125 protein-coding genes (2 of these 125 cut by a window edge) are annotated in these 110936 nt (G+C 62.1%); 51 read left to right on the top strand and 74 right to left on the bottom strand.

Features of this window, described 5'->3' with window-relative positions; all coding sequences use genetic code 11:
• Window positions 1-151 carry the final stretch of a recombinase RecA gene (gene recA, locus LB519_RS09500; protein WP_013532151.1) on the top strand. The gene continues 947 nt to the left of window position 1, outside the view, so only the last 151 of its 1098 coding nucleotides appear in the window; its start codon lies beyond the left edge, outside the window; the stop codon is at window positions 149-151.
• A 292-nt stretch (window positions 152-443) separates the two neighbouring features.
• Complete coding sequence (alaS, locus tag LB519_RS09495; protein ID WP_224619625.1) at window positions 444-3110, top strand: alanine--tRNA ligase; 2667 nt, start codon at window positions 444-446, stop codon at window positions 3108-3110.
• A 52-nt stretch (window positions 3111-3162) separates the two neighbouring features.
• On the opposite strand, the gene LB519_RS09490 is transcribed toward alaS, so the two are convergent.
• The 3 genes from LB519_RS09490 to LB519_RS09480 all read right to left on the bottom strand — a co-directional run bounded on the left by LB519_RS09490 (window position 3163) and on the right by LB519_RS09480 (window position 5357).
• On the bottom strand, window positions 3163-3816 hold the full coding sequence (locus LB519_RS09490) for a glutathione S-transferase family protein (protein ID WP_224619686.1): 654 nt from the start codon (window positions 3814-3816) through the stop codon (window positions 3163-3165).
• A 12-nt stretch (window positions 3817-3828) separates the two neighbouring features.
• Window positions 3829-4008, bottom strand: a complete 180-nt coding sequence (locus LB519_RS09485) for a hypothetical protein (RefSeq protein WP_027162373.1) — start codon at window positions 4006-4008, stop codon at window positions 3829-3831.
• Window positions 4009-4145: 137 nt separating this feature from the next.
• On the bottom strand, window positions 4146-5357 hold the full coding sequence (locus LB519_RS09480) for an NADP-dependent isocitrate dehydrogenase (RefSeq protein WP_224619623.1): 1212 nt from the start codon (window positions 5355-5357) through the stop codon (window positions 4146-4148).
• A gap of 216 nt (window positions 5358-5573) precedes the next feature.
• Here LB519_RS09480 and LB519_RS09475 point away from each other — a divergent pair, with 216 nt between their 5' ends.
• The 3 genes from LB519_RS09475 to LB519_RS09465 all read left to right on the top strand — a co-directional run bounded on the left by LB519_RS09475 (window position 5574) and on the right by LB519_RS09465 (window position 7534).
• Window positions 5574-6488: an RNA methyltransferase gene (locus tag LB519_RS09475; protein ID WP_024504565.1), complete on the top strand. Its 915-nt coding sequence runs from the start codon at window positions 5574-5576 to the stop codon at window positions 6486-6488.
• Window positions 6481-7281: a glutamate racemase gene (gene murI / locus LB519_RS09470; RefSeq protein WP_013532145.1), complete on the top strand. Its 801-nt coding sequence runs from the start codon at window positions 6481-6483 to the stop codon at window positions 7279-7281. Before LB519_RS09475 ends, murI begins: the two co-directional genes overlap by 8 nt.
• A 64-nt stretch (window positions 7282-7345) precedes the next feature.
• A complete protein-coding gene (locus LB519_RS09465; protein WP_013532144.1) occupies window positions 7346-7534 on the top strand; it encodes a DUF3008 family protein in 189 nt (62 codons plus the stop codon).
• A 112-nt stretch (window positions 7535-7646) separates the two neighbouring features.
• On the opposite strand, the gene LB519_RS09460 is transcribed toward LB519_RS09465, so the two are convergent.
• The gene (locus tag LB519_RS09460; protein ID WP_224619621.1) at window positions 7647-7850 is read right to left on the bottom strand and encodes a hypothetical protein; all 204 of its coding nucleotides are present in this window, start codon (window positions 7848-7850) and stop codon (window positions 7647-7649) included.
• A gap of 375 nt (window positions 7851-8225) precedes the next feature.
• Here LB519_RS09460 and rpsD point away from each other — a divergent pair, with 375 nt between their 5' ends.
• From rpsD to LB519_RS09440, 4 genes are all read left to right on the top strand, one after another.
• Window positions 8226-8843: a 30S ribosomal protein S4 gene (gene rpsD, locus LB519_RS09455; RefSeq protein WP_013532142.1), complete on the top strand. Its 618-nt coding sequence runs from the start codon at window positions 8226-8228 to the stop codon at window positions 8841-8843.
• Window positions 8844-8950: 107 nt separating this feature from the next.
• Entirely contained in the window at window positions 8951-9835 is an 885-nt protein-coding gene (gene ttcA / locus LB519_RS09450; RefSeq protein ID WP_224619619.1) for a tRNA 2-thiocytidine(32) synthetase TtcA, read from the top strand.
• Window positions 9825-10652, top strand: coding sequence for an inositol monophosphatase family protein (locus LB519_RS09445; RefSeq protein WP_224619610.1), 828 nt, complete (start codon window positions 9825-9827; stop codon window positions 10650-10652). The genes ttcA and LB519_RS09445 overlap by 11 nt, the downstream gene beginning before the upstream one ends.
• A gap of 59 nt (window positions 10653-10711) precedes the next feature.
• On the top strand, window positions 10712-11119 hold the full coding sequence (locus LB519_RS09440; RefSeq protein WP_064995401.1) for a hypothetical protein: 408 nt from the start codon (window positions 10712-10714) through the stop codon (window positions 11117-11119).
• Here LB519_RS09440 and LB519_RS09435 read toward each other — a convergent pair.
• From LB519_RS09435 to LB519_RS09410, 6 genes are all read right to left on the bottom strand, one after another.
• Window positions 11116-12384 carry a multidrug effflux MFS transporter gene (locus LB519_RS09435; protein ID WP_411909239.1) on the bottom strand — a complete coding sequence of 423 codons (1269 nt, stop codon included), beginning with the start codon at window positions 12382-12384 and terminating at the stop codon, window positions 11116-11118. The genes LB519_RS09440 and LB519_RS09435 overlap by 4 nt on opposite strands.
• Window positions 12385-12547: 163 nt before the next feature.
• Window positions 12548-12883: a Grx4 family monothiol glutaredoxin gene (gene grxD / locus LB519_RS09430; protein WP_013532137.1), complete on the bottom strand. Its 336-nt coding sequence runs from the start codon at window positions 12881-12883 to the stop codon at window positions 12548-12550.
• Window positions 12884-13024: 141 nt separating this feature from the next.
• Window positions 13025-13258 (bottom strand): BolA/IbaG family iron-sulfur metabolism protein, encoded by a 234-nt coding sequence (locus tag LB519_RS09425; protein ID WP_010909092.1) that lies wholly within the window; start codon window positions 13256-13258, stop codon window positions 13025-13027.
• Between the two features lie 125 nt (window positions 13259-13383).
• A complete protein-coding gene (locus LB519_RS09420) occupies window positions 13384-13896 on the bottom strand; it encodes a hypothetical protein (protein WP_224619609.1) in 513 nt (170 codons plus the stop codon).
• Window positions 13893-16124 carry a phosphoribosylformylglycinamidine synthase subunit PurL gene (gene purL / locus LB519_RS09415; RefSeq protein ID WP_013532135.1) on the bottom strand — a complete coding sequence of 744 codons (2232 nt, stop codon included), beginning with the start codon at window positions 16122-16124 and terminating at the stop codon, window positions 13893-13895. Before purL ends, LB519_RS09420 begins: the two co-directional genes overlap by 4 nt.
• 119 nt (window positions 16125-16243) lie before the next feature.
• Window positions 16244-17653 (bottom strand): PLP-dependent aminotransferase family protein, encoded by a 1410-nt coding sequence (locus LB519_RS09410; RefSeq protein WP_013532134.1) that lies wholly within the window; start codon window positions 17651-17653, stop codon window positions 16244-16246.
• Between the two features lie 92 nt (window positions 17654-17745).
• On the opposite strand from LB519_RS09410, the gene LB519_RS09405 reads away from it, so the two are divergent.
• Entirely contained in the window at window positions 17746-17997 is a 252-nt protein-coding gene (locus LB519_RS09405; RefSeq protein WP_013532133.1) for a DUF1127 domain-containing protein, read from the top strand.
• A 76-nt stretch (window positions 17998-18073) separates the two neighbouring features.
• Here the strand turns inward: LB519_RS09405 and LB519_RS09400 are convergent, their stop codons facing one another.
• The 6 genes from LB519_RS09400 to purC form a co-directional block, all read right to left on the bottom strand.
• Window positions 18074-18715 carry a Pr6Pr family membrane protein gene (locus LB519_RS09400; protein WP_013532132.1) on the bottom strand — a complete coding sequence of 214 codons (642 nt, stop codon included), beginning with the start codon at window positions 18713-18715 and terminating at the stop codon, window positions 18074-18076.
• Between the two features lie 3 nt (window positions 18716-18718).
• Window positions 18719-19126, bottom strand: a complete 408-nt coding sequence (locus LB519_RS09395; protein WP_224619607.1) for a hypothetical protein — start codon at window positions 19124-19126, stop codon at window positions 18719-18721.
• On the bottom strand, window positions 19123-19788 hold the full coding sequence (locus tag LB519_RS09390; protein WP_064995397.1) for a glutathione S-transferase family protein: 666 nt from the start codon (window positions 19786-19788) through the stop codon (window positions 19123-19125). The genes LB519_RS09395 and LB519_RS09390 overlap by 4 nt, the downstream gene beginning before the upstream one ends.
• Window positions 19789-19872: 84 nt before the next feature.
• Window positions 19873-20541: a phosphoribosylformylglycinamidine synthase subunit PurQ gene (gene purQ, locus LB519_RS09385; protein WP_013532129.1), complete on the bottom strand. Its 669-nt coding sequence runs from the start codon at window positions 20539-20541 to the stop codon at window positions 19873-19875.
• 271 nt (window positions 20542-20812) lie between these two features.
• Complete coding sequence (purS, locus tag LB519_RS09380; RefSeq protein ID WP_013532128.1) at window positions 20813-21055, bottom strand: phosphoribosylformylglycinamidine synthase subunit PurS; 243 nt, start codon at window positions 21053-21055, stop codon at window positions 20813-20815.
• Between the two features lie 43 nt (window positions 21056-21098).
• Window positions 21099-21893 carry a phosphoribosylaminoimidazolesuccinocarboxamide synthase gene (gene purC, locus LB519_RS09375; protein ID WP_013532127.1) on the bottom strand — a complete coding sequence of 265 codons (795 nt, stop codon included), beginning with the start codon at window positions 21891-21893 and terminating at the stop codon, window positions 21099-21101.
• Between the two features lie 274 nt (window positions 21894-22167).
• Here purC and LB519_RS09370 point away from each other — a divergent pair, with 274 nt between their 5' ends.
• Together LB519_RS09370 and LB519_RS09365 are read left to right on the top strand one after the other, a co-directional pair.
• A complete protein-coding gene (locus LB519_RS09370; RefSeq protein ID WP_013532126.1) occupies window positions 22168-22488 on the top strand; it encodes a DUF1476 domain-containing protein in 321 nt (106 codons plus the stop codon).
• A 128-nt stretch (window positions 22489-22616) separates the two neighbouring features.
• On the top strand, window positions 22617-23390 hold the full coding sequence (locus LB519_RS09365; RefSeq protein ID WP_013532125.1) for an HpcH/HpaI aldolase family protein: 774 nt from the start codon (window positions 22617-22619) through the stop codon (window positions 23388-23390).
• Window positions 23391-23428: 38 nt separating this feature from the next.
• On the opposite strand, the gene LB519_RS09360 is transcribed toward LB519_RS09365, so the two are convergent.
• Window positions 23429-24598 (bottom strand): acyltransferase family protein, encoded by a 1170-nt coding sequence (locus LB519_RS09360; protein WP_013532124.1) that lies wholly within the window; start codon window positions 24596-24598, stop codon window positions 23429-23431.
• Between the two features lie 167 nt (window positions 24599-24765).
• On the bottom strand, window positions 24766-25314 hold the full coding sequence (locus LB519_RS09355; protein ID WP_064995489.1) for an RBBP9/YdeN family alpha/beta hydrolase: 549 nt from the start codon (window positions 25312-25314) through the stop codon (window positions 24766-24768).
• A 249-nt stretch (window positions 25315-25563) separates the two neighbouring features.
• On the opposite strand from LB519_RS09355, the gene LB519_RS09350 reads away from it, so the two are divergent.
• A complete protein-coding gene (locus LB519_RS09350; RefSeq protein WP_013532122.1) occupies window positions 25564-26376 on the top strand; it encodes a VOC family protein in 813 nt (270 codons plus the stop codon).
• 243 nt (window positions 26377-26619) lie between these two features.
• Here the strand turns inward: LB519_RS09350 and purB are convergent, their stop codons facing one another.
• From purB to LB519_RS09335, 3 genes are all read right to left on the bottom strand, one after another.
• Entirely contained in the window at window positions 26620-27927 is a 1308-nt protein-coding gene (gene purB, locus LB519_RS09345; protein ID WP_224619605.1) for an adenylosuccinate lyase, read from the bottom strand.
• A 59-nt stretch (window positions 27928-27986) separates the two neighbouring features.
• Entirely contained in the window at window positions 27987-28400 is a 414-nt protein-coding gene (locus LB519_RS09340) for a hypothetical protein (protein ID WP_224619604.1), read from the bottom strand.
• Between the two features lie 107 nt (window positions 28401-28507).
• Entirely contained in the window at window positions 28508-29233 is a 726-nt protein-coding gene (locus tag LB519_RS09335; protein WP_013532119.1) for a DUF2259 domain-containing protein, read from the bottom strand.
• A gap of 128 nt (window positions 29234-29361) precedes the next feature.
• Between LB519_RS09335 and LB519_RS09330 the strand changes: the two genes are divergently transcribed.
• A complete protein-coding gene (locus LB519_RS09330; protein WP_013532118.1) occupies window positions 29362-29616 on the top strand; it encodes a DUF2171 domain-containing protein in 255 nt (84 codons plus the stop codon).
• Window positions 29617-29625: 9 nt separating this feature from the next.
• Here LB519_RS09330 and LB519_RS09325 read toward each other — a convergent pair whose 3' ends face one another.
• Both LB519_RS09325 and LB519_RS09320 read right to left on the bottom strand, forming a co-directional pair.
• Complete coding sequence (locus tag LB519_RS09325; protein WP_224619603.1) at window positions 29626-30651, bottom strand: P1 family peptidase; 1026 nt, start codon at window positions 30649-30651, stop codon at window positions 29626-29628.
• Window positions 30651-31724 (bottom strand): branched-chain amino acid ABC transporter substrate-binding protein, encoded by a 1074-nt coding sequence (locus LB519_RS09320; protein WP_013532116.1) that lies wholly within the window; start codon window positions 31722-31724, stop codon window positions 30651-30653. Before LB519_RS09320 ends, LB519_RS09325 begins: the two co-directional genes overlap by 1 nt.
• Before the next feature lie 179 nt (window positions 31725-31903).
• Between LB519_RS09320 and LB519_RS09315 the strand changes: the two genes are divergently transcribed.
• The 7 genes from LB519_RS09315 (at window position 31904) to LB519_RS09285 (ending at window position 38304) form a co-directional block, all read left to right on the top strand.
• A complete protein-coding gene (locus LB519_RS09315) occupies window positions 31904-32431 on the top strand; it encodes a flavin reductase (RefSeq protein ID WP_013532115.1) in 528 nt (175 codons plus the stop codon).
• Complete coding sequence (locus tag LB519_RS09310; protein ID WP_013532114.1) at window positions 32428-33357, top strand: AAA family ATPase; 930 nt, start codon at window positions 32428-32430, stop codon at window positions 33355-33357. Before LB519_RS09315 ends, LB519_RS09310 begins: the two co-directional genes overlap by 4 nt.
• 3 nt (window positions 33358-33360) lie before the next feature.
• Complete coding sequence (locus LB519_RS09305; protein ID WP_224619601.1) at window positions 33361-34605, top strand: vWA domain-containing protein; 1245 nt, start codon at window positions 33361-33363, stop codon at window positions 34603-34605.
• A 60-nt stretch (window positions 34606-34665) separates the two neighbouring features.
• Entirely contained in the window at window positions 34666-35004 is a 339-nt protein-coding gene (locus LB519_RS09300; protein ID WP_063167827.1) for an XdhC family protein, read from the top strand.
• A 65-nt stretch (window positions 35005-35069) separates the two neighbouring features.
• Window positions 35070-35774 (top strand): XdhC family protein, encoded by a 705-nt coding sequence (locus tag LB519_RS09295; protein WP_013532111.1) that lies wholly within the window; start codon window positions 35070-35072, stop codon window positions 35772-35774.
• On the top strand, window positions 35771-37381 hold the full coding sequence (locus LB519_RS09290; protein ID WP_224619599.1) for an NTP transferase domain-containing protein: 1611 nt from the start codon (window positions 35771-35773) through the stop codon (window positions 37379-37381). The genes LB519_RS09295 and LB519_RS09290 overlap by 4 nt, the downstream gene beginning before the upstream one ends.
• A 32-nt stretch (window positions 37382-37413) precedes the next feature.
• Window positions 37414-38304 carry an alpha/beta hydrolase family protein gene (locus LB519_RS09285; protein WP_224619597.1) on the top strand — a complete coding sequence of 297 codons (891 nt, stop codon included), beginning with the start codon at window positions 37414-37416 and terminating at the stop codon, window positions 38302-38304.
• A 29-nt stretch (window positions 38305-38333) separates the two neighbouring features.
• Here the strand turns inward: LB519_RS09285 and LB519_RS09280 are convergent, their stop codons facing one another.
• Window positions 38334-39386 carry a DUF1176 domain-containing protein gene (locus LB519_RS09280; protein WP_027162645.1) on the bottom strand — a complete coding sequence of 351 codons (1053 nt, stop codon included), beginning with the start codon at window positions 39384-39386 and terminating at the stop codon, window positions 38334-38336.
• A 138-nt stretch (window positions 39387-39524) separates the two neighbouring features.
• Here LB519_RS09280 and LB519_RS09275 point away from each other — a divergent pair, with 138 nt between their 5' ends.
• On the top strand, window positions 39525-40031 hold the full coding sequence (locus LB519_RS09275) for a DUF1993 family protein (RefSeq protein WP_027162644.1): 507 nt from the start codon (window positions 39525-39527) through the stop codon (window positions 40029-40031).
• A gap of 61 nt (window positions 40032-40092) precedes the next feature.
• On the opposite strand, the gene LB519_RS09270 is transcribed toward LB519_RS09275, so the two are convergent.
• A complete protein-coding gene (locus LB519_RS09270) occupies window positions 40093-40257 on the bottom strand; it encodes a hypothetical protein (RefSeq protein ID WP_023706483.1) in 165 nt (54 codons plus the stop codon).
• A gap of 309 nt (window positions 40258-40566) precedes the next feature.
• On the opposite strand from LB519_RS09270, the gene LB519_RS09265 reads away from it, so the two are divergent.
• The 3 genes from LB519_RS09265 to LB519_RS09255 all read left to right on the top strand — a co-directional run bounded on the left by LB519_RS09265 (window position 40567) and on the right by LB519_RS09255 (window position 43521).
• Window positions 40567-41022: a hypothetical protein gene (locus tag LB519_RS09265; RefSeq protein ID WP_013532105.1), complete on the top strand. Its 456-nt coding sequence runs from the start codon at window positions 40567-40569 to the stop codon at window positions 41020-41022.
• A gap of 114 nt (window positions 41023-41136) precedes the next feature.
• Window positions 41137-42204 carry an aldo/keto reductase gene (locus tag LB519_RS09260; protein WP_127370093.1) on the top strand — a complete coding sequence of 356 codons (1068 nt, stop codon included), beginning with the start codon at window positions 41137-41139 and terminating at the stop codon, window positions 42202-42204.
• A 51-nt stretch (window positions 42205-42255) separates the two neighbouring features.
• Window positions 42256-43521, top strand: coding sequence for a cysteine desulfurase-like protein (locus LB519_RS09255; RefSeq protein WP_224619594.1), 1266 nt, complete (start codon window positions 42256-42258; stop codon window positions 43519-43521).
• A 15-nt stretch (window positions 43522-43536) separates the two neighbouring features.
• On the opposite strand, the gene LB519_RS09250 is transcribed toward LB519_RS09255, so the two are convergent.
• From LB519_RS09250 to LB519_RS09210, 9 genes are all read right to left on the bottom strand, one after another.
• Complete coding sequence (locus LB519_RS09250; protein WP_224619592.1) at window positions 43537-44565, bottom strand: histone deacetylase family protein; 1029 nt, start codon at window positions 44563-44565, stop codon at window positions 43537-43539.
• Window positions 44562-45074: a GNAT family N-acetyltransferase gene (locus tag LB519_RS09245; protein WP_013532101.1), complete on the bottom strand. Its 513-nt coding sequence runs from the start codon at window positions 45072-45074 to the stop codon at window positions 44562-44564. Before LB519_RS09245 ends, LB519_RS09250 begins: the two co-directional genes overlap by 4 nt.
• Window positions 45075-45099: 25 nt before the next feature.
• The gene (locus tag LB519_RS09240) at window positions 45100-46029 is read right to left on the bottom strand and encodes a 3-keto-5-aminohexanoate cleavage protein (protein ID WP_224619590.1); all 930 of its coding nucleotides are present in this window, start codon (window positions 46027-46029) and stop codon (window positions 45100-45102) included.
• Window positions 46030-46033: 4 nt separating this feature from the next.
• Window positions 46034-47413: an aspartate aminotransferase family protein gene (locus tag LB519_RS09235; RefSeq protein ID WP_224619588.1), complete on the bottom strand. Its 1380-nt coding sequence runs from the start codon at window positions 47411-47413 to the stop codon at window positions 46034-46036.
• Window position 47414: 1 nt separating this feature from the next.
• Window positions 47415-49058, bottom strand: coding sequence for a N,N-dimethylformamidase beta subunit family domain-containing protein (locus tag LB519_RS09230; protein WP_224619586.1), 1644 nt, complete (start codon window positions 49056-49058; stop codon window positions 47415-47417).
• Between the two features lie 8 nt (window positions 49059-49066).
• Window positions 49067-49831, bottom strand: coding sequence for an amino acid ABC transporter ATP-binding protein (locus tag LB519_RS09225; RefSeq protein ID WP_063167835.1), 765 nt, complete (start codon window positions 49829-49831; stop codon window positions 49067-49069).
• Window positions 49828-50487: an amino acid ABC transporter permease gene (locus tag LB519_RS09220; protein ID WP_224619585.1), complete on the bottom strand. Its 660-nt coding sequence runs from the start codon at window positions 50485-50487 to the stop codon at window positions 49828-49830. Before LB519_RS09220 ends, LB519_RS09225 begins: the two co-directional genes overlap by 4 nt.
• Before the next feature lie 12 nt (window positions 50488-50499).
• Window positions 50500-51147 (bottom strand): amino acid ABC transporter permease, encoded by a 648-nt coding sequence (locus LB519_RS09215; RefSeq protein ID WP_013532095.1) that lies wholly within the window; start codon window positions 51145-51147, stop codon window positions 50500-50502.
• 64 nt (window positions 51148-51211) lie between these two features.
• Window positions 51212-51994, bottom strand: coding sequence for an ABC transporter substrate-binding protein (locus LB519_RS09210; RefSeq protein ID WP_224619583.1), 783 nt, complete (start codon window positions 51992-51994; stop codon window positions 51212-51214).
• Window positions 51995-52129: 135 nt separating this feature from the next.
• Here LB519_RS09210 and LB519_RS09205 point away from each other — a divergent pair, with 135 nt between their 5' ends.
• The gene (locus LB519_RS09205) at window positions 52130-53089 is read left to right on the top strand and encodes a LysR family transcriptional regulator (protein ID WP_224619582.1); all 960 of its coding nucleotides are present in this window, start codon (window positions 52130-52132) and stop codon (window positions 53087-53089) included.
• A 15-nt stretch (window positions 53090-53104) separates the two neighbouring features.
• Here LB519_RS09205 and LB519_RS09200 read toward each other — a convergent pair whose 3' ends face one another.
• A complete protein-coding gene (locus LB519_RS09200; RefSeq protein WP_224619580.1) occupies window positions 53105-53521 on the bottom strand; it encodes an acyl-CoA thioesterase in 417 nt (138 codons plus the stop codon).
• Window positions 53522-53718: 197 nt separating this feature from the next.
• Here LB519_RS09200 and LB519_RS09195 point away from each other — a divergent pair, with 197 nt between their 5' ends.
• The 10 genes from LB519_RS09195 to LB519_RS09145 all read left to right on the top strand — a co-directional run bounded on the left by LB519_RS09195 (window position 53719) and on the right by LB519_RS09145 (window position 61705).
• Entirely contained in the window at window positions 53719-53967 is a 249-nt protein-coding gene (locus tag LB519_RS09195) for a ParB N-terminal domain-containing protein (protein WP_013532091.1), read from the top strand.
• A gap of 199 nt (window positions 53968-54166) precedes the next feature.
• Window positions 54167-54652 carry an SRPBCC family protein gene (locus LB519_RS09190; RefSeq protein WP_224619578.1) on the top strand — a complete coding sequence of 162 codons (486 nt, stop codon included), beginning with the start codon at window positions 54167-54169 and terminating at the stop codon, window positions 54650-54652.
• Between the two features lie 40 nt (window positions 54653-54692).
• Entirely contained in the window at window positions 54693-55649 is a 957-nt protein-coding gene (locus LB519_RS09185) for an alpha/beta fold hydrolase (protein ID WP_224619577.1), read from the top strand.
• 187 nt (window positions 55650-55836) lie between these two features.
• Window positions 55837-56235 (top strand): GFA family protein, encoded by a 399-nt coding sequence (locus tag LB519_RS09180; protein ID WP_013532088.1) that lies wholly within the window; start codon window positions 55837-55839, stop codon window positions 56233-56235.
• A 185-nt stretch (window positions 56236-56420) separates the two neighbouring features.
• A complete protein-coding gene (locus LB519_RS09175; RefSeq protein ID WP_027162632.1) occupies window positions 56421-56618 on the top strand; it encodes a hypothetical protein in 198 nt (65 codons plus the stop codon).
• Between the two features lie 189 nt (window positions 56619-56807).
• Window positions 56808-57680, top strand: a complete 873-nt coding sequence (locus LB519_RS09170) for an undecaprenyl-diphosphate phosphatase (RefSeq protein WP_013532086.1) — start codon at window positions 56808-56810, stop codon at window positions 57678-57680.
• A 71-nt stretch (window positions 57681-57751) separates the two neighbouring features.
• Window positions 57752-58540 carry a phosphodiester glycosidase family protein gene (locus LB519_RS09165; protein ID WP_013532085.1) on the top strand — a complete coding sequence of 263 codons (789 nt, stop codon included), beginning with the start codon at window positions 57752-57754 and terminating at the stop codon, window positions 58538-58540.
• A 148-nt stretch (window positions 58541-58688) separates the two neighbouring features.
• Complete coding sequence (locus LB519_RS09155) at window positions 58689-59786, top strand: GH25 family lysozyme (protein ID WP_063167840.1); 1098 nt, start codon at window positions 58689-58691, stop codon at window positions 59784-59786.
• A 226-nt stretch (window positions 59787-60012) separates the two neighbouring features.
• Window positions 60013-60621 carry a class I SAM-dependent DNA methyltransferase gene (locus LB519_RS09150; protein ID WP_063170216.1) on the top strand — a complete coding sequence of 203 codons (609 nt, stop codon included), beginning with the start codon at window positions 60013-60015 and terminating at the stop codon, window positions 60619-60621.
• Window positions 60622-60739: 118 nt separating this feature from the next.
• A complete protein-coding gene (locus LB519_RS09145) occupies window positions 60740-61705 on the top strand; it encodes a DUF3592 domain-containing protein (RefSeq protein ID WP_224619575.1) in 966 nt (321 codons plus the stop codon).
• A 14-nt stretch (window positions 61706-61719) separates the two neighbouring features.
• Here LB519_RS09145 and LB519_RS09140 read toward each other — a convergent pair whose 3' ends face one another.
• Window positions 61720-62079 (bottom strand): hypothetical protein, encoded by a 360-nt coding sequence (locus LB519_RS09140; RefSeq protein WP_013532081.1) that lies wholly within the window; start codon window positions 62077-62079, stop codon window positions 61720-61722.
• A 164-nt stretch (window positions 62080-62243) separates the two neighbouring features.
• Here LB519_RS09140 and LB519_RS09135 point away from each other — a divergent pair, with 164 nt between their 5' ends.
• Both LB519_RS09135 and LB519_RS09130 read left to right on the top strand, forming a co-directional pair.
• Window positions 62244-62765, top strand: a complete 522-nt coding sequence (locus LB519_RS09135) for a hypothetical protein (RefSeq protein WP_013532080.1) — start codon at window positions 62244-62246, stop codon at window positions 62763-62765.
• The gene (locus LB519_RS09130) at window positions 62758-63375 is read left to right on the top strand and encodes a hypothetical protein (protein WP_063167841.1); all 618 of its coding nucleotides are present in this window, start codon (window positions 62758-62760) and stop codon (window positions 63373-63375) included. Before LB519_RS09135 ends, LB519_RS09130 begins: the two co-directional genes overlap by 8 nt.
• A gap of 19 nt (window positions 63376-63394) precedes the next feature.
• Here LB519_RS09130 and pqqE read toward each other — a convergent pair whose 3' ends face one another.
• The 8 genes from pqqE to LB519_RS09090 all read right to left on the bottom strand — a co-directional run bounded on the left by pqqE (window position 63395) and on the right by LB519_RS09090 (window position 70815).
• On the bottom strand, window positions 63395-64516 hold the full coding sequence (gene pqqE / locus LB519_RS09125; protein ID WP_063167842.1) for a pyrroloquinoline quinone biosynthesis protein PqqE: 1122 nt from the start codon (window positions 64514-64516) through the stop codon (window positions 63395-63397).
• Window positions 64513-64809 carry a pyrroloquinoline quinone biosynthesis peptide chaperone PqqD gene (pqqD, locus tag LB519_RS09120; RefSeq protein ID WP_024504366.1) on the bottom strand — a complete coding sequence of 99 codons (297 nt, stop codon included), beginning with the start codon at window positions 64807-64809 and terminating at the stop codon, window positions 64513-64515. The genes pqqE and pqqD overlap by 4 nt, the downstream gene beginning before the upstream one ends.
• Window positions 64806-65564, bottom strand: a complete 759-nt coding sequence (gene pqqC, locus LB519_RS09115; protein WP_063167843.1) for a pyrroloquinoline-quinone synthase PqqC — start codon at window positions 65562-65564, stop codon at window positions 64806-64808. Before pqqC ends, pqqD begins: the two co-directional genes overlap by 4 nt.
• On the bottom strand, window positions 65561-66499 hold the full coding sequence (gene pqqB / locus LB519_RS09110; protein WP_063167844.1) for a pyrroloquinoline quinone biosynthesis protein PqqB: 939 nt from the start codon (window positions 66497-66499) through the stop codon (window positions 65561-65563). Before pqqB ends, pqqC begins: the two co-directional genes overlap by 4 nt.
• A 415-nt stretch (window positions 66500-66914) precedes the next feature.
• Entirely contained in the window at window positions 66915-67475 is a 561-nt protein-coding gene (locus tag LB519_RS09105; protein ID WP_027162625.1) for a PQQ-dependent catabolism-associated CXXCW motif protein, read from the bottom strand.
• Complete coding sequence (locus LB519_RS09100; RefSeq protein WP_013532072.1) at window positions 67472-68365, bottom strand: quinoprotein dehydrogenase-associated putative ABC transporter substrate-binding protein; 894 nt, start codon at window positions 68363-68365, stop codon at window positions 67472-67474. Before LB519_RS09100 ends, LB519_RS09105 begins: the two co-directional genes overlap by 4 nt.
• A complete protein-coding gene (locus LB519_RS09095; RefSeq protein ID WP_013532071.1) occupies window positions 68337-68861 on the bottom strand; it encodes a c-type cytochrome, methanol metabolism-related in 525 nt (174 codons plus the stop codon). The genes LB519_RS09100 and LB519_RS09095 overlap by 29 nt, the downstream gene beginning before the upstream one ends.
• Before the next feature lie 178 nt (window positions 68862-69039).
• Window positions 69040-70815 (bottom strand): methanol/ethanol family PQQ-dependent dehydrogenase, encoded by a 1776-nt coding sequence (locus tag LB519_RS09090; protein WP_128278335.1) that lies wholly within the window; start codon window positions 70813-70815, stop codon window positions 69040-69042.
• Between the two features lie 812 nt (window positions 70816-71627).
• Between LB519_RS09090 and LB519_RS09085 the strand changes: the two genes are divergently transcribed.
• A complete protein-coding gene (locus tag LB519_RS09085) occupies window positions 71628-71981 on the top strand; it encodes a hypothetical protein (protein ID WP_013532069.1) in 354 nt (117 codons plus the stop codon).
• Between the two features lie 124 nt (window positions 71982-72105).
• Here LB519_RS09085 and LB519_RS09080 read toward each other — a convergent pair whose 3' ends face one another.
• The 6 genes from LB519_RS09080 to LB519_RS09055 all read right to left on the bottom strand — a co-directional run bounded on the left by LB519_RS09080 (window position 72106) and on the right by LB519_RS09055 (window position 76844).
• A complete protein-coding gene (locus tag LB519_RS09080; RefSeq protein ID WP_063171999.1) occupies window positions 72106-72969 on the bottom strand; it encodes a quinoprotein dehydrogenase-associated SoxYZ-like carrier in 864 nt (287 codons plus the stop codon).
• A 118-nt stretch (window positions 72970-73087) separates the two neighbouring features.
• The gene (locus LB519_RS09075) at window positions 73088-74050 is read right to left on the bottom strand and encodes a quinoprotein relay system zinc metallohydrolase 2 (RefSeq protein WP_224619572.1); all 963 of its coding nucleotides are present in this window, start codon (window positions 74048-74050) and stop codon (window positions 73088-73090) included.
• Window positions 74051-74084: 34 nt separating this feature from the next.
• Window positions 74085-74825 carry an ABC transporter ATP-binding protein gene (locus LB519_RS09070; RefSeq protein WP_013532066.1) on the bottom strand — a complete coding sequence of 247 codons (741 nt, stop codon included), beginning with the start codon at window positions 74823-74825 and terminating at the stop codon, window positions 74085-74087.
• Window positions 74794-75618 (bottom strand): ABC transporter permease, encoded by an 825-nt coding sequence (locus LB519_RS09065; protein WP_224619570.1) that lies wholly within the window; start codon window positions 75616-75618, stop codon window positions 74794-74796. Before LB519_RS09065 ends, LB519_RS09070 begins: the two co-directional genes overlap by 32 nt.
• Window positions 75615-76601 carry an ABC transporter substrate-binding protein gene (locus LB519_RS09060; RefSeq protein ID WP_224619569.1) on the bottom strand — a complete coding sequence of 329 codons (987 nt, stop codon included), beginning with the start codon at window positions 76599-76601 and terminating at the stop codon, window positions 75615-75617. Before LB519_RS09060 ends, LB519_RS09065 begins: the two co-directional genes overlap by 4 nt.
• 33 nt (window positions 76602-76634) lie before the next feature.
• Window positions 76635-76844 (bottom strand): hypothetical protein, encoded by a 210-nt coding sequence (locus LB519_RS09055; protein WP_224619567.1) that lies wholly within the window; start codon window positions 76842-76844, stop codon window positions 76635-76637.
• A 363-nt stretch (window positions 76845-77207) separates the two neighbouring features.
• Here LB519_RS09055 and LB519_RS09050 point away from each other — a divergent pair, with 363 nt between their 5' ends.
• Window positions 77208-77588 (top strand): c-type cytochrome, encoded by a 381-nt coding sequence (locus LB519_RS09050; RefSeq protein ID WP_024504374.1) that lies wholly within the window; start codon window positions 77208-77210, stop codon window positions 77586-77588.
• Between the two features lie 47 nt (window positions 77589-77635).
• On the opposite strand, the gene gph is transcribed toward LB519_RS09050, so the two are convergent.
• From gph to LB519_RS09000, 10 genes are read right to left on the bottom strand one after another with little or no spacing between them, the layout of a single operon-like run.
• Window positions 77636-78337 (bottom strand): phosphoglycolate phosphatase, encoded by a 702-nt coding sequence (gph, locus tag LB519_RS09045; protein WP_013532061.1) that lies wholly within the window; start codon window positions 78335-78337, stop codon window positions 77636-77638.
• Window positions 78334-78891 (bottom strand): thioredoxin family protein, encoded by a 558-nt coding sequence (locus tag LB519_RS09040; RefSeq protein WP_013532060.1) that lies wholly within the window; start codon window positions 78889-78891, stop codon window positions 78334-78336. The genes gph and LB519_RS09040 overlap by 4 nt, the downstream gene beginning before the upstream one ends.
• Before the next feature lie 21 nt (window positions 78892-78912).
• Entirely contained in the window at window positions 78913-79599 is a 687-nt protein-coding gene (gene rpe / locus LB519_RS09035) for a ribulose-phosphate 3-epimerase (RefSeq protein WP_013532059.1), read from the bottom strand.
• A gap of 58 nt (window positions 79600-79657) precedes the next feature.
• The gene (gene cbbX / locus LB519_RS09030) at window positions 79658-80596 is read right to left on the bottom strand and encodes a CbbX protein (protein WP_013532058.1); all 939 of its coding nucleotides are present in this window, start codon (window positions 80594-80596) and stop codon (window positions 79658-79660) included.
• Window positions 80597-80603: 7 nt separating this feature from the next.
• Window positions 80604-81038: a ribulose bisphosphate carboxylase small subunit gene (locus tag LB519_RS09025; protein ID WP_013532057.1), complete on the bottom strand. Its 435-nt coding sequence runs from the start codon at window positions 81036-81038 to the stop codon at window positions 80604-80606.
• An 18-nt stretch (window positions 81039-81056) separates the two neighbouring features.
• The gene (locus LB519_RS09020) at window positions 81057-82550 is read right to left on the bottom strand and encodes a ribulose-bisphosphate carboxylase large subunit (protein ID WP_013532056.1); all 1494 of its coding nucleotides are present in this window, start codon (window positions 82548-82550) and stop codon (window positions 81057-81059) included.
• A gap of 21 nt (window positions 82551-82571) precedes the next feature.
• Window positions 82572-83651: a class II fructose-bisphosphate aldolase gene (gene fba, locus LB519_RS09015; protein ID WP_063167848.1), complete on the bottom strand. Its 1080-nt coding sequence runs from the start codon at window positions 83649-83651 to the stop codon at window positions 82572-82574.
• A gap of 11 nt (window positions 83652-83662) precedes the next feature.
• The gene (gene tkt / locus LB519_RS09010) at window positions 83663-85675 is read right to left on the bottom strand and encodes a transketolase (protein WP_224619565.1); all 2013 of its coding nucleotides are present in this window, start codon (window positions 85673-85675) and stop codon (window positions 83663-83665) included.
• Between the two features lie 10 nt (window positions 85676-85685).
• On the bottom strand, window positions 85686-86558 hold the full coding sequence (locus LB519_RS09005) for a phosphoribulokinase (protein ID WP_013532053.1): 873 nt from the start codon (window positions 86556-86558) through the stop codon (window positions 85686-85688).
• Window positions 86559-86566: 8 nt separating this feature from the next.
• The gene (locus tag LB519_RS09000) at window positions 86567-87613 is read right to left on the bottom strand and encodes a class 1 fructose-bisphosphatase (protein WP_013532052.1); all 1047 of its coding nucleotides are present in this window, start codon (window positions 87611-87613) and stop codon (window positions 86567-86569) included.
• Window positions 87614-87736: 123 nt separating this feature from the next.
• Here LB519_RS09000 and LB519_RS08995 point away from each other — a divergent pair, with 123 nt between their 5' ends.
• Both LB519_RS08995 and LB519_RS08990 read left to right on the top strand, forming a co-directional pair.
• Window positions 87737-88675: a LysR family transcriptional regulator gene (locus LB519_RS08995; RefSeq protein WP_063172003.1), complete on the top strand. Its 939-nt coding sequence runs from the start codon at window positions 87737-87739 to the stop codon at window positions 88673-88675.
• 201 nt (window positions 88676-88876) lie between these two features.
• Window positions 88877-89077, top strand: coding sequence for a hypothetical protein (locus LB519_RS08990; protein ID WP_013532050.1), 201 nt, complete (start codon window positions 88877-88879; stop codon window positions 89075-89077).
• Window positions 89078-89093: 16 nt separating this feature from the next.
• On the opposite strand, the gene LB519_RS08985 is transcribed toward LB519_RS08990, so the two are convergent.
• From LB519_RS08985 to LB519_RS08960, 6 genes are read right to left on the bottom strand one after another with little or no spacing between them, the layout of a single operon-like run.
• Entirely contained in the window at window positions 89094-89669 is a 576-nt protein-coding gene (locus tag LB519_RS08985) for a hypothetical protein (protein WP_224619563.1), read from the bottom strand.
• A gap of 53 nt (window positions 89670-89722) precedes the next feature.
• Window positions 89723-90559: an ABC transporter permease gene (locus LB519_RS08980; RefSeq protein ID WP_050580490.1), complete on the bottom strand. Its 837-nt coding sequence runs from the start codon at window positions 90557-90559 to the stop codon at window positions 89723-89725.
• 35 nt (window positions 90560-90594) lie between these two features.
• A complete protein-coding gene (locus LB519_RS08975; RefSeq protein ID WP_127366314.1) occupies window positions 90595-91383 on the bottom strand; it encodes an ATP-binding cassette domain-containing protein in 789 nt (262 codons plus the stop codon).
• 57 nt (window positions 91384-91440) lie between these two features.
• Window positions 91441-91884 (bottom strand): hypothetical protein, encoded by a 444-nt coding sequence (locus LB519_RS08970; protein WP_013532046.1) that lies wholly within the window; start codon window positions 91882-91884, stop codon window positions 91441-91443.
• Between the two features lie 29 nt (window positions 91885-91913).
• Window positions 91914-92885: a YVTN family beta-propeller repeat protein gene (locus LB519_RS08965; protein WP_013532045.1), complete on the bottom strand. Its 972-nt coding sequence runs from the start codon at window positions 92883-92885 to the stop codon at window positions 91914-91916.
• A gap of 21 nt (window positions 92886-92906) precedes the next feature.
• A complete protein-coding gene (locus LB519_RS08960; protein WP_224619562.1) occupies window positions 92907-94136 on the bottom strand; it encodes an ABC transporter substrate-binding protein in 1230 nt (409 codons plus the stop codon).
• 250 nt (window positions 94137-94386) lie between these two features.
• On the opposite strand from LB519_RS08960, the gene LB519_RS08955 reads away from it, so the two are divergent.
• Genes LB519_RS08955 through LB519_RS08940 form a run of 4 tightly spaced genes read left to right on the top strand, consistent with a single transcriptional unit; the run spans window position 94387 to window position 98753 of the window.
• Window positions 94387-96216 carry a (5-formylfuran-3-yl)methyl phosphate synthase gene (locus LB519_RS08955; RefSeq protein ID WP_224619560.1) on the top strand — a complete coding sequence of 610 codons (1830 nt, stop codon included), beginning with the start codon at window positions 94387-94389 and terminating at the stop codon, window positions 96214-96216.
• A 3-nt stretch (window positions 96217-96219) separates the two neighbouring features.
• Complete coding sequence (locus LB519_RS08950) at window positions 96220-96771, top strand: flavoprotein (RefSeq protein ID WP_224619553.1); 552 nt, start codon at window positions 96220-96222, stop codon at window positions 96769-96771.
• Complete coding sequence (locus LB519_RS08945; RefSeq protein WP_224619550.1) at window positions 96764-98158, top strand: DUF6513 domain-containing protein; 1395 nt, start codon at window positions 96764-96766, stop codon at window positions 98156-98158. Before LB519_RS08950 ends, LB519_RS08945 begins: the two co-directional genes overlap by 8 nt.
• 4 nt (window positions 98159-98162) lie before the next feature.
• The gene (locus LB519_RS08940; protein WP_063167853.1) at window positions 98163-98753 is read left to right on the top strand and encodes a DUF447 domain-containing protein; all 591 of its coding nucleotides are present in this window, start codon (window positions 98163-98165) and stop codon (window positions 98751-98753) included.
• A 20-nt stretch (window positions 98754-98773) separates the two neighbouring features.
• On the opposite strand, the gene LB519_RS08935 is transcribed toward LB519_RS08940, so the two are convergent.
• Window positions 98774-99811, bottom strand: coding sequence for a hydantoinase/oxoprolinase family protein (locus LB519_RS08935; RefSeq protein ID WP_024504387.1), 1038 nt, complete (start codon window positions 99809-99811; stop codon window positions 98774-98776).
• Window positions 99812-99855: 44 nt separating this feature from the next.
• Here LB519_RS08935 and LB519_RS08930 point away from each other — a divergent pair, with 44 nt between their 5' ends.
• Complete coding sequence (locus LB519_RS08930; protein ID WP_063167854.1) at window positions 99856-100554, top strand: HisA/HisF-related TIM barrel protein; 699 nt, start codon at window positions 99856-99858, stop codon at window positions 100552-100554.
• Window positions 100555-100691: 137 nt separating this feature from the next.
• On the opposite strand, the gene fae is transcribed toward LB519_RS08930, so the two are convergent.
• From fae to LB519_RS08895, 7 genes are all read right to left on the bottom strand, one after another.
• Complete coding sequence (fae, locus tag LB519_RS08925; RefSeq protein WP_013532036.1) at window positions 100692-101198, bottom strand: formaldehyde-activating enzyme; 507 nt, start codon at window positions 101196-101198, stop codon at window positions 100692-100694.
• Window positions 101199-101347: 149 nt separating this feature from the next.
• The gene (locus LB519_RS08920) at window positions 101348-102205 is read right to left on the bottom strand and encodes a triphosphoribosyl-dephospho-CoA synthase (protein ID WP_318011922.1); all 858 of its coding nucleotides are present in this window, start codon (window positions 102203-102205) and stop codon (window positions 101348-101350) included.
• Window positions 102206-102219: 14 nt separating this feature from the next.
• Window positions 102220-103167, bottom strand: a complete 948-nt coding sequence (locus LB519_RS08915; protein ID WP_063167855.1) for a RimK family alpha-L-glutamate ligase — start codon at window positions 103165-103167, stop codon at window positions 102220-102222.
• Between the two features lie 134 nt (window positions 103168-103301).
• The gene (gene mch / locus LB519_RS08910; RefSeq protein ID WP_024504391.1) at window positions 103302-104258 is read right to left on the bottom strand and encodes a methenyltetrahydromethanopterin cyclohydrolase; all 957 of its coding nucleotides are present in this window, start codon (window positions 104256-104258) and stop codon (window positions 103302-103304) included.
• The gene (locus tag LB519_RS08905) at window positions 104255-105349 is read right to left on the bottom strand and encodes an ATP-grasp domain-containing protein (RefSeq protein ID WP_063167856.1); all 1095 of its coding nucleotides are present in this window, start codon (window positions 105347-105349) and stop codon (window positions 104255-104257) included. The genes mch and LB519_RS08905 overlap by 4 nt, the downstream gene beginning before the upstream one ends.
• A gap of 13 nt (window positions 105350-105362) precedes the next feature.
• Window positions 105363-106256 carry an NAD(P)-dependent methylenetetrahydromethanopterin dehydrogenase gene (locus LB519_RS08900; protein ID WP_013532031.1) on the bottom strand — a complete coding sequence of 298 codons (894 nt, stop codon included), beginning with the start codon at window positions 106254-106256 and terminating at the stop codon, window positions 105363-105365.
• A gap of 29 nt (window positions 106257-106285) precedes the next feature.
• The gene (locus LB519_RS08895; protein WP_024504393.1) at window positions 106286-107257 is read right to left on the bottom strand and encodes a beta-ribofuranosylaminobenzene 5'-phosphate synthase family protein; all 972 of its coding nucleotides are present in this window, start codon (window positions 107255-107257) and stop codon (window positions 106286-106288) included.
• Window positions 107258-107410: 153 nt separating this feature from the next.
• On the opposite strand from LB519_RS08895, the gene LB519_RS08890 reads away from it, so the two are divergent.
• The 4 genes from LB519_RS08890 to fhcD all read left to right on the top strand — a co-directional run.
• Complete coding sequence (locus LB519_RS08890; protein WP_013532029.1) at window positions 107411-107791, top strand: 4a-hydroxytetrahydrobiopterin dehydratase; 381 nt, start codon at window positions 107411-107413, stop codon at window positions 107789-107791.
• A 117-nt stretch (window positions 107792-107908) separates the two neighbouring features.
• Entirely contained in the window at window positions 107909-108997 is a 1089-nt protein-coding gene (locus tag LB519_RS08885) for a tungsten formylmethanofuran dehydrogenase (RefSeq protein WP_224619538.1), read from the top strand.
• Window positions 108991-110622 (top strand): formylmethanofuran dehydrogenase subunit A, encoded by a 1632-nt coding sequence (locus tag LB519_RS08880; RefSeq protein WP_224619536.1) that lies wholly within the window; start codon window positions 108991-108993, stop codon window positions 110620-110622. The genes LB519_RS08885 and LB519_RS08880 overlap by 7 nt, the downstream gene beginning before the upstream one ends.
• Window positions 110610-110936, top strand: the 5' portion of a protein-coding gene (fhcD, locus tag LB519_RS08875; protein ID WP_224619534.1) for a formylmethanofuran--tetrahydromethanopterin N-formyltransferase. It continues 582 nt past the right edge of the window; the window shows 327 of its 909 coding nt (coding positions 1-327); the start codon lies at window positions 110610-110612; its stop codon lies off the right edge, out of view. The genes LB519_RS08880 and fhcD overlap by 13 nt, the downstream gene beginning before the upstream one ends.

Below are 110936 nucleotides of genomic sequence, written 5' to 3'. Positions count from 1 at the left end.
CAAACTGTTCCTGCGCGACAATCCCGACACCGCACGCGAGATCGAGCTGGCGCTCCGACAGAATGCCGGGCTGATCGCCGAAAAGTTCCTTGAGAATGGCGGCTCCGAAGGTGGCGACGACGGGTTCGAGGAGGAATCCGGCGCGATGTGACAACTCGCGAGGTCGGCCGGAGTTCGGCCATAATCGCATTCTATTATCTCGGGCTTAAGTAATCGAGTTCCGCGTTAATGCGTTTTGAAACCGCCGGCCCAGTGCCGGCGGTTTTGCGTTTCGGCGGCGAAAACAGGCCGGTTCGAACGGCCGGCAAAGGCCGTGGATTGGACCAATTCCGTGTTTCTGGACAGGGTGAAGCGCGGCGGCTAAAAGGCCAAGTCCTAATCTTCTAAAACGCAGAGCCCATTTCCGCCGGTTTGCCGGCGGCCCTTCCGAAAAGGCAGCATTCATGAGTGGCGTGAACGAAATCCGGTCGACATTTCTCGACTACTTCCGCAAGGAGGGTCACGAGATCGTCGCGTCGAGTCCGCTGGTGCCGCGCAACGACCCGACGCTGATGTTCACCAACGCCGGCATGGTACAGTTCAAGAACGTCTTCACCGGCCTGGAGAAGCGGCCCTATTCGCGCGCCTCGACCGCCCAGAAGAGCGTTCGCGCCGGCGGCAAGCACAACGATCTCGACAATGTCGGCTACACCGCGCGTCATCTGACCTTCTTCGAGATGCTCGGCAACTTCTCCTTCGGCGACTATTTCAAGGAGCGCGCCATCGAGCTTGCCTGGAACCTGATCACCAGGGAATTCGGGCTGAGCAAGGACAAGCTGCTGGTCACCGTCTATCACACGGATGACGAGGCGGCCGGCTTCTGGAAGAAGATCGCCGGTTTTTCCGACGACCGCATCATTCGCATCGCGACCTCGGACAATTTCTGGGCGATGGGCGACACCGGACCCTGCGGGCCGTGCTCGGAGATCTTCATCGACCGCGGCGAGCACATCTGGGGCGGCCCTCCCGGCAGCCCGGAGGAAGATGGCGACCGTTTCCTGGAATTCTGGAACCTGGTGTTCATGCAGTATGAACAGGTGACGAAGGAGGAGCGCATCGACCTGCCGCGCCCCTCGATCGACACCGGCATGGGCCTGGAGCGCATGGCGTCCATCCTGCAAGGCGTGGAAAGCGTCTTCGAGACCGATCTGTTCCGTCACCTGATCGACGCGGCCTCGTCCGCGATCGGGCATGGTCCCGACAAGGAGACGGTCGCCTCCTACCGGGTCATTGCCGATCATCTGCGCTCGTCCTCCTTCCTGGTCGCCGATGGCGTGCTGCCCTCGAACGAAGGCAGGGGCTACGTCCTGCGCCGCATCATGCGCCGCGCCATGCGCCATGCACAGCTGCTCGGTGCCAACGAACCGCTGATGTGGAAGCTGGTGCCGGCGCTGGTGCGCGAAATGGGCCAGGCCTATCCGGAACTGCTGCGCGGCGAACAATTGATCACCGAGACGCTGAAGCTCGAGGAGACCAGGTTTCGCAAGACGCTGGTGCGCGGCCTCGGCCTGCTTTCCGAGGCGACCGAAACGCTGCATGCCGGCGACATGCTGGATGGCGAGACGGCCTTCAAGCTCTACGACACCTATGGCTTCCCGCTCGACCTGACGCAGGACGCACTGCGCCAGCGCAGCATCTCGGTCGATCTTGCCGGCTTCACCAACGCGATGGAGCAGCAGAAGGCCGAGGCGCGCAAGCATTGGGCCGGGTCCGGCGACGCCGCCACCGAGACCATCTGGTTCTCGGTGCGCGAGAAGGCCGGCGCCACCGAGTTCCTCGGCTATGAGACTGAAGCTGCGGAAGGCATCATCCAGGCGCTTGTCCGGGACGGCAAGGCTGTCGACGGCGCCGGCAAGGGCGACGCGGTGGCGATCGTCGTCAACCAGACGCCGTTCTATGCCGAGTCCGGCGGCCAGATGGGCGACACCGGCGTCATCTCCGGCGAGGGGTTCTCGATCGAGGTTTCGGATACGCAGAAGAAGGCCGACGGGCTGTTCGTTCATATCGGCAAGGTGGCCAGTGGCACCGTCAAGACGGGCGCGGCTGTCGAGCTGAAGGTCGATCATGCAAGGCGCTCGAGGCTGCGCGCCAACCATTCCGCGACGCATCTGATCCATGAGGCGCTGCGCGAAGTGCTGGGCAGCCATGTCGCACAGAAGGGCTCGCTGGTCGCGCCCGAGCGCCTGCGCTTTGACATCTCGCACAACAAGCCGATTTCGGCCGAAGACCTCGAAGAGGTCGAGCGCATGGCCAACGAGATCGTCGTCCAGAACGGCCCGGTGACCACGCGCCTGATGTCGGTCGACGATGCCATCGCCGAGGGCGCCATGGCGCTGTTTGGCGAAAAGTACGGCGACGAAGTGCGCGTCGTGTCGATGGGCACCGGCCTGCACGGCGCCAAGGCGAACCGGCCCTATTCGGTCGAGCTCTGCGGTGGCACCCATGTCCGGGCGACCGGCGATATCGGCCTCGTGCGTGTCGTATCGGACAGCGCGGTCGCCGCCGGCGTGCGCCGCATCGAGGCGCTGACCGGCGAAGCCGCGCGCAAACATCTCGACGAGCAGGACAGGCGTTTGAAGGCGACGGCAGCCGTGTTGAAGATTTCGCCGGCCGATGTGCCGGCGCGCGTCGAGACGCTGCTCGAAGAGCGCAAGAAGCTCGAAAAGGAACTGACCGAAGCGCGCAAGAAGCTGGCATTGGGCGGCGGATCGTCTGCCGATGCTCCAGCCGCCAATGAGACGGTCGCCGGTGTCGGCTTCCTCGGCAAGACGGTCTCAGGTGTCTCACCGAAGGACCTGAAGCCGCTGGCCGATGCCGGCAAGACGTCGCTCGGCTCCGGCGTCGTCGTCTTCGTCGGCTCCGGTGAGGACAACAAGGCAAGCGTCGTCGTCGCCGTCACCGACGACCTCGTCGGCCGCTTCAGCGCCGTCGACCTTGTCCGTGTGGCCTCCGCAGCACTCGGCGGGCAGGGCGGCGGCGGACGGCCCGACATGGCCCAGGCCGGCGGCCCCGACGCTTCCAAGGCCGATGATGCGATTGCTGCGGTAAGGGCGGCACTCGAAGCGGCGTAGGCGAGTGGACTGAATTTAAAGCAACGGTTGGAGGGACAGCGGACGTCACTTATCAGCCGATTTTTTCAGTCCGCACGAAGCTCGGCCGAGCCGCAATGCGCGCATACCAGTCCCGGATATCAGGGAACTCGGCCAGCAGATTTCGCCCCTCGGCGACCTTGACGAAATAACCGATGATCGGTGCGGCATGCAGGTCGGCCAGCGTCAGCTGGTCGCCCAGCAGCCACGGTCCCGGCGCTTTCAGCGCGGACAGCGTCCGAAGCGCTTTGCTCGCCTGAGCAAGGCCGCCGGCGATCAACGCCTCGTCGGGCGCCTCCTTCTCCAGCCGCTCGACGGCAACATCCCAGACCATCGATCTGTAGGCATAGGCATCGAGCATGCCGATGATCTGGTTCATGGTTGCGCGGCCACGAGGCTCCGTCGCTTGCAGCGCTGGCCCGTCGAACGCCTCGTCAACATATCTGGCAATCGCGCTCGTCTCGAACAGCCGGAATCCGTCATGCTCGAAGGCCGGGATGCGGCCGAACGGATGATGTTCGAAATACCAGGCGGGAATCCCCTCGGCGGCAAAGACATCGACTGGCACAAGCTCGTAGTCGATGCCTTTTTCCTCAAGCACGAGGCGGACGATGCGCACATAGACGCTATAGTCCGCCCCGTAGACGATGGGCTTGCTCGACGATGTGGTGTTGACGCTATGATCGATGCGGGCGACGCTCTATTCTTTTATCTTCACAACGGGCTTGCCATCTTCGATGACGAGCGTGATCTTGCCTCCAAGCTCCGCCGGAGCGGGAGCGACATTGGCAGCTTGCACCTCAAACTTCGGCATGGAGTCCAAGAGCTCTTTGCCCTTGGTACTCTTTAGCCGTTCTTGCTGATCGAACCACATAGCCATTTACATCTACCTATTTTCGCAAATCCAGCTCATCCACGGAAGACAGATTTGCACTTCGACACGCCTCAAGTCTTTGTCGTTAACTTAGTGCTGTCGCGCACGAGATCAATATCGAGCGAAGCCTTTGGACGACATGCCTACGCCATCGCTTTCTGCAAATTCTCGTCGATCTTGTCGAGGAAACCGGTGGTCGACAGCCAAGGCTGGTCGGGGCCGATCAGCAGCGACAGGTCCTTGGTCATGAAGCCGGACTCGACCGTCTGAATGCAGACTTTTTCCAGCGTCTCGGCAAAGCGCTTCAACTCGGCATTGTCGTCGAGCTTGGCGCGATGGGTGAGGCCACGCGTCCAGGCGAAGATCGAGGCGATCGAATTGGTCGAGGTTTCCTCGCCCTTCTGATGCTGGCGGTAGTGGCGGGTGACGGTGCCGTGCGCGGCTTCCGCTTCCACGGTCTTGCCGTCCGGCGTCATCAGCACCGAGGTCATCAGGCCGAGCGATCCAAAACCCTGCGCCACGGTGTCGGACTGCACGTCGCCGTCGTAGTTCTTGCAGGCCCAGACATAGCCGCCCGACCATTTCAGGGCGGAGGCTACCATGTCGTCAATCAGGCGGTGCTCGTACCACAGCTTCTTCGACTTGAACTCGGCCTCGAATTCAGCCTCGTAGACCTCCTGGAAGATATCCTTGAAGCGGCCGTCATAGGCCTTGAGGATGGTGTTCTTGGTCGACAGATAGACCGGATAGTTGCGCAGCAAGCCGTAGTTCAGCGAGGCGCGGGCGAACTCGCGGATCGACTCATCGAGATTGTACATGGCCATGGCGACACCGGCGCCGGGCGCGTCGTATACATCGTGCTCGATCACCTGGCCGTCCTCGCCGACGAACTTGATGGTCAGCTTGCCCTTGCCGGGGAAGCGGAAATCGGTGGCGCGATACTGGTCGCCGAAAGCATGACGGCCGACGATGATTGGCTTGGTCCAGCCGGGCACCAGGCGCGGCACGTTCTTCATGATGATCGGCTCGCGGAAGATGGTGCCGCCGAGGATGTTGCGGATGGTGCCGTTCGGCGACTTCCACATCTTCTTCAGCTTGAACTCCTCGACGCGCTGCTCGTCGGGGGTGATCGTCGCGCATTTCACGCCGACTCCCCATTTCTTGATGGCGTTGGCCGAATCGATCGTCACCTGGTCGTTGGTGGCGTCGCGGTGTTCCACGCCGAGGTCGTAATATTCCAGCTTGAGGTCGAGATAAGGGTGGATCAGCTTGTCCTTGATGAACTGCCAGATGATGCGGGTCATCTCGTCGCCGTCGAGTTCGACGACCGGGTTCGCCACCTTGATCTTCGCCATGGAAAGAATGCCTCGTTGCTGGGATGTGGGACGGCCTTGCCCGCGTGGCGTTGGGCCGGGAGATGTCGCCCGTATATCAAAGCGCTTTTGGCCACGCAAACGGCGATCGGTCACGAATTGGAGGCCAGAGCCGTCGTCATTTGCGAATGCTTCATTTTCCCGGCCGTATATGGCAGGGGACGCTGAAATGCCGCAAACAGCAGTTCATTGACAATCATGCCCGTCACCAAAGATCCTGATAGCATTGCAGTCGCCGGCCCGGCGATCATCCTCGTCGAGCCTCAGCTTGGCGAGAACATCGGCATGGTCGCGCGCGCCATGGCCAATTTCGGTCTGTCGGAGCTGCGCCTCGTCAATCCGCGTGACGGTTGGCCGAGCGAGAAGGCACGCGCGGCGGCCAGCCGCGCCGATCATGTCATCGACGCCGTCACCGTCTTTGACGATCTAGCCTCGGCGCTCGCCGACCTGAACTTCGTCTTCGCCACCACGGCCAGGCAGCGCGACGGCTTCAAATCCGTGCGCGGGCCGGTGGAGGCGGGCAGGATGCTTCGGACCCGTCACGCAATGGGCCAGCGCACCGGCATCCTGTTCGGCCGCGAGCGCTTCGGCCTCTACAATGACGAGGTCGGCCTTGCCGACGAGATCGTCACGTTCCCGGTCGATCCCGATTTCTCGTCGCTCAACATCGCCCAGGCCGCGCTTCTGATGTCCTACGAATGGATGAAGTCCGGCCTGGAAGACGAGACCAAGACCAATTTTTCCGGCCCGGACATGAAGCCGGCAAGCAAGGAGGAATTGCACGGCCTGTTCGCCTATCTCGAAGGCGCACTGGAAGCACGCGGCTATTTCCGGCCGGCACCGAAGAAGCCGAAAATGATCGACAATCTGCGTGCGGTGCTGACGCGCGCCGGTTTTGCCGAACCGGAGCTGAAGGTGCTGCGCGGCATCATCTCGTCGCTCGACAGGTTTTCGCCGGCGATGCCGCGCGGCGACGGGTCCCCTGGCGATGATCCACGGCGCTTGCCCGCGGCCGCCGCGCGGGCCCGCAAGGCGGAAGCGGCGCGCCTTGCCGGCGCCGGCAAGGACGATGACATACCGCCGCTTGGCGGAAAAGGAACCGACAATGACTGAGCGGCCGATCCTGATGTTCGATTCGGGCATCGGCGGGCTCACCGTACTGCGCGAGGCGCGCGTGCTGATGCCCGACCGCCGCTTCATCTATGTCGCCGACGACGCTGCGTTTCCCTATGGCGCCTGGGAAGAGCCGGCGCTGAGGGTGCATATCCTTGAATTGTTCGGCAAACTGCTTGAGCGGTTTGCGCCGGCCATTTCGGTCATCGCCTGCAACACCGCCTCGACGTTGGTGATCGACGCGCTGCGCGACAGATTTCCCGAGCATCCTTTTGTCGGCATGGTGCCTGCGATCAAGCCGGCGGCGGAACGCACGCGCTCAGGGCTGGTTTCGGTGCTGGCGACGCCTGGCACCGTCAAGCGCCAGTACACGCGCGACCTGATCAGCAAATGGGCGCAGAAATGCCATGTCCGCCTGGTCGGCAGCGACAGGCTGGCGGGACTGGCCGAGATCTACATGCGTGAGGGCTTCGTCGATGAGGAGGCCGTGCGCGCCGAGATCACGCCATGCTTCGTCGAACGTGATGCGCTGCGTACGGATATCGTCGTGCTCGCCTGCACACACTACCCCTTTCTGGCCAATCGTATGCGCAAGACGGCGCCTTGGCCGGTCGACTGGCTCGACCCCGCCGAAGCGATCGCGCGCCGGGCGCTGTCGCTTCTCGCCGACATCGATCCGAGCGGTCGTGGCGAGATGCTGCCTGAAGGGCCCGACCTTGCCGTCTTCACATCGAAAAGAGCCGATTTCCCCACCCGCCGCCTGATGCAGGGGTTCGGGTTGGCGATGTCGTGATTGCGAAGCGGAACATCACGGCAGTCGTTGCGTTTTTCTCCTGATGCCAACGGGAGAAAGAGCCATGCCAGCCACCTCGAAAGCCCAGCAGAAAGCCGCCGGCGCGGCTCTGTCGGCCAAGCGCGGCGAGACCAAGAAGAGCGAACTCCAGGGCGCTTCCAAGGGAATGTACGAATCGATGAGCGAAAAGCAGCTCGAGGAATTCGCCGAGACGAAGCGCAAGGGCCTGCCGGAGAAGAAGTCGAAAGGCTAGAGTGCGGTCCGCCGTTCAAGGGAAACGCCGAAGAACACGAGCCGGAATCGAAAGCCCGCGGCCAAACCGCGGGCTTTGAAGTGATGTCGGCCGCCTGAGACCGGATTGGAGCCTACCAGCGCCCTCTGCACTGCTTGATCTTGTAGCGGATGACCTTCTTGTGGCCGTGCCGCCAGATAATTTTCTTCTTGATCACGATGCGGCAAGCCTGGTGGTGCCCTTGCCAATGCCTGGCCTCAGCCGGCTCCGGTGTCATGACCGCCATGGATCCCGCCAACACAGCGGCTCCTGTCAGGGTAAGGAAGAATTTCTTCATGCGAATGTAGCTCCTCTGCTCCGGTCCCTTCCTGATGCCGCTGGCGCAACCTCCCGCCACATCCGGCACTGTACTCAACCCAGAGACGCTATATCGTCGCCATGGCCTACGCCAGCCACAAGCTTGACACCGGTTAAATCTCCGTTTAATCAGCGCGCCAACACCGGGCCGCAATGCCCGGTGGTTTTCTTTATGTGCGCAAGATGCGTGGAAATCCAATTCTACTATCTTGTTTGAACTGACGTGTCCCGTGGGTTTTCCGCCGCGTTGCGTGGGAAAACCCTGTCAGGTCTCGAAAACGGAGGCCAGAGGAGGGCGCGTTTCCTTCACCCGGACCATGAGGTTCCGGGTGTGTTGTTTTGAAAAGGGAATGCGATGAGCAAGCGCGAATCCGCGAAGTACAAGATCGACCGCCGTCTCGGCGAAAACATCTGGGGCCGCCCGAAGTCCCCGGTCAACAAGCGTGAATACGGCCCCGGCCAGCATGGCCAGCGCCGCAAGGGCAAGCTTTCCGATTTCGGCCTGCAGCTGCGCGCCAAGCAGAAGCTGAAGGGGCACTATGGCGACGTTTCGGAAAAGCAGTTCCGCAAGGTTTATGAAGAGGCTGACCGCCGCAAGGGCGACACCTCGGAGAACCTGATCGGCCTGCTCGAGTCGCGTCTCGACGCGGTCGTCTACCGCGCCAAGTTCGTGCCGACCATTTTCGCCGCCCGTCAGTTCGTCAACCACGGTCACGTCAACGTCAACGGCAAGCGCGTCAACATCGGCTCGTACCGCTGCAAGCCGGGCGATGTCGTCGAAATCCGCGAAAAGTCCAAGCAGCTGGTCATCGTTCTGGAAGCGGTCGGTCTCGCCGAGCGCGACGTGCCGGACTACATCGAAGCCGATCACAACAAGATGGTCGCGACCTTCTCGCGCATCCCCGGCCTGGCGGACGTTCCGTTCGCCGTGCAGATGGAACCGAACCTGGTCGTCGAATTCTATTCGCGCTAAACGAGCGCGTTCTGCGACATCCTGCGAAGGCCGCCCGTCGAGGCGGCCTTTTCTTTGTCGGTCATGTCCGCTAATCCGGCGCTCTGGGCCATTGAAAGCGACATGCCATGAACATGCTTCCAGACATTGAAACGCTCGAACCGGTCGCCGACAGCGAAGGCGGTTTCCATCCGCTGTTCGCCGACGTGCCGTCCTCGGTCGAGTTCAACAAACTGCGCAAGCGGCTGCTGCGGCTGACCCGGCAGGCGATCGAGGATTTCTCGATGGTCAAGCCCGGCCAGCGCTGGCTCGTAGCCCTGTCGGGCGGCAAGGATTCCTACGGCCTGCTCGCGGTGCTGCTCGACCTCAAATGGCGCGGGCTCTTGCCGGTCGATCTTCTGGCCTGCAATCTCGACCAGGGCCAACCGAATTTCCCCAAACATATCCTGCCGGACTATCTCGACAGCAACGGCATTGCGCACCGGATCGAATATCAGGACACCTATTCCGTCGTCACCGACAAGCTGCCGGCGGGCAGCACCTATTGCTCGCTCTGCTCGCGTCTCAGGCGCGGCCATCTCTACCGCATTGCACGCGAGGAGGGGTGCTCGGCGCTGGTGCTCGGCCACCATCGCGAGGACATTCTCGAGACCTTCTTCATGAACCTCTTCCATGGCGGGCGTCTCGCCGCCATGCCGCCAAAACTGCTCAATGACGAAGGCGACGTCATGGTGCTGCGGCCATTGAGCTATTGCGCCGAGGTTGATCTGGAAAAATTCGCTGCCGCCATGCGATTCCCGATCATTCCCTGCGATCTCTGCGGCAGCCAGGAAGGTCTTCAGCGCAACGCCATGAAGGCGATGCTCGAGGACCTGGAAAAGCGCATGCCGGGCCGCAAGGATACGATGCTGCGCGCGCTGTCGAACAGCAGGCCATCGCATCTGCTCGACAGAAAGCTGTTCGATTTCGCTGCCCTCAAGACCCTCACCACAAGGCAAGCCGATGACATTTGACGACACCGCGATCGACTGGCTGGCCGGCATTCTGGCCGAGGCGGCACTGGCCGAGATCATGCCGCGCTTTCGCCGGTTGGGCGATGGCGATGTCAGGCAGAAGACGTCGGCCGCCGACCTGGTGACCGAAGCCGACGTCAATGCCGAGCGGCTGATCACCGCGCGGCTGCGCGAGCGGTATCCCTCAGCGATGGTCGTCGGCGAGGAGGCCTGTTCCGACAATCCAGCGCTTTTAAACGGGTTGGGCGATGCCGATCTGGCCTTCGTCATCGACCCGGTCGACGGTACTTTCAATTTCGTCTCCGGCGTGCCGCTGTTCGGCGTCATGCTGGCGGTCGTGGTCAAGGGCGAGACTGTCGCCGGCATCATCCACGATCCCGTCGGCAAGGACTGGCTGATTGGCGCCAGGGGTGCCGGCAGCCATATCCGGCATGCGCACGGCAGCATCGAGAAGGTGCATGTAGCGGTACCCGCGCCGATCTCGGAGATGACCGGCTCTGTCTCCTGGCAATATATGGCCGAGCCGGAACGGACACGGCTGGCGCGCAACCAGACCAAGATCCTGTCGCAGTTCGCCTATCGCTGCGCCGCGCACGAATATCGCCTGCTGGCGAGCGGCCATGCCCACTTCGTCGTCTACAACAAGCTGATGCCGTGGGACCACCTGGCCGGCGTGCTGATCCATGCCGAGGCCGGCGGCCATGCGGCGCGCTTCGACGGCAGCGCCTATCTGCCCTCGCATCTCGGCGGCGGCCTGCTTGTCGCGCCAGACAAGGAAAGCTGGCACGAATTGCGCCGCGAGCTCTGGGCGCAGTAGGATCGATTGCTGCGTTAGCCGAAAGCAGTACAATCTCGCGCAAATCCGGAGGCTCTCGAATGAAACCTCGGTTTGCATTTGTCGCGGTGGCTCTTGCCGCCGGTCTGTTCGCCAGTTCCCTGGAAGCAAGGTCGCAAGAGCGCAGCTGTCGCAGTACCGATCTCGTCGACACGATAAAGGAGATGTCGGACGCGATCTATGCCTGCTGGAAGCCGCCACCCGGAACCGCGGGCATGTCCCTCACGCTGCGGTTCTCGCTTCGCCGCAACGGCACGCTGATCGGCAAACCTCGCGCCACATATTCCGATCTGGGAACCGATGCCCAGCGCAGCCGGGCCTTCGTGGCATCCATCCTCAGGGCACTCGATGACGCTCTGCCATTGCACTTTTCGGACAGCATGGGCGAAGCAATTGCGGGGCGCATGCTTGCCCCTCGGTTCACGGCAGCCCTTGAAGGTGCGTCCTAATGCAAGTCGGTGATGTGCCCTGAAACGGGCGGGTTCTGTGGCTGGAACATCTTGCCGCGCTCGGCGATGAAGATCATCAGCAGCGCGGCGACCGAGACGCTGCAGAAGCCGGCGGCCAGCGGCGTCACCGTGCCGTTGAAGGCCTGGCCGATCAGCGTGCCGAGAATGCCGCCGAGAAACGTCTGCATGAAGCCGAGGATCGACGAAGCCGTGCCGGCCAGTTGGCCGAGCGGCTCCATGGCCAGCGCGTTGAAGTTCGCGCCGAGCGCACCGAATGGAAGCATGGCGCAGGCAAAGAAGGTGATGAACAGCCAGAGCGGCATCTTCATCTCCAGCGAAATCACCAGCCAGGCAAGGCTGATGACCAGGAACAGCAGCAACGCACTCTGCGACAGGCGGCGCATGCCGATGCGGCCGACAAGGCGCGAGTTCAGAAAGTTGGAGAAGGCGAGCACGCCCGCAACCCCGGCAAAGATGACCGGGAACATCTCGCCGACTTTGAAAATGTCGACATAGATCTGCTGCGCCGAAGCGATGAAGCCGAACATGGCGCCGAAAATGAAGGTGCTGGCGAAGGCATAGCAGATCGCAATGCGGTTGGTGAGAACGATACGAAACCCGCCGACAATGGAGTTGAGCGTCAGCGGCCGGCGATGTTCGGGATGCAGCGTTTCAGGAAGGCGCAGCAGCGACCAGGCCGAGACGAGCAGCGCACCGACGGCCATAGTGACGAAGATCCAATGCCAGGTCGCAAACAGCATGATGAATTGGCCGATGCCGGGAGCAATGACCGGTATCGCCATGAACACCATGAAGATCAGCGACATCACCTCGGCCATGCGCCGGCCGTCGAACGTATCGCGCACGATCGAGACCGCGATGACGCGGGTGGCGGCTGCACCGATGCCTTGCACGGCCCGGCACAGCAGAAGTGTTTCAAAGCTTGGTGCAATGGCGGCGGCCGCAGCCGCGGCGACATAAATCACCAGCCCTGCGACCAGTGGTGCGCGACGTCCGAAGCGATCCGAGATCGGTCCGAAGAACAGCTGCCCGCCACCGAAGCCCAGAATGTAGGCCGTTATGACGTACTGCCGGTGGTTTTCATTTTCGACGCCGAGCGAGGCGCCGATCTGCTGCAGAGCCGGCAGCATGATATCGATGGCCAGCGAGTTCAGCGCCATCAGTGCCGCGCACAGAGCGATGAACTCCCAGCGCGGAATGGGCAGTTTGCTTGCCGATTGCGGCGCTGGTCTTGGCTGGTCCACGGCAAGTCCGATCTTTCAAACGAAAATGCGCCGGCGGGCCGGCGCATTGGCTCGTCCTGGTCCTGGGGTCAGGACATGAAAATTGCCGAGGTGAGGTTGCCCCGGTGCCTGGTGCTCGATGCCCGAAAATCAACGTCGATTTCGGGCATGCACAAAACAGAAATCAGGCGGCGCCTTTGACGCTGACGCCCTTCTCGACGAGGAACGTCTGTAGCTCGCCCGCCTGGAACATCTCGCGCACGATGTCGCAACCGCCGACGAATTCTCCCTTGACGTAGAGCTGAGGGATCGTCGGCCAGTTGGAGTATTCCTTGATGCCCTGGCGCAGTTCAGCCGAGTCCAGGACGTTCACGCCTTTGTAGTCGGCGCCGATATAGTCGAGGATCTGGACGACCTGGCCGGAAAATCCGCATTGCGGGAAACCAGGTGTGCCCTTCATGAAAAGGACGACGTCGTTGCCCTTCACTTCATTGTCGATGTAGTCGTTGATGCCGCTCATGGAATATCCTTTCCCGCCTGTGGGAGTCAGGCTCGAAACATACCCTTCAAATAAACCCAACGATTGCTCGAAACAAGACGTTAGCCGCGCCGTGGCTGAAATGGCGCAAAGGATGAGCCGTGTTGGGCCAAGCGCTAAGGGTCAGTCGGGAACGCTGGTCTGCAGCGCCAGTGCGTGCAACACGCCGCCCATATTGCCCTTCAGCGCGTCATAGACCATCTGGTGCTGCTGGACGCGGCTCTTGCCGCGAAAGCTCTCGGCCACCACCTCGGCCGCATAGTGGTCGCCGTCGCCGGCGAGATCGCGAATCGTCACCTTGGCGTCCGGAATGCCGTCCTTGATCAGTTTTTCGATGTCGTGGGCATCCATTGCCATGGCAAAATCCTGTTTCGAGCGGCCGGTAGCCGGCCATAAGATGAGAGTCGGGTGAGCCTAAAGCCTTTCCGGTCCGGATTGAAGCCGTTCTGTCCCGCCAACGGCCACACGGCTTCAGAGAAAGACTAGGCCGGTGGGCTTGCTTCATCCTCGGCAACGTCCTCGCGTGTCGAGAAAGCGCGGCCAAGGCTGAAGGCAAGCACATAGAGCGGCGCGTTGAGCAGCAGGCTGACAATGGGGAGATAGCTCGTCATTTGCCAAGCCGGCGAGAAGAACCCTTGGCCATGGCCGTCGCAGATGAGCGACGAGCCGTACTCCCACAACGCGCCCACGACCACCGTGCCGGCGAAAAGATTGACGCAGGTGACGATGTGCCTTGCCCGTGCCGGATCCGGGAAAAGGCGGCCCCAGAGCACCAGGCAGATGATCGGGACCGCGTAGAGGAGGTTCTGCAGCGCCAGCATCGGGACGGCGCCGTTCGCCGCGGCAAGGAACTCCGCACGTGTTTCCAGCCGCATACAAACCTCGCTCGAGGTTGTCGACAGCAGGAAAAAGACGAACGGTCCCAGGAACCAGAAGAAGAACAGCGACGGCCAGAAAACGACTGCAAGCAGCGCCCGGGCAGCCAGTGTGGTCAACTAGCCTGATCCATGAAGCGCGGGAACCAGCCTTCGTGAGCCGAGGAGAGTTCGCTGACCGGGATTGCCCTGGCGTCGCCAAGCTTCAGCGCGCTGCCGCCTGTGGAGCCGATCCACGGCGCGAAGATGCCAAGCTCGCCCTGCTGCTTGCGAATGGCGTCCCATTCGTCACCATGCGGATCGATCGACAGCGTCAGCAGATAACGGCCCTGATCCTCGCCGAACCAGACCGGGATCGGGTCGGTGCCGACAAGGCCGGGGACCGTGGCGCCGATGCCGGACGCCATCACCATTTCGGCTAAAGCCACCGCGATACCGCCATCGGAAACGTCATGCGCCGCCGTGACTATGCCGGAGGCGATGAGCGCGCGCACATGGTCGCCGACGCGCTTTTCATGCTCGAGGTCGACCGGCGGCGGCGGTCCATCCGTGCGGCCGTGTATGTCCCTGAAATAGACCGATTGCCCGAGATGCGTTCCCCAGGACGCCGGCGCGCCGACCAGCAGGATCATTTGGCCCTCGGCCGCAAAGCCGGCCCGCACCATCTTCGACCAATCGGCGATCAGGCCGACGCCGCCGATGGTCGGGGTTGGCAGGATGCCCTGGCCGTTGGTCTCGTTGTAGAGCGAGACATTGCCGGAGACGATCGGGAATTCGAGCGCACGACAGGCGTCGCCGATGCCCTTCACGGCACCGACCAGCTGGCCCATGATCTCGGGCCGTTCCGGGTTGCCGAAATTGAGGTTGTCGGTTGCGGCCAGCGGCAGAGCGCCGGTGGCGGTCAAGTTGCGCCAGCATTCGGCCACCGCCTGCTTGCCGCCCTCGTAAGGGTCGGCCTCGCAATAGCGCGGCGTCACGTCGGACGAGAAGGCGAGCGCCTTGGTCGCATGGCCTTCGACCCGCACCACGCCGGCATCGCCGCCTGGAAGCTGCAGCGAATTGCCCTGGATCAGCGTGTCATACTGCTCCCACACCCAGCGGCGCGAAGACAGGTCGGGACCGCCGAGCAGCTTCAGCAGCGCGTCTGCAACATCGGCTTGCGGAACGTCATTGGCGGCCAGCGGCGCCGGCTTCTTCGGTTCGATCCACGGCCGGTCATATTCCGGAGCCTTGTCGCCAAGATCCTTGATCGGCAGGTTGGCAACCTCGTCGCCCTGGTGCAGCACGCGGAAGCGCAGATCGTCGGTGGTCTTGCCGACGATGGCGAAGTCGAGCCCCCATTTGTGGAAGATCGCCTCGGCTTCCTTTTCCTTTTCCGGACGCAGCACCATCAGCATGCGCTCCTGGCTTTCCGAAAGCATCATTTCGTAGGCGCTCATGCGCTCTTCGCGCACCGGCACCTTGTCGAGATCGAGCTCGATGCCGAGGTCGCCCTTGGCGCCCATTTCGACCGCCGAGCAGGTGAGGCCGGCCGCACCCATGTCCTGGATGGCGATGACGGCGCCCGAGGCCATCAGTTCGAGGCTGGCTTCCAGCAGGCACTTTTCGGTGAAGGGATCGCCGACCTGCACTGTCGGACGCTTCTCATCGATCTTGTCGTCGAATTCGGCCGAAGCCATGGTGGCGCCGCCGACGCCGTCGCGGCCGGTCTTGGCGCCGAGATAGACGACCGGCAGGCCGACTCCCTTGGCTTCGGACAGGAAGATCGCATCGGTCTTGGCAAGGCCCGCTGCAAAGGCGTTGACCAGGATGTTGCCATTGTAGCGGGCATCGAAATTGACCTCGCCGCCGACCGTCGGCACGCCGAACGCGTTGCCATAGCCGCCGACGCCGGAAACCACGCCTGAAACGAGGTGCCTGGTCTTGGGATGGTCGGGCGCACCAAAACGCAGCGCATTCATCGCCGCGATCGGCCGCGCGCCCATGGTGAAGACGTCGCGCAATATGCCGCCGACGCCGGTCGCCGCACCCTGGTAGGGCTCGATGTAGGATGGGTGGTTGTGACTCTCCATCTTGAAGACGACGCAGTCGCCATCGCCGATGTCGACCACGCCAGCATTCTCGCCCGGCCCCTGGATGACCTGAGGTCCGGTGGTCGGCAGCGTGCGCAGCCATTTCTTCGAGGATTTGTAGGAGCAGTGCTCATTCCACATCGCCGAGAAGATGCCGAGTTCGGTGAAGCTCGGCTCGCGCCCGACGAGGTCGAGAATGCGCTGGTACTCGTCGGGCTTGAGCCCGTGTGAGGCAATGAGCTCGGGGGTGATCGGCACGGAATTGGAAATGGTCATGGGCGGCGATTTTTATCCGGGACGTTGGGATTTTGAGTCCCGTCTTATCGCAAGCCTTGCGGCCGATACACCCATGGATTGACGAAAAACGACGGAAAACCGGACAAAGCCACGCAGTGTCAGGAGAAGCTGTCGTAGCCGGCGCGGCCTTCATCGAGAAGTCGCCGGATCACCGCAACGCCTTCAGCGATATCCCCGCGCTGTCTCGGCTGCGAAACGCCGAAGCGGACGCCATGGAAAACCTGCTCGGAACGGCCGGCCTTGAATTCGTCCTCGTCGTCGATCAGCACGCCGTGCTCCAGGCAAGCGTTCTTGAAGGTGCCGGAAAGCCAGGGGTCGGGCAGGGTCAGCCAGACAAAGGGCACCCTGTCATGCGACTTGAAGGCGAAGCCGGCCAAAGTCTCGCGTACGATGGCGATGCGGGCGCTGATTTCGGCGATGCTGCGCTTTCGTATCTCATCCGCCTGACCGGACAGCACCAGCCTTGTATTCACCTCCGCCAGCAGGAAGGGCATGCCGCCGGTCATCATCTTGTGGGCGACGCGGATGCGGTGGCGGTAGGCGGGCGGGCAGGAAAGCCAGCCGCCGCGCACACCGGCTGCGACCGACTTCGACAGGCCGCCCGCGACAATGGTCCTCTCAGGAGCATATTCGGCCAGCAACGGCGTCGGATCATCGGTCAGATTGCCATAGAGGTCGTCCTCGATGAGGACGACATTGTATTCGCGTGCGACATGGGCGATCGCTTCGCGGCGCGCCGCCGACAAGGTGGCCAGCGTCGGATTCTGCGCCGTCGGCATCAGGAAGATCATTTTGGGATGCTTTTGCGCGCAGACGCGCTCGAAATCCTGCGGATCGATGCCTTCATCGTCCGATGCCACCAACGCGGTGCGCCTGCCGATCAAGCCGGCACTGCGGGAAACCTGCGAGTAGGTGAGGTGCTCGAAGGCAACATAGTCGCCAGGCATGGTGAGCGCCGCGATCGCCGCCATCACCGCCGCATGGGTGCCGAGCGTGGGAACGATGGTGTCGGCATCCGGGCGAAAGGAATTGCGCGCCAACCAGCGGGCGCCGGCTTCGTACCATCGTTCGGGGAAATCCCTGGTGTAGCTCGAAATCTCATGCGGATGGTCCTGCGCCGTGCGCGACAGGACACCGGCGACAATGTCGCCCTGGCCGATATCAGGTGCTGCGGTGCTGTCGAAACGCAGCTTGCCTTTAGGCGCATCGATATAGCGCGTGCCTTCGCCGCCGACGTCCGGAGCCGGAAAATCCGGCTTCGCGCGCTGGCCGAGCACATAGGTTCCACGCCCGACCTCGCCGCTCACCAGCCCACGCTCGCGCAGCAATTGATAGGCCCGGCCGACCGTGCCGACGGTGGTGCCGATGTCGTAGGCGAGGTCGCGCTGCGGCGGCAACTTTGCGCCGGCATCGATCACGCCCCGATCGATGTCCGTCTCGATGGAATCCGCCAGCCGCTGATACAGCGGGCCGGAGCCGGCAGTGAGATCTGGAAGCCAATTTGTCATGGTGACAATTTTCTATATTGCACCGATGGATGAGTCAATACATATCAATCGCGTGCCAAAAGGGTACAATTTAGGACTTTGGCAGAAAGAAAATGAATACAATTGCGACAATACGTCATTCGAGCGCTGCATTATCAGCCCAATCGACACGCCCGTCGGCTCAGCGCGGCTTTGTCAGCCGCCTTGTGCGCGTGCTGAGGTCGCTGGCAAGATGGATCGACAACCTGCTGGATCGCCGCCGCAGCCGGTTGGCTCTGCTGGAGATGACCGACGACCAGCTCAAGGATATCGGCGTCACGCGCTGCGACGCCCACCGCGAGGGCATCAGGCCGTTCTGGGACTGACCGTGATCCCAAAAGTGGGAACCGGTTTGGGAAAGATGATGGTCCGGGGAAATCCGGACAGAAGGTCCGCACAGTTCTAACGGACCCTCGACGCCCTGGTGCGTGCAACGGCATGGTCCGCAAGGACGGCGACCACGCACAGCACGAGGAAAAGTCCGGTGATGGCTGCAGCTGAGATGACGACGCTGGTCGCGCCGTTCTTGGCGATGTTCAGGAAAGGGTAGGGCACCTCGCCGGCAAGCGGCGCCCGCACCAGCGCATAGACCAGATAAGCGATGGGATAGATCACCCACCACGAAATGTCGCTCCAGCGTGTCCGGCCGTCGGCGCCCGATATCAGCCACCACAGCACGAACAGCACCGGCGTGACGTAGTGCAGGAGAACATCGCAGAGCAGGAACAGTCCCTGCGGCTGCCAGAGTCGTGCCAGAACCGTTGCGTAGATGATGAAGACCAGTGCGATCGAAACCGCAACGCCGGTGCGCATCCGCGCCCCTGCAAAGGCCGGCAGCCAGGCATAGAAGGTGGGTGACAGCAGCGACGTGTACACCAGCACCGCGCCGATGTTGGTCAGGATGGTGAAGAAGCTGAAGACGAAAATGACGGAGCCAAGCAGGCTGCGGCCTGCTTCCATCGATGCAGGAATGCTGATGCAGAACTGCAGGATGAGCCCGGCCAGACCGATGACCAGCCCCACAATCTGCAGGAACCGGCCCATGGGCTAGGCCGTCGCGGCGCAGGCCGGATTGCCGGCCTGCCAGCGCGCAATGTCGGAGCCGATGCGGGCGCCGAGCGGATCGTTCATCAGCGGTCCGAAGACGTCGACACGGCTAGAATTGCCTTGCGCCTGCACGACCAGCAAAGGTTTGCCGCCATAGTGCTTGGCCGGAACCAGCAGGAAACGCGGCGTGCCGCTGAACGAATTCAGCTCATTGGCCATCTGATACGGTTTGAAGGCCGGGTCCTTGCTGGCGATCCAGCATTTGTGGGCGGCGATCGCCACTTGTTCCATGGCCAGCAGCGCTGCACTTTTGCCCGAGGGAACAGGCGTGCTCTTTGGCGTCGACTGGCAGGATGCCAGCACAAAGCCCGTCGCGGCGACCAGCGCGATCGTCCTCGACTTGATCAAGCGGCACCCATCTCAAGCTCGGACAGGAAGATTTTCAAGCCGTCGGTCATCTCGCCCCACACACGCGACAATGCCGGGTGTTGCGAGGCGATCTGCTGGTAGGCGTCGAATTTGGGATAGGCGTCGAGCAGGTCGTGGCGTCCTGTCATGGCGCGGAAATTGTTGAAGATGAACCGCGTCGGCGTCAGCCAGGCATCGGCGAAGCTGATGTCGTCGCCGAGTGCGAAGGGCCCTTGCGCCATACGGGCCTCGATTGCCGCCAGTCCATGATGCAGGCGGGCGAACTGAGCGTCGATCTCGGCATTGTTGCGCTTCGGCATGGAATGAAGCTCGAAAAGCTTCATCAACGGGGTCAGCACATCGAGATCGGTGATGCGGGCGAACATGCGCACCAGCGCACGGTCCTTGGAATCGGGCGGCAGCAGCGCCGGTTCCGGAAACCGTTCCTCGAGATATTCGGCGATGACCACCGATTCGACAATCGTCTCGCCCGAGCCGGTGATCAGCACCGGAATCCGGTTCATCGGCGAGATGGCGCGAAACTCTTCCGGGATGGGAAAACCGGGCGGCGGCGCGATGATCTTGAGTGGTACGTCTTTGATGTAGGCCAATGCCCGCACGATCGACGAGTAGGGCGACAACGGCCGCGAATAGAGTTTCATGACCGTCTCTCTCCCCAATGAACCAGACTTGCTCCAAAGAGACAGGAATGTCCGGCTGTTTTCAAGCTGTTCGCTTCGATATCGTCAGGCAGCGATGCCGAGGGCGCTCTCGAACAGTCCGCGGCCGTCGGTACCGCCATGGGCTGCTTCGATCAGGTTTTCCGGATGCGGCATCAGCCCGAGCACATTGCCTTGGCTGTTGACGATGCCGGCAATGTCGTTGATCGAGCCGTTGGGGTTGGTGTCCTCGGCATAGCGGAACACCACCTGGCCTTCGCCTTCGAGACGGGCAAGCGTGTCGGCGTCGGCGAAATAATTGCCGTCATGATGCGCGACCGGCGAGCGGATGATCTGGCCCGGCTGATAGCGGCGGGTGAACATGGTGTTGGCATTGGTGATCTCGAGCTTCACCTGCCGGCAGACGAATTTCAGCGAGGTGTTGCGCATCAAGGCGCCCGGCAACAGGCCGGCCTCGACCAGGATCTGGAAACCGTTGCAGACGCCGATGACCGTAACGCCCGCGGCCGCTTTTTCGGCCACTGCCCGCATGACCGGCATGCGCGCGGCGATCGCGCCGCAGCGCAGATAGTCGCCGAAGGAAAAACCGCCCGGAATGGCGATCAGATCGACATCGGGGATTTCGGTGTCGGTTTGCCAGACGGTGACCGGCGGTGTTCCCGAAATCTTGGTCAGCGCCGCGATCATGTCGCGGTCGCGATTGAGGCCAGGCAGGAGGACGACGGCTGATTTCATTTCGGTTCGTAAGGCCTTTGTGCTTCGGCGAGTTCGCGCAACTCGAGGCGCTGCTCAATCCGTTCAAGATGTTGATCGATACGGCCTGCTATCGCGTAGATATTGTTGACGTCCGTTTGCGTGCTCAACGCCTGCAAGCCTGATCGCTACAATCTCGTGCTTGACTTCGCCCAGGCCACTCTCAAGTCGATCCGTTCGTGAATGGATTTTCTTGAGAAGCTCGTACATCGGTTCATTCGTGACTTCAGGCATCCGTGCCTCCGGCACAGCCTTAGGTAAGCGTCACACTATAATTCTCGATCACCGTATTCGCCAGCAGCTTGTCGCACATGGCCTTGAGGTCGGCTTCGGCCTTGGCCTTGTCGCTTTCCGCCAGCTCGACGTCGAACACCTTGCCCTGCCGCACCGTGCCGACGCCGCCGAAGCCCAGGCCGGACAATGCGTGTTCGATCGCCTTGCCCTGCGGGTCGAGCACGCCGTTCTTGAGGGTGACGGTAATGCGGGCCTTGATCACGCTGGACATGCTCCTGTTCTGATTATCGGGTCGCAAACCGCGATCAGTGTGGCTTGCCTTTGAGGCCGTCGGTCGAGGCGACGAGCACCGGGCCGGTCGGGCGCGGCGGCTCGTTCTCGTTCATGATGCCGAGGCGGCGGGCAACTTCCTGGTAGGCCTCGACGAGGCCGCCCATGTCGCGGCGGAAACGGTCCTTGTCGAGCTTGTCCTGCGTCGCCACGTCCCACAGGCGGCAGGAGTCCGGCGAGATCTCGTCGGCGACGACGATGCGCATCATGTCGCCTTCGAACAGGCGGCCGCATTCGATCTTGAAGTCGACGAGCTGGATGCCGACGCCCATGAACAGGCCGGAGAGGAAGTCGTTGACGCGGATGGCCAGCGCCATGACGTCGTCGATCTCCTGCGGGCTCGCCCAGCCGAACGCGGTGATGTGCTCTTCCGACACCATCGGGTCGTCGAGCGCGTCGGCCTTGTAATAGAATTCGATGATCGAGCGCGGCAGAACGGTGCCTTCCTCGATGCCGAGCCGCTTCGACAGCGAACCGGCGGCGACATTGCGCACCACCACTTCGAGCGGAATGATCTCGACTTCCTTGATCAGCTGCTCGCGCATGTTCAGACGGCGGATGAAATGGGTCGGAATGCCCATGCGGTTCAAATGGTTGAAAATATACTCGGAAATGCGGTTGTTGAGGACGCCCTTGCCGTCGATGACCTCGTGCTTCTTCTTGTTGAACGCGGTTGCATCATCCTTGAAGAACTGGATAAGCGTGCCCGGTTCGGGTCCCTCATAGAGTATCTTGGCCTTGCCTTCATAAATGCGGCGGCGATTTTTCATCTGATTTTTCTCTGGGGTTCCGGACAGGCGGTATCAGACCATTTCCTGTCCGTCTGCCTGAAATAGTGCGGCTACGGTAGGGTTCAATGCCGGGTCTATCCCAATCACATCGTTTGCTCAATCGGCAAATCCTTCCAATCAACCGCTTTCGGGACTGAAATGCCGCAGCGCAGCATGCGATGAAGCATATTGACCGGCCCGCGACCTTTTGGTTTGTGCTTTGACAACGCACATATTCACCGCCAACGAATCGAATTTGACCCGGAGGGACGCCATGAGCAGCATGAAAGACCGTGAAGAGGGCTTTGAGCGTAAATTCGCATTCGACGAGGAGCTTCGGTTCAAGGCCTCGGCGCGCCGCAACAAGGCGCTCGGCCTGTGGGCCGCCGAAAAGCTCGGAAAGTCCGGCGCCGATGCCGACGCCTATGCCAAGGAAGTGGTTATCTCCGACATCGAGGAGGCCGGCGACCACGACGTGTTCCGCAAGATCCGCGGGGATTTCGACGCGGCCGGCGTCGAGCAGTCGGACCACCAGATCCGCCGCACCATGGACGAACTGATGGCGCAGGCGATCGAGCAGATCAAGAACACCTGATCCGGGCCATGCGCTGATCCCGCGGCCATACGCTGGACCAATCGACCGCCCGGCCTATCCGGGCGGTTTTTCTTTGCCTTTGCCGCCGTTTCCGGCTGAAACTGCGGTCGCTAACAAGGAAAGAGTTCATGTCCCTGAAGTCCCGCCTCGCGGCCGATGAAACGTTGTTCACCGCATGGTCCGGTGTGCCGGATGCCTTGACGGTCGAGATCGTCGCCAAGCAGGGTTTCGATGCCGTCACGCTCGACATGCAGCATGGCGGCCATCACGAAGACAGCGTGCTGCGTGGCCTGGTGCCGGTGCTCGCTACCGGCAAGCCGGCGCTGGTGCGAATTCCCGTTGGCCGTTTCGACATGGCAAGCCGCGCGCTCGATTTCGGCGCCGAGGCGGTCATCGCGCCGATGGTGAACTCGGTTGCCGACGCAAAACTGTTCGCCGCCGCCATGAAATACCCCCCGGTCGGCGAGCGCTCCTGGGGCCCGACCTACGCTTTTCCCCGCCACGGCCAAGGCGACCAGGCCGACTGGCTGCGCGACACCAACCAGCGCACCATGGCCTTCGCCATGGTCGAGACGCGTGCAGCCCTCGATGCGCTCGATGGCATCCTCGACACGCCCGGCATCGACGGCATCTTCCTGGGCCCGTCGGATTTCTCGATCGCCTGGAGCAATGGCGCCACGGTCAATTCGACGCTGGAAAGCATGATGGAGACGGTGGCGTCGGTGGCCGAGCGCACCCGCAAGGCCGGCAAACATGCGGCGATCTACGTTGTCGAGCCGGCAATTGCCGGCCGGGTCGTGTCGATGGGCTATCGCCTGCTGGCCATGGGCTCGGAGCATGCGCTGATTTCACTGGGCGCAAAGACCCTGCTCAAGGGCATCAAGGATTCGATCGGATCCTGAACCCGAACCGGACGCACTGCCGTCACAGCGCCGGGCGGTTAGGCGCTCGACGCCGCAGGCGCCGCGGCGATAGGTCCGCCGCGCCTGAACCTGTTGAACAGGGCGCCGACCATCTGGACCCACCAGTTGTTGAAGGTCATGAGCGGCAACGCCGCGAGGATCGAACCCAGTATGGCGGCGGCGGCGCCGAGTGCGGTGGAACCGCTTGTCAACAAAACCCATGACCCCAATGAGCAGATAACGGGTACATGCACGAGGTAGAGTGGGAAGGACAGGTCGCCCAGAAAACGTGCCACCTTACCCGAGAGCCATGATAGAGGCTCATCCACACTCAGCACCGCGTAGACCAACATGACGCTTGCCGGGATGGCCACGCAGGCTTGCCGCAGGCCCACATCGGAAGCCACGTCAAGCACGGCGAACGGGCGATATATGCCCACGGCACTCCCCGCATAACCCAGCAGCGCCAGGGAAACCATCACCATGGCGCCTCTCACCCACCGATTCGGGCGAAAATCCATGGCGAGAAGCGGATAGAGCAAGAGGCTGGCCGGAAAGGCACAAAGAAAGTAACTGACTTGCAGCGCCAGGAACACGACTGCTGCTATGCAGACCCAGAACGATAACGTCCAGCGGCCTTGAAGGAAAAAGACGATCGGGGCGAGGGCGAAGGTCAGCATGCTCCCCCAGAACTCGACCGTCATGGTCCACAGACTGCTGTCATAATAGTTGTCGCCGTAGATGAACGTCCGCCACGCCCCTTGCAGAAACGCGTCGGCGAAACTCGCAGTCTCCGGCGATAGCACCTTTGAAGCATTGCCGAAACTTCTCAGCCAGTCGGATTGGGTGACGGCGGCCGCATCCTTGATGAAATACAGGTCGAGCTTGAAGATGATGCAGGATGCCAGCGTCGTAACGAGTACCGGGCCGGCCAGGCGTGGCAGGCGCTTGATCGCACCCAACCGCAGATCTTGTGCCTTGCTGGTCTGAAAATAACGCTTCACGAGCACGTAGGAAGACAGGACGAAAAACAGGTAGACGGCGGAGCCGCCATTGAACGCGACGAAAGCCAGGCTTGTTTTGAGCGATTGCCCGGCCAAGTCTCCCTCGCCTTCCATCAATGGCGCAAAAGCACCCAAACAATGCCCATTCAGAACTACGAGCGCGGCGACACCTCTTAACAATTCGAGTGAAGCATCCTTGGCCAAGTATGGGCTTTCTTTGAATAATTGCTATTTAGTACGCGCGAATATAATCGTTCGGCGAACAGAGTTCGCCGTTGCTGGAGAGATTATCGCGATCTGCATTAAATTATTGTTCACGCAAGCCGGATGGCCTGCCGAGCAGCTTCGTGTTCAGGCTTTGACCGTATATATTACAGGTCCGTCAGGAACTTGGCGAAGGTCATCGAGCCTTCGGGCCACGGTCCGAAGCCCGAATCCGCGTTGAGATGACCGGTTTCGCCGGCATCGATGAACAGCGAGCCCCAGGCACCGGCAATGTCTTCGGCGACATCGAAGGCGCAGAACGGATCGTTGCGGCTGGCAATCACGATCGAGGGAAAGGGCAGCGGCTCACGCGGGTAGGGGCCGAAGGTCATCAGGTGCCTGGGCCTGATCTCGGGGTTAGCGACATCGGGCGGCGCCACGAAGAAGGCCCCGGCGACCGGCTTGCGGAATTGCGGAATGGCTTGCACCGCCGCGGCGACGCCAAGTGAGTGCGCGACCAGGACGACCGGCCGCTCGGCCTCGTTGACCGCCTTGGCGACGCTCGCCGTCCAGTCCTCGCGCACCGGCTTCGACCACTCCGCCTGTTCGACGCGGCGCGCCGTCGACAGCTTCGACTGCCAGCGGCTCTGCCAATGGTCGGGGCCGGAATTGGTGTAGCCCGGCACGATGAGAATATCTGCGTCTCTGACCTTCATGGCGCTGAGATAGCGAGCGGCATCGCTTCGTGCAACCGGCAGAAACGCCACGTTTGATCACAATAGTGAACACCATGTTCGCTTCTTCGCGTCTTGTGTGAACGATGCGGATGGACGATCTGTGGTCAGGAAAAGAAACAGCCGTGCGCGGGAACCCTGACTTTGGAACTGACACGACGTACAATGATCGGCGGAGTGGGGTTTCTCGCTTTGGGAGCTTCATCGCAGGCCGGTCGAACGGAGCATTTGATGAGCGAGTTGCCTTTTGCCGCCACCACCCCGGTCAGCGTTGCCCGCGTCGGGCTGAAGGCGCGCGACGCGGAAAGCCTTGCCGCATATTATCGCAGCATCGTCGGTCTGCAGGAACTGAGCCGCGCCGATGGGGCGATCACGCTGGGCGCCGCCAACCGTCCGTTGCTGGTCATCGAGGCCGATCCTTCGGCCAAGCCGGATGATCCTCGCAGCGCAGGCCTGTTCCATACTGCCTTCCTGCTGCCCAGCCGTGCCGATCTCGGCCGCTGGATCAACCACGCCATATCAAACAAGATCGCAATCGAGGGCGCTTCCGACCATCTGGTCAGCGAAGCACTGTACCTGACCGATCCCGAAGGCAACGGCATCGAGATCTATGCCGACCGCCGTCCGCAGGACTGGAAGTGGAATGGCGACAAGGTGGCGATGGCGACCGAGCGGATGAACATTCCGTCCGTCGTTGCCGAAGTGCCTGCGGGTGACGCCGGCTGGCAGGGCGCGCCGGAAAACAGCGTCGTCGGCCATGTCCACCTGCGCGTCGGCAGGCCGGAAGACGCCGAAGCCTGGTGGAACCAGGAATTCGGCTTCGACACGGTGGCCAAATATGGCGGCCAGGCGGTGTTCCTGTCGTCAGGCGGCTATCACCACCACATCGGCGCCAACGCCTGGCAGAGTTCGGGCGCCGGCCGCCGCGATCCCAGCCGGTCGGGTCTGGCCTGGGTGGAGATGCGTTCGGACAATGTGACCAGCCCGGTGACCCGCGAAGATCCATGGGGCACGGTGATCAGGACTGTTCCCGGCAAGGCTTGATTTGAGGGCTGCGCCAAGCTGGAGCACCCCTCAACCGTCGCGGCGTTGCGCGCCGATCCACCTTCTCCCACAGGGGAGAAGGTGAAGCCTGCCGCTCGCGGCTCTGCAAATCTCGATCGCTGATGCTTGGCGGCAAGGTTGCCGCAGCCTTTCCTTTTCCCCTTGTGGAAGAAGGTGGCCTCGCGAAGCGAGGTCGGATGAGGGGTGCTCAGCTTGACGCCAGCGACGGTATAGCGCTTTGCCTCAGGCTTTGCCAAACACCCGCTTGAAGATCGTGTCGACATGCTTGGTGTGATAGCCCAGGTCGAATTTCTCGCGGATTTCGGCCTCGGGCAGGGCAGCGGTCACTTCCCTGTCGGCCAGTAATTCTTCAAGAAAATCAGCGCCTTGCTCCCACACCCTCATGGCGTTGCGCTGGACCAGACGGTAGGAGTCTTCGCGAGACAACCCAGCCTGCGTCAGCGCCAGCATGACACGCTGCGAATGCACGAGGCCGCGGAACTTGTTCATGTTCTTCAGCATGTTGTCGGGATAGACGAGCAGCTTGTCGATGACGCCGGTCAGCCGTGACAGTGCGAAATCGAGCGTCACGGTGGCGTCAGGGCCGATCATGCGCTCGACCGAGGAGTGGGAAATGTCGCGCTCGTGCCAGAGCGCCACATTCTCCATCGCCGGCATCGCCATGGAGCGAACCATGCGGGCAAGGCCGGTGAGGTTTTCGGTCAGCACCGGGTTGCGCTTGTGCGGCATGGCCGAGGAGCCCTTTTGGCCCGGCGAAAAATACTCTTCCGCTTCGAGCACTTCGGTGCGCTGCAAATGCCTTATCTCGATCGACAGCCGCTCGACCGACGAGGCGATGACGCCGAGCGTGGCAAAGAACATCGCGTGGCGGTCGCGCGGGATCACCTGCGTCGACACCGGCTCGGGCTTCAGGCCGAGCTTTGCCGCGACATGTTCCTCGACATAGGGGTCGATGTTGGCGAAGGTGCCCACAGCCCCGGAGATCGCACAGGTGGCGATATCCTCTCGCGCGTGCACCAACCGTTCGCGGCAGCGCGAGAACTCGGCATAGGCCTGCGCCAGCTTGATGCCGAAGGTCGTCGGCTCGGCATGGATGCCATGGCTGCGGCCAATGGTGACGGTGTTCTTGTGCTCGAAGGCGCGGCGCCTGAGCGCTGCAAGCAGACCATCGATATCGGCGAGCAGGATGTCGCTGGCGCGGGTCAGCTGTACGGCGAAGCAGGTGTCGAGAACGTCGGACGAGGTCATGCCCTGGTGGATGAAGCGGGCGTCCGGCCCGACGAATTCGGCAAGATGGGTCAGGAAGGCGATGACGTCATGCTTGGTGACGCGTTCGATCTCGTCGATCGCCTCGACGTCGAATTTTGCGGCACTGCCCTTTTCCCAGATGGTTTTTGCCGCTTCCCTGGGAATGACGCCGAGTTCGGCCAGCGCATCGCAGGCATAGGCTTCGATCTCGAACCAGATGCGGAACCGGGTTTCTGGCGACCAGATGGCGACCATTTCCGGCCGGGAATAGCGAGGGATCATCGGTCAGTCCTGACATATCGAGAAGTTTGCCCGCGTCCTAACAGAGGCGAGCAAAATGCTCAACGCCGCTGGCGCGCAAACCAGACGCCCGCGGCAAACAGAGCGATGAAACCAACTGGAAAATAGAGCCGGATGCCCAGCACCACGAATTGATAGAGCGCAATCAACGTCGTGAAGACGAACTGGAGGACCCAGGTGCGGGTGAAAGCAGGCGCATGCCACTCGGCGTAGTAGGAGCGGTACTGCAGGGCAAACAGCCCGCCGGTCAGGCCGATCGTCGCCGCTGCTAGGCACACGAAGGCCGCGGCGAAAGCGACTTCCCAGCGTCTTCCCTGCGAGACCAGCCGCGCCGCAAACAGGCCGATGGGGAAGGCCAGCGCAGCTCCCGCCGCAAACAGCATGGTGACAATGAGGATTTTCGCCGGCGTCTCCCAGTCGCCCAAAAACAAGGTGAGGAGCGCGCTGGCGCCCATTGTCACAGCCCACAACAAGGCGCCGACAAGTGCTGTGCGCGGCGTCGGTATCGCGCGGCGAAGGCGGTTCAGCGCACGATCGCGCGCGGCGGGTTGAGCAGGGGGTGTCACAGGCGGCCGGTCACCGCGATCCAGCGAAAGTCCGGGCCTTCAAAGCCGTATTGGCGCACCGCGATCAGCACGGCATAGGCGCTGAGGCTGTCCATGGAAAAGGTCTGCACGGCGCCGATGCGATAGCCGTTCGGGCAACCCCGGCTTTTCGGTATCGCCTTGTCCTCGTGCAGCAGCTTGGTCGTGCCGCCATCCTGCGCCTCGATGCGCAGCAGCCGGAAGCCGTTGATTTCGCCCTGGCTCTCGCAGCCATCGGCGTTGTTCATGCCCAACTCGTCGAGCCGGAACTCGAGCGGTGGGTCGACCGGAGTGAAGATCGGGCGCGGATTGACCGCCATCCGGTGCGGATCCGCCGAAAGCTCGGTCACCGGGTTGAAACCCGCGGTGATGCCGCGGTTGGCGTCCAACTCGGCCTGGCTGACAATGGATTCGCCTTTTTGCCGGGCCTGAAGGCGCACCGCATCCAGTTTGGCATTCTCGTCCTCAAGCCGGACCCGGATCGGCGTGCCCTTCAGAAAGCTGTCGGTGCTGGTGTCGATGTAGTAGCGGTTGGCATAGGGAAAGCCCGATCCATCCTGCACGCCATATTCCTCGAAAGCGAAGACGCTGCCGTCCTTGGTGAAGCCGAGGATCTCAAGTTCAGCGACATCGCCGGCATGAGCCGCGATCGAGGTCGCAAGCTGTGCAAGCAGGCCAACGGCAAACAGAAAGAGCATTCGCATCGGTCTTCACCCCCGTGATCGTTTCAATCCCCTAGCACGACGGAATCAAAACGTCGTGCGGTGCGAAAGCCGATGCATCCAATCGGCCCGTCATTTGTTATTGTCGGCAGTCCCAATGGAGAACCACCATGACCGACACCAGCAAAATTCGTGAGCATATGGAAGTCGTCGGCGCCGATGGCGTGCATGTCGGCACTGTCGACAAGGTCGATGGCCAGCGCATCAAGCTAACCAAGGCCGATAGCGGCGAGGGCGCCCACAAGGGCCATCACCACTACATTCCCCTGAGCCTGATTGCCGAAGTCGACGGCAAGAAGGTCTGGCTGTCGGCGAATTCTGATGTCGCGGTGACGTTCGAGGAAGAAAAGTCCGATCCGGTCTGATTGATCGCTTCACTTCATGCGTGACGACCAGACCGGAAACAGATCGTTTTCGGCAGGCGTCGCGGCATAGACGCCTCGGCTGATGGCGCGCGCCATGGTGGCGCCGGCGGCGGCGTAGAGATCGATTGCTGCATCGGCGGAGAGTTCGATACCGCTCGTGCCGGTCGCCAGCGCGAACACAAGGTCGCCATCGGCCGGCGTGTGCGTCGGCCAGATGGCGCGCACGAATCCATCATGCGCCGACATCGCCAGGCGCTTGGCGGCAGCCTTTGTGAGCACCGCATCGGTGGCAATGACGGCGATGGTGGTGTTGCCGCCGGTCTCCGTCTGCCGGCCAAAATGTTTGTCGCGGTACTTCAAAAGAATCCGTTTCGCCTCGTCAGGCATCGGCGAGGGATAGCCAAGCCCACCGAATTCGTCGCCGATTTCGAACGGTGCCGCCCAGAAATGGCGGGTTCGGCCTGTGGTCACCGAACCGGTCGGATTGACGGCGGCCAGCGCGCCGATGGTGACGCCATTGTCGAGCAGCGTCGAGGCGGAGCCGAGGCCTCCTTTCAGCCCCGAAGTGAGCGCGCCGGTGCCGGCGCCGATAGTGCCGAGTTGGAAATCGGCGGTGGCGGTTTGCGCGGCTTCATAGCCAAGCTCGCGGTAGGGCGGATAACGGCCCCAATCCTTGTCGCCGCCATTGCGCAGGTCGAACAGGATCGCCGACGGCACGATCGGCACGCGAAAACCGCCGACCTCGAGGCCGATGCCGCGTTCACGCAACGCCGCCTGCACGCCGGAAGCTGCGTCGAGGCCGAAAGCCGAGCCGCCCGAAAGCACCACGGCGTGCACCACATCGACGGAATTGTGCGGTTCGAGCAGGTCGGTCTCGCGGGTGCCCGGCGCACCGCCCAGGATCTGAACGCCGGCCACTGTGGACGCATCGCAAAGCACGGTCGTTACCCCGGATTTCAGCCTTGAGTCGGACGCATTGCCGACGCGCAGGCCGGCAACGTCGGTGATCAGGTTGCGTGGGCCGGTGCGAAACATCAGTTGCTTTCCAAGGGCGCAAAGCGCGTGCCATCGAAGCGGAAGACGCGGTAGGGGCTCCGGCTGAGATCGCCTTTCGCATCAAACCGGATCGGCCCGATCGCCGTGGTGAAATCCTGTCCGGTCAGAGCTTCGGTCAGTGGTTTGCCCGAGCTTTCTGACAAGCCCGACGCTGCCTTGGCGATTTCGACCGCCGCAAAGGCCGGCAGCGTATAGCCGTCGGGCACGACTTTCTGCGCGGCAAAGGCCGCCAGCACTTTTGGATCGGCGACATCGGCCCATTCCGGCGGTGCGATCATCAGTGTGCCTAAGGAATAGGGCACGTCGCCGGGCGGCGTGCGCAGATTCTCGCCGCCGGCAAAGACGATGCCCGCCTGAAGCTGTGCGGCATCGCGGCCCATGATGGCGATGTCGTCGCCATCGCCGCCGGCAAAGACATGCGTCGCGCCGGCCTTCTTCAGCCGACCGATCATGCCGATCTGGTTGTCGAGCTGGGGCCGGAACGTGTCGACGAACACAGGTTTCAGCGCTGCCTGTTCGGCCGCTGCCCGCAACGTCTCGGCGATTTCACGGCCGTAGATGGTGCCGTCGTCGATAATGGCGAACAATTCGTTTTGCCACAGGCGGGTGAGGGCTGACGCGACCGCATTGCGCTCATCGTCGCCGCGTGGTCCGAGGCGATAGACCGGCCAGCCGGTCTTGGCGCGGCGGTCGGTCAGGCTTTCGGTTCGCACGCCAATGGTGATGACCGGAATGTTGGCGTCCTTCAGGATCGGCATCGCCGCCTCGATCGCCTCGGTGCAGAGAAAGCCGACCACGATATTGACCTTGACGGCTGCGAATTCCCTGGCCGCGGCAGCGCCGCCATCGGCGGTGCAGGCGTCATCCACGGTCTTGAGTTCGATGCCGTCCGCTTCGGCGGCCATACCGGTACCGGCCTCGATCTGCTTGCCGAGAATGGCCGATGGTCCCGACAGGGGCGCCGAGACGCCGACCAGCAGCGTCCGGGCATCCGCACCACTGGCCAGGAACAGCCAGAACAGCGCCGCTATTGTTCTTGTCCTGGGTCGCATTCGAGCGATGGGATCCTCCGGGCCGGTCCTATGCTCCCGGCACTGTTGCCGCCAAGACCTAAAGGCTGCCCGGCCTTGGTGCAACACGCGAATTTCGGGATATGGCTCAGGCACTTCGCTTGTGGCGGGCTATGTCTGGCCATATATGTCGATAGGATCCTGACAATGGAAAAAATACGGTGCTGAAGAAGAACGACATTGGGCCGCAGGCCTATCGCGACGCGATGAGCCACTTTGCCGGCCACGTCCATGTGGTCACCACCGACGGGCCGGCCGGCAAGCGCGGCGCGACGGTGATCGCGGCCTGCTCGGTTTCGGACACCCCGCCGACCATTCTGGTCTGTCTCAATCGCGAAAATCCCAAGAACGAACCGTTCGTGAAAAACGGCAGGTTTGCCTTGAACACCCTGGCTTCCCACCAGGAGCCGCTGTCAGTCGGCTTTTCCGGAATCACCGGCTTGCCGGTCGAGGAGCGCTTCGCGCTCGGCGAATGGGACGTGATCTCCACCGGCGCGCCGACGCTGAAGGGTGCGCTCGCCGTGTTCGACTGCGAATTGATCGATACCAAGGACCTGGCCACCCATCGTGTGCTTTTTGGCAAGGTGACAGGCCTGCGGATGGGCGATAATTTGCGGCCGCTGATCTATCACGCCCGCGGCTACCACGTACTGGAAAGCGGAGCGGCGGCGTTCACGGAGAAAGAATGACCGAGCTGAAACCGCGCGCCGCGCCACGGACGATCGACGAGACGCTCGATCTCCTGACCGGTGCGGACTATGTGGCGGACCGGTCGCTGGCGACCGTACTGTTCCTGTCGTTGCGTATGAAGCGGCCGCTTTTCCTTGAGGGCGAGGCCGGCGTCGGCAAGACCGAGATCGCCAAGGTGTTGGCACAGGCGCTCGGCCGCCGGCTGATCCGCCTGCAATGCTATGAAGGCCTTGACGTCTCGTCCGCCGTCTACGAGTGGAACTACGCCGCGCAGATGATCGAGATCCGCATGGAGGAGGCGGCCGGCAAGGTCGAGCGCTCCGCCATGGAGCGCAACGTCTTCTCCGAAAAATACCTGATCCGCCGCCCGGTGCTCGATGCGCTGACCGGCAAGGCGGGGGCTGCCCCGGTTTTCCTGATCGATGAGCTCGACCGCACCGACGAGGCGTTCGAGGCCTTCCTGCTCGAAATCCTGTCCGACTTCCAGGTGACGGTGCCCGAGCTCGGCACCATCAAGGCGGAAGAGCCGCCGATCGTCATCATCACCACCAACCGCACCCGTGAGATCCACGACGCGCTGAAGCGGCGCTGCCTCTATCACTGGGTCGACTATCCCAATGCCGAGCGCGAGTTGGAGATCGTGCGCCGCAAGGTGCCGCAGGCCAACCAGCGCCTTTCGGCCGAAGTTGTCTCCTTCATCCAGAAGCTGCGCCAGATCGAGCTGTTCAAGGTGCCGGGTGTCGCCGAAACCATCGACTGGGCCGGCGCGCTGACCGAGCTCGACAAGGTGGCGCTCGATCCGGAAACCGTCTCCGATACGATCGGCGTGCTGTTGAAATACCAGGACGACATTGCCCGCATCGAGCAGGGCGAAGGCCGGCGCATCCTCAACGAGGTGAAGGCCGAGCTTTCGGCGGCGGAGTAGGCGATGCCGCGCCCCGAGCCAAAAGAGGCCATGCCGCACGGGCGGATCGCCGACAACATCGTCTATTTTGCCCGCACCTTGCGCAAGGCGGGCATGCGGGTCGGGCCGGCCTCGGTCAAGGACGCCATCGAGGCGGTGCTCGCCGCGGGCATCGGTTCGCGCGACGATTTCTACTGGACGCTGCACGCCGTGCTGGTGTCGCGGCATGAGGATCACGCCATTTTCGACGAGGCCTTCCGGCTGTTCTGGAAGTCGCGCGAACTGATCGAAAAGATGCTGGCGATGTTTTCGCCGGTGGCGCCCGACACCAGGGAAAAGCAGAAGCCACGCGCCGCTGAAAACCGGGTCAGCCAGGCGATGTTCGAGGGACACCAGAAGAACCAGCCGCTACAGGAAATTCCCGAGATCGAGGTCGACGCCCGCTTCACCTTTTCCGGCAACGAGGTGCTGCGGGCCAAGGATTTTGCCCAGATGAACGCCGCCGAGATGGCCGACGCCAAGAAGGCGATCGCGCAGTTGCGGTTGCCTTTCGACATGGTGCGGACGCGGCGCTTCAAGGCCGATGCGCATGGCCGCCGCATCGATCCGCGCGCCATGATGCGTTCGGCCGCGCGCACCGGCGGCGAACTGATCCTGCCGAAATTCCGCTCAGCCCGCGAGGTTCATCCGCCGCTGGTCGTGTTGGCCGACATTTCCGGCTCGATGAGCCAGTACACGCGGATTTTCCTGCATTTCCTGCATGCGCTGACGGAAAAAAGGCGTCGCGTGCACACCTTCGTCTTCGGTACCCGGCTGACCAATCTGACGCGGCAGATGCGCCATCGCGACCCGGATGCAGCCCTTGCCGACTGTTCGGCGGCGGTCATGGACTGGTCGGGTGGCACCCGCATCGGCGACACGCTGGCCGAGTTCAACCTGATATGGTCGCGTCGCGTGCTGGGGCAGGGGGCGGTCGTGCTTCTGATCACAGATGGGCTGGAGCGCGACGATGTCGCCGGCCTGTCGGAGGAGATGGAGCGCCTGCACAAATCCTGCCGGCGGCTGATCTGGCTGAACCCGTTGCTGCGCTTCGACGGCTTCCAGGCGCGCGCCCGTGGCGTCAAGGCGATGCTGCCGCATGTCGACGAGTTCCGCTCGGTGCACAATCTCGATGCGCTCGCCGATCTCTGCGCGTCATTGGACAAGAAGTCGGCACAATCCGTCGATCCGCGCCGATGGCTGGAAGCTGGCGCGAGGCGCGCCGCATAACCATATCCTTCCCATCCGGAAAACAGATCCCGAGAAAAACAGACTTCTGGAGAAACGGTCATGGAAAACAGCATTTATCTGGATGAGGCCCGCGACCCGCTGATCATTGCGGAGGGCTGGATGAAGGACGGCAAGGACGTGGCCATCGCGACAGTGGTCGAGACCTGGGGTTCGGCGCCCCGACCTGTAGGCAGCCATCTGGTCATCGACGCACACGGCAATTTCCATGGCTCCGTCTCGGGCGGCTGCGTCGAAGGCGCTGTGGTCAGCGAGGCCATCGACGTCATCGACAGCGGCAAGGCCAGGATGCTGGAGTTCGGTGTTGCCGACGAAACCGCATGGCAAGTGGGCTTGTCCTGTGGCGGCCGCATCAAGGTGTACGTGGAAAGACTGGGCTAGAGCATGATCCCAAAAAGTGGGACCCGGTTTTTGGACAAGATGATGCTCGGACAAGAGATTTCCTGATGGATCCCTACGCCTTAAAAACTTTGAACGCCGAACGACGCGCCCGCCGTGCGGCGATCCTTGTCACCGATCTCGGTGACGGCCGCGACCGGATCGTGCGCGAGGGCGATCACGTCGCCGGCGATCTCGGAACCGCGATCGCCAGGGCGTTTCGCACCGGTAATTCCGGTTCGGTCGAAGCCGAGGGGCGGACTTTCTTTCTCAACGCGCATCTGCCGCAGCCGCGTCTGGTCGTGATTGGCGCTGTCCATATCAGCCAGGCGCTGGCGCCGATGGCGAAGATCGCCGGCTATCCCGTGGAGATCATCGACCCCCGCACCGCTTTCGCCACGCCGGACCGCTTTCCCGATGTGGCGCTTCATGCCGAATGGCCGGAGGATGTGCTGAAGCGTCAGCCGCTCGACAGCTACACCGCACTTGCCGCCGTCACCCATGATCCGAAGGTCGATGATTTCGCCCTGAAGGCAGCACTAGACGCCAACTGCTTCTATGTCGGCGCGCTCGGCAGCAGGAAGACGCATGCCAAGCGTGTCGAACGTTTGCTGGCGCTGGGCGCGAGCGCCGACCAGATCGCCCGTATTCATGCGCCGATCGGGCTCGATATTGGTGCTGCCAGCCCGGGAGAGATTGCTGTTGCGGTGTTGGCCCAGGCGATCCATGCCTTCCGCTCGCGCGGGCTGGACGCAAAAGGTGCGGCGGCGTGAAATTCGGACCGATCCCGATCGAGACGGCGGAAGGCGCGGTGCTGGCACACTCCACCACCGCTGGTGAACGCCGCTTCCGCAAGGCGCATAGGCTGAGCGCCGAAGATGTGGCGCTGCTACGGACTGCCGGTGTTTCCGAGGTCGTTGCGGCTGTTCTGGCTGAGGACGACCTCGGCGAGGATGCGGCCGCGCAAACGATTGTCGAGAGCATGGCCTTTCGCGGCATCGAAGCCAAGCCTGCCGCGACCGGGCGGGTCAACCTCCATGCCAAGGCGCCGGGCATCTTCACGGTCGATGCCGCTGCCATCGACGCCATCAATGCCATCGATCCCGCCATCACCATCGCCACGCTGGCGCAGCATGCGCCGGTCGAGAAAGGCCAGATGGTCGCGACGGTGAAGATCATTCCCTTCGCGGTCGGTTCAGCGCTGGTCGACGCTGCGACAGAAATCTGCGCCGCAGGCGAGATCTTTGCCGTCAATGCCTACCGGCCCGTGCGTGTCGGCGTCATCCAGACGGTTCTGCCGGGCATCAAGCCTTCCGTGCTCGACAAGACGCTGCGGGTCACCGAAGCACGGCTGGCGCGCACCGGCGGCAGGCTGACGGCCGAGCGCCGCACGGCGCATGAGATCGCGCCGGTGGCGGAGGCCACGGCTTCCCTGGTGCGCGACAATGACGTGGTGGTGATCTTCGGCGCCTCGGCGATGAGCGATTTCGCCGATGTCATTCCCGCGGCGATCGAGAAAGCGGGCGGTACCGTCGTCCGCGCCGGTATGCCGGTCGATCCCGGCAATCTGCTGGTGCTCGGTGCGCTCGGAGGCAAGCACGTCATCGGCGCGCCCGGCTGCGCCCGCAGTCCCAAGGAGAACGGGTTCGATTGGGTGCTGGACCGATTGATCGCCGGTCTCGACGTGACCGCCAGGGATATTGCCGGCATGGGGGTCGGCGGGCTGTTGATGGAAATCCCCACACGGCCGCAGCCGCGCGAACCGCTGCCGGCCAAATCTCAACTGAAGGTCGGCATCGTGCTGCTGGCGGCCGGCCGGTCGAGCCGCATGGGCGGGCCGAACAAGCTGTTGGCGCTGTTCGACGGCAAGCCGCTGGTGCGCCGCACCGCCGAGCGGGCGCTTGGCTCGAAGGCGTCCAGAACTGTCGTCGTCACCGGCCACCAGCGCGAGCGGGTGCGCGCTGCGCTGGCGGGCCTCGACGTGACCTTCGCCGACAATCCTGATTTTACCGACGGCTTGTCCACGTCGCTGAAGGCCGGCATTGCCTATCTGCCGGAGGACTCCGCCGGTGTGATGATCGCGCTCGGCGACATGCCCGATATCACGTCCGACGATCTCGACAGATTGATCGATGCGTTCCGCAAGGGCGGCGGCAATGCGGTGGTCCGCGCTTCGCATGACGGCAAGCGCGGCAATCCGGTGCTGTTGCCGCGTTCGCTGTTTCCGGCGATCGCCCATCTGGAGGGCGACACCGGTGCACGCCATCTGGTCGAGACCGAAGGGCTCGATGTCATCGATGTCGAGATCGGCGCGGCGGCGTCTGTCGATGTCGACACGCGCGAGGCGCTGGAAGGCGCCGGCGGTGTGCTGCAGGATTGACAAACCCAAGCCGAATTACGCATGCGTTGGGTATGTCTTTTCGCCGCCAAATTTTCTGTGCCTTTGCAGTCACGACCGCGTTGCTGTCGTCGGCCGCGCAAAGTCAGACGCTGTCCCTAAAACCCTTCAAGGACGATCTCTTCGCCTATCCGCCCACGCTGTCGTCCGACAGCAACGGCGCCTACACGGTCATCGACTACCGCGAGATGCGCGACATCAACCAGCGTGACCAGGTGCCCGAGCGGCGGGTGAACGCCCAATATACCGACGCCAGCGTGCGCAAGGTGCAGCAGGATCTGTTGCTGAAAACCGACGCCGGCGATATCAGGCATGTCGCCGTCGGCAAGAGCGAGGGCGCCGGCATCATCGTGCTTTACCTGCACGGGCAGGGCGGCAGCCGCAAGCAAGGCGTCGACGACTTCACCTTCGGCGGCAATTTCAACCGGCTCAAGAACCTGATGGCCGGCAATGGCGGCCTCTATCTCAGTCCGGATTTTACCGATTTCGGCGACAAGGGAGCGGCGCAGGTGGCGGCGCTGATCGGTCATTATGCCGAACGGTCGCCAGGCGCGAAGATCTTCGTCGCCTGCGGCTCGATGGGCGGCGCGCTGTGCTGGAAGCTTGCCGCGCGCAAGGACATGGGCGGCCGCATCAACGGCCTGCTGCTGCTCGGCTCGCTGTGGGATGAGAGCTTTTTCACCAGCCCAGCATTCAAGCGCCGTGTGCCGGTCTTTTTCGGCCAGGGCAGTCACGACGTGGTCTTCCCAGTGGCAAATCAGGAGGCATTCTTTCGCTCGATCCTGGCCAAATCGAAGACTTACCCGACCCGTTTCGTTCGTTTCGAGACCGGCACCCATGGCACCCCGATCCGCATGACCGACTGGCGCGGCACGCTCAACTGGATGCTATCGAAGTCGCCCTGATCGACACAGCCTGCAAGCCCGTGTGACGCTCAAGGCGCAGTGTTGTAGTCGACGACAGTCTCGGGATTTTGCTCGCCGTCATAGGATGCATCGACGTCGTACTGGACCAGCGAGAAATTGCCGTTGCGGAACAGATACGTGCCGGCGTCGGAAGCATCGCCGACCCCGCGCCACTTGTTGAACGTGGTGATCGTCTGGGTGGCCTCGTCGTAGTCGGAATTGACCGCCCAGCCGGACGTCTGGAAACCGACGATGCTCATGCCCAGCAATTTGCCGTTGCTGTCATTGTTCTCGTAGCGGATGTCCATCTTGGGTTCGGCGAATTGCAATTGCTGCACGGCCGATATCTCGTCGGTCATATAATAGACCGAGCTTTCATTGTAGGCGGCGGCCGAGCAGGAAAAATGGAACAGCCGCGTCTCCTTGTCGGGGTCGCCGGGCTGCGCATCCTTGTCCTTGTATTTGATTGAAAAGACCGTCGGCTCGTCGGCCAGGAACTGTTTGTCGCACTGGCCGCCATAGGTTGCCAGAAACGCCTTCTTTGCCTGCTCCAGCGCAGTGTCCTTCTTCGGTGGCGGCGGCCCGTCGCCGCAGCTTGGCGGCAGCGCCTCCTCGAAATCGGCGGTGGAGGGTTTCAGTGCCCCCTTCTCGATGTGGATCGGATCGAAGGGTGGCTCCGCCTGGATCTGGGCATTCACCTGGCGCAGCGTGTAGCAGCCGGCAAAAACCTTTTCGCCGCCGCTCTTGTCGGTGGCGCGGATGGCGACGGGCACGTTGTAGAAAATGCTGCCGGCCGCACCTTCGTCGGAAACCGCCCCGGTCAAGACCTCGACCTTGTCGGTGCCGTCATAGCCTTTGACGAAACTGTCGAAATCCTTTGCCGGTTTTGTATCGCCGAAATACCCCCAGGCGCGAGCGAATTCGTGCCGGCTGATGGCGCTGTAGAGCGAACGCACAACAGCATCGGCGCTCGACCGGTCGTCGACATAGGGCGTTTCGCGGGCATCTTCGGCTGCCAAGGTCGTTTGACCGATCGGGGCAAGGGAGAGAAAGGCAGTCGCTGCGAAAAGGGCGCATCTCATCGGGAACCTCCGCTCGATAAGAGGATTCTACGACGGCGATTGCGGCAACGTGGTGACGCGGCGTCGGCGGCCTTGAAAAATCCTGCACGAAGGCGCTACGTCGCGTCCGCCGGCGCTGGGCCGGGCAGGAGATTTGACGTGACGATATCGATGTATGAGGCATCCGTGCCGGTGTTTTCGGCCAGGCTGAAAGCGCTTTCCAATGTGCTTGCGACCGCCGAACAGAATGCGCTGGACCGCAAGATAGACCCGCAGGTTTTTCTGACGGCGCGGCTGGCGCCGGACATGTTCGCCTTGACCAGGCAGGTGCAGATCGCCACCGATCATGCCAAGGGCGCGCCGTCACGGCTCGCCGGCCGCGAAGTGCCGAAATACGAGGACAATGAGGCGAGTTTTGCCGATGTCCAGGCTCGCATCACGAAGACGCTCGACCTTCTCGCGACATTTTCGGCTGCCGAATTCAACGGCTCCGATGACAAGATCATCGAGCTGAAGCTTGGTGGACGCGAAAGCTCGATGCCCGGCCTGCAGTATCTGCTGCATGTGGCCATGCCCAACTTCTATTTTCATCTCACCACGGCTTACGACATCCTTCGCCACAATGGCGTACCGTTGGGCAAGGCGACATTCCTGGGATCGCGCTAAGGAATTGAGTTTTTTGGAGGTGTCCCGGACCGATCCGGGACATCCTGAACACCGGATGCAGCTAGCGAACGGACATTTCGCGGGCGATGCGGGGGAAGTCGGCCGGCTTGATCCCGATGTCGGCGCGGTCGGCATTGCTCATCGAATGAAGCAGCGCGAGCGCCGAGCGGTATCTCAGATGTTCCTGCGGCCGAGGCCGGGCGAACATTTCAGTGAAGAAACCCATGATTCAAGCCCCAAATTGGTCCTCCACGGCTGCCAATATAGGTGAATCGTGACAATTGTGCAGTGCAGCATTTGCATACCTGCCATGTCTTGGCGAATTTTTTCGCCATTTTCCGCAACCGGGTGAAACTTTTGCTGACGCGCATCGTAGCCTCGAATGCTGGCTGCATGGCTGCCACGAGGCGACGGCTAAATTCGTTGAGATCGGTGCCATGCATTTTTAACGAGCCGGTTCTATGCTTCGATACCCGAATGGTCGGGCGAGGGGGAGGCTGACATCGCTACTGGCGCCAAGCGGGATTTCGCTTCGTTGCTCGACGACCTCTTCATCGCCCCCGACAAGAATGGCGAGGGCGAAGCGGCCGGCGCTCGTCCATCCATCCCGTTCGACTATCTTTCGGTGGCCGATGAACTCCATTCCGGCCGCATCAAGGTTTCCGCTGCCGAATATCGCGAGGCGGGCGCGGATCTGGCGACCGAATTCGCCGCTTTGCTCGATCATGCCAAGCTGGTTCTCGCCGGCGAAGAGCCAAAGCCCGAGGAAAAACTGCCGCCGATCGATCCCGAAGCCATCGCCGTCGAACTCGGCCTCAATCAGCCCAAGCAGGTCGCCGATTTCGGCCGTATGCGCCGCAGCTTTGCCTTTGCCAACCATCCCGACCGCGTCGCCCCACATTTGCGCCAGCGCGCCATGATCCGCATGCAAGTGGCCAACATGCTGATCGACGAGGCCAAGCGTCGTGCACTGGCCGGTGCTCGCCGCTAACCCGGCTGGTTCACGCAAAAGTCGGCCTGGCGAGGCTTGGAGAGCGGCTCTGCTTTGCCTATAGATGCGGCTCCTCCGCGCAGTCGCGCCAGCCTTCCTCCGGAGCCGAATTCCATGCACAAACGCCGTCTCGGTCGGACTGATCTTCTTGTTACCCAGATCTGCCTGGGCTCCATGACCTGGGGCCAGCAGAACACCGAGGCCGAAGGCCACGCCCAGATGGACCTGGCTTTCTCGCGCGGCGTCAATTTCATCGACACTGCCGAGCTCTATCCGATCCCGCCCAAAGCGGAGACGCAGGGGCGGACCGAAAAGATCATCGGCAGCTGGATGAAGGCCAAGGGCAACCGCGACAAGGTGATCTTGGCCTCGAAGGTCGTCGGCCGCACGGCCAACAGCTGGTTTCGCGGCGACAGGCCGTCGCAACTGGTGCGCGCCGATATCTTTGACGCCATCGACAAGTCGCTGGCCAAGCTCGGCACCGACTACATCGACCTCTATCAGATCCACTGGCCGGAGCGGGATATCCCCTGGGGCGCCAACCCGACGCGCGTCGGCGCCGTGTCGCCACGCGCCGATTCCGTCGGCGCACCGGCCGGCGAAACGCCGATCGCCGAGACGCTTGCCGTGTTTGACGAATTGGTGAAGGCAGGAAAGATCCGGCATTTCGGCCTGTCGAACGAGAGTTCCTGGGGCGTGATGCGGTTCCTTGCCGAAGCCGACCAGGGTATCGGCCCGCGCGTCGCGTCGATCCAGAACGCCTATAATCTCGTCAACCGCACCTTCGAGGTGAATCTCGCCGAGGTCTGCGAGCGCGAGCAGGTGTCGCTGCTGCCCTATTCGCCGCTGGCGCAGGGCTATCTCACCGGCAAGTACGACCACGGCGCGCGGCCTCAGGGCTCGCGCACGCAGCTGTTCAATCGCGGCCAGCGCTACGAGACGCCAGGTGCCGCCGAGGCACAACTCGAATACAATGAGCTGGCGCGCTCCTTTGGCCTGGAGCCGGCACTGTTTGCCAACGCCTTTGTCTCGAGCCGGCCGTTCGTGACCTCGAACATCGTCGGCGCGACGACCGTTGCGCAGCTCGATATGGCGCTGTCTTCCGTCGACGTCGTCTGGACCGACGAAATGCAGAAGGCGGTGGATGCGATCCACCAGCGGGTCGGCAATCCCTGTCCTTGAACGGGGATTGCTGGCCGAATATCCAACGATTACAATGGGAGAAGGGCGGCAATGAATTTTCCGATCGAGGCTATCCGGGGAAAATTTCCCGCTCTCTCTCTGACCGACAAGGGCCGCCGCCGCATCTATCTCGACAACCCTGCCGGCACGCAGGTGCCACAGGCAGTGGCGGATGCGGTATCGCGCTGTCTCTTGACCACCAATGCGAACCTTGGCGGCTACTTCGAAACGACGATTGCCGCGCAGGCCGTCGTCGATGAGGCACATGAGGCCATGGCCGATTTCCTCGGCGCCGCAAGTCCTGAGGAAATCATCATCGGCGCCAACATGACGACGCTGACCTACCACATCTCGCGCACGCTCGGCCGCACGATGCAGCCCGGCGACGAGATCATCCTCACCCGCATGGACCATGAGGGCAACGTCTCGCCCTGGCTGCAACTGGCCGAGGATCACGGCCTCGTCGTGCGCTGGCTGCCGTTCGACGAAACCAGCTGGCAGGTCGAGGAGGCGACGCTGGCTGGCTTGCTTTCGGAGAAGACACGGCTGGTCGCGTTGAACTACGCCAGCAATTTGACCGGTTCGATCAACCGGGTGAAGGCGCTGACTGCGATAGCCAGGAATACCGGTGCGCTGGTCTATGTCGATGCCGTCCAATTCGCGCCGCACGGGCTGATCGACGTGCAGGAGCTCGGCTGCGATTTCCTGATCTGCTCGGCCTACAAATTCTTCGGCCCGCATATGGGCATATTGTGGGGCCGCCGTGATGTCATCGAGACGCTGGAGCCCTACAAATGCCGCTGCTCTTCCAACGGTCTGCCGGAGCGGTTCGAACTCGGCACGCCGCAGATCGAGCTGATGGCCGGCCTCACCGCCGCGGTCGACTACTTTGCCGACCTTGGCGCGGCGGCGGGCGAAGGCGGTTCAAGAAGACACAAGATCGCCAAGGCGTTTGCGGTTTCGATCGCTTATGAAAACCCGCTGGCGCAACAGTTGATCGACGGCCTGTCCGATATCGAGGGCCTGACCATCCACGGCATCACCGATCCGAAGCGGCTCGGCGATCGCGTGCCGACGGTTTCCTTCACCGTCGATGGCATCGTGCCCGAAACGATCGTACGGCTGATGAACGCCGAAAAAATCTTCCTGTGGTCCGGTCACAACTACGCCTGGGAGATCGTCCACCAGCTCGGCATTCCGGCCGAGCATGGCGTCGTGCGCATCGGCATTGCTCACTACAACACGGCAGCCGAAATCGACGAAACGCTGGAAAGTGTGCATCGGGTCATCGCCATGCTCAGGCAGCAGCGCTCCTGACGCTGGCTTGAGCATTCACCGCATCTTGCCGCCGAAACCAGTGAGGAACGCCGTGAGATTGTCGCCGAGTTCGTCGCAGAGGTAGCCGCCCTCCTGGACGATGACCGTCGGTAGGCCGAGCTTTGCGATGGCCTCGCCGATGCGCGAGAAGCCAGGCGTCGTCACCGAAAGTCCGCCGAACGGATCGCCCTCGAACGCGTCGAGGCCGAGCGCCACAACGAGCGCGTCGGGCGAAAAGGCACGGATACGCTGGAAGGCCACCTCGAGCGCTTCGAGAAACGCCGCGTCGGCGGATTTGCGCGGCAGCGGCAGGTTGAAATTGTAGCCGAGGCCGGGCCCTTCGCCGCGCTCGTCGGCATGGCCCCAGAAGAACGGATAGAAGCGCACCGGATCGGCATGCAGCGAGACGGTCAGGACATCAGGCCGTGCATAGAAGATGCCTTGCGTGCCGTTGCCGTGATGCAGGTCGACATCGAGGATCGCCACCCGTGCGGCCTGTTTACGCAGAACCTGCGCGGCGACGGCCGAATTGTTGATGAAACAGAAGCCGCCGGCGACATCGGCAAAGGCATGGTGGCCGGGAGGGCGGCACAGCGCGTAGGCGGCCGGTGCGCCTGATATCACCGCCTCGGCCGCATCGACCGCGCTCCAGGCGCTCCATAGCGCGCTCTGCCATGTCTCGCCCGAGATCGGGCAGGCGGTGTCGGCCATGTGATAGCCGGCCTGGCCGACCGCCGAGGCCGGATAGGAGCCGTTGCGCGCAATCGGATGGATGTTCGGGATCACTTCGGCCGAAGCGCCCTCGATGCGCTGCCAGCGCGCGTAGATATGCTCGAGGAAATCCAGATATTCCGGCGTGTGCACCGCCGCGGCCGGGCCGAGCCCATGATCCCGAGGTCGCTCGATCGTGCAACCCGCAGATAGTGCGCCGACTAACAATCTCTCGATGCGCTCCGGCTTTTCCGGATTGGGCTGTGCCGCGCCGTTCGAAAGAAAGGCCCTGGGGTCGTGGCGCTTCTGTTCCTCGGCATAGAAGGCTTTCATTCCTGATCCCCGTTTTCCGGCGCGTCGGCGAAAGCAAAGAAGGCCTCGCCGATGATTTTTTGGGTCTGTTCGTAGCTCGACCAGGCGATGCCCAGCCTCTCGTAGAAGGCCTTGGCCCCTTCATTGTCGGTGTCGACGGACAGCCGGAGATAGACGCCGCCTTCCTTCCGGCACTGCGCCGCAACACGCCGCAGCAGCCGCTCGCCGATCTTGCGGCCGCGAAAACGATCCTCGACATAGAGGTCCTGCACATAGACGCCAGGCCGCCCCATCCATGTCGAAAAGATCGGGAAATGCAGGCAAAGGCCGGCAAACTCGCCGCCCACTTCGGCGATCAGGGTGGAGAAAGCGGGCTTTTCACCAAAGCCGTAGGTGCGCAAATCATCTGCTGTCGAAATGATCTCCTCGGGCGCACCGATATGCGTGCCGAGTTTCAGGATCGCGGCGTGGATGGTTTCGACGTCTTCCACTCGGCCGGGGCGGAGGCGGATTTTGGGCGAGGCAATCATTTCAGGTTCATCTCAGATCAGCATCTCAAAACGCCACCCGGTCGCCGCCCTTGAGCGCCAGCATGTCGCGCGCTTCGGTGGGCGTTGCAACCTCCAGCGACAGCCCGTCGAGAATGCCACGGATACGGCGCACCTGATCGGCATTGGATTTCGCCAGCTGGCGGCCGTCATAGAGACTGTCCTCCAGCCCGACACGGACATTGCCGCCCATGGCTGCTGCAATTGAGATCAGCGGCATCTGCTGGCGGCCGGCGGCGAGCACCGAGAACTGGTAGCTGTCGCCGAACAATTTGTCGGCGATCCGCTTCATGTGGACGAGATTGTCCGGGTCGGCGCCGATGCCGCCCAATATGCCAAGGACGAATTGGATGAACAGCGGTCCCGACACCAACCCCCGATCGCGAAAATGCGCCAGCGAATAGAGATGGCCGACATCATAGCATTCGAATTCGAAGCGCGTGCCGCAGCCCTTTCCCAGTCTTTCCAGCACCGCTTCCGTATCGGCGAAGGTGTTCTTGAAGATCGTGTCGCGGGTGGCTTCCAGCAGCTTGGGTTCCCATTCGTGCTGCCATTCCCTCGGTTTGTCGAGCATCGGGAACAGCGCGAAATTCATCGAACCCATGTTGAGCGAGCACATTTCGGGTTCGGCCCGCAAAGGGGCTGCCAGCCGCTGGTCCAGCGTCATCAGCGACGAGCCGCCGGTGGTGATGTTGATGACCGCATCGGTCGCCTGTTTGATGCGCGGCAGGAACTGCATGTAGACGTCCGGATCGGCGGTCGGGCGGCCATCTCTGGGGTCGCGGGCGTGCAGATGCAGGATCGAGGCGCCGGCTTCCGCCGCCGCGATCGCGTCGGCGGCGATCTGATCCGGCGTCACGGGCAGATAGGGCGACATGGACGGCGTGTGCACCGAGCCGGTGACGGCGCAGGTGATGATGACTTTTCGCGAGGCCATGCTTTTACCCTCCGACCGGCAGGTCGAGCTCGGCGGCCAGAACCTCCAGCGAGTCACCGATGATGGAGATGATCTCGCCGACCTGCTCGGCCGTGACGATCATCGGTGGCGCGACCATGAAATTGTCGCCGTCGACGCCGCCCTTGACCCTGCGGCCATAGATGATCAGCCCGCGTTCATAGGCGAGGTCGAGCAGCCGCTGCGTGGCTTTCTTGTTCTGGTCGATCGGTTTTAGGGTCTCGGGATCGGCGACCATCTGGGCGCCGGTGAGCAGGCCCTTGCCACGCACGTCGGCAAGGAACGGAAACCGCTTCGCCAGGCCTTTAAGCCCGTCCATCAGCACGTCGCCCATGGCTGCCGCATTGGCGATCAGGTCGAGCCGGTCCATTTCGCCGAGCACAGCCAGGCCGGCGGCACAGGCCAGCGGATTGCCGGCATAGGTGTGGCCGTGCTGGAAGCCGCCGGAGGCGAGCAACGGCTGCACCAGCCGCATCGGTGCGGCGAGTGCGCCAAGCGGCGCATATCCGGAGCCCAGCCCCTTCGACAAGGCGACGATGTCTGGCTTGCAGTTCCAGTGATCGCCGCCGAGGAATTTGCCGGTGCGGCCGGCACCGCTCATGACTTCGTCGTGGATGAGCAGGATGCCGTAGCGGTCGCAGATCTCGCGGATGCGTGGATAATAACTGTCCGGGGCCACCAGCGCCGCGGTCGCCGCACCGCCGATCGGCTCCATGATGAAGGCAACCACGCTGTCTGGACCTTCCGCAAGAATCTTCTCCTCCAGCATGTCGGCATAGCGGATGCCGCGCTGCTCAATCGAGAGATTGTCGCGGTCGCGCCAGGCATTCGGCGCCGGCACGGTTGGCATCACCCGCATCATCGGCTCGAACGTTTCGGCCAGCGCATCGTCGCCGGTGATCGAGAGCGAACCCAACGTGCCACCATGATAGGAGGGGAAACGCGTGATCACCTTCCAGCGGCTGGCCTGGCCGGTGGCGACCGCCCATTGCCGCGCCAGCTTGATGCAGGATTCCGTCGCCTCCGAGCCACCGGAGACGAAGAAGATGCGGTCCATGCCCTCCGGCAGCTTGCCGGCCAACTCCCGCGCCAACTCCTCCGCCGGCTCGTTCTCGAAATGCAGCCGATAGGCGAAGGTGGCGCGGTCCATCTGCCGCTTCATGGCGTCGAGCACATTGCGATTGGAATGGCCGATATTGGCCACCATCGGGCCGCTCGAGCCATCGATGAAGCGGCGGCCGTCCTGCGTCCACATGTAGATGCCTTCGGCGCGGTCGATCAGCGGCCGGCGCAGGCTGGACAGATAGAACAGATGCGAGTCTCGCCGGGCTTCGGTTTCTTGAACGGCGGATTGGACTTTCGACATGTCAGGGCTTTCCGAGGTAACGATCGAGGACATTTTTCGTGACGCGTTCGACCATCGGGTCCTGTCTTAGCAGGCCGGCGACCCATTCGCAGCTTCCGGCATGAAACACCTCGCCCTTGCCGCGCGGGAAATTGACGATCATGCCGTTGCCGCGTTTGACCTTTTCCAGATTGGCGTCGCTCGCCTCGCCAAATAGCGTTTCGGCGGTGAAGCGGCCGTCTTCGTCGGTGAGGAACTGGTCCTCGATCGGGATATCGGCGCTTTCCTCGACCTGGGAGGCCATGCCGACGGCGAGAACCTGCAGGCCATCTGGCGCGCCGCTGGTCGCAGTCGGGTAGGGCAGGCCGCCGCGTATCTCGAAGTCGAGCCCGTCGACCTCATAGCCATAGACATGGCTGTCGGCGCCCAGCAGGTCGCCATAGTAGATGCCGGTGCCGGCGAAGGCCCAATGCTCGGGCCGGTAGACCGGGAAACCACGCACGCCGCGCGGTGCACAGCCGCCCCAGCCGGCATAGACACCGCGCGTCGCGTTGAGCCCGAAGGTCGCCGAACCCGGCCGGCCAATTTCCGGCGCCTCCCAGGAATTGGTGGCACGGGTGACGTCGCCGTCTGGGAGATAGGCCGGATCTTCGGCACGCGAGCGATATTTGTAGCAGACCTGCCGGCGGCCCTCGTCTTCGAACCGCGTCTGCCACATGAAATTGCCGGCAAAGCGCGCCGCATGGCCGCCGCGGGTCACATAGGCGTCGACGGCATCGCGCATTTCCCAGGTCCAGTATTCGTCATGGCCGACGAACACGGCGCAGTCGTAGCCGTCGAGAATTTCCGGCGAAAAATGCAGATCATGCTGGCTGGCGAGATCGACGCCATAGCCGGCCTGTTCGGCGAAGCGGAAAAAATGGCTGTCGTAGCTGGCCCAGCCGGACGAAGCGTATTTCTTCGAATGGCCGGTGGCGAGCGCCCACTCCATGTGCGGATAGCGCGGCACGGTCTTCGGCGGCACAGCGACCTCCAGCGGCACACGCGGCGCATCCTTGGGCAGCACGACGAAGCCACGGCACCAGGGGCGCTGCGTCGAGACGATGGGCGAATACTGGTTGCGATCCGGCCCGGTGATGCCCTGATAATGGTTGGAGCCGCCCCATGTGTTGTAGGCCAGCCATGTGCCTGTCGCCGCCACCTGGAGCACGCGGCCAGGTTTGCGGCCCGGCTGCGGGCAGACGATGAAAATATGGTGGCATTGGATCGGCTTGCCGTCGAGCCCATCGGCGGTCAGCGTGACCCGATAGGCGCCGGACGGCCAGCCCGCTCCGACGCGAAATTCGAAGGATAGGTCCCAACCGCAGCCTTCAGCCGAACACTGGTCGGGTGTGTCCTGCCAGCGTGCCGCGATGCCCGATTTCTCGAATACTTTGTTTTCGCTGCCGCCATCTCGGGTGATTGTGATGCCGAACGTCGCAGGTGTCGAACTGACATGCAACGCCACCGTTTCGCCGGCGCGATAGGAAAACCGGTCGCTGTAGCACCAGATCTCGCCGCGCTCGCCATCCATGCCAGGCCATTCGTAGTAATGGCCGCGCACCGCGTGGCGGCGCTGCTCCGGCGTCAGTCCGAAATCGGGGAATTCCGTGTTTGGGCTGGTCATGGCCATACTCAGGCGGAAAGATATTTCTTGAGGAAGCTGCGCGTGCGGTCCTTCTGCGGCGCGCGGAACATGTCGCCGGGCGGGCCTTCCTCGACGATCACGCCGTCATCCATGAACAGCACCCTGTCGGCCACTTCGCCGGCAAAGCGCATCTCATGCGTTACGATGAGCATGGTCATGTGTTCGGCGGCAAGCTGTTTCATCACCGCGTTGACCTCGTCGACCAGTTCCGGATCGAGCGCCGAGGTGGCTTCGTCGAACAGCATCACCTTGGGCTGCATCGCCAGCGCACGGGCAATGGCCACACGCTGCTTCTGGCCGCCCGAGAGCCGCGAGGGGTAGGCGTCGATCTTGTCGGCGAGTCCGACCTTGGACAAGAGGCTATGCGCCAGCGCATGCGCGTCACTTTTGGTCATGCCTTTGAGGATGATCGGTCCCATGGAAATGTTCTCGATCACGGTCAGATGCGGGAACAGATTGAAGTGCTGAAACACCATGCCCATCTGCTGGCGCACCTTGTTGATGTGCCGCTCGAAGGCATGGCCGTGCAGCTTCTGGTTGACCTGCACGCCGTCGAGCCAGACTTCACCGGAGTCCAGGGATTCCAAATGGTTGATGGAGCGCAGCAGCGTGCTCTTGCCGGAGCCACTCGGGCCGATGATGGCGACGATCTGCCCGCGATCGACCGACAGGCCTATGCCTTTGAGAACCTCGACGGCGCCAAACGATTTGCGCGCGCCGCGAACCTCGACCATTGGCCGCTGCGTGCTCATCGGGAAACCTCCACATGTCTTTCAAACCGACGCAAAGCCGCCTCGAGCACAAGATTGAGAATGTAATAAAGCGCCGCTGCGGTGATGTAGAACTCGAACGGGCGGAACGTTTCGCTGATCGCCAGCTGGGCCGAATGGACCAACTCGGCGATGCCGATGACCGAGACGATCGAGGATTCCTTCAACAGCGCGATCAGATTGCCGCCGATCGGTGGTGCCGTGTTGCGGATGGCTTGCGGTATCACGACATGGCGCAGCGTCTGCCACTTGCCGAAGCCGATGCTGCGCGCACCCTCCGTCTGGCCGACATCGACGGCCACGATGCCGGCGCGGATGATGTCGGCATTGTAGACGGCAAAGTGCAGGCCGAGCCCAACAATGCCGGCGGCAAGGGCAGGAATGTCGATGCCGATCTGCACCAGGCCAAAATAGATCAGGAACAGCTGCAACAGCAGCGGCGTACCCAGGAACACCCACATGAGGGCGCGCACGGGATAGGCGACGATCTTCGGAGCGTAGAGCACGATGACCGCGAACAGGATGCCGCCGACGAAGCTGAGTGCGCCCGCCGAGACCGTTAGCACCGCCGTCCACCAGGCACCAATCAACAGAAGGTCCCAGTAGGGCGCGACGACGGTGAAATCCAAACCTTGCATCGTGCTCTCCGGTCAGACGATGGCGAAGCGTTTGTCGAGCAGGTCGACGACCCGCGCAACCGCGTAGACCATGATCATGTAGAGCAGGGCTGCAACGCCGAATATCTCGAACGGCTTGTAGGTGGAGCCGATGAAGCGCTGGGCGGTGTAGGTCAGTTCGACGACTGAAATGGTCGACACAAGTGCTGATCCCTTCAACAAAGCAACCGTATTGACCCCGAGCGGCCGGATCATCAGCCGTGCGGCCTGCGGCAGCACGACCTTGCGCAAGGTCTGGAAACGGCTGAAGCCTATTGTGCGGGCGGCCTCCGTCTGGCCCCTGTCGACCGCGACCAGCGCTCCACGGATCGATTCCGCCATATAGGCGCCGATGTTGAGACCGAGGCCGATAACGCCGGCGGCGAACGGCTCCAGATTGATGCCGATCTGCGGGCCGCCGAAATAGAGCACGAAGAGCTGGATCAGGCACGGCGTGCCGCGAAACAGGCTGACATAGACCGTGCCGATGGTCCGCAGGATTGCCGATTTCGACATCTTGGCGGCCGCGGCCAATGAAGCAGCCGCGAGGCCCAGGATCAGGGCCAACACCGTGATCTCGATCGTCACCAAGGCGGCCTCCACGAAGAACGGGAAGACGCGCTGCATCAAGGAGAAATCCATGAAAGGGTCCAGCAGGAGTAACGCTCGGCTTCAGGCGGCTTTGGTCGCCTGAAGCCAGGAGAGATCAGCGGATGTCGCTGCCGACCCACTTCATCGAGATCTTTTCGTAGCTGCCGTCCGCCAGCATGTCGTCCAGCGCCTTCTGCATCGCAGCCTTGAGCTCCGGATTGTCCTTGCGGATGGCGATGCCGATGGCAACAGCGCCGCCTTCGATATCGGGCGTGTTGAGCTTGCGGACCTTCTCGCCCGTCTCCTTGACGGCAACCATGACCGGAATGTTGTCGACGACTATCGCGTCGACGCGGCCGGCCCTCAGCTCCAGCAGCAGTTCCGGCAGGCCCTTGTAGGTACGGATATCCCAGCCGCCCTTTTCGCGCGCCCATTTCTCATGCGTTTCGCCCAGCGTCACGCCAATGGTCTTGCCCTTGAGGTCGTCGAGGCTCTGCACTTTCGACTGCTCGCTGACGAAAACGGCGCGGCCGGCGTGGTAGTAAGGCCCGACGAAATCGACCACCTTTTCACGCTCAGGCGTGATCGTCATCGAGCCAACGACGGTGTCGTATTTGTTGGCGAGCAGGCCGGCAATGATGCCGTCCCAGGCCGTGGTGATGATGGTGCCCTTGACACCGATGCGCTCGGCGATGGCCTTGCCGATATCGGCGTCGAAACCGACGACTTCATTCTGGTCGTTGACGAAGTTGAAGGGCGGATACTGACCGCTCATGGAAATCTTCAGCTCGCCCGCCGCCTTGATCTTTTCGAGGTCGTCGGCCCTGGCCGAAACGGCACTGAAGGTCGACGCAAGCAGCAGGGCCGCAACGGCGATGCCGGAAAATACTCTGTTCATCTGATTTCCTCTCCTCTGGATGGCGCGCAAGGTTTGTTCTTGGGAGGCGTGCAGACGCTTTCCTGTCATCAATGATTGCCTTTGCGGTATCATTGCGCAAATAGATAATGCGAATAGAGAGCATAGATGTCAGGAATGGTACTTCCACGCCCCGAACGGCTGGTCTGGGATCTCGACTGGAACCTTCTGCGGACATTCGTCGTCATCGCGGAGGTGAAGGGCATCACGCGAGCTGCGGAGCGACTGAACCTCAAGCAACCCAGCGTCAGCAATGCTCTGCGGCGGCTGGAGGACCGGGTGGGCCGGCGTCTGGTCGAGCGCGACGCGACGCGCTTCGAACTGACCGAGGTCGGGCGGCTTCTCTACGAGCAGAGCGTCGAGGTGTTCGGCACCATATCGCAGTTGCCGCTGCTGATGCGCGGGATCAGCGACGATGTTACCGGCCATGTGATGATCGCGACGGCAAGCCATGTCGTCTCGCCGCTCTTTGATCAGGCGCTGTCCGAGTTCCACAGCAACTACCCGCACGCCAGCATCACCATTTCAGTCGCAGCAAGCACCGAAGTCGCCAAGCAGGTGAGGGAGCGGCGTGCTTCCTTCGGCATCTGCCTGGTCAGCCAGCGCGATCCGGCGCTGGAATATGCGATGGTCTACCGCGAGTTCTTCGGCTTCTTCTGTGGGCCGCAGCACAGGCTTTACGGGCAAACCGGGCTGACGCTGACCGATCTCCGGGGCGAGCCCTCGGTATCGTTCCAGACCGACCATATCTCGGATGCGTTGCGGCCGGTCGCGCTGTTGCGCAGCGAGGCCCGGCTCAACGCCGATGTCGTCGGCGTGTCCTCGAGCCTGGAAGAGGTGCGGCGCATGATCGTCGCCGGGTTGGGCATTGGGCCGCTGCCGCTGCACGTCGCGCGGCGGGACGTGGCGGATGGAATGCTGTGGCGGCTGCCGCCCTATGACGCGCCGCCGGCCATCGACATCTTCCTGCTGGTCAATCCGGACAAGGTGATGAACCGCGCCGAGAAGGCGCTGCTGTCAGGGCTGCAGACGCTGATTGCCGACACGCCCCTCGAGGACCGCATCTACATAGGCTGACGGGCGGAGACAGGCTTATTCGATCAGGAAGACCGAAGAGCGGTCGCGCATCGGCTCGTCCAGAGCGACCGAGGCGCGCGCGGCAAGGTCGAAGCGCACGCTTGTCGTCCGGCTTGATGCGCGGACAATGCCGTCGAGCGAGCCCAACATCACCTGTTCGAAGGTGATGGAGGTGCGGCCGATCTTCACGACATGCGAGCGGATGGTGATGAGCGCACCGGCTTTCGTTTCATGCCGATAGTCGATTTCGGTGCGCACGTCGGCCCATCCGATCTGCGACGCCTGGTTGTCGTCCTGTCCGGCGATATGGCCGAGAAGCTGGAAGCTGGCATCATCGAACATCGCCGCGTAGTGACGCACATTCACGTGCCCCATTACGTCGCACATCCAGGGATGAGCGACGCCGACAAAGGTGACGAGAGATTTGCTCATGGGGATTTGCTCCGTGGCCTTCGACGATCGCGCAGACGCAATATCGAAACGCGCGACGACAGGCAAACGATCTGCTGTCCCTGGCATCTTCGAACCGAGAATGGCCTTCGGACTTCGTATTCGTTAGCCGCACCCTTGGCCACCTCCATCAAACGGACTATCTCAGGGGTGGCGGCGTTTCCGCCACGGGGGTCGGCATGCTCAGAGTGCAAAAGGTCAAGGTCGACGAGATCTACGTGCCGACGGCGCGCAAGAAGACGCTGCATCCCGAGACCGTCCGCCATCTCGCCGAGGACATTCTGGAAAACGGCATGAAGACGCCGATCCAGGTCCGCCATGACGGCAAGCGCCACATCCTCGTCGAAGGCCTGCACCGGCTGGAAGCGGCAAAGTGGCTCGGCGAGACCGAGATCGAGGCCTATCTGGTGCAAGCCAAGCGCCACTGAGGCTTTGGCCCATCGATCACTTTGTCATCCTCGGGTCTCCGCGACGGAGCTGCGTTCCTGCTCCGCCCGTGGATGACGAAGGTGAGTGACGCCTCGGGTCAATCGAAACGGTGTCGCAAAATTTTCGCTGGCCGATGTCGGCTTGCGGTTCATCGGCTCGTCCTTGGGACGGAAGCCAGATCAAACGCAGGACGCCATCATGACCACCAAGCTCGACATCGCCCCCACCAACGACCGCGAACTGGTTCTCGCCCGCATCATCGATGCGCCGCGCGAGAGCGTCTATCGCTGCTGGACCGATCCGAAACTGATCACGCGCTGGTTCTCTCCAAAACCGTGGACGACGCCGCGCGCGGAGATGGATGTGCGCGCCGGTGGCTCGAGCCTTGTCGTCATGGCCAGCCCGGACGGCAACGAGTTCCCCAACCCAGGTGTCTTCCTCGAAGTCGTTGCCGGCAGGAAGATCGTCCTCACCGACGCCTACACTGAGGCTTGGCAGCCTTCGGAAAAGCCGTTCATGACCGTCGCGCTGACCTTCGAGGACGAGGGCAACGGCAAGACCCGCTACATCGCTCGGGTCAGGCACTGGAGCGTCGCCGACCGCGAACAGCATGAGAAGATGGGGTTCCACGAGGGCTGGGGACAGTGCGCCGACCAGCTCGAAGAACTCGCCAAAACGCTTTGATCCGCATAACGCCTTGATATCGACAGGAGAGGAGATCGATATGTTCAAAACCCTGTTTTTCGCCATTTTTGCTTCGGCCGCAGCACTGCTTGCCTGCCCGGGCATCACCAATGCAGAGGAGACAAAACCTGCCATGACGACTGAAACGAATGCACTGCCGAAGCCGGAAAAGTCCGGCCTTCTGACGATCAACGGCCTGAACTACTACTATGCGATCTATGGCAAGGGCGAGCCGCTGCTTCTGCTGCATGGTGGTCTTGGCACCACGGATATGTTCGCGCCGATCCTGCCGAAACTTGCCGAAAACCGCACCGTCATCGGCGTCGACCTGCAGGGTCACGGCCGCACCGCGCTGGGTGACCGACCATTCACCGTGGAGGCGATGGGCGACGACATGGCCGCCATCGTCGAGGCGCTCGGTTACAGCCAGGTCGATGTCATGGGCTATTCGCTAGGCGGCGGCGTCGCCTTCCGCATGGCCGTCCAGCATCCCGAAGCGGTGCGCCGCCTCGTCCTGGTATCGACCGGCTACGCCACGGACGGCTTCTATGACGAGATGCGTCCGCAGCAGGCACAGGTGAGCGCAGCCGCGGCTGAGTTCATGAAGGACACGCCGATGTACAAATCCTACGTCGCGGTGGCGCCGCATCCGGAGGAGTTCCCGAAGCTCCTCGATGCGCTGGGCGGCTTCATGCGTCAGAACCGCGATTACTCGGCCGACGTCGCCAAGCTGAAGATGCCTGTCATGCTGGTCTATGGCGACAGCGATATGTACAAGCCCGAACACGAGATCAAGTTCTATCAGATGCTCGGCGGCGGACTGAAGGACGCCGGCTGGATGCGCGAGAACCTGTCGCAGAACCGCCTGGCGATCCTGCCCAACCGCACCCACTACGATGTCTTCTTCGCCCCGGAGCTGACGGCCGCCGCGCTGCCGTTCCTAAACGGCCAGACCAAGGTCAAGACCTGGGACGAGGTCGTCGGCGAAATGGAGTGAACGCCAAAACCGCCGGCTGTTGGCGGGCAGCCGGCATTCCGTGGCTCCATGACGGCTTTCGGCGTTATGGCTTCATCCCAACTCGCATCAGCACAAGCGATGACATTGCATCAAAGCTTTTCAATTGACCCAATCGGCCCCGCCGATACGTTGCGCGCCTATTCTCTCCCACCAGTGGATCCAGACAATGGCAAGATATGAGGGCGGATGCCTGTGCAAGGCGGTGCGCTACCGCGCGGATGCGGCTCCCATCAACGAACGCGTCTGCCACTGCCGGCTTTGCCAGAAGGCGATCGGCGCCGCCTTCAACGCACGCGTGCTGTTTCGCATCGAGGACGTGACGATCGATGGGCCGCTGGCGACTATAGGCTCTTCACCGGATCTCAAGCGCGGCTTTTGCCCGAGCTGCGGCACAACGCTGTTCTCCCGACGTGATTCCGCAGGCATTATCGGCATCACCACCGGTTCGCTCGACGATCCCACGGTTTTCAAGCCGCAAATGCATATTTTCACGGCCTCGAAGCAGCCTTGGCTGGTGCTTGATGACGGCCTGCCGAAATACGAAGGCGCCCCTCCGCCAGGCTAATTTTTCCCTTCTCCCCTTGTTGTGGAAGAAGGTGGATCGACGCGCAGCGCCAGGGGAAGGGAAGAGCGCAAGCATGGCCAAAATTTAATCCAAATCGACACGAGATAGCCGGCAAAGCGTCATTGGCGAGCCATCTTTGTCGTCCTATTTAAGGGTCGCGGGTACGGCATTCGAGGAGACGACGGATGAACGACAGCATCAGCACCCTGGACGAGCTTTTGAGAGATCCGATGGTCCTGCTTGTGATGGAGCGCGATCGTGTGCGTCCCGAACAGGTGCGCATGCTGCTCGAACGGGCTCGCCGGCCTTCGACCGATGAGCCCGAAGTGCCGCCGGCGCATGTGATCGCCAGGACATGCCAGAAACTCTGGCTCTGCCCGTAGTCGCTTTGCGATTTTCCCTGTGTGCCTCAAGCCGGCCCCAAGGTGGGCCGGTTTTCGAACGGCGTGCACCTCGGCGTGCCAGCTTACAAATCCGTAAATTGATTATCCGGCCCATGACGATAAGGCTTGCCCGGGATTGACCGATGGTCGGTCCACGCAACTCCGATCTCTCATGCACGGAATTCGATTTTGGCCGATATCTGCACCCAAGGCCTCGACACGGGCTTCGTCGGCCTGGGGTTCGCCAAGGTGGCGTTCCTCGGCGTGGTGCAAGGCATCACGGAACTGCTGCCAATTTCCTCGACTGCCCATATGCGCATCGTGCCGGCCGTGCTCGGCTGGCAGGATCCTGGCTCCGCCTTCTCCGCCGCCATGCAGCTTGCGGCCCTTGCCGCGGTGGTCAGCTATTTCTGGAGCGACGTCAGGGATATCCTGTTTGGATCGCTCGACGCTCTGGCGCGACGCGATTTCGCCGACCGGCATTTCAAGCTGGCGCTCTGGATCGTGCTGGCGACGATCCCCATCGTCATCGCCGGCGTTGCGCTGTCGGGCCTGCTCAACGCCTGCAATTCGCCGCTGCGTAGCCTGACGGTGATCGGCTGGGCCTGCATCGCCATGGCGATCCTGCTGGCGCTGGCCGAGATCTTTGCCCGTCACCGGCGCAGCATGGGCGATGCGTCGCTGACCGATGCGCTGCTCGTCGGTATCGCCCAGATCGGCGCGCTTGTCCCCGGCGTCTCGCGCTCGGGCTCGACCCTGACAGCGGCACTGGGGCTCGGCTTCAAACGGGCCGAAGCGGCGCGCTTCTCGTTCCTGCTCGGGCTGCCTGCCATCGCGCTCGCCGGCCTCAAGGAACTCTGGGAACTGCACAAGGTCCATCTCGACGCCCATGGCTGGTCGGTGCTTGCTGTCGGGCTGGTCGTCGCGTCGATCTCCGCCTTCTTCGCCATATGGGGGCTGATGCGCGTGCTGGAGCGTTTCTCGGCTTGGCCGTTCGTCATCTATCGCGGCCTGCTCGGCATCGTCTTGTTGTCGAGCGTCGCCATGGGATGGCTCGTCTAAGGCAGTTCCACAGTATCGCTTGAAACGGGCTATATCCGTACCGGACCTCGAACTTCGATTCCGGTACGCACATGGATTTTTTGACCCTCCTGCAATCGGTGCCACTGTTGCTGGCGATGGCCAAGGGGGCGCTGCCGTCGGTGGCGGCGCTTGGCGCGTCGTTCGGCCAGTGGGTTGTCTCGCTGCCACCATGCCGGGACTTCACCTTCGAGGCGACCAGCTATCTCGTTTGCGAGGTCGATCCGAAACGATATCAGCTCGAGCTGTTCTGGAAGGATGCGGCGGGCAAGCCGTTTCAGTCGCTGCACAATCTGCATGCCGCGCAACAGGCGATCGGGCGCACGATGCTGTTCGGCATCAATGCCGGCATGTATCACCCGAACCTCGCGCCGGTCGGTCTCTATGTCGAGCGCGGCCAGGAGATGGCGTCGGTGAAAACGGGTTCGGGAAGCGGCAACTTTTCCCTGCAGCCAAACGGCATTTTCTACATACGCGACGGCAGGGCCGCGGTCCGCGCCACCAGGGACTTCGTGAAGAGGCGCCCGACCGTCGACTATGCGACGCAATCGGGGCCGATGCTGGTGATCGACGGCAAGCTGCATCCGAAATTCCAGGCCGACGGCACTTCGCGGAAAACCCGCGACGGTGTCGGGGTGCGAAAGGATGGCGTCGCGGTCTTTGCGATTTCGAATGGCACGGTGACCTTCCATGCCTTCGCCCGGCTTTTCCGCGACGCGCTCGGTTGCGATAACGCGCTGTTCCTCGACGGCACGATATCCAGCCTGTTTGCGCCTGCCATCGGCCGCAAAGACGACTACTGGAATCTCGGGCCGATGATCGGCGTCTTCAGGAAATCCTGAGCCAGTTTCCACCGCGCTTACCCGCATGCGGTATGGCGAAAAAAACTTGATTCAAACTTTATTGGTAATTTCTCATTCATAACTGATCCGGTTTGTCCGTCGGCTGTCGTTTCGCCCTCGGTCTGTTGTGTTTTGAGTACAGGTCCAGATGCGGATTCCGGGCGTCGTCAGTTTTTTGATAGCATCGCTATGCCTTGCCGGCTGCTCGTCAACGGCCGGCGTCGATGCGCTGGATTTGCAGAAACCCTCCAACGAGACCACCAGTTCCGTGATCCGGCCGCCGGCACCGATCGCCGCTGCTCCGGCGGCAAGGGGCAACAGGGCGGCAAGGGCCGGATTGGCTCCCATGTCTGACAACGGTCCGGGGGAAAAAACGCGCCCGTTCGGCTTGGCGGAGGAGGAAGAGACGGGGGTGTTTGCCGCACCTGATGCGCCTGATCCCCAAGTGCCTGATATCGGCGGGCTGCCGGTCGAGCCGGCAGCCTTGGTGTCGCCGCCCAAGCTATTGACCCGCGCGGCACCGGCCATGCTTGCCGGGCCGCTCACCCGTTACGGTTTTCGCGACGCCAAGCCGATCAATTTCGGCAAGGGTTCGCCTCGCCGCCTTGCAGTGCACGGCGTCGACGTCTCGCGTTGGCAAGGCAACGTCAACTGGGACAAGCTGCGGGCGCAGGGCGCCAACTTCGCCTACATCAAGGCGACCGACGGTGGCGACCACCTCGATCCGATGTTCATGAAAAACTGGCGCAACGCCGACGCCGCCGGCTTGAAGCGCGGCGCCTACCATTTCTTCTACTGGTGCCGCACGGCGGGCGAGCAGGCGGACTGGTTCATCCGCAACGTGCCCAGGGTCGAAGGCGCGCTGCCGCCGGTGATCGACGTCGAGTGGAACGGCGAGTCCAGCTGCAAGCGGCGGCCGTCGCGCGAAAAGGTGCTGGAAAAGATGCAGGTGTTCATGGACAAGCTGGAGCGCTATTACGGCCAGCGGCCCATCATCTACACCGCGCCCGATTTCTACCGCGACAATCTCAGGGGCGAATTCCTCGACTATCCGTTTTGGCTGCGTGCGGTCGCCCAGCATCCGTCAAAGGTCTATCCCGGTCGCAAATGGCTGTTCTGGCAGTATTCCGGCTCCGGCCTGTCGCACGGCGTCACTGGCCGCATAGACCTCAATGTCTTCCATGGCGACGAACGGCAATGGCGCGCCTGGGCCGGCGGCCGGCAGACGGTAGCCGACGCCAACTGAGACAAGCTATCAGGCTTGGCGTCGTTCGCTTTCTCGGGTGTCCGCCGATCCTCGACCTCTTCGCCGCTCCCTTCAGGACCCGCTCACGCGGCCTGCTTGACCAGCGTGCGCTGTCGGACCATTTCAAGCGCGATATCGGACTGCTCGATGGACACGCTTCCGCCGGCAGCATTCGCTGAGGAAAGTGCCTGGCTCTTTGACCAACAAGGACGCATGGGAGGAAAAGATGGGTGTGTCATCGGAGGCTCTGGCACAGAGCCGTCAAACGATCAGCGCTTACGAGGATTATGCGGAACAATATGATGCCATCGTGCGCCATGTTCCCAACGAGAGGGAGCAGGCATCGCTCAAGCGCCTGGTGGCAATCGCCGGCACAGGTGGCCGGATTTTGGAAGTCGGGTCCGGAGCCGGATACGATGCGGATTTTCTGGAAAATTTGGGCGTCAAGGTTCGGCGCACCGACGCCACCAAGCGGTTTCTCGAGCTGCAGGCCGCGCGTGGTAAGCATGGCGAGTTGCTCGATCTCATCACCGATGATCTCGGCGGCCCCTACGACGCGGTCCTTGCCCTATGCGTCCTGATCCACGTGCCTCGCGACCAGACCGACCAGGTGCTTGCCAAGATAGCCGGGTCGCTGCGCCCGGGCGGCGCCTTCCTCGTCTCGATGCGCAATGGCGACGGCGAGAGATCAGGCGAATATCACATGGTCTACTGGCGCAGGGACGACTTCGCCGCCCATCTCGAAGGCGCCGGGCTGGTCCTTATCAGGGACGATTTCAACGTCGGCCGCAATAGCGAAGAATGGAACACGTTCCTGGCCGTGAAGCCTGCATAACGCGGCGTGGGCTGTTGCCGTTTGCGCTGCTCAGCCTTTTCAGATTTGCGAAAATACAAGACATTGCCGCCGCCATGCTGTCTATGTGCGGGTTCCTGCACTCCTGGGGGGAGACGAGTTGGAACTCAAGATCATGCTTGTCGGCTTTGCCTGCGTGGTCGCGGGCGCGCTGTCGTTCATCACCTTCATGAAATGGCGAGAGGTGAAGGCACTCAGCCGCTGGCTGCCGACGCCGGGAAAGATCATCTCGTCGCGCGTCGAGGCACGCGAGGTCAGAAGCTCGGGCGTTGGTTCGGACAGCACTGATACGACCGAAATGCGCAATTTTCCGGCGATCACCTTCGAATACAAGGTCGGCGGCAAGAAATTTCAAAGCTCGCGCTACAGCGTGAAGGAGAATTTGGGGAATTTCGAAGTCACCGAAACCCTTGCCCAGTTTCCCCGCGGCGCGGAGGTGACTGTCTTCTACAATCCGGCCGATCCGAGCAAAGCCGTGATCGAGCGCACCATGCCCGAAGGCGCCTTCAAGTTCATGATCCAGCTCTCGGCCGGGCTGGTGGTCGGCGCGCTTGTGCTGGTGTTTTCCGTCGGCGGCGTCCTGGAGGCGATCAGGCCGCATTTGCCCAAGCCGCAAAACCTCGGCGCGGGAGCGCTGCTGCTGTTCATGGGCCTGTTTGCCTTGCGCATGGGCTTCGTCCAGAGATCGCTGGCCGAGCAGGCGGCAAAATGGCCGGTCACTGCCGGCCGCATCGATAACTCGGGCCTGCAGGCGCTCCGAAACCATTCTGGCCATGGTCGCTGGCGCACCGTCTTCAAATCCCGCATCGTCTACTCCTATGACGTCGCCGGCCAGCGCTACAGCGCCGATCGTGTGACCTTCGGCGGAACCGTGACGGCTTCGTTGCCCGGCCTCGTCGGCGGCCAGGCACGGCAGTATGTCGAAGGCAGCAAGGTCGACGTCCACTATGACCCCGCCAACCCCGGCTCGGCGGTGCTGGAATGCCGGGTACGGGGGCTCTGGCTGTTATGGATCTGCTCGGCAGGCTTTCTCGGTGGCGCCGCCTTTCTGGTCGGCCTGGTCTGAGGCGCCGGACGCCTTCAACAGCGGACGAGCGGTCCGCTGTCGAAGCCAGGCCAGGTGAACCGCAGCGTGGCCCCATGCCTGACGATATGGATGACACGCGCGAACGGCTCCTCGATCGACGGGTCGGAACCGTAGCATTGGCTGGCATGCACCACCCAACCGGTCGAGCTTTTGCGAAATGTCGCCTGCTCGCAGCCGAGATCGGGGAACGACAGCGACGCCTGGTCCACTGTGAACACAGTCTCGCGTTGGATGTCGGGAGCCGCGTGGCAGTTCAGCCTGTCGCTAGACCATGTCCCAACATAAGGCGGCGCCGCCAGCGCGGAGCCACCGGCGAATGCGGATATTGCCGTCGTCATCACCAAACGCCGCATCACCACTCCTTCGATCAGTGCGCTCGACCATACAGGCTGGTGGGATTTTGCGTGGACAAGTTTTGTCCAGGAGCGGACAAACGCCGCCGTTCCGGATTTTGCTATGCTTTTGCGCGGATGATGCGACTGTGCGGGCCGACTCAACGCTTTCCCAGAGACATTGGATGATCACCCGCATACTGGCCTTTTTCCTCCTGGGCCTGCTCGGCCCGATGCAGGCGGCCTTGGCAAAAGAATGCCTCCTGAGTCACGCCACCTATCAGGAGCCGCGCTCGGGTGCCGTCGTGCAATTCCGGCCGCTCGCCAACGAGCCGGCGGCGCTGACGGCCGAAGTGTTTTCGCTGGCCGTGCCCAAAGCCGGCACGAGCCTGCCCGCCGACATCACCTGGACCAACGGCAAGAATTCCTTCCCGCTCGGCACCATTCGCCACGCCTGCACCGACGACGACCGGGAAGGCGGCCTGCAGGACGGTAGCGGATTGTGCAGGCTATGGGAGGGCCAGGTCTATGCCTTGACCGGCGGCGGCGCCGAGCAGTTGAATTCGCGCGAAGCGACACCGGCGCCGAGAGGGCTGCTCTTGCCCGGTTTCGGCGTGGCTTTCACCGAAGGAGCCGATTTCGCCAATGCCAATCCAGGCGGTTCGGCCTGGGACGCCTTCATTTTAACAGGATGCAGCGATGAATAGCGTGCGATCGACCATCTGGGCCAGTGCCCTGCTTGCATCCGCGACGATACCAGCCATGGCGGACGAGCCGGCGCCGTCGCGCCCGCCCATCGACAAATGCGCCTGGGAAAAATTGTCTGACAAAACTGTCGGGCTGGCCGCCTGGACGCAGCGCTGCGATTTCGGCTTCCGCCAGATCCATTTCGAATTCGCCGGCAAAGCGCTCGCCATCAAATACAGCGACGGCGGCGCGGCTGACCCTCTTGTCGAGGTCTTTGACATCAAGCCTGGCGAAACCGCCGAGGCTGCGTTGCAGCGCCTGTTCCTGGAAAAGACCGACAAGGCCGTCAGCGCCCGCTGTGTGCTGGCGCCTTACACCGAGGGCACGGTACCCGCCGGCGTCAAACGCTACACATTCAGCCCCGACGCCGCCTATGCGAAAGAGCTGAAAGCACTTGCCAGCTCCGACGAGATTCCCGAACCGCCCTGCGGCGACTGGGGTGAAATGCCTGACGGCATGCAGTATTTCGAGGTGCCCGCGGGTGAGGGGTACAGCCTGCTTTTTGTGCGCATCGGCCAGGACGAGCCATTGTTTGACGAGCAGACGCTACGCGTCTTGCCGAGGGGGTGAGAAGCGCTTTCTCGCCAGGTCAGGCGGATTCGGTCACCGCACCGATCCGCCGGTAGACGAATGCTTCTTCTCTCGAAGGAACTGTGGCAATGCGCTTGGCTTCGTCGATCAGCATTGCCATGCGAGCATGGATCGGCGATTTCGCGCAAGCCGGGTCCGTTGCAGCGGCATCGCCGGCGATCGCCATCGCCTGGCAGCGGCAGCCGCCCCAGTCGATCTCGCGCCGCTCACAGCCGCGGCATGGCTCCTGCATCCAGTCCGTACCGCGAAAGGCATTGAACGCCGGGGAATCGGCCCAGATCGAGGACAGCCTGCGTGGTTCGAAACGCTCGAAGCTGAGCGACGGGATCGTCTGTGCGGCATGGCAGGGCAGTACGGTGCCGTCAGGCGTCACCATGAAGGCGTCCCGCGCCCAGCCGCCCATGCACGGCTTGGGATAGATCGCGAAATAGTCCGGCGTCACAAAATCGATGTTGATGATGCCGGCCAACCGCTCCTGTGCCTCCGCGACGATCTCCGCCTGCCTATCGACCGCTTCACGCTCCGGCATCAGTTGATCGCGATTGGTTAACGCCCAGCCGGCATATTGCACATTGGCGATCTCGAGCCTCTCCGCGCCCAACGAAAGGGCGAGATCGATGAATTCCGGCACCTCCTCGATGTTATGGCGATGGATCGGCGCGTTGATGGTTAGAGGCAGACCGGCCGCGCGCGCGCGGCGTGCCGTCTCCAGCTTCTTTTCGTGGGCACCCTTGTGGTTGCCGATGCGATCCGTGGTCGCCGGCCGCGCGCCCTGAAAGCTCAGTTGCAGATGGTCTAGACCGGCTTCGGCAAATGCCTCGACACGGCCCTCGACGATGCCAACGCCCGCGGTAATCAGATTGGTGTAGACGCCGCGCCCCGCAAGCCCGGCGATCAATTGCTCGAGGTCGCGGCGCAGTGTCGGCTCGCCACCGGACAGATGCACCTGGAGCACTCCGAGATCGGCGGCCTCCGAGAACAGGGCGAGCCAGGTCTCTGTGTCGAGTTCGCGATTGGCCTTGAGCAGTTCGAGCGGATTGGAGCAATAAGGGCATTGCAGCGGGCAGCGATGCGTCAGTTCCGCCAGCATGCCGATTGGAGGGAGGAGGGGCGTGCTCATAGCCTCACCAGCAGCTTGTCCGACCATTCCTGCAGGAAGGCGATGACGTCGGTCGCCACGGCCTCCTGTTCGGCCTCATAATCGGCGGCAAGGCCGGCAATGATGTCGCCGACCGTGGACCGTCCATCGCAGCGTCGCAATATGTCGAGACTGACATCGTTCGGCCAGAATATCTTTTCCGGTGAAAGCACGGCGAATGCCTGCCGCAAGGGATCGTATTGTATGCGCACGTGCTTCGGCAGCGAAGGTACCGATCGCAACGACACCACAGCTCTTTCGCGCAGCGCCGTCATAGGGCTGCCTCGGGCTGGAAGGCGCCGGGCGGTATGTTTCCCCGCTCGCCATAGGCGTGTTGAAGCGCGTCAAGCATGGCCCAGAGTATATCGCATTTGAACACCAGTGCATCGATTGCCTGCTGCTGGCGCTCCGCCGTATCGGCGTGGCTGAGCACGTAGGCAAGGGCGAAGTCGGCGTCACGCGAGGCCTGTTCGGGCCGTTGCTTGAAATAGGCAAGCGTATCCTCGGTGATGTAGTCGTATTTGGCCAGCATTGCCGGCACCCGCTCGCCGATGATGAGTGGCGAAAACATCTCGGTCAGCGAGGACGCGACCGCCTCGAACAGCGTCCGGTTTGTGCAAAAGGAAAGGTAAGCGCCCACCGCGAAGCGTGTCGCCGGCAGTGCCAGCCTTTCGCTCTTCACGGCCTCGGCGTCCAGGCCGAGTGAAGTTGCCAGATACAGCCAGCGCGCGATGCCGCCGCTCCAGCCGTCCTCGCCGTCATGATCCTCGATCCGCTTGCGCCACGCGGCACGAAACGCTGGATCCTCGGCATGTACGAGTATCATGGCATCCTTGCGTGGGATGACCGCCTGATAGCAATAGCGGTTCAGCGCCCAAGCCTTCATCTCGGCCTTCGACAACGCGCCGCTGGTCATCCTGTGGTGAAAGGGATGACGATTGTGATAGCGCTCGGCGCCAACCTGCCTCAATACGGCTTCGAGAGCGCTCGTGGAGAGTCCGCCTTTGGCTGCATCGCGGAAGTCGCTCAAAATTCCATCTCCATACCGTCGTTTGCGATTTCCCAGCCTGCCGCCTTGACCGCCGCGTGCTCGGCGGAATTCTCGTCTAGGATGGGGTTGGTGTTGTTGATGTGGACGAAGACGCGACGGCCGACCTTCACATCGGCCAAGCCCGCAATCGAACCCAATTCTCCCGAGATCGCCAGATGCCCCATGCGCGAGCCGGTTTTCTGACCGACGCCGGCGACGATCATCTCGTCGTCGGTGTAGACCGTGCCGTCGAACAAAAGACAGGCGGCATCGGTGAGACGCGCGCGTAGCCGCGCATCGATGCGCGCGCAGCCTGGGATATAGAAGACGGAGCCGCGGCTGCCGATGCCGGCAATTCGGACTCCGATCGTGTCACCTGCGTCGGAGCTGAAATTGGCATCTGGATGGTCTCTATCCTCCAGATAGAGTGCTATCTTCCCGGGCACGGCAAAGGGCTCGATCATTACGCCGGTATCGCGGCCTTCTGCGTCGCAGATGGCCAACTCTTTCGCCGGCGGCAGGATGCGCCGCGGCACAAGCGCTGGATCGAGAACGTTGAAAATCGAATTCGCCTCCAGCGTCGCCAGAACCTGCGCCGTTGCATAGATGGCGAAAGGCTGCCGCTCGCGCAGGCTGAGCAGTCCGGCGATATGATCGACGTCGGCATTGGTCAGCACCACAGCGCGAATAGGTGTCGAGCGCAGCGGCGCATCGCCCGCAGGCTGTAATTCAGGTGTTGCAGCGATTTGCTGGCGAATGTCGGGCGAGGCATTGAAAAGAACCCAGCCCAACCCGTCCGCCGAGGCGGCGACACTTGACTGGGTTCGTGGATGCACGCTTGCCATGCCGTTGCGAGCCGCACGACTGAGACGGTAGTTGCAGTTCCATTGCGGAAAGCCGCCGCCCGCCGCCGATCCGATTATCCTCAAATGCATGAAAATGCCCGCGCGCCGGCTTCTCTGACCTGCAGGCAATTTGCAGTCACAAACGACAGTCCGCGCGCTTTGCGTGCGTCAAAATCTTTCACGGAAATCCCATGCGGCGAGGGGATGCGCGCCCCTGTCGCCAGGGACGCGCACCTCTGCGGCCTACTTCTTGGGAGTAATTTCAGCAGGCAGATACCGTGAAATTTCGAAGCCAGCGGCAACCTGACACATGGTCGGTTTTTTCCAGTTCTTCTTCATGACATTTCTCCTCTTATACCAGCCCGAAGGGACCGATCCTGTCGTTAGCCAACCATTGCAGGGCACCGACGCAATGGCTCGTCCATCAAGTTTCAAAATGGACAAATGAAACAATAGGTTTTGAAAAATTGAAAACAAACTATCGAGAATAATTGCAGTCCTTCCTTCAATTGTTCGTTGCGTAGGGTTTTTTCTCCTCCAGTGGAAGGTTTGCATCTTCCCATCCATCGGCGCCGAGCGGATACCAGATCACTGAACTGTAGCCCCACTGGACGGCCCGTTTCGCCGCATTCCACGACATCCAGCAATTCGTCATGCAGTAGAACAGAACCGTGCGCGACTTGTCCGTCCCGGCCTTGGCCGCGAGGCCTTGGCGAAAATAGCTGGCGGTCTCCTGCGAAATAGCGCCGTATCCCACATTGGCCAGCCATATGCTGCCTGGAATGTCCTTTCTGACCTTGTCTCTCCATATCGTCCCTGCCGGCAAATTGGCCGGTTTGGGCGTGTCCGGCATCACGTCGAAGAAGATCGCCTTTTTCGCTCGCCACAGCGCTTCCGCTTCCACCGTCGTCACCACCCTCGCGCCTTGCAGCGTCCGCGGCACCGGCGCCCGATAGTCGTCCATCCGGAAACCGCTGGGTTCGGCGATGTCGCCAGCCCATGTCGGCTCGGCCAGACCCAGAAGGCTCGCGGCGACCAGCACGAAAATAGTCTCCCTTCCATTCATTGGGTAATCAGGTTGTCGTGTTCGTCGATCAGCGGCACGTTGTAGCTCAGCAGGATCCTGGTGATCTCCGCCTGGTTTTCCCTGATCACCCGGTTGAGCGTCCGCTTCCATTCCTGGTCCGACGGACGTACGCCCATGGTGATGCGGTAAGACATGCGCGAGCCGGTTTTTTCCTTCACCAGTGGAACGATCGTCACATCAGCTCCGAGTTCCTTGGCGTAGTAACCTGCCATCGGTCCCCACAGCACCGCCGCATCGATCTTGTGTGCCAGCATGTCCTTGATCATGACCTCCCCCATTGATGGGGTGACGCGCGTATCCACCGCAAGCGGATAGATCTTGGCGGTCCGCAGAAGCTTGTTGGCGGCCATGTTGGCGGTTGGCGGCGTGCTTTCAACGACGCCGATCGTTTTGCCTGTGAGTCTGGGATCCTCGATCGTTTCCACGCCTTCCATATCGTGGCTTTTCGGATGCACCAGCACATAGGCGGAGCGATAGTAGGCGTTGGTGTTCTGCACCAGCTCATCGCCTTGAGCATAGCCCATGATGATGTCGCATCGGTTGGCCCCCAACGTATTGCGCACGAAGCCGGTGATCGTGGGAAACCAGGTGTAGGAGACGGACTTGCGCCCGGTTTTCGCGGCAACCAGTTCGGCCAGCTTGTTTTCGAAGCCTTCGCCGCTCTTGTCGGTGAAGGGCATATTCGAGGGATCGGCGCAGACGCGCAGAATGTCAGGGTCGACCAGTTCTCCCGCCGCGCCAAGGCCGGCGCTTTGCGCATGCGCGTTCGACGGCAGCAAGGCGAGTGTGCCGAGGATCGGCAGAACGACGCGCAGCTTCAATGCATCGCGGCCGATCATGTCATCCACCCATGCAGGATGCTTCGGCATCCTTCGCCGCCTGGGCCTTGTCTTCGTGCTTGGGCGGCCTTCCGCGGGGCGCCGCGCCATCCGCGCGCGCGCGCAGATAGACGTAGAGATCGTCCAGGTAGCAATAGACGTTCTTGTTGTCGCCAAAGGCAGGCATGACGTTTTCCTTGCCGCCGCCGACATTCTTGCGGCCTTCGGCGACGATCGAGAGGAATGTGGCGTAATCCATGGTTTTCAGGCTGTTGACCAAAGCCGGCGCATAGCTCGAACCTGTCGCGTCCTGTCCGTGGCAGACATGGCAATCGGAATGATACCGGCGGTAGCCGCTGAACGTGTACCAATCGACGGTTCCGTTTTCGATCTTGTAGGTCGGATTTCCATCCGCATCCAAATACTTGCCGCCTTCTTCCTTTACCGCCTTGGCTTTTTCCATGCTGTCGTCGGCCCGAGCGAGGCTCGAGCTTGCCAGAGGCAGCAGAGCCAGGACGAAAGCCGAAATTACAATGCGAACGGACATTCAAACGCTTCCTTCATTTGCCAATAGACACGGTTTTGCTGTCGCGACCGGCATTGATCGGTGTTTTTGGGTGCGTAACCGAATCGAGAGCCCGGCCATGGCTTCCGGATGTCCGGGCTCTCGTTCTTCAAGCCTTTGGTCTCACAAGACCTGAGGCATGCTCAAGGTTCCCAGCGCATCAATCCGGGAGACCGAAGACGGTGAGCTGACCGCCCAGCGTCGTGTAGTCGGCAAGTGCCGCGTAGCCGCCGACGGCACCCAGGCCAGCTGTACCAACGACAGCGGCTTGGTCGCCTTGCGCGCGGCCCTGATCGACGGCGCCATGCCAGGCAGCGGCGTTGTCAGGCGAAAGCAGGCCGCCTGCCAGGCCGATACCAGCCCATCCACCGACGCCCGACAGAACGGCGATATACTGCTTGCCGCCCTGCTCGTAGGTCGTGATGTTGCCGATGATGCCGGACGGGGTCTTGAACTTGTAGAGTTCCTTGCCGTCCTTATCGACCGCCTTGATGTAGCCTTCGAGTGTACCGTAGAAGACGACGTCGCCATCTGTCGCCAACGCGCCCGACCACACCGAGAACTGCTCGGGCTTCGACCAGACGATCTCGCCCTTGGCCGCATCCCAGGCAATGAAGTTGCCCATGTTGCCGTCGCCGCCAGGTGCGGGATACATCGACACGGTGGCGCCAACATAAGGCTGACCGGCGGTGTAGCTCACCTTGTAAGGCTCATAGTCCATGCAGACATGGTTGGTCGGGACATAGAACAGCCCGGTCTTCGGCGAATAGGCCGCCGGCTGCTGGTCCTTCGTTCCAAGCGCCGCCGGGCAGATGCCCGTCGAGTTGGTGTCTTCGCCGTTCTGCTGGGTCGAATATTTCGCCACGACCTGCGGGCGACCATACTGTTCGCTCTTGGGGTCCATGACGACTTCGGTCGCCCAGTTCACGGCCGGATCGTATTTCTTGGCGACGAGAAGGTCGCCGGTGGCGCGATCCATGGTGTAGGCAAAACCATTGCGATCGAAATGCACCAGCACGTCGTGCTTGGCGCCGTTGACCTCCATGCCATCGACGAGGATCATCTCGTTGATGCCGTCATAGTCCCATTCGTCATGCGGGGTCATCTGGTAGAGCCATTTGGCAACACCAGTATCCGCATCGCGAGCCATGATCGTCATCGACCAGCGATTGTCGCCGGGGCGTTGGACCGGGTTCCACGTCGAGGGATTGCCGGTGCCATAGTAGACCAGGTTCAGCTTGGGATCATAGGAATACCATCCCCATGTCGTGCCGCCGCCGGTCTTCCACTGCTCGCCTTCCCAGGTGTTCGTGCCGGAATCCTTGCCAACCGGCTTGCCGAGTTGCGTGGTCTTCTCGGGATCGATCAGGGTGTCTGCGTCCGGACCTTCCGAATAGGCTTTCCAGGCGAGTTTGCCATCTTTCAGATTGTAGGCGGCCAGCCAGCCGCGAACGCCGAATTCGGCGCCGGAGACGCCGATGAGCACCTTGTCCTTGACGACGACGGGGGCAGCCGTACCGGATTCGCCTTTGCCGCCATCGGTCTGGTCGCCGTTCTTGACCGACCAGACGACCTTGCCAGTCTTCGCGTCGAGGGCGACGACTGTGGTGTCGGCCTGATTGAGAATGATCTTGCCGTCACCATAGGCAACGCCACGGTTGACCGTATCGCAACACATGATCGGAATGACGTTGGGATCCTGCTTGGGTTCGTACTTCCAAAGGATCTTCCCGTCATTCTTGAGATCGAGCGCAAAGACATTGTTCGGGAAAGGCGTGTGGACATACATCACATCGCCGATGATAAGCGGTCCACCCTCGTGGCCTCGTAGCACGCCGGTGGAAAAGGTCCACTTGACCTGCAGGTTCTTCACATTGTCCGCAGTAATCTGGTTGAGTTTGGAATAGCGGGTGTTGGCGTAGTCACCCGTCTGCATTGCCCAGTTCTTCGAATCCGAAGCCAGCTTTGCAAGGTCCTCGTTAGCCGACGCCGTATAGGCCGCGCCGAGCGACAGAAACGCCGCAGTGGTTAGAATATAGGTAGCTTTCGTAAGTACACGCATCCGAATTCCTCCCGAGGTTCATAGTGATGAATCATTTGCTGAGCCCACAAGGGCTTGCCCAAGCGATTCACGGGGGGGAAATATTTCCGGCAGCGTGTCACGACCTAAGCCAGATGTGCAGAGGGCACCGTTACTGCCCACCTCACCTTGGCCTACGAAAGACTGTCGCCGCTCCCTAATGACGGTGACGCCCTTGAAGCCGGAAACAGGGTGAGGCTATGTCATCGTAAAAGGCTAGGCAAGCAAAAAAGCCTGCTGGTGTTTTTGCACCGCAATATCGTAAATGATGCGGTGCAATATAAGAAAATAAGCAGGACGGTATTTGTTAGATAAAGTATTTATGACCGCGAAATAACGATGGGGCACATAAAATTTAGTTATTTGTTGATTTTTACATTTCGCCTAAGCTTTGATTTTATTTGGAGGTATTCGCTTCGATGTCTCGGCATGGTCATGCGCGTGCTCCATTGGGAATCGATAGTGGGCCAAGCATGAGATGATCGTTGGAGTCGGGGCGTGGAGCAGGCCACGGAGCCGCCATGCGGAACCACGGTCGACAAGCCCCGCATTCCTCCTTTGGTCGCATACGGAAGCCATGGGCGCTTGACTGACTCTGCTGCACGTTGCCAACTGCCACGGTGATCCCGACTGGGCGCATCGCGCCTAGGCTAACCGGAGGTTTTCCCGTGATCAGATATGTTGGATTTTCGACTTTGCCGCTGCTCCTTGCCGCGCCGCTGGCCTTCGCAAACCCCGCGGGCGCCGCGGGTGATTACCCGACAGCAACGATCGCCGACTACGTGCTCGGCTGCATGCAGACGAACGGCCAGACACGTCAGGCGCTGGAAAGCTGTTCTTGCTCGATCGACGTCATCGCCTCGATCCTTCCCTACGACCACTATGAGAGAGCCGAGACTTTCAAGAGCATGTCTTTGACCACAGGCGAAAGCGCGGCGCTGTTTCGCGAAAGCGCACCGGCGAAGGCAGCCCGTACCGAATTGAAGCGCGCGCAGTCGGAAGCCGACGTGCGCTGCTTTTAGAGCCTGCTCCATCCGGAAACCGGATGGAGCTCCGTCCTCTGCCTGGGCATGATCTTCCCGAACGAGCTCCATTTTCGGGATCAAGTGGCAAGCACCCGGCAGTCCAGCGCAAGATATCGAGACTTCAGAGTCCCGCTGTCTCGAGCGGCCACTGATTGCGAAATGTTTTGCCGTCCGTATCGATCGCTTCAACCTGGATTTCGCCGTTGCCGTGCACGGTGAAATCGAATCGGAAGTTGGGGTCTTCCGAAATCGATATTCCACCTTCCATGGAGAGGATCGGCCGGCCGGCTTGGGAGATCGACAGTTTCTGGACAAAATGCGCCGGTATAAAATATTGGGTCAGCGGATCCCGCTGCAGCCCCGAATTGTTAGGGTGCCGGATCATCAACTGCAGTTCCTCGGTCTTGGTCATCGTCTCTTTGGGCGGGAACTGGCGCAGCTTCATCTGACCCATTGTCGCGTTGGCCTCGTCCTGGTTCTTGACCGCAGGGGCGGAGCAGCCACCTGACGCCTTGACGAAGGTCTGTACCATATGGAGTTGACCACCCTGCGTCTCAGCGATGGCACGCAGATAGGAATAGTCGTTGACGCGCACGCGCGTCGACAGATGCGTCACGCCGGCATCCTTGCCGAGCTGGAACGTTGCCGCCACCGGTGCAGGGTTCGCATCGATGATCAAGGTAACGGATTTGATGCCGTCTGGCGCCTTGGCTGGATCGAGATAGATATCGACGGGCACGATGGCGGCATCCTGCGCCCGCTTCGGTGCTTCGATCCTGACGACGCCGGTATCGACCAGAATTGCCCGATCGCCGAACACGTCGCCCTTCAAGTCATGCCAGATTCTATCCGAGGACGCGGTTGTTTGCTGTGCGTTGGCGGCTCCCGAGGAGCCGAGCAACGTGCCGATGGTCAAGATGATCGCGGCGAAAACGGATGCGAGCGGCAAGGCGAGCTGCCGGCTCGAGTAAGCTTGATTTTGCATTTCGATGCCTCCACCAATGCAAGAGAGGTGGTGCCCAGGCTGGCGTTGAGGATAAGCCTTTGGCGACGCCTTGGCAAATCGCCGTGCTTTGCGGCCGCCTAGCGCATGTCGGCGTCGTCTATTCCCATTCGAGTTCGGCAAATGCGGCCGTTGCGTTGCGCTCGTTGTAATCGTCGAACAGGTGCCAATTGTCCCGTTCGCTTCCGCCTGCGGTTTTGACTGCTTCGCGCAGCGGCGTTCCGTCGGCGATCGCCTTGCGGATATCGCGCGCCAGAACCTCGAAATAGCGTCGCTCCCCCGCCAGTGCCTGTGGCCAGTCGGCCGTTACAGGACCATGACCTGGAACGACGCGCGCGGCGTCGATCGCGGTGAGTGCATCCATCTGGCGGAGCCATCCAAGCAGTGATCCGTCGAGCGTCGGCAAGGAGCCCATGAACACCAGATCGCCGGCAAAGAGCGTTCTGGTCGCGGTATCGAATACGGTCAGGTCGTTGTCGGTGTGCGCCGCCTTCCATGCCCGCAGTTCGATCGTCCGCCCGCCGAGGTCGAGTTGCAGGTGATCGTCGACCAGCCTGGTCGGCGACACGATCTCGACCCCCTCCATCAGCGCCTCGCCAAGCTGTTCGCGATAGTTGTGCAGATAGAACGCGCCACGCGCGTCGAGGGCGCGCGGCAGATTGCGGTGACCGACGATGGTCGCGCCGATCTCCCTGAATGCTGCGTTGCCGAAGATGTGGTCGGGGTGCATGTGGGTGTTGACCAGGAAGCGAACCGGCTTTGCGGTTACCTTTCCGATCGCGGCGAGAAAGGCGTGCGCCTCGATCAGGCTGCCACCGCTGTCGATGACGGCAACCGCATCGGTACCGACGACGGCGCCCAGATTGCAGATCGCACCGTCGTTGGCGGCGGTCATCAATTCATCCGTGCCCTGGAAGGCGAAGACGCCGTCGGCGATCTGCCTGAGCGAGAATCCCAGGTTGCTAGCCGCGGCTCGTCCGAGGCAGCACGGCAGCAAGGCGGCGCTGGCGGCGGTACAGGCGAAGCCACGCACAAGCCTGCGTCTTAGCCGATCGATCGACATGAAGGCCTCCGATATGCATTTCACCTGCAGGCGATCAGGTGACGTCCGGAAATCTATGATGGAACGACCGCAGAAGGTCGCTCATCACCTGCGAATTGCGATGTTGCCGTGGCAACCGTACGTCGAACACGCCGAGCACATGGGTTGGTCGCGGCGCGAGCACGATGATGCGGTCCGAGAGCATCAGTGCTTCGCGTAGATTGTGGGTCACCATCAAGGCGGTCGTGGGCCGTGCCGACCACACGGTCAAAAGCAGATGCCGAAGCCGCTCGGCGGTCTGTTCGTCGAGCGAGACAAAGGGTTCGTCCAGGAAAAGCACCGCCGGCTCCGTGGCGAAAGCCCTGGCAAGTGCTGCCCTGCGCGCAAGGCCGAGCGACAGTTCGGCAGGATAGAGCGAGCGCATGGCCGCGAGGCCGAGCGTGTCGAACAGCCCGTCGAGATTTTTCGCCCTCAAGCTTTTCGGCAACGCCAGCCTGACATTCTGCTCCACCGTTCGCCACGGCAGCAGGGTCGGTTCCTGGAATACGGCGGCGATGCGGTTCGAACCTCCTTGCGGCAACTGGAAGGAGCCGGAAAAGTCTTTGTCCAAGCCAAGCAGGATACGCAGCGTCGTGGTCTTGCCGCAGCCCGACGGTCCAAGCAAGCAGGCGAATTCGCCTTGCCGGACCTCGAATGAAAGGTCCTGAAGCGCCGTGATCGAGACGCCTCGCGCGGACCTGAAGGTCTTTTCGGCGATGTCGACCTTAAGCGGGACGACGGCGCCAACGGGTTGCATGTCGTTCAACGGGCTGCACCAGGAGAAGTTCAATGACAAGCATCACCGCCACGAAAGCCAGCGTGTAGGCAAGAATGGCAGCGACATCGAAAAGCTGGAAATAGAGATGGATCTGGAAGCCGACACCGTTCGAGCGGCCGAGCAGTTCGACGACTAGGACGATCTTCCAGATGAGGGCGATGCCGGATCGCGACGCAGCGGCAAGATAGGGCTGCAATTGCGGCAGCAGGATATGGCGGATGCGATCAAGGCGGCCGAAGCGATAGACGGTGGCCATCTCGGCATAACTTGGATCAAGTGTCCTGGCGCCTTCACGCATCGTCACCACGACATTCGGGATCTTGTTCACTGCCACTGCGCCGATCGCCGCCGCCTCGTTGAGGCCGAACCAGATGTAGCCGAGGACGATGACCACCAGCGCCGGGATGTTGAGGAACAGGATCACCCACGGGTTGAAAAGACGGTCGACGCGACGATAGCTGCCGAGCAAAACGCCGATGACGGATCCGATGATCATTGCGACGATATATGCTGCGGCGACCCGGCCGAGGGTCACGCCGAGATGGTAAAAGAGGTCGCCGCTCGCAGCCTCCCTGAGAAGCACCTGCCAGACCTGCCCAGGTCCTGGAAAGGCACGGCTTGGCCAGACGCCTGCCGCAAGGTTCCACAGCAGGCAAAGCCCGAGCAGGGAAACCGCTACGGTCAGCGCGGGCGCCAGTGCCGTCGCCAGGCTGCGTCGGCCGGACATGCTCGGCGGGGCATCACGCGTGCCGTCGGTTTCCGATGCGGTCATTTCCAGGGTTCCTGCCAGAATGTGCCGGGCGCCATCTCCGGCGCGCTGCCGACCAGCTTCGCGCCGCCGATCGCCGCCAGCACATGGTATAGCCTGCCGGCGTCAGCCGCTTCCTCGGCGACCGACCGTCTGGGAATGCCCTGACGATAGCGATCGCGCAGTTTTTCCAGTTCCTTGCCTTCCGCGCGAATGATCGGCGCCAGGCGCAGCCATTCGTCATCGGATCTGGCCAGCAAGTCCTTGGCTTGCGCGGACGCTCTCACGAACCCCCTGACGGCATCGGGGTTCTCGTTCGCCCATTGGTCATGGAAGACGTAACCGAGCGCCGACACGGGTCCCAGAGCCCCAAGCGTCTTTGCCGCGTCATTCACGCCGATCAATCGACGGAAGCCATTGGCCTCGAGACGGGCGCAAAAATGCCAGAAATTCAGCACTGCATCGAGTTCGCCCTGTATCGCCTTTTCCGAAATCAGCGGCGGCGCGCCAAAGACGATGTCGCTGGTTGCCGACAGGTCGACGCCGAGATCGCGTCTGGTCAGCGCTTGTATCAGCAGCCAACTCTTGTCGAGCGGGCCGCCGGCGACGCCGATCTTCTTGTCCTTGAGATCGGCGACCGTCCGGATCGGTGAACCCTCCTTCACCATGATCGCGCCCACGGCGGTGGAATAGGGGAACAATGTGAGGTCGCCGCCTTCGGAGCGCTGGCGCGAGACCCACAGCCAGTCGGAGACGATCATGTCGATCGCGCCAGCCTGCAGCGCGACGTTGGTTGCATCCTCGCCGGCGAAGTCGATGATCTCCAGATCGATCCCGTTCGCGGCATCGAACTTGTGCTGCCGTAGCGTATCGAGTTCCCAACTCACGGTTCCAAACTTCAGCACACCGAGGCGAATCCTGGCTGCCGCAACGGCTGGCCTGGTAGCAAGAACAGCGGCTGTCCCGAGAACCGCCAGACGCAACGTCATGCGCCGTGAAACCATCATGACACCTCCTCCCCAGGGTTCCGCGCTGCCAAATCAGATGGCTCGTTCCTTGCTCGGAAATGCGCATTTCCAGCGCATGACCTTGAGGGTCAGGTGTTCTTGAGACCATTTCGCGATTTCGCTGGGGGCAAGGAACATGCATTGGAACAGGGTGCCGCGGCTCTCGAAATAGAGATGTTCGTCTCGGCAATTGCTCGGATTGGCGCTGAGGCAAACCGTCAATATGAGATCGACCATGTCCATTCAGCACCTCTTGCGCGTTCCCAAACGCCCATCTCGGCGAGTCCAGCCCAACCAGGAGCCAGGACAAAACCGCCACTTGCCGGATTTCTCAAGGTGCCAATGGAGAAACCGGAATGAGGTCAAGCTACGCGCTCGCCCAATAGCCGTCAACAAAGACGAATGGACAGGATCCTTGAGCACCCAGGCCTCTAAACCTTTGTACGATTGACTTTCACAACATGCCGATTAGCTTCCAGGTGACGCGGCGCGGCTCCACGGGAGAAGCGGAATTTCCACGCCACCGCGTAAGGCGCATGCCGACGGATCAAAGGATCGGCATGCGCAAATCGTCCAGGGCACCCAGACGATCAATGAGGAAATACCATGCGCGCAATCGCATTTTTCGCAGTCATGTCCGTTGTGCCCTTCATCGCGAGCCAATCCCAGGCACAGGACGCGGCGGCGGGTGAGAAGGTCTTCGCCAAATGCAAGGTCTGCCATGTCGCCGACCAGGACAAGAACAAGGTCGGTCCGTCGTTGAACGGCGTCATCGGCCGAACAGCCGGCACGCACCCGGGGTTCAGCTATTCTCAGGCGATGGTCGCGGCAGGCAAGTCCGGCGTCAAATGGGATGAACCCACGCTGAAGACTTACCTTCACGATCCCAAGGCCATGGTCAAAGGAACAAAGATGGCGTTCGTCGGCCTCAAACAGGACGAAGACATCGCCAATGTCATCGCCTATCTGAAGCAATTCTCGAAATAGCGCGCCGCCGGCCGTTCGAACTTGCGTTCGGCCGGCGTTCGCCTCGATCACGCATCGGCTTGCAGCCCCTGCATTGCCGAAGGCAGATCGAAAAGGCTGTCGCAAACAAGATCGGCGCCAAGCTCTTCCACCGGAATGTGGCTGTAGCCGCCACGCAGCAGAATGACGGGCATGCCGGCGGCGCGTGCGGCGCCCAGGTCAGCGCCACTGTCTCCGACCAGCAGCGCGTCACCCGGGTCGACGCCTAGCTGTGCCAACGCCAGCAGCAGGGCATCGGGCGCCGGTTTCAGGTATGTCACCGCGTCTCCGCCGACGATCGCACCGAAATATTCCGTCAATCCGAAATGAAGCAGGATTTCGCGGGTCGCCAACTGCGGTTTGTTGGTTGCCACCCCCATGCTTACTCCGCCCAAATGAAAGTGGGTGAGGGCCTCCCTGACGCCAGGCATCAGCCTTGTCAGGCCGGTCAGATGCCGGCGGTAGATAGGCGCCATGACGCGGTTTGCCTCATCGAGAGCGTTGCCGAGCAGTGGCGCTCCCGATGCCGCGAAGGCTCGCTCGATCAGTTTCCTGACACCGCCGCCGATCATGGCCTTGACCCGGTCCAGGCGCAGCGGCGGCAGATCGCGGCTGGCCAGCAATTCGTTGACGGCGGCCGCTATGTCCGGTGCCGAGTCGACCAGCGTGCCGTCGAGGTCGAACAGGATCGCCTTCGGCGATCGAAGCGGCCTACCTGCGCCGACGTTCATGCGTCATCCTTCCACTTGATCGAGCAGCCGATCGAGGCGACCTGGTCCAGCGGCCCGTCGCCGGTTCGGGCAACCTGCTTCATCGCCTCGAACAGATCGCGTCTCAGCCCGGGCGCTCCGGCTTCTCGTCGCGAGGCGTCCAGCCGACCGCGATATTGCAATCCCAACTCGCTGTTGAACCCGAAGAAATCGGGAGTGCACACCGCCACGTAATCGCGCGCTACAGTTTGGCGCTGGTCGTGCAGGTAAGGGAAGCTGAAGCCGTTCGTCGTGGCGAAGAGCTTCATTTGGTCGAAGGAATCCTCCGGGTAGGTGTCGGCATCGTTCGAGTTGATTGCGACAAAGCCGATACCTTCGGCCTTGAGGTCGTTGGCATCGCGCACGATACGTGAAATCACCGCCTTCACATAAGGGCAGTGATTGCAGATGAAGGCCACGACCAGGCCGTTCGGGCCGGCCTGGCTGAGGATCGAATGCGACCTGCCGTCGACGCCGGGCAAAACGGCATCGATCGCGCGCCAGCCGAAATCGCAGACAGGGGGAACGGCCGCCATGCTTGCCTCCGATGAAATGGTTTACGCGGCTTTCCGGATCGCACCGTCGGCCGCCTGTCGGATGGTTCCAATGTTGGCGCGGTAGGCCGCCTCGGCGCCTCCCTTGAACACGGCCGACCCGGCGACCAGCACATTGGCGCCGGCCGCGGCGACCAGCGGGGCGGTTTCGGCCGTGACGCCGCCATCGATTTCGATGTCAATCGGGCGGTGGCCAACCAATGCCTTGATTCGCCTGATCTTCTCGATGACCGCGGAAATGAAGGCCTGGCCGCCGAAGCCTGGATTGACCGTCATCAGAAGCACCAGATCGAGCCTGTCGAGCACATACTCGATGACGCTCTCCGGCGTCGAAGGATTCAGCGATACGCCGGCCTTCTTGCCGAGATTTTTGATCGCCTGCAGGGAACGATCGAGATGCGGCCCGGCCTCTGCATGCACCGTGATGATGTCGCAACCGGCGTCGGCGAAGGCGGCCAGATAGGGGTCGGCCGGCGCGATCATCAGATGGCAGTCGAAGATTTTGTCCGTTCGGTCGCGGATCGCCTTGATCACCGGCGGACCGAAGGTGATGTTGGGCACGAAGTGGCCGTCCATCACGTCGAGATGGATCCAGTCGGCACCCGCCCGCACGACAGCTTCGACCTCGTCGCCGAGCCGCGAGAAATCCGCGGAAAGCACGGAGGGTGCGATGATTGTCCCGGTGACCATGGTCGTCGTCTCCAATTCTGTCTGCGGTGTTGGTCGCTGCGCCGGCCGCTTCGTCCTGTCAGCGCATCTTCGTCTCCGGTTCGCCTTCCAGTTTCCCTTCCGCGAACACGCGGCTGCCGCGAATGTCGGATTCCTCGATGGTGATAAGATCGGCCTTGGTCAACACCCGGCTGCGCGATGCGAAAAGCCGGTTGGCCTGCCGCAGCCGCGCCCGGTCAAGCCCATTGCGAACCGAACGCGCGTTGGAGAAATGCGGCAGCCTCATGCGGATCGGAAGATACTCTTCGAGCGCCTGGGACGCCGCCTCGCTGAGGCGATAATTCTGCTCCGCGAGCATAATCTCGGCGATCGATTTCAGTTCGCTGACGCCATAGTCGGGGAAGTCGAGGTGGTGGGCGATGCGCGAACGCATGCCGGGATTGCTGTCGAAGAAGCGGTCCATCTTGTTCTTGTAGCCGGCAAGGATCACAACCAGATCGTCACGGTTGTTCTCCATGCACTGCAGCAGGATTTCGATCGATTCCTGGCCGTAGTCGCGTTCGTTCTCTGGCTTGTAGAGATAGTAGGCCTCGTCGATGAAAAGCACGCCGCCCATGGCACGCTTGATCACCTCGCGGGTCTTGGGCGCGGTGTGGCCCACATACTGGCCGACGAGATCGTCGCGAGTCACGGCGACCATGTGGCCTTCGCGGACATAACCCAGACGATGCAGGATTTCGGCCATCCTCAGCGCCACCGTGGTCTTTCCGGTGCCGGGATTTCCCGTGAAATTCATGTGCAGCGTCGGCGCGCCCGATGTCAGTCCGAACCTGCGGCGAAGCCGGTCGACCAGGAGGAGGGCGGCGATCTCGCGGATGCGGGTCTTGACCGGCTTCAGGCCAACGAGTTCTCGGTCGAGCTTGTCCATCACCTCGTCGATGTTGGACGCCTCGAACTCGGCCTGCAGATCGACCGTCGCGTCCTGTGCGGCAGCGTCCTTTGTCATCGCGTTCAGCATGGTTCGGCTAGCTCCGCTCGCCCTCGGGCCTGTCGGTCGCATAAGGCACGATCGAATAACCCTGGCTGCGGCCGTCACGCTCCTGGCGCAGCAGCCGGAACCCGGGTTCGCTGGGCGGCCGGTTGACAATGAACGACATGCGCGGCGCTTCCCAGCCCTTGGTCGAATCGAAGGCGGTTACCCGCACATACATGTTCGGACAGGCTTTCCGGCAAGCATTGACCTCGAGCAGTATGCCCGCCGGATCTTTCAAGTCGAACATGGGGTTGCCGTACATTTCCCAATAGGTGTTTCGCGGATGCGGATCGTCCGTGTACTCGACGCTGACCGCCCAATGGTTCTTCAGCGCGTATTTGATCTGCGCCGAAATCTGCTCGTCGGTCAGGTCGGGCAGGAACGAGAACTGCCCCTGTGTGACCTTGTTTCCCGGATTGGTCATCATGACGACGGTTCCTTTCGTCTAGAAGCTGGGCGTTGCGGTTGGCACGAAGTCGGCCGTGTCGGTCGATTCGTAGTTGAAGGTGACGTCCTTCCAGGTCTCCAGGGCAGCCTTCAGCGGCGTGCACCATCTGGCCGCCTGTTCGAGGATCTTGGTCCCTTCGCGCAAATAATCGCGCCCCTCGTTGCGGGCCAGGATCATCGCTTCCAAGGCGACGCGATTGGCCGTCGCGCCTGCCTGGATACCGTCCGGATGGCCGATCGTGCCGCCGCCGAACTGCAGGATGACGTCCTCGCCGAGATAGTGGATCAACTGGTGCATCTGGCCGGCATGGATGCCGCCCGAGGCAACGGGCATCACCTTGTTGAGCGAGGCCCATTCCTGATCGAAGAACAGCCCGGTTTCGAGGTTCTGCGGCGTGCGCTCCTCGCGCAGCGTGTCATAAAATCCCTTGATCATGAGCGGGTCGCCTTCCAGCTTGCCGACCACCGTGCCGGCATGGATGTGGTCGACGCCGGCCATGCGCATCCATTTGCAGATGACGCGGAAATTCATGCCGTGGTTCTTCTGGCGCGAATAGGTCGAGTTGCCGGCACGGTGCAGGTGCAGGATCATGTCGTTGCGGCGTGCCCACTTGGCCATCGACTGGATCGCCGTGTAGCCGATGACCAGATCGATCATCACAATGCAGGAGCCAAGTTGCTTGGCGAATTCGGCGCGCTCGTACATCTCCTCCATCGTGCCGGCGGTGACGTTGAGATAATGGCCCTTGACCTCGCCGGTGGCGGCCGACGCCTTGTTCACGGCCTCCATGCAGTAGAGGAAGCGGTCGCGCCAATGCATGAAGGGCTGCGAGTTGATATTCTCGTCGTCCTTGACGAAGTCGAGGCCGCCCTTCAGCGCTTCATAAACGACGCGCCCGTAATTGCGTCCCGACAGGCCGAGCTTCGGCTTCGTCGTTGCGCCGAGCAGCGGCCGGCCGAACTTGTCGAGCCGCTCACGCTCCACCACGATGCCGGTCGCCGGCCCCTGGAAGGTTTTGAGATACGCCACCGGGATACGCATGTCTTCCAGCCGCAACGCCTTGACTGCCTTGAAGCCGAACACATTGCCGATGATCGATGCGGTCAGGTTGGCGATCGAGCCCGGCTCGAACAGGTCGAGGTCGTAGGCGATGTAGGCGAAGTACTGTTGCTCGGTCTTGGTTCCGGGACCGGTGTTCGGCACCGGCTCGGATCTGAACGCCTTGGCGCGATAGAGCTCGCAAGCTGTCAGCCGGTCGGTCCACACCACGGTCCACGTCGCGGTGGAGGATTCACCGGCGATGGCGGCTGCCGCCTCCTCGTGGTCGACACCGGGTTGCGGCGTGATCCGGAACATGGCGATCAGATCGGTTTCCTTGGGCCTGTAGTCAGGCTCCCAGTAGCCCATCTTCTTGTAGGGGATGACCCCTGACTTGTAGCGCTCCTTGCCTTCCTTGAGCGTCCCCGCTGGCAGTATGTCGATCTTGTTCATGACAGGTCTCCTGTTTGTTGCTCAGGCGGCTTTCGCGGTTGCGATTTGGGGGTCGAGTTTTCCCGCGGCGTAACGTTTCGCCATCTCGTCCATGGCGATGACCTTGATCTTCGAGGCGTTGGACGCCGTACCGAAACGCTCGAAGCGGTCCCGGCAAAGGTCGCGCAAGGCATCCATGGCGGGCTTCAGGAATTTGCGGGGATCGAACTCGCGCGGGTCTTCCGTCGCGACGCGGCGGAACTGCCCGGCCATGGCCATGCGGCAATCGGTGTCGATATTGACCTTGCGCACGCCGTAGCGGATGCCGCGCTCGATCTCCTCGACCGGGACGCCAAAAGTCTGGGGCATCTCGCCGCCGTATCTGTTGATGATGTCCTGCAACTCCTGCGGCACAGAGGAAGAGCCGTGCATGACCAGATGCGTGTTGGGCAGCTTCTCGTGGATCGCCTCGATCACCTGCATGGCCAGGATGTCGCCGTCCGGCTTGCGGGTGAATTTGTAGGCACCGTGCGAGGTGCCGCAGGCAATCGCCAGCGCGTCGACTTGGGTTGCGGTCACGAAGTCGACCGCCTGATCGGGATCGGTCAGGAGCTGGTCGTGGGAGAGCGCGCCCTCGGCGCCGTGGCCATCCTCGGCCTCGCCTTGGCCGGTTTCCAGCGAGCCGAGCACGCCCAGTTCGCCTTCGACGGAAGCGCCGACCCAATGCGCCATACGTGCGACGCGTTCGGTTATGGCGACGTTGTAGTCGTAGCTTGCCGGCGTCTTGGCGTCCGCCATCAAGGATCCGTCCATCATCACCGAGGTGAAGCCGTGGCGGATCGCGGAAAGGCAGGTGGCCTCGCTGTTGCCGTGGTCTTGATGGATGCATAGCGGGATGGTTGGGTGGATTTCGGTCAGCGCCTCCATCATCTTGGCCAGCATGATGTCGTTGGCATAGGTCCGGGCGCCACGCGAAGCCTGGATGATGACAGGCGCGTCGCAGGCCTTGGCCGCTTCCATGATGGCGAGGCCCTGTTCCATGTTGTTGATGTTGAATGCCGGTACGCCGTAGCCGTGCTCGGCGGCATGGTCGAGAAGCTGGCGAAGGGTGATGCGAGCCATTGTGAATCCTCCTAGATGATGAGCTTCAGCGCCGCTGCAGCAACCGCTTCGGACGTTATGTTGAAATGCCGGTAGAGGTCGGGGGCAGGGGCGCTGGCGCCGAAGCCGGTCATGCCGACGAAAGCGCCGGTCTCGCCGATCCAGCGGTCCCAGCCCAGCCGGGCTGCCGCTTCGACCGCGACGCGCGGCGCCGAGCCGAGGACGGCCTTGCGGGTGGCGCTTTCCTGCTCCTCGAAAAGCTCCCAGCACGGCATCGACACGACGGCGGCGGCGACGCCATGCTCGGTCTCCAGCCTTTCGGCGGCAGCAACCGCGATCTCGACCTCCGAGCCGGTGGCGATCAGGGTGACGGCACGGTGCTCGGCTGGTTCGCGCAGGACGTAGGCACCCTGGCGGGAGCGGTTCTCGTCACTGTGCGACCGACGCAGCATCGGCAGGTTCTGGCGCGACAGCACCAGGACGCTCGGCCGATCCTTGCTCTTCAGCGCGAGTTCCCAGCACTCCGCCGTTTCGATGACATCCGCCGGACGGAAGACGTTGAGATTGGGCGTGGCACGCAGCATCGCCAGGTGCTCGACCGGCTGGTGCGTCGGGCCGTCCTCGCCGAGGCCGATGGAATCGTGTGTCATCACATAGATGACGCGCTGGCCCATGAGCGCCGAGAGCCGCATCGCGCCGCGCGCATAATCGGCGAAGCACAGGAACGTACCGCCATAGGGCACGAACCCTCCATGCAGCGCGATGCCGTTCATGGCGGCCGCCATGCCGTGTTCACGAATGCCGTAGTGAATGTAGCGGCCGGCATAGTCACTCGGCGCAATGCGGTTCATGCCCTTGGTGATCGTCAGATTCGAGTGCGTCAGATCGGCCGAGCCGCCGACGGTCAATTCCGTTGCGCCGTTGATGGCCTCCAGCACCATTTCGGAGGCTTTTCGCGTCGCCACCTTGGTTGCCTTCTCGACATGTTCGCGACGAAAGGCTTCGAGCGCGTCGAAGACCGTGTCGGCCAGTTCGGCGGCGACGGCGTTTTCAAAAGCCTCGCGTCGCGGCGAGGCGGCAAGCCGCTGCTCCCAGGCGCGCCGCATCGCTTCGCCGCGACCGGCAATCTCGCGCCAGGCGAAAAGGATATCATCCGGCACCTCGAACGGCGCGTGGGCCCAGCCGATGTTTTCGCGTGTCGCGGCGATCTCTGCTTCACCCAGCGGTGCGCCGTGCGTCTTTTCCGAACCGCCGAGATTGGGGGCACCCATGCCGATCACTGTGCGGCAGGCAATCAGCGATGGCCGATCCGACCGCCGCGCCGCCTCGATTGCCGCGGCGACTGCTGCCATGTCGTGCCCGGCGACACTTTGGACATCCCAGCCGGCGGCCTTGAAGCGCGCCGGCTGGTCCATCGACGTGGAGAGGGAGGTCGGCCCGTCAATGGAAATCGCATTGTCGTCCCAGAAGACAATCAGGCGGGAAAGCTTCAGGTGACCAGCGAGGTCTATCGCCTCGTGACTGATTCCCTCCTGAAGGCAGCCGTCGCCCGCAATCACATAGGTATGATGATCGACCAGATCGGCACCGTAGCGGGCGGCAAGCATGCGTTCCGCCAGCGCCATGCCGACCGCCGTGGAAATGCCCTGTCCAAGCGGTCCGGTGGTGGTCTCCACGCCAAGCGCATGGCCGTATTCCGGATGTCCGGCGGTGCGGCTGCCCAGCTGCCGAAATCGCTGCAATTCCTCGACCTGCATGTCTTCGTAGCCGAGCAGATGATGCAGCGCGTATTGCAGCATCGAGCCGTGGCCGGCTGAAAGCACGAAACGGTCACGGTCGGGCCAGTCCGGTCTCGACGGATCGATATTGATGAAGCGGTTGAACAGCACCGTTGCGACATCGGCCATGCCCATCGGCATGCCGGGATGACCCGAATTCGCCTTTTGGACGCTGTCCATCGCCAGCGCGCGAATGGCGTTCGCCATGTCGCGCTCCGAGACGGGAGCGGTTGTGGTGACGGGCTTCAGTGCTGTTTGGCTGGTCATTGCATCCTCCTCACGACACACGGCTCTTGCGTTCAACCAATTGCAGGATGAGCGGCGTCAGGATCAGCTGCATGGCAAGATCGAGCTTGTTGCCTGGCACCACGATGGAATTTGGCCGCGACATGAACGAGTCGTGGATCATCGACAGCAGATACGGAAAATCGATGCCGCGCGGATTGGCGAAGCGGATAACCAGCATCGATTCGTCGGGTGTCGGAATCCAGCGCGCGATGAACGGGTTGGACGTATCGACGATCGGCACGCGCTGGAAGTTGATGGCGGTCTGCGAGAATTGCGGGACAATGTAGCGGACATAGTCGGGCATCCGGCGCAGGATCACGTCCATCACCGCCTCGGTGGAATAGCCGCGTGTCGAACGGTCGCGATGGATCTTCTGGATCCATTCGAGATTGATGACCGGCACGACGCCGATCTTGAGATCCGCATGCTTGGCCAGATTGATCGTGTCGGTGACGACACAGCCGTGCAGCCCCTCGTAGAAGAGCAGGTCGCTGGGAGCGAATTCGCGCCATTCGGTAAAGGTTCCCGGTGGCGTGCCGTGCTGCTTTTCCTCTTCCTCATCATGAATGTAGGTGCGGGTCTTGCCGGTTCCGCGGCGGCCATATTCCGCGAACACCTCTTCGAGAATTCCGAGTTCGTTGGCCGCGGCATTGAAATGGGTGAAGTTCGGGTTGCCGGCCTTTTCCTCCTCGGCCACCTTTGCCTTCATCGCCGCGCGGTCGTAGCGGTGAAATGCGTCGCCTTCGATGAAAGCGGCCTCGATGTTCTCGCGCCGGAAAATCAGCTCGAAGATGCGCTTGACCGAGGTCGTGCCGGCGCCCGACGACCCGGTGATGGTGATGATGGGGTGCTTGGCTGACATGGTGCAGCTCAGGCTCTGAACAGGCCGCGGCGGCTGAACAGCGGCGCACGCTCACCGATGTTGCTCGGCTCTGTGTGGTAGCGCGTGATGCGCGCGACTTCCCGCGCCGACCCGAAGATCATCGGCACGCGCTGATGCAGGCTCTCGGGCTCGATTTCCAGGATGCGGGTGATCGCGTCGGTGGCGGCACCACCAGCCTGCTCTATGAGATAGGCGATCGGGTTGGCCTCGTAGACGAGGCGGAGCCGTCCCTGACCATAGCCCTTGCGCCGATCGCCGGGGTAGAGAAAAACGCCGCCGCGCATCAATATGCGGTAACAGTCGGCGACCAGAGAGGCGATCCAGCGCATGTTGAAATCCTTCTCGCGCGGTCCTTCGGTGCCCTCCAGGCAGTCGTCGACATAGAGCCGCACAGCCTCGTCCCAGTGCCGGTAGTTGGCGGCGTTGATGGCGAACTCCTGAGTGCGTTGCGGAATGATCCGGCTTTCATAGGCCTGGACGAAGGTGCCGAGCCTTGTCGAGAAGACGAAGACATGCGTGCCGCTGCCGAGCGACAGGACGAGTGCCAGCTGCGGCCCATAGATGAAGAAACCGGCGCCTAGCTGGTTCACGCCCGCCTGCAAGAAAGAGGCAGCCGGATCAGCGTCCGGCGCGCCAGTTGCGGTCAGGAGCGAGAAGATCGTTCCGATCGACACGTTGGTGTCGATGTTGGAAGAGCCGTCGAGCGGGTCGATCGCAATGGCGAGTGGCGCTTGCCTGTCGAGCAGGACTGGCTGCTCCAGCTCCTCGGAGGCGTAAAGCGCCACCGGCGCACGGCGCATGGCGTCGAGGAAGATGTCGTCGGAGAAGACGTCGAGATCCTTCTGGACGTCGCCGTCGGCATTGGCGCCACGGGTCTCGGCAAAGGCGGCGCCGAGCACCCCTTGGTTGATGGTGTTGCGGACCTTGATGGCGGCCTGTGTCAACTGACGAACGGTCGTCACAACGGCCGAGCGGAATTCGTCTGGCTGGCCGAGATAGGAGTTCAGAAAAGCGTCGAGCGTTGCCGCTGGCATCGTAACCTCCCCTCCCGCCGCATCTCCTCGGAGCGGCTGGACTGGAGGAATGGAAACAAACGTCGCACGATAAGTAAAATTCAATAACTTTACCTAGTCAGTAAAAATAATTTAGTATGCGACATGAGAAATCTCACGCTCAAGCATTTCAAGACCGTCCAGGCAATCATCAAGTGCGGCAAAATTGTCAGCGCAGCCAAGATGTTAGGCCTGTCTCCTCCAGCGCTCACAATCCAACTGCGACAAGTGGAGGAAGAATTCCAGCTGGCTCTGTTCGACCGAACGTCGGACGGCATGCGTCCCACTGCCGCAGGTCTGGCTTTCGTCGAGACAGCGCAGGCTATCGAGGAGCATCTCGGTTTGCTCGAAGACAAGATGGATGCCATCAAGGGCGTACGCACCGGCAGCTTGAGGCTCGGCGTCGTTTCCACAGCCAAATATTTCGCGCCGCGGCTGATGGCTGCGTTCATGAAGGACCATCCCGACATCGACATGCGGCTTGCCATCGGCAATCGTGCCCAGACGATCGACAACCTCAGGAACCACGACATCGATATCGCGCTGATGGGGCGTCCGGCGAAAGAGGTTCCGGTGCGTGCTTCGGTCTTCGGTGATCACCCGCTGGTCATCATCGCGCCGCCCGACCATCCCTTGGTGGCGGCGCGCGATATCTCCAAGGAGCGGATTGCCGAGGAGCATTTCCTTATTCGCGAGCCCGGCTCCGGAACCCGTATCTCGTTGGAAATATTCCTGAGCGACGTGCCTGGGCGCATCGACGACCTCGGTGTCGAGATGGCCTCGAACGAAACGATCAAGCAGGCGGTGATGGCTGGTCTGGGCATCGCCTTCATCTCTGCTCACACCATCGCTGCGGAAACCGAGGCAGGCCGGCTTGTCATCCTCGACGTTGTCGGCATGCCGATCCGCCGACAATGGTTCTCGGTGATGCGAACCGATCACGCAATCTCGCCGGCGATGGCCACATTCAACGATTTCCTGATGCGCAAGGGCGCAATGTACCTGCCCCTTTTCGGAAAGCTGTATCCAGACAAGGCTGGATGACACTGCACGAGCGCAACGGATGAAAGTCCGGTGGAGAACGCCCGCGCTCGTTGGTATTATATAAGCGATATGTTATGTTGCAGTGCGAAAGAGCGGGGGCCACGTCCTTTCACACCGTAAGCGATCTGTATGTGCAACCCCTGCAGACTGTTCGGAACTCTCCCGGGTATGGGTTCGGGAATTCGATGGGGAAAAGGGGTAATGCTTTACACACTCGTTATGATGGTCTGCCTGACGGATGGACCGCGGACCTGCGAACAACGCGAGGAAATGGTAGACGGTCTGGCGATGAATCCCGGGACTGCCTTCATGCAGGCGCAGCCGCTGGTGGCAAGGTGGATCGAGACGCATCCCGGTTATTTCGTGCAGCGCTGGCGTGTGCTGCCTGGCAGAGAGTCGTGAGACAGGCGGCCAAGGTCTATTTCTTCACCGCGAGCGTTTCCGAGACAGTCTTTGACAACTGGTAAAGCCGCTGCTCGATTATCGTCGGCACATCGCAGACATAAGTCAGCGACTGGACGCGTTCGTTGAAAATTCGCGTCGCGAAATTCAGTTGGTCGGTTCGCCGTTCTACTTCGTCCGGATCCGCATCGGCCTTGGCGCGCAGCGCATCCACTTCGGATGCTTCCTTGCGCAACTGTGCCGCCATTTCCAGCTGTTTGTGGGCATAGCGGGAGATGCCGGAGATCACGTGCGAACGCTCGGCGTCCATGTGATCGAACATTCCCTGCACCAGCATCGTCATTTTGGTTGCGACCTGCTCGGGCGGTAGGGAAGTCGCGAAATCCTTGATCTCCTTCTGGGCTTGTGCAATCGGCGTCCGCCGGGCCGCCACAGCATCGACAAGCGCTGACACGCCTGGATCCTTCGCCCAATCCTTCGCGGTCGCCGGAAGCTCCGGCCCATTCCAGATCTGGCCAAGCGAGAGCTGTGGCACCTTACGCTGCATGCAGGGCCAGTCGGGATCGGTGTTTGCGGCGCCGGCGCCCTCCATCGACGCAAGCGTGGTGACCAGAACCAGAGTGTGAACAAGTCTCATTCGCGCCATCAGGCGTTTCCTCCCATGTCCTGTTTGCGGATCACCAAACCGCGCGAAGGGTCGTATGCGATGATGGCGCCGCCCAGAAACAGCAGCGTGCAGCCGGCGACGACGCCCAGCGACAGCCATTCGATCTGCCCGTAGAAGGCAAAACGGATCAGTTCGACGGCATAGGTGAACGGGTTGCAGAGGCAGATCTTGTAGAGCAGGGGGCTCGCCTCCTGGATGCGCCACAAGGGATACAGCGCCGGAGACGCGAAATAGCCGGGAAAGATGACGAAGTTCATGATGCCGGCGAAGTTTTCAAGCTGCTTGATCAGCGAAGACAAGAGCATGCCGAGCGCGCAAAGCATCATGCCCGACAGGAACAGTGCCGGCAGAACATAGAGATAGCCGAGTGGCGGCGCTTTGACGCCCCACAACCAGGCAACGATCAGGAACGCGTAGACCTGCACGATCGATACGGCCACACCGGCCAGCATCTTCGACACCAGCAGGAACCAGCGCGGAAACGGGCTGACCAGCAGGATGCGCATGTTGCCCATCTCGCGGTCGTAGACCATCGACAGTGAAGACTGCATGCCGGAAAACAGCAGGATCATGCCGCAAAGGCCCGGCGTGATATAGACCTCGTAGAGCACATAGGTCTTGTAGGGCGGGATGATCGACACGCCAAGCACCTGGCGAAAGCCGGCCGCGAAGATGAACAGCCAGACCAGCGGCCGGACCAGCGAGGAAATGAAGCGTTCGCGCTGGTGCAGGAAGCGCAGGCACTCGCGCAGGACGACGCCTTTCAGGCAAATGAGATAGTGGCGCAGGCCGAATGGCTCGGACCGCACCGGCATGATGCCGGCGACCTTTCCGGGCATCGAAGGAGCGCTCATGGCGACGTCTCCGTCATGCCCGCCGCATCGACGCGGCTGAGCTTCGAAAAGGTTTCGCGAATCGAACTTCCGCCGTTCGCACGGATCACATCCGACACCTTGCCGCTGGCGACCAGGTCACCCCGCCGCAGTATGACGACATGGTCGGCGTCTTCGACTTCGTCGATCAGATGCGTGGCCCAGAGCACGCCGATGCCCTCTGCTTGGACGAGCTTGCGGATGGTGGCGAGGATGCCCGCACGAGATTCGATATCCAGGCCGACGGTCGCCTCGTCAAGCAGGAGCAGGGAAGGTCGGTGCAGCAGCGCCCTGGCGATTTCGATGCGCCGCATCTGACCGCCGGAGAGGCTGCGTGCCTTGTCATGCTGGCGGCCCTGCATGTCGACCGTTTCCAGCAGCGCGGCAATGCGCTGGCGAGCTTCGCGTCCGCCAATGCCATGCAGCGAGGCATGGTAGGAGAGATTCTGGTAGACGCTGAGGTCGAGATCGAGCGTGCGTGCCTGGAACACGATGCCGACCCGTCTGAGTGCTTCGCCGGACGCGCGGCGAATGTCATGGCTGAAGATGCGGATCGATCCGTGACGCGTGTCGTAGAGGTGGCTTATCAGTGAGAACAGCGTCGTCTTGCCGGCCCCGTTGAGGCCGAGCAGAACGGTGAAAGTCGCCGGCGCGATCGAGAAGGAGACGTCGTTGAGCGCCCGCTTCTGGCCGTAGGAATGGCTGACGGCTCGGACATCGAGCGCCACCACCTCGTCTCCCGGTCCGCTTGTCCTCATATGTTGCATGCCGGATCGCTCCTCCAGGACGCGTTGGCCTATTGGCGCCCCTGATCGCCTTTTGTCTTACTTGATCGTAATCTTGCCCTTCAGTCCCTTGTCGGCAAGGTCGGGAACCGACCAGGTATATTCGCCCGGGCGAACGGTATGGAACTGCACCTGGATCGTTCCCGCGTCGTCGAATTCCAGCCAGGCCGGTCCGCCGTCCATATGCACTTCCAAATCGTTGATGACGATCTGGTCCATCCAGACATTGCGGAAGAGATCGGTCACGAACTTGTACTCGAAACCGCCCTTGGACGTGATCTTCCAGCGATAGCCCTGGCCGGCGATCAGCTCGAAGTCCTTCTGATTGACCGCATAGGTGGAATCGGCCGAACCGATAATCAATTCCGGCAGGTTCTTGCTGGCACGCGACGGTTTTGACGTCGCATCGTCGGCGTTTGCTACGATCGGAGCAAGGACAAATCCGGCGAGCGCGGCGAAGAAAAACCTACGGCAAAGTTTCATGTCTTGAGCCTCCCGATGATCAATGTCTGCTATTTGGGCGAAATGACCACACCCCAGGGCTGCTGGCCCACAGTGAGCGATTGGACCGGCTCGTCGGTGGCCGTGTCGATGAAGGTGATATCGTTGGAATTGCCATTCGTGGTGATCAGCGTTTTCTGGTCGGGCGTGAAGGCCAGATGCCAGACGCGCTGGCCGACGAGGATGTATTTTTCCACCTCATAAGTGTCGGTATTGATCACCGCGACATGGTTCGCCGGGCCGAGCGCGACATAGGCTTTCTTGCCATCGGCGCTGATGGCGATGCCTACCGGCTGGATGGTTTCGGCCCGCAGTCCCTGAATCGCGAACTGGATCTTCTTCACCACTTCGCGTTTGGCGTTGTCGATGACGCTGACGGTGCCGCCGACCTCGGCGCTGACCCAGACCTGCGAGCCGTCGGGCTTGAATTCGGCGAAGCGAGGGCGCGTGTCGACCAGCACATTGTCCGTCACCTCATGCGTGCCGGTGTCGATGAAATGCGCCATGCTGGTGGTTTCCGAGGTGTTGACCATGGTCTTGCCGTCGGGGCTGACACCCATGCCTTCCGGCTCCACGCCGACTGGTATCTCGGCCAGGACCTGCTTGCTTTCGACGTCGATGGCGGTGACGAGATTGTCGTCCTCATTGGCGACATAAAGCGTCTTGCCGTCGGGCGAGAGGACGAACAATTCGGGATCGGGGCCGGATGGCAGCGTACCGACGATTTCAAGTGTCGCGGTGTCGATGATTTGGATCGTGTCGTCATCGCTGGCGCATAGATAGACGAATTTGCCGTCATGCGAGATGGTGATGCCGCGAGGTCTCTGGCCGACTTCGACGGTCTTCACCACCTGCATCGTCGCCGTGTCGACGACGGTCATCGTGTTGTCCTTCTCGTTGGACACGTAAGCCGTATAGGCCGATGCCGGGCTGGCCGTGAAGCCGGCCGCGAGAATAGCGAATGCGCAAGCTCGTTTCTGCACGCAAATTCCTCCCGATTGACTCTACTTGAGAGCGCATTTCGTTTCCGGCTGATCGACACCGAGAGTGTCGAGTTCGGAGACCTGGTGAAGATAGCCCTCCTGTGGCGATGTCGAGACGACCGACTTGGTATCGCCAAGCAAGATCGGCTGGCGAAGCTGGAGGTTCCATTTGCGGAAGGTCAGCTTCTGCCCCTTGAAAGCAGCAACCGAAAAATCGTCAGAGCGTATATAGTCGCTGATCTTTTTCGCATCGTCGCCCTTGGTGCGCGTGGTGGCCTCGCCGACCGCACGCACCGCGGTCCAGGCCGACATGTCTTTGGAGAGCATCCGCCGGCTCGTCGTCTTCAGGAAGCGGCTCTGCATCTGGATGCCGCCCCATTGTTCGCTGGCGGGATGCCATGACGATGCAACCAGACCGGCCGTGCCGGCGACCAGCCGCGGCGTCCAGGTGCGGTAGGGCACGTAGGTGCCGAAAACCTCGCTTTCGTCGGCGACAAGCACCACGTCGTGCTCCGGCAGGTCTTGCGTGAACACGGAAATCTGCTGCTGTATCTGCGTGGCGCCGGTGTCGGTGCGCCTGGCTGTGCCGGTATCCTTGAATTCCTTCTCGGCGACGATCTGGCCGCCGAAGCGGGTTGCCGCGCGGCGCAGCGCATCGGCGTAGAGATGGTCCTGCTCATGCGATCCATAGAGCAGCACCCAATTCGGCCACTTCTTCACCATGAGATACTGCGCCAGCGCGTCGGCCAGCATGCTGCGCGTCGGCGCGATATGGAAAACGTTGATGCGGCAGTCCTCCTCGCGAAGGCTGTCGTCGGTGGCGCCGACGTTGAAGATCAGCACACCTTTGTCGCGGGCGATGTCGGCGATCGACAGCAATTGTTTGGCTGAAAGATCGGCGACCACATAGCGGTCGCCCTTGGCGATCATGCCTTCGAATGCCTGAACCGCGTCGCCGTCGGGCTTGACCTCGGTCACGTCGAGGCTGAATTTCTGGTTGGTGAACTTTCCCGTCGTGTTGTTGTCGCCGATCGCCACCTCGGCACCGGCGACACCTTCGTCACGTGGCGGCAGGTCGAGCATGGAAAGCGTCAATTGAGGTTCGTAGGCCCGCAAATAGCCTATCTTGATTTCAGTTATCTTTTTTTCCGGCTTCGCCACCGTTTCCTGGCCTGTCGCGTCGGAAACGTTGACGGTCAGGGAAAAAAAGCACAAAAAGGCAGCGAGAGTGCCTGGCACCGCGCTCGTCATCGATAGTAATTACCCATTCTTGCGCAGAGGTTCGACGGTTGCCGGACCCGCGCCAAGTCAAGGTGCCCATGATCAACTTAGCCGACCCGCAAAATTTATCAAACCCTATAGGACGACTTTTCGCGCCTGCCAGAACGGTGCGGAAGGTCGCCAGCGTCGATTCGCATGGCAACACCGGCGAGACGTGGCGCAGGGGGATCGACCGCCTCTATAAAAGCGTCTTGTCCTCCAAACTGGAGAAACTGTTCAAATGACCAGAATGCTGGCAAGCGTCACCGGCATCGAAGAGGCGGAGATCGCTCTTTCTGGAGGTGTCGATATCGTCGACCTGAAGGACCCGAAGGCGGGAGCCCTGGGCGCGGTGTCCATGGAAACCATGCTCCGAACGATCTCTTTCATCGCGGGTCGGGCTCCGGTCAGCGCTGTCTGCGGCGACCTGCCGATGGAACCCGAAACGATCCGCATCAAGGCCGAAGAGATCGCGGCGACCGGCGTCGACTATGTGAAGATCGGATTTTTTCCTTCGGCAAATATCTCTGCCTGCGCACAGGCGCTTGAACCGCTCGCCGCACGAACGAAGCTGATTGCCGTGCTGTTTGCCGATCTGGCGCCGGACTTCGAGCTTCTGCCGATGTTCGCCAGGCATCGCTTCCACGGCGTGATGGTTGATACCGCGCAAAAGGGGAAGGGCCGGCTGCTCGATCATCTGCCGCCGGAGCGTATTCCGGGATTCGTCGATCGAACGAAATCGCTCGGTCTGATGGTCGGCCTGAGTGGATCGCTGGAAGCTCCGGATATTCCGCGCCTATTGCCTTTCGCTCCCGATTTTCTCGGCTTTCGGGGGGCGCTGTGTGGCCATTCCGGTCGCACGAGTTCGATCAGCGCCGAGGCGGTCTCGCAGATTCGCGAGTTGATTCCAGCGGAATCCGGGACCGGCGATCAATCGAGTATCGACTATCGCCTGTTGGCAGCGAGAGGCTATTCGCCGGACACCGACCCGACACTGGGCACGGACAGGATTTTTGTGCGGGATTTTGTTCTGCCGGTCCAGATCGGTGCCTACAGCTTCGAGCATGGCCATACTCAAAAAGTGCGCTTTGATGTGATCGCCGACGTGCTGCAAATCACCGACCATCCCGAGGACATGCGCCATGTGTTCTCCTACGACATCATCATGGACGGCATTCGCACCATCATCGCGCGGGGCCATATCCAGCTCAGCGAGGCTTTGGCCGAGCAGGTGGCAGCGCACGTGCTGGAGAACCAGCGTGTCGTGCGCGTCACGGTTAGGGTGGAAAAGCTCGAGCTCGGCCCTGGCGGCGTCGGCGTTGAGATCGAACGCAAGCGCCAATCGGCGGGACGCGGTGCTGCCTCCGGCATTGCTGGCCGAAAAGACCGAAGCGTTGTTTTCCGGCCGCGCCAGGAGCGCCCCGAAATGCTTCGACGGGCCATCGTCAAGCTTGGCGGCAGCACGGCCCATGCGGCGGAGATGAAGAGCTGGATCGCAGCGCTGGCGGGTTCCAGGCTGCCGATCGTCATCGTGCCCGGCGGCGGGCTCTTTGCCGATCATGTGCGCGAGACGCAGACCAGCATGGATTTTTCCGACACCGCCGCTCATGCCATGGCGATCCTGGCCATGGAGCAGTTCGGCCATGTCATCCTCGACCGGGACGAAAGGCTGGCGCCGGCACGGTCGCTGGACGAGATCGGGCGAGTGTTGGAGGCGGGGAAGGTTCCGGTGTGGCTGCCGTCGTCACTGGCACTGGCGGCGCTGGATGTTCCGGCCTCCTGGGACATTACCTCCGATTCTCTGGCTGCCTGGCTTGCCGGCAAGCTTGGCGCAAACGCGCTGTTGCTTGTCAAGCAGACCGGTGCATTCTTCGACAGCGATACCGCTGACAGCCTGAGGGCCCGAGGCATTGTCGACCCAGGCTTTGCCGCCATGCTGCCCGACGGCATCGATTTCCATCTCGCCGGTCCGAAGGATGCTGCCGGGGCCGGCGCGATGCTCGCGTCGGGCAAGCTGCCCGGCATCCGGATAGTGGCTTCAACAGGGTCGTCGGCAAAGAAGGCGGGATAGCCGATGGTGAAGCTGCATGTGCCGCGCTGGGCGTGGGTTTTGACGGGTTCCGGGCATTTTTTTACGGAGAGCTTCGCACTTGTTCGCCAGCTCGAACATTGCGATGTCTTCGTGTCTAAGGCCGCCAACGAAGTCCTGCGCATGTACAAGCTTAAATTTGATTTCCCGGAGACGACGCGCGTGCTGCACGACAAGACCGCAAGCGCGATCCCGGTCGGCGAATTCTACCACGGTGTCTATCACACGGTCGTGGTGGCGCCGGCCACTTCCAACACGGTCGCCAAATGCGTGCATGGCATTTCCGACACGCTCGCTACCAATGTCTTTGCTCAAGCGGGAAAGTGCCGTGTGCCAGCCATCGTCTTTGCTTGCGACACCGCGCCGGAACTCGAAACCCAGGCACCGCACGGGCTGGTCAAGGTCTATCCGCGCAGGATCGACCTGGAAAATACCAAACAGTTGAAGAGTTTCGAGCGGACCCTGGTGGTCGAGTCGCTCGCTGATCTCGAAGCCTCGCTCACACGGCGCCAGGCCGAACTCGCAAGCGATGGCTGAGCGGCTGGTTTTTCTTACCGGCCATCTGGCCAAGGCGCGGCTGGAACGGCTGCTGACCGGGCTGGGCAGAACCGAATTCGCGTGGGAAATCGTCGACGTCGGCGTCAAGGTCGCCGCGCTGATGAGCGAGGACATCGTGAAGCGTCGGCTCACTCTGACAGGAGACGTCGACCGCGTCATCCTGCCCGGACGCTATCGGGGAAACATCGAACACCTGTCGGAGCATTTCGGCGTGCCCTTTGTGCGCGGCCCCGACGAGATCGCCGACCTTCCGGCCTTCCTTGGCCGGGCGGGCAAACCGCCGGATCTGACGCGTCACGATATGCGCATCTTCGCCGAGATCGTCGATGCGCCGATGCTGTCGGTCGAGGCCCTGATGGCGAGGGCCTCGATGCTGGCTGCGGCCGGCGCCGATGTCATCGATCTGGGCTGCCTGCCGGAGACGCCGTTTCCGTTGCTGGCTGAGGCAGTGCGGGCACTCAAGGCACAGGGGTTTGTGGTCAGCGTCGATTCGGCCAGCGCAGATGAACTGTCGATCGGTGCGCACGCCGGCGCGGACTATCTTCTCAGCCTCGATGAGAACACGCTGCCGTTGATCTTCGACCATCGGGCTACGGCAGTGTTGATACCCTCCATCCCCGGCGATCTGGATTCGCTCGGCCGGGCGATTACCGCGGCACAAAAGGCCGGCGTCGCCTTCATTGCCGATCCCGTGCTCGACCCGATCCATTTCGGCTTCGCCGTTTCACTCGGGCGCTTCATCGAGGCGCGGCGCCGTTGGCCGGACATCGAATTGCTGATGGGCACCGGCAATCTCACCGAATTGACCGACGCCGACAGTTCCGGCGTTACAGCCGTTCTAGCGGGGCTCTGCTCGGAACTCCGGATCCGGAACGTGCTGGCGGTGCATGTCAGCCCACACACGGTGCGCACGATCGAGGAGCACGATATCGCCCGCCGCGTCATGTTGGCTGCTTGCATGGACGGCGCGTTGCCGCGCGGCTATCACCCAGGCCTGTTGCAGGTCCACGATCGCAAGCCTTTCACAGCCTCAACCGACGATATCGAGGCATTGGCGGCCCAGGTGCGCGATGCCAACTTCCGGATCGCGGTAGCGGAGGACGGCATCCATGTTTTCAATAGCAAAGGGCATGCGGTTGCCACGGATGCGTTCGAACTTTTTGCCTGGCTGGACGTCAACGCCGACGGCGCACACGCTTTTTACCTCGGCGCGGAACTGATGAAGGCGGAGATCGCGTGGCGGCTCGGCAAGCGTTATGTGCAGGACGAGCCGCTCGCATGGGGCGTTGCCGCGCCGGCACCCGAAACCGACCGTACCCGTCTTGCCGAGCCGGGCAAGACGCTCCGCGCAAGGAAAGAGCGCTAGGACCATGCCCTACATTCGCGAATCGATCATCACGACGGTCAATAAGGCAGGCAACGTCCACATCGCGCCGATTGGCATCATTGCCGAGAATGACGGTTGGGTTATCGCGCCGTTCCGGCCGTCGGTCACGCTCGACAATCTCGCCGAAGTGCCGTTCGCCATCGCCAATTATACTGACGACGCGCGTGTCTTTGCCGGCTGCCTGACAGGCCGCAAGCATTGGCCAACCGTTCCGGTTGACGGGTTCCCGGTGCCGAGGCTCGAGGCGGCGCTGGCGTATTCGGGCCTCGAAGTCCGGGCGGTCGATGACAATGGTGTGCGCCCCCGCCATTTCTGCCGCGTGGTGCGGGAGGAAACGCTCGCGCCGTTCACCGGCCTCAACCGAGCCAAGGCGGCGGTGCTTGAGCTGGCCATCCTGGTCAGCCGGCTCGGCATGCTGCCGCGCAACAAGATCGAGGCGGAAATCGCCTACCTTTCGATCGCCATCGAAAAGACGGCAGGCGACGGTGAAAAGGAAGCCTGGGGCTGGCTGATGCAGCGTGTCAGCGATCACTTGACCGCCAAAGGTTCGGATAGCGAGGACTCGCGAGCATAGGCGCGAGCGCCGCAACCTGCTTACGAAGGATATCCCGCCAAAAGCGCCACTGCGGACGCAGGTGCCGCGCTGCTCGCTTGCCCGCGAACAGTGTCATCGGCGGGGATGATGTCGGCGAAATCGACGTAACTGCGTTCCATGCGTTCGGCCAGCCGCCTGATCTGCCAGCGACCGCTTCCGGCGCCGACGATCGGGACATCCCGAGACAGGGTTCCGGCAACCAGCGCCGCTGCATCGTGCACTTTGCGCAGTTGCTGCTCGCTGAACCAGCGCGCGACTTCACCCCATTCCGGCGGGGTGAGGTCGGTGGCGTCGCGCCCCACCATGCGCGCCAGCCGCGCGATCGAGCCGTCCACAGTCTTTTCCTTGCCGTCGGCGGGAGGGTGCCTGTCGTCGTCCTCGTCGAGCACGCCCAGGATGCGGTGAGCGTCGGCGATCGAGGCGAAATATTCGTTCATCAGCGGCGTTAGCCTGCCATGGACGGGAGCCGACGAGGCTACGCCGAACAGGAATGTCCTGGTAAAGCCGGTATAGACCAATTCGCCGGTTAGAAGCCGTCCGGCATCGGTGTAGCCGTCATTGGCCACGGCGCCGTTCTTGATGGCGATAATATCGGTGGTGGTGGAGCCCATGTCGACGAACAGGGCATCGCCGGCGAGTTTTGCCACCAACAAGGCTGTCGCGTGCCAATTGGCGGAAGCCACATCGGCGGTCAGCTGCGCTGCCCGCTCGACTCCGACGAAACCGGATGGTCCGGCATAGACCAGCTTTTTGTCTGCGGGGAAATGGGTGGAAATCTGACCCAGCAGAGCCGCCACGCCGGCATCGCGGGACGGAAAGATGTCCGACAGTTCGCCCGTCATGGTGAATGCGTTGAGATCCGCACCCGCGTAGATCGGAGCCGTTTCGTCGAGGGCTGAAGCCAGCTTGTCCAACCCTTGCCAGAGCGGCGTTGCGATCGTTACCGCCTCGACGATGCGACCGTCTTGTGCGCGGGTCACCTTCAGATGCGCGCCGCCAATGTCGAAACCGGCAATGATGCCCTTTCTTTTTTCCACGCTTCAAGCTTTCATGACGGGGGCAATTGGTCGGTGAAAAAGCGTTGCGTATCATTCCGGTTCTCGACCTGAAAGACGGCGTGGTGGTTCGCGCCCAGCAGGGAAAACGCGATCGCTACAGGCCGATCGTTACGCCGCTCAGCCGAAGCCCTGATGTGGTCGCGGTCGCTGAAGGACTGCGTGGGCTTTATCCTTTTTCCACCTTCTACATCGCAGATCTGGACGCTATCGAAGGCGGAGCGCCAAACAGCGACGCACTCGCCCGGCTGAGGACGATGGCGGAGCCGCCGGAACTTTGGGTCGATGCCGGCGTGGCCGACGAAAAGACACTTTTGGCGGCGCTTGCCGAACGCTCGCTGTCTCCTGTTCTGGGCTCTGAATCGCAGCGAGACGACATGTTGCTGCGGCGTTTTCGCGATCATCCCGATCTCATCCTGTCCCTTGATTTCGTCGGCGATAGTTTTTGCGGGCCGCGTTCTCTTCTCGATGAGCCCGAGCTTTGGCCGCAAAAGGTGATTGTCATGACGCTGGCCAAGGTCGGTGCGGCCGCCGGTCCCGACTTCGGGCGGTTGCAGGAGGTCAAGGCCAAGGCCGGAAATCGCGCTGTCATTGCGGCCGGCGGTGTCCGCGACGAGAACGACATCAGGGCCTTGTCCGCCATGGGCGTCGCCGCGGCACTGGTCGCAACCTCATTGCACAACGCTACGCTCACGCCCGGCCACCTCGCGTCACTCGGCGCCTGATCGTCGTTGCTCGTCAGCTCCCGAAGGGCGTGCGCCCTTCGGGAGCTGACGTTTCAAAAGCCCAGAACCTTTTTCAGCCGGCGCAACAGACCATCCGTCTCAGAAGAGGGTTTTTCCTGTGCGGGGCTGTCTCTTGTCTAGGCTGCGAACGGATGCTTGACCTTGTCGCGCTGGGCCGTTGCTTCGGCGGCGGTCGGGGTTCCTGCAACGGCGCGCTGGATGGCTTCCTTTGTCGCCTCGTAATTGTATTTCTGGATCTTGGCGTCGTCCGCCGCGTCCCAATGGATGAATACCCCGACGCAGATGAACACGTCGTCTGCTTCGTTGGCCGGAATGGTCCCGTCCGCAACGCTGTCCTGCACGGCCTTTGCCACGGCGTGCTGCGCCGGGCCGAACATCTGGACCGCCTGTTTGGCACCCTTGATCGTGACCTTGTTGAACATCACGGTGTTGGGTTTGCATTGAAGATTGGGCGCGATCACCGCCAAAAGCGAAGTAAAGCCGTCCTTGTTGTTGGTAAGCGCGTTGCAAAATGCCGTTTCGACCGCGCTCCCCCGCGGGCCGATGAGCAGGTCGACATGCGCGACTTCGTTGCCGTCTCCCACCAGCGATTCACCGACCATAACCTTTGATATTTTTGCCATGCCAATTTCCTCCAAGACACAATTATGATGTCCACGGACGCTGCAACCGAGCAGGCGCTCGATGGACAGCTATCCTTGTTGGCAGCGTCCGGATTTGCCCGGACCGGTTGGCTAGATAGCCGCGGAAGCACAGCTTCCGCTTTTGGAAGTCAAGCACCAACGCCGCGATTATGCAAGGTGAGGGCGAGGGTGTGGACTAAAAGAGTAGCCACGGTGAGGTCGGCCGAGGTGCCGGGGTTGATGTTGTCGGCCTTCAGCCGGCGGTCGAACTCCATGAGCAGACGAATGCGCGACGGTTCGTCGCCCTCGGCATGGAGCGCCGCCTGAACGGCAACGGCTTCCTGCCGCGCCTGATTTGCGACGTGAACGCCGTGCTTGCGCATCACATGGCTGTCGGGGAAGCCGGCGAGAAACGCCATGTAGACGAACACCGTCGGCCACATGCCGTCTTCTTCACGTGCCAACGCTCCATCCAGCGCGGCGAGCCCGACCCCGAACACGTCGCCGAAACAGTTGCTGTACTGGCGAGCGATCATGTCGCGGTCGGCAGCCTCCCTCATCGCGTCCAGCAAATGGACCTTCGGCTCCTGCCGCACATCGTTGGCGGCTTCTCCGAGGCCGCCTGGCGCGGCCGTGACGATCGCCTCGAATACCGCCTTGGTATCCTGCACGCTCAAAGCCCGAAGCAGCGAATCGAGATTGTCACGCAGTCTGTCACCGCCCATTTCGGCGGCGCATATCAGAGGCCCTGCCAGAAGGATGATTCCGAGATTGGTATTGGTTGCGACCGCCAGTCGTGTCGCGCGCACCGCCTCCAGCATCCGCTGCCCGACCGGCAGACGAGGATCGGTCAGCGGCCCGGAGGAAACCTCCGCACTTGTCATGAACTGGGCGGCGGACATGCCGTGTCCGTCGGCGAACAGATGGACGTTGCCCGGCTTTAGGGCTTCGATCTCCATCCTGCAGGCATTCTTATAGCTGGCCCGGAGGCGTTCACGCGAAAGCACCACCTTGCCCGCCCTCACGAATTCGCAGGCGCGGCAAAACGGTAGGGCCGCGGTGCGGCGGCCGCCTCGGCGCGGTCGGCCAGAAGTTTCAGCAAGGCATCGGCGATTGCTTCGGCGATGTTCACGGCGACCACCGACTGCAATCCCGACCATGCGGGCATGCTGTTCACTTCGAGTATGAACAGATTGCCGTCGTCAGCCCGCACGATGTCCACGCCGGCAAAATCCGCGCCGACCGCGGCTGACGCAGCGACGGCCAGCGATGCCAGTTCCGCCTTGCCATGTTCGGAAACCTGTTCCGGCACGCCACCCCGGTTGACGTTCGTGATCCAGTCGTCGCTGATGCGGCTCATCATCGCCACGGTCTCTCCGGCGCAGACAAACACGCGGAAATCCCGGAAAGGCGGACCGGCACGCGACACATATTGCTGAAGGTAGTAGACGCTGTTCACCTCTTCTGCGGCCGGCAGGTCCGAGAACGTGCGGATCAGCTTTATGCCGCGGCCTTGCGCCCCGAACAATGGTTTCAGCACCAGCGGTCCCCGCGGAAGCTCTTGCGCCGCGACCTCCTCGGCGACGGCAAGTCCTTCTACGGCAAAGGTGCGTGGCGTAGGCAGGCCGGCATTTTTCAGGAGGAATGTCGTCATCGACTTGTCGACGCAGCGCTCGATCGCCTGCGCGGAATTCCATACGGGAACCGACAGTCTGCTTAACGCGTGCAGCACCCCGAGGCGCCGGGTAACCGCTTCGAACGATCCGGCGGCGATCGAACGGACGAGCACGGCGTCGGGCAGCGTGCCGCCGAAGCCGGGGATCGCAAGTCCGCTCGGGCTGCTGGTATCGAATGCGATCGCCGCCAGCGGCACGGCTGTAACGGCGGCGCCCCCCCGACCAAGTCCTGCCGCCAGGCCGTTGGAGCCGGTGTCCACTTTGTCGCTGACGATCAGGATGCGAGGGATCATGTGGCCTCTCGGGTGCGGGAATGTCGGCGGCGCGAGCGATTCCAGGCCCTCATGGCAGCGTCCGCGGCAGGGCTGCACGGAAGGCAGTCGCCGGGCGGGCGAATGACAGACGAATCCCTTTGCACCGCCATGCCCTAGCCGAGACTCCGTTCGAGCATCTTCAGATCACGCCGACCGGCGCGAAAAGTATCGCCGGTTTCGATCGCTGTCACGATCACTTCAGCCGGGCTGAACAGCAACGGGTCGATGGCATAGAAATCGCCCTTGAACCGCGTGAATATCTCGGCGAAGGGTTGGCCGTAGTCCCGTGAGGCGCTGCTGGGAAGTTTTTCCGCGAGTTTGCCAGCCTCCTTCGCCGATCCTTTGACGAAGAGCTGGACGCTGCCGCCATAGATGATGGCATCGTTGGTTCGGCCCATAGCGGTCAGGAAATCCGGATGGGGGGCGGGGATCGGCGCCGTTCCGATGCCGTCGACAACGTTTTCCAGCGGGAATTTGAGATCGTTGATCTTGTGCAGGGCAACCTCGAGCGCGCGCGCCACGATCTGCACGCCGCCGGCAAGGCTTTGTGTCGGCGCATAGAGGAAGGTGAGCTTTTCCGTCGCCAGTCCAGTTGCCTTGCTCACTTTCTCAACGGTCGCGCGGGGAGGCGGTTCGGCCGTCTCAAGGATAAGCACCGCGGAAGATGCGATGTCGTGATAGGAAAGTGTTTCGAACAGCGGTTCGACCCGGGCGAGGGCCCGCGCAGGCCCAGATCCCATCGCAAAATAGTCCTGGCCAGACAGGTTCCAGCCCGCATACTGGCTGCCCAGGCAGGCCAGCACCGGCTGCGAAGATCGCGCTTCGACGGTGAACGGCCATTGCTGTGACGCGCGATCCATGAACACCGAAACGCTGCCGAGACCGCCCATCGCAGCCTCAGCCATGCGCATCCCGGCCTCGACGCTGCCGACGGTCTTGGCGCCGGCATCGATCAGGCGCTCGCCCAATGGCCCCCTGGAAACGACGATACGCAGGCGTTCGGCGTCGCCGATCATGCCGTCAACGATGCGCTGTGCATTGTCGTTCAGGAATGCCGAACCGTCTTTCATGTCCGGTCTCCTTCCCATTGGAGTTGCAATTGGCTGGCTTGTCCCTTGATGAGCCGCTTGGTCGATTGGGCGCTCGGACCGCGCGCGAAGACCGTGCAGACAGGGTCGCCGGCAATCAGACGGGTGCCAGCCGACTGTTGGTCCGCTGTCCATTCAGGCCAGGCAATCGACGGAAAGTGAGTGATTGGCGTCGCGGCGTAGGTCACCATCGACGCCATCGAATCGACGAAGCGCGGCAAGCGGAAGACCTGACCCGTCGCGGCGCGCAGATGCGCTTCGATCAATGGCGCGTCAACATCGTCGAAAATGTCGAGGGTGGCGCCCGGCCTCGGATTGATCTCGATGAACGTGTAGCCATCTGGTCCACGGATCAGATCGGCGCTGCACAATCCAAGCAGGCCGGCGCGCCGCGTCAGACTTGAGAGCCAGCCGCCGATGACCGCCGCCTGTCTGCGATCGAAGCGTCTCAACCGTACGGCGCCGCCGTAGCGATAGGGCGCTGTGGGGGCGGGAGACGTCCATTGGTGGCTGAAACCCACGAGGTGCGCGGTTTGACCATTGCCGACGAACAGGGCCGAGATGCTGCGACCGGCAACGAAGCGCTGGAAGTAGCGGCCGGCGGTCGGGCTTTCTCCGGCTGCTCGTCTGACGTGTCCGCCGCCGGCGCCGCCCGCGGTCTTGACCACCCAGTTCTCCGGGTCAGGCGGCTGGTCCCATCGCAGTTGCGGATGCGGGATGCCGAGTTCGGCACAATCATCGGCCAGCAACTGCGGATCCTTGATCCTGCGGATCGCGGCGCCGCCATTGCCGGCGAGCCGAAAGTGTCGCGCGATTTTGTCCACGGTCTCAGGCATCCGCTCAAACCCTGAGCCCAGGACAATGGCGGCCGGCAGGTCGTCGCCAGCCAATCGCCGAAGCGTGTCGATGATGCGCTCGCCGTCGATGCCTCCTTGCAGGTCGCCTGGCAGCATTGTCGCGCGTTCTGCGAGCGCGACGGTGTCCGTATCGCAAAAGAAATCGGCGACCAGCGGACGATAGCCGGCGCGACGCGCGGCGGCGGCCAGCCCCCGGCCTGAAATTGCCGCGATCAAAAGAGATCCGGCGTTACTTGGCAATCTCGCGTGCAAGGGAAAACGCTTCCTGAAAACCGAGCGTGATCGTCTTTTCGGATTCGATCATTCTTTTGAAGAGACCGAATTCGACCTTATATTTGACATTGCCGATGGCAAGCGGACCAATGCCGACAGCTTTTGCCGCATCGAGTGGATCACCATTGGCATTGACGGCCAATCCTTCGATGCCGGCCGGGGGAACGGCATTGACGTCGGCCGCAATAAGCAGGTCATTGCCTTTCAATTGGGCTTTGGAGACCACCTGGACGCCAGCTTTGGCGCAAGCCAGGATAATTTCGTTGGCTTCGACCAGCTTTGTCTTGCGGGCGTCGCTCGATCCGTCAGCCGCATCGACGGTGAGGTGGAACCTGCTTTCGATCTCGGCCGCGATCTGCTTGACCCGTTCGATGCCGTCATGGCCGACAAGTGTGACCCGGGCACCTTCCCCTGCCGCGATGACGGCGGTGCAGAAGCCGACGACGCCGGTGGCGCCGAAAACAGCCACTCTCGTATCCCTGAGCGCACGCTGGAATTTCTTCTCCAGCGCCTTTTCGACCTTGGCCACCATCGCCGCGGCTGTGGTGAACGAGCCGGCTGGATCGGCAAATACCGAAACCTGGAAAGGCGGCACCATCGCCTTCTTCGCGGCGTCGAACATGTCGAGCGCCAACGAGGCATCCTTCCCGGCGATGAAGATGCCGGTGTCGACACCCGCATCCGGCGGGCGTGAAAAGATCGCGTCCTGGACCAGTCCTGTCACTTCGGCCAAGCCCACATCGACATAGGGGACGACGGCGTCGAAACCTGCGTCGAGCGCCATGTTCACGTCGAAGGGGCTCATCTGCTTCAACGGTGTCAGCATGTGCAGGATGTGTTTGCGGGCCATTTCTTGCCTTTCTGCCTGAAACTGAAGCGTCAGCTGCCGACCAGATCCAGCCTGGTTGAACTGATCTTCGCGCCGGAGTTCCTGCCCTTGACGATCTTGACCTCAAGGCCGCCCTCAACTGTCGTCTTCCGAACCGCGTCGACGAACTTGAGTGCGGCGTCCTGCGATGGCGCGAAGGCAAAGCCTGTCGGCCCCCAGGAACTCTGGCCGATGCCGACGGCGCCTGCTTCATTGAGACAGTGGGCCACCATCTCGACCCGCTTCGAGGTGAACACGCCGCCCTGGGCCGGGGCGAAATGGCTGCCGATCAGCATCTGTATCGCGGTGACGGCGGCGCCGAATGCCGGAAGGTCCCGCTCGACCAAAGCCGGCATTATGCCCATCAGCACCCTCCGGCAGATCTCCCCACTGCCTGCCGTTGGGAATGGCGGCAGCGAGCGAAACGCCGCAACCTCGGCTGCTCCATGCAGTCCATGCCCGGAATGGTCGAGGATGAGGAGGACGCGCCACTCTTCCGGAAACGGCAGCCGCGCGACGACCGGAGGCGTTCCGCCGCGGTCGTTCTTGCCGGCGTCGACTATGACGCCGCCGTCTTCGAAACTTGCGATGCCGATGCCGGATCGGCCGCCCCGCTCGAGCAGGTTAGCGTCGCCGGCGATGTCCAGAGGCAGATTGTGGAGCGTGCGCAACGCCGAGGCGACGGCAAGGGCGATCTGTGTGCCGGAGCCCAGACCCGCATGACTGGGGATCGACTGCTCTACCACCAGATGGTGCTGGCCGCGAATGCCAAGATGCTTGCAGAGCGTCGATAGATGCTCGCTGGCGCGGGTGCTCTCGGAGCCTTCGACGATGGTCTCGCTGGACCGCGACAGGGTGACGACGGTTTCGGGTTCGCTCAATGGAAGCCCGACGCTGCCGAACCGCCGTCCAGCATCGCCATTGAGATCAAGGAAGCCAAGGTGCAGGCGAGCGGGCACTCGTATGGTAACAGAATTCGACATCTGCCCCCCGATGGGTGCATCATGGATGCATCATGGAAGTTTAGGTGCCCGGTACCATGATAACTGTTTTCGTCGATGGGGCAAGCCAAAGAGAACGCATACGTGTTTGCCGGCTCCGGCGTGTGACAGACCGAGCAATTCGCGGAGGTCGAGATGAACGAGACAGTCAAGGAAAAGGTCTATTCGGAAGCCGAGATCGCCGACCGGCTTGAGAAGGAGTTGCCGAAATGGCGTTATGAAAACGGCTGGATCCGGCGCAAATACAAGACCCACAGCTGGAAATCGACGCTCATGGTCATCAACACGGTTGGTCATCTCGCCGAGGCGGCGTGGCACCATCCTGATATCACCGCCTCCTATGCCTGGGTCGAGGTGCGCCTGACGAATCACGCGGCGAAAGGCATTACCGACAAGGATTTCGAGTTGGCGAAAAAGATCGAGGACGTTGTCCAGTGGCAGCCGGCCAAGGAAGGCGGGGCACTGGAGGGCACTCCGCTGACCGATCAACGCTTCGCTTACGTCAAATATGACTAAGCAGGGTCGGAATTTGTTGACGCGTATGAAAACATTCGCTGATCCGCTGCAGGGTGGGGTTCACGGCCAATCCAGTTTCGTCTAGGATCGAGCCGGCACCAGAAAGTAGTTTAGCGAATGGCGGTTGCTTGGATCGGCAACCGGGAAGCGCTGATTGAGCACGCGGCTGCGCATGCCGCGTCGCTATTGTCGTCAAGTCGGTGCCCGGTTTTCAGCTTTGATACGGATATAGATGGCACGAGGGCGGCGATCGCGCTGGCTGAGCGGGCTGGCGCGGCATACGACCACGCCGATGGTGCGGCACTTGCCCGAGAGACCGCGCTTTTTACCGACAAGGGGGCAATGACCGTCGCCCCCGGAGAGACGCGCCGGCGTGCCGATGTCGTGGTGATCGTGGGCGAGCTCCCGCGGACCCATCATGGTCTTGTCGGCGAACTTGCCGGGACGGTTCCCGACCTCTCGACCGGCAACCAGCGCGCGTTCTTCGTGGTAGGCCCAAACGGGATGTCTATGCCGCCGCTGAACGGCGGACGCAAGGCAACGCAACTTTCCTGTGGCCAAGCTAGCCTCGCCGCCACGCTGGCGGCACTGAGGGCACAGTACAAAGGGCGGCGTACATCGCAACCGGTGTCGAATTTCAATGATTTTGCCAAAGCTCTGGCGGCCGCGCATTTTCCCGTGTTCCTGTTTTCAGGCCACGCCGCCGAAGGCTTGGCATTGGAGATGCTGCAAGGACTGATCGCCGATCTCAATCGCAAATCGCGCGCATCCGGCCTTTATCTGCCGGCGAGCGAAAACGGGTGGGGAAGCGCGCTCGCCTCGGCCTGGATGACAGGTTTTCCGCTGCGCACCGGCTTTGCGCGCGGCCTCCCTGAATTCGATCCCTGGCGCTGCGATGTGGAGCGCATGATCGCTGCCGGCGAAGCTGACCTGCACCTGCGGATCTCCGCCGCAACGGCCCAACTACAGAAAAAAAGGGCACGCATGGCGCTGATTGTGCTGACGAAAACGGAAAAGCCGGTTGCCGGCGCCGCAGTCACCATGGCCATCGGCGAGGCTGGGGTCGATCACGATGCGGTTGTCTACTCCAGCCGCACGGGCTCGCTCAGGTCGATCGATGCGCAAGCGGCCTCGCAATTGCCCTCCGCCGCGACGATCATCCGCCTGATCGCTACCCACGCCTTCGCCGAGCCACTGCCATGCTGACGAAAATCGCCGGCGGCGACATCATCGATCCCGTCAACGGCCGTCTCGGCAAAGGCGACCTCTGGATCAAGGACGACAAGATCGTTCCGGCGCCGGCGGGAGGGGCGGCCGACCGGACCATCGAAGCCAGCGGCTGCATCGTGATGGCTGGCGCCATCGACATCCACTCCCACATCGGTGGCGGCAATGTGAACACCGCGCGGCTGCTCTTGCCCGAACAGCATGCCGCCCATCAGCTGCGGCCAGCAATGACGCCGCTCTCCAATGCCGGCTGGTCGACGTTCCAGACCGGCTGCCTCTACGCAAAAATGGGCTTTACAACGGTCGTCGAGCCGGCGATGTCGCCGGGAGCGGCGCTGCACACGCATCTCGAACTGGCTGACATCCCGATTATCGACAAAGCGACCCTTGCCATTCTCGGCAACGACGATTTCCTGTTGTCGATGATCCGCGACGACGCCCCCCGGACGATGATCGAGGACTATGTCGCCTGGACGGTCGCTTCGACGCGAGCGCTTGGGGTCAAGGTGATCAACGCCGGTGCGGCGGCCGCCTTCAAGGAGAACGTCCGCACCTTCTCGCTGGATGATGTCGTGCCTTCCTATGGCGTCAGTTCGCGCAAGATCGTCAAGACGCTGCAGGCCGCCGTCGACAGTCTTGGCTTGCCGCATCCCTTGCATGTCCATTGCAACAATCTGGGCAGCCCCGGATCGGCGGATACGGCGGCTGCGACGATTGCAGCGGCGGATGGACTGCCGCTGCATCTCGCCCACCTCCAGTTCTATGGCTATGGCACGGAAGGAAAACGCGGGTTTTCCTCTGCCGCCGCACGGCTTGCCGAACTGGTCAACGCGACGCCGGAAGTCACCATCGATATCGGCCAGGTGATGTTCGGCCAGACGGTCACGGTCTCCTCCGACGTCATGCGGCAGTTTTCGGCGCGTGGCAGCGCACACCCGAAAAAGACCGTCATTCATGACGGTGACGGCAATGGCGGCGGCATCGTGCCTTACAGCTATGGCAAGGACTTCTACGGCACGATGCAGTGGGCGATCGGGCTCGAGCTTTTTCTCCTGATCGACGATCCCTGGCGTGTGTTCTTCACCACCGATCATCCCAACGGTGCACCTTTTACCGCCTATCCGGCGCTGTTCGAACTGCTGATGAGCCGGGAAGCGCGCGCCGAAATGGCCGCCGGACTTTCACGATCCGCCCTGGTGCTCTCTACCCTGGCCGCAATCGACCGCGAATACACGTTCGAGGAAATCGCCATCATGACGCGCGCGGCGCCAGCCAAGCTGCTCGGCTTGACGGATCGAGGCCATCTCGGCGCCGGCGCAACAGCCGACGTCGCTGTCTATCGCAGGGACCGCAGTATCGCGAAAATGCTCGGACAGGCGGCGTATGTTTTCAAGGATGGCGATCTCGTCGTGCAAGACGGGGAAATCATCCATTACCGCTGGGGCAAGGCATTGAGGCTCAAGCCGCCTGTCGACAAGGCAATGGTGCGACGGCTCGAGGACTATCACCAGCAGCGCTACGGCCTGTCGCTGGACTGGTTTAATTTCCCGGATTCCGCGATTGCGCGCGAACAGCCATTCGGCGAGGTGCCATGCCGAACATGAGCATCAATGGCGTAACGATCGACGATACCTTCGCGGAAGCCTTCGGCATGCGCGCAACCGCCATCGTCATCACCGCGCCGAGCCGGAAATGGGCTCGCCAGGCGGCGATCACGATGACCGGCTTCGCCACCTCGGTGATCGGTTGCGGCTGCGAAGCGGCAATCGATCTCGACCTGCCGCCATCGGCTACACCGGATGGCCGGCCGGGCTGCCGCGTCATGATTTTCGCGATGGGAACGGACGAATTGCAGAAACAACTGCTCAATCGTGTCGGCCAGTGCGTTTTGACCTCGCCGGGTTCCGCCTGCTTTGCC

It is taken from the genome of Mesorhizobium sp. AD1-1 (genome assembly GCF_020164655.1).
In the GTDB taxonomy this organism is placed as follows: Bacteria; Pseudomonadota; Alphaproteobacteria; order Rhizobiales; family Rhizobiaceae; genus Mesorhizobium; species Mesorhizobium ciceri.
The sequence above is the reverse complement of the archived record's forward strand: the minus strand, read 5'-3'. Positions and strand labels throughout refer to the sequence as shown.

Coding starts and splice junctions, on each gene's coding strand:
- purL (WP_013532135.1), bottom strand. CDS start 16,124: ATGACCATTTCCAATTCCGTGCCGATCACCCCCGAGCTCATTGCCTCA.
- LB519_RS08885 (WP_224619538.1), top strand. CDS start 107,909: ATGGCGGTTGCTTGGATCGGCAACCGGGAAGCGCTGATTGAGCACGCG.
- LB519_RS09285 (WP_224619597.1), top strand. CDS start 37,414: ATGTCTTTTCGCCGCCAAATTTTCTGTGCCTTTGCAGTCACGACCGCG.
- LB519_RS08985 (WP_224619563.1), bottom strand. CDS start 89,669: ATGGAGGGCGCCGGCGCCGCAAACACCGATCCCGACTGGCCCTGCATG.
- murI (WP_013532145.1), top strand. CDS start 6,481: ATGACTGAGCGGCCGATCCTGATGTTCGATTCGGGCATCGGCGGGCTC.
- pqqB (WP_063167844.1), bottom strand. CDS start 66,499: ATGCATTTGAGGATAATCGGATCGGCGGCGGGCGGCGGCTTTCCGCAA.
- LB519_RS09480 (WP_224619623.1), bottom strand. CDS start 5,357: ATGGCGAAGATCAAGGTGGCGAACCCGGTCGTCGAACTCGACGGCGAC.
- LB519_RS09175 (WP_027162632.1), top strand. CDS start 56,421: ATGAACGACAGCATCAGCACCCTGGACGAGCTTTTGAGAGATCCGATG.
- LB519_RS09135 (WP_013532080.1), top strand. CDS start 62,244: ATGATCACCCGCATACTGGCCTTTTTCCTCCTGGGCCTGCTCGGCCCG.
- LB519_RS09260 (WP_127370093.1), top strand. CDS start 41,137: ATGCACAAACGCCGTCTCGGTCGGACTGATCTTCTTGTTACCCAGATC.
- LB519_RS09475 (WP_024504565.1), top strand. CDS start 5,574: ATGCCCGTCACCAAAGATCCTGATAGCATTGCAGTCGCCGGCCCGGCG.
- LB519_RS08945 (WP_224619550.1), top strand. CDS start 96,764: ATGGCTGAGCGGCTGGTTTTTCTTACCGGCCATCTGGCCAAGGCGCGG.
- purQ (WP_013532129.1), bottom strand. CDS start 20,541: ATGAAATCAGCCGTCGTCCTCCTGCCTGGCCTCAATCGCGACCGCGAC.
- LB519_RS09215 (WP_013532095.1), bottom strand. CDS start 51,147: ATGGATTTCTCCTTGATGCAGCGCGTCTTCCCGTTCTTCGTGGAGGCC.
- LB519_RS09245 (WP_013532101.1), bottom strand. CDS start 45,074: ATGATTGCCTCGCCCAAAATCCGCCTCCGCCCCGGCCGAGTGGAAGAC.
- pqqE (WP_063167842.1), bottom strand. CDS start 64,516: ATGAGCACGCCCCTCCTCCCTCCAATCGGCATGCTGGCGGAACTGACG.
- LB519_RS08895 (WP_024504393.1), bottom strand. CDS start 107,257: ATGTCGAATTCTGTTACCATACGAGTGCCCGCTCGCCTGCACCTTGGC.
- LB519_RS09200 (WP_224619580.1), bottom strand. CDS start 53,521: ATGAGCAAATCTCTCGTCACCTTTGTCGGCGTCGCTCATCCCTGGATG.
- LB519_RS08940 (WP_063167853.1), top strand. CDS start 98,163: ATGCCCTACATTCGCGAATCGATCATCACGACGGTCAATAAGGCAGGC.
- LB519_RS08955 (WP_224619560.1), top strand. CDS start 94,387: ATGACCAGAATGCTGGCAAGCGTCACCGGCATCGAAGAGGCGGAGATC.
- LB519_RS09365 (WP_013532125.1), top strand. CDS start 22,617: ATGTCCCTGAAGTCCCGCCTCGCGGCCGATGAAACGTTGTTCACCGCA.
- gph (WP_013532061.1), bottom strand. CDS start 78,337: ATGAACGTCGGCGCAGGTAGGCCGCTTCGATCGCCGAAGGCGATCCTG.
- LB519_RS09195 (WP_013532091.1), top strand. CDS start 53,719: ATGCTCAGAGTGCAAAAGGTCAAGGTCGACGAGATCTACGTGCCGACG.
- LB519_RS08950 (WP_224619553.1), top strand. CDS start 96,220: ATGGTGAAGCTGCATGTGCCGCGCTGGGCGTGGGTTTTGACGGGTTCC.
- LB519_RS09330 (WP_013532118.1), top strand. CDS start 29,362: ATGACCGACACCAGCAAAATTCGTGAGCATATGGAAGTCGTCGGCGCC.
- LB519_RS09460 (WP_224619621.1), bottom strand. CDS start 7,850: ATGAAGAAATTCTTCCTTACCCTGACAGGAGCCGCTGTGTTGGCGGGA.
- LB519_RS09095 (WP_013532071.1), bottom strand. CDS start 68,861: ATGTCCGTTCGCATTGTAATTTCGGCTTTCGTCCTGGCTCTGCTGCCT.
- LB519_RS08960 (WP_224619562.1), bottom strand. CDS start 94,136: ATGACGAGCGCGGTGCCAGGCACTCTCGCTGCCTTTTTGTGCTTTTTT.
- LB519_RS09065 (WP_224619570.1), bottom strand. CDS start 75,618: ATGACCGCATCGGAAACCGACGGCACGCGTGATGCCCCGCCGAGCATG.
- LB519_RS09100 (WP_013532072.1), bottom strand. CDS start 68,365: ATGCCGAAGCATCCTGCATGGGTGGATGACATGATCGGCCGCGATGCA.
- LB519_RS08995 (WP_063172003.1), top strand. CDS start 87,737: ATGAGAAATCTCACGCTCAAGCATTTCAAGACCGTCCAGGCAATCATC.
- LB519_RS09005 (WP_013532053.1), bottom strand. CDS start 86,558: ATGTCAGCCAAGCACCCCATCATCACCATCACCGGGTCGTCGGGCGCC.
- LB519_RS08970 (WP_013532046.1), bottom strand. CDS start 91,884: ATGAAACTTTGCCGTAGGTTTTTCTTCGCCGCGCTCGCCGGATTTGTC.
- tkt (WP_224619565.1), bottom strand. CDS start 85,675: ATGACCAGCCAAACAGCACTGAAGCCCGTCACCACAACCGCTCCCGTC.
- LB519_RS09150 (WP_063170216.1), top strand. CDS start 60,013: ATGGGTGTGTCATCGGAGGCTCTGGCACAGAGCCGTCAAACGATCAGC.
- LB519_RS08900 (WP_013532031.1), bottom strand. CDS start 106,256: ATGGCCCGCAAACACATCCTGCACATGCTGACACCGTTGAAGCAGATG.
- LB519_RS09020 (WP_013532056.1), bottom strand. CDS start 82,550: ATGAACAAGATCGACATACTGCCAGCGGGGACGCTCAAGGAAGGCAAG.
- LB519_RS08915 (WP_063167855.1), bottom strand. CDS start 103,167: ATGATCCCTCGCATCCTGATCGTCAGCGACAAAGTGGACACCGGCTCC.
- LB519_RS09310 (WP_013532114.1), top strand. CDS start 32,428: ATGACCGAGCTGAAACCGCGCGCCGCGCCACGGACGATCGACGAGACG.
- LB519_RS09105 (WP_027162625.1), bottom strand. CDS start 67,475: ATGAATGGAAGGGAGACTATTTTCGTGCTGGTCGCCGCGAGCCTTCTG.
- LB519_RS09155 (WP_063167840.1), top strand. CDS start 58,689: ATGCGGATTCCGGGCGTCGTCAGTTTTTTGATAGCATCGCTATGCCTT.
- pqqD (WP_024504366.1), bottom strand. CDS start 64,809: ATGACGGCGCTGCGCGAAAGAGCTGTGGTGTCGTTGCGATCGGTACCT.
- LB519_RS09220 (WP_224619585.1), bottom strand. CDS start 50,487: ATGCAAGGTTTGGATTTCACCGTCGTCGCGCCCTACTGGGACCTTCTG.
- LB519_RS09355 (WP_064995489.1), bottom strand. CDS start 25,314: ATGAAGGTCAGAGACGCAGATATTCTCATCGTGCCGGGCTACACCAAT.
- LB519_RS09080 (WP_063171999.1), bottom strand. CDS start 72,969: ATGCAAAATCAAGCTTACTCGAGCCGGCAGCTCGCCTTGCCGCTCGCA.
- LB519_RS08980 (WP_050580490.1), bottom strand. CDS start 90,559: ATGCCGGTGCGGTCCGAGCCATTCGGCCTGCGCCACTATCTCATTTGC.
- LB519_RS09190 (WP_224619578.1), top strand. CDS start 54,167: ATGACCACCAAGCTCGACATCGCCCCCACCAACGACCGCGAACTGGTT.
- purB (WP_224619605.1), bottom strand. CDS start 27,927: ATGATCCCTCGCTATTCCCGGCCGGAAATGGTCGCCATCTGGTCGCCA.
- LB519_RS09205 (WP_224619582.1), top strand. CDS start 52,130: ATGGTACTTCCACGCCCCGAACGGCTGGTCTGGGATCTCGACTGGAAC.
- LB519_RS09400 (WP_013532132.1), bottom strand. CDS start 18,715: ATGGGCCGGTTCCTGCAGATTGTGGGGCTGGTCATCGGTCTGGCCGGG.
- LB519_RS09040 (WP_013532060.1), bottom strand. CDS start 78,891: ATGGCGGCCGTTCCCCCTGTCTGCGATTTCGGCTGGCGCGCGATCGAT.
- LB519_RS09180 (WP_013532088.1), top strand. CDS start 55,837: ATGGCAAGATATGAGGGCGGATGCCTGTGCAAGGCGGTGCGCTACCGC.
- LB519_RS09350 (WP_013532122.1), top strand. CDS start 25,564: ATGAGCGAGTTGCCTTTTGCCGCCACCACCCCGGTCAGCGTTGCCCGC.
- LB519_RS09320 (WP_013532116.1), bottom strand. CDS start 31,724: ATGCGACCCAGGACAAGAACAATAGCGGCGCTGTTCTGGCTGTTCCTG.
- LB519_RS09440 (WP_064995401.1), top strand. CDS start 10,712: ATGAAACCTCGGTTTGCATTTGTCGCGGTGGCTCTTGCCGCCGGTCTG.
- LB519_RS09140 (WP_013532081.1), bottom strand. CDS start 62,079: ATGCGGCGTTTGGTGATGACGACGGCAATATCCGCATTCGCCGGTGGC.
- LB519_RS08890 (WP_013532029.1), top strand. CDS start 107,411: ATGAACGAGACAGTCAAGGAAAAGGTCTATTCGGAAGCCGAGATCGCC.
- LB519_RS09090 (WP_128278335.1), bottom strand. CDS start 70,815: ATGCAGACGGGTGACTACGCCAACACCCGCTATTCCAAACTCAACCAG.
- LB519_RS09370 (WP_013532126.1), top strand. CDS start 22,168: ATGAGCAGCATGAAAGACCGTGAAGAGGGCTTTGAGCGTAAATTCGCA.
- LB519_RS09235 (WP_224619588.1), bottom strand. CDS start 47,413: ATGTCGAAAGTCCAATCCGCCGTTCAAGAAACCGAAGCCCGGCGAGAC.
- fba (WP_063167848.1), bottom strand. CDS start 83,651: ATGGCTCGCATCACCCTTCGCCAGCTTCTCGACCATGCCGCCGAGCAC.
- mch (WP_024504391.1), bottom strand. CDS start 104,258: ATGAAAGACGGTTCGGCATTCCTGAACGACAATGCACAGCGCATCGTT.
- LB519_RS09075 (WP_224619572.1), bottom strand. CDS start 74,050: ATGTCGATCGATCGGCTAAGACGCAGGCTTGTGCGTGGCTTCGCCTGT.
- LB519_RS09295 (WP_013532111.1), top strand. CDS start 35,070: ATGGATCCCTACGCCTTAAAAACTTTGAACGCCGAACGACGCGCCCGC.
- LB519_RS09210 (WP_224619583.1), bottom strand. CDS start 51,994: ATGAACAGAGTATTTTCCGGCATCGCCGTTGCGGCCCTGCTGCTTGCG.
- LB519_RS09230 (WP_224619586.1), bottom strand. CDS start 49,058: ATGACCAGCCCAAACACGGAATTCCCCGATTTCGGACTGACGCCGGAG.
- LB519_RS09465 (WP_013532144.1), top strand. CDS start 7,346: ATGCCAGCCACCTCGAAAGCCCAGCAGAAAGCCGCCGGCGCGGCTCTG.
- LB519_RS09325 (WP_224619603.1), bottom strand. CDS start 30,651: ATGTTTCGCACCGGCCCACGCAACCTGATCACCGACGTTGCCGGCCTG.
- LB519_RS09485 (WP_027162373.1), bottom strand. CDS start 4,008: ATGGCTATGTGGTTCGATCAGCAAGAACGGCTAAAGAGTACCAAGGGC.
- LB519_RS09335 (WP_013532119.1), bottom strand. CDS start 29,233: ATGCGAATGCTCTTTCTGTTTGCCGTTGGCCTGCTTGCACAGCTTGCG.
- LB519_RS09280 (WP_027162645.1), bottom strand. CDS start 39,386: ATGAGATGCGCCCTTTTCGCAGCGACTGCCTTTCTCTCCCTTGCCCCG.
- LB519_RS09300 (WP_063167827.1), top strand. CDS start 34,666: ATGGAAAACAGCATTTATCTGGATGAGGCCCGCGACCCGCTGATCATT.
- LB519_RS09270 (WP_023706483.1), bottom strand. CDS start 40,257: ATGGGTTTCTTCACTGAAATGTTCGCCCGGCCTCGGCCGCAGGAACAT.
- LB519_RS08990 (WP_013532050.1), top strand. CDS start 88,877: ATGCTTTACACACTCGTTATGATGGTCTGCCTGACGGATGGACCGCGG.
- LB519_RS09185 (WP_224619577.1), top strand. CDS start 54,693: ATGTTCAAAACCCTGTTTTTCGCCATTTTTGCTTCGGCCGCAGCACTG.
- LB519_RS09250 (WP_224619592.1), bottom strand. CDS start 44,565: ATGAAAGCCTTCTATGCCGAGGAACAGAAGCGCCACGACCCCAGGGCC.
- LB519_RS09025 (WP_013532057.1), bottom strand. CDS start 81,038: ATGATGACCAATCCGGGAAACAAGGTCACACAGGGGCAGTTCTCGTTC.
- LB519_RS09390 (WP_064995397.1), bottom strand. CDS start 19,788: ATGAAACTCTATTCGCGGCCGTTGTCGCCCTACTCGTCGATCGTGCGG.
- fae (WP_013532036.1), bottom strand. CDS start 101,198: ATGGCAAAAATATCAAAGGTTATGGTCGGTGAATCGCTGGTGGGAGAC.
- alaS (WP_224619625.1), top strand. CDS start 444: ATGAGTGGCGTGAACGAAATCCGGTCGACATTTCTCGACTACTTCCGC.
- LB519_RS09425 (WP_010909092.1), bottom strand. CDS start 13,258: ATGGCAATGGATGCCCACGACATCGAAAAACTGATCAAGGACGGCATT.
- grxD (WP_013532137.1), bottom strand. CDS start 12,883: ATGAGCGGCATCAACGACTACATCGACAATGAAGTGAAGGGCAACGAC.
- LB519_RS09050 (WP_024504374.1), top strand. CDS start 77,208: ATGCGCGCAATCGCATTTTTCGCAGTCATGTCCGTTGTGCCCTTCATC.
- LB519_RS09255 (WP_224619594.1), top strand. CDS start 42,256: ATGAATTTTCCGATCGAGGCTATCCGGGGAAAATTTCCCGCTCTCTCT.
- LB519_RS09060 (WP_224619569.1), bottom strand. CDS start 76,601: ATGATGGTTTCACGGCGCATGACGTTGCGTCTGGCGGTTCTCGGGACA.
- LB519_RS08975 (WP_127366314.1), bottom strand. CDS start 91,383: ATGCAACATATGAGGACAAGCGGACCGGGAGACGAGGTGGTGGCGCTC.
- LB519_RS09070 (WP_013532066.1), bottom strand. CDS start 74,825: ATGCAACCCGTTGGCGCCGTCGTCCCGCTTAAGGTCGACATCGCCGAA.
- rpsD (WP_013532142.1), top strand. CDS start 8,226: ATGAGCAAGCGCGAATCCGCGAAGTACAAGATCGACCGCCGTCTCGGC.
- LB519_RS09305 (WP_224619601.1), top strand. CDS start 33,361: ATGCCGCGCCCCGAGCCAAAAGAGGCCATGCCGCACGGGCGGATCGCC.
- LB519_RS09055 (WP_224619567.1), bottom strand. CDS start 76,844: ATGGACATGGTCGATCTCATATTGACGGTTTGCCTCAGCGCCAATCCG.
- LB519_RS09405 (WP_013532133.1), top strand. CDS start 17,746: ATGAATACAATTGCGACAATACGTCATTCGAGCGCTGCATTATCAGCC.
- rpe (WP_013532059.1), bottom strand. CDS start 79,599: ATGGTCACCGGGACAATCATCGCACCCTCCGTGCTTTCCGCGGATTTC.
- cbbX (WP_013532058.1), bottom strand. CDS start 80,596: ATGCTGAACGCGATGACAAAGGACGCTGCCGCACAGGACGCGACGGTC.
- LB519_RS09445 (WP_224619610.1), top strand. CDS start 9,825: ATGACATTTGACGACACCGCGATCGACTGGCTGGCCGGCATTCTGGCC.
- LB519_RS09225 (WP_063167835.1), bottom strand. CDS start 49,831: ATGAGCACGCAGCGGCCAATGGTCGAGGTTCGCGGCGCGCGCAAATCG.
- LB519_RS09165 (WP_013532085.1), top strand. CDS start 57,752: ATGGATTTTTTGACCCTCCTGCAATCGGTGCCACTGTTGCTGGCGATG.
- LB519_RS09410 (WP_013532134.1), bottom strand. CDS start 17,653: ATGACAAATTGGCTTCCAGATCTCACTGCCGGCTCCGGCCCGCTGTAT.
- LB519_RS08880 (WP_224619536.1), top strand. CDS start 108,991: ATGCTGACGAAAATCGCCGGCGGCGACATCATCGATCCCGTCAACGGC.
- ttcA (WP_224619619.1), top strand. CDS start 8,951: ATGAACATGCTTCCAGACATTGAAACGCTCGAACCGGTCGCCGACAGC.
- purC (WP_013532127.1), bottom strand. CDS start 21,893: ATGAAAAATCGCCGCCGCATTTATGAAGGCAAGGCCAAGATACTCTAT.
- LB519_RS09000 (WP_013532052.1), bottom strand. CDS start 87,613: ATGCCAGCGGCAACGCTCGACGCTTTTCTGAACTCCTATCTCGGCCAG.
- LB519_RS09130 (WP_063167841.1), top strand. CDS start 62,758: ATGAATAGCGTGCGATCGACCATCTGGGCCAGTGCCCTGCTTGCATCC.
- LB519_RS09240 (WP_224619590.1), bottom strand. CDS start 46,029: ATGGCCTCGCGAAAAGTCATCATCACCTGCGCCGTCACCGGCTCGGTG.
- LB519_RS09340 (WP_224619604.1), bottom strand. CDS start 28,400: ATGGGCGCCAGCGCGCTCCTCACCTTGTTTTTGGGCGACTGGGAGACG.